80 protein-coding genes, 2 tRNA genes and 2 pseudogenes are annotated in these 95,741 nt (G+C 55.2%); 35 read left to right on the top strand and 49 right to left on the bottom strand.

Annotated features, from left to right (window positions below):
* The 6 genes from ABRZ26_RS19725 to ABRZ26_RS19750 all read left to right on the top strand — a co-directional run.
* On the top strand, positions 1 to 1,033 hold a 1,033-nt coding region (locus ABRZ26_RS19725), incomplete at its 5' end, for a DUF2345 domain-containing protein (RefSeq protein ID WP_319605831.1).
* Positions 1,030 to 2,358 (top strand): VRR-NUC domain-containing protein, encoded by a 1,329-nt coding sequence (locus ABRZ26_RS19730; RefSeq protein ID WP_319605832.1) that lies wholly within the window; start codon positions 1,030 to 1,032, stop codon positions 2,356 to 2,358. The genes ABRZ26_RS19725 and ABRZ26_RS19730, both read left to right, overlap by 4 nt.
* A gap of 16 nt (positions 2,359 to 2,374) precedes the next feature.
* Complete coding sequence (locus ABRZ26_RS19735; protein ID WP_319605833.1) at positions 2,375 to 3,604, top strand: type VI immunity family protein; 1,230 nt, start codon at positions 2,375 to 2,377, stop codon at positions 3,602 to 3,604.
* A gap of 8 nt (positions 3,605 to 3,612) precedes the next feature.
* Positions 3,613 to 4,842 carry a type VI immunity family protein gene (locus ABRZ26_RS19740; protein WP_319605834.1) on the top strand — a complete coding sequence of 410 codons (1,230 nt, stop codon included), beginning with the start codon at positions 3,613 to 3,615 and terminating at the stop codon, positions 4,840 to 4,842.
* An 8-nt stretch (positions 4,843 to 4,850) separates the two neighbouring features.
* Positions 4,851 to 6,080: a type VI immunity family protein gene (locus ABRZ26_RS19745; protein ID WP_319605835.1), complete on the top strand. Its 1,230-nt coding sequence runs from the start codon at positions 4,851 to 4,853 to the stop codon at positions 6,078 to 6,080.
* An 8-nt stretch (positions 6,081 to 6,088) separates the two neighbouring features.
* Positions 6,089 to 6,253, top strand: coding sequence for a hypothetical protein (locus ABRZ26_RS19750; protein ID WP_319605836.1), 165 nt, complete (start codon positions 6,089 to 6,091; stop codon positions 6,251 to 6,253).
* A 68-nt stretch (positions 6,254 to 6,321) separates the two neighbouring features.
* Here the strand turns inward: ABRZ26_RS19750 and mgtE are convergent, their stop codons facing one another.
* The 4 genes from mgtE to ABRZ26_RS19770 all read right to left on the bottom strand — a co-directional run bounded on the left by mgtE (position 6,322) and on the right by ABRZ26_RS19770 (position 10,634).
* On the bottom strand, positions 6,322 to 7,746 hold the full coding sequence (gene mgtE / locus ABRZ26_RS19755; RefSeq protein ID WP_319605837.1) for a magnesium transporter: 1,425 nt from the start codon (positions 7,744 to 7,746) through the stop codon (positions 6,322 to 6,324).
* Positions 7,747 to 8,095: 349 nt separating this feature from the next.
* Positions 8,096 to 8,311, bottom strand: a complete 216-nt coding sequence (locus ABRZ26_RS19760; RefSeq protein WP_319605838.1) for a YfgG family protein — start codon at positions 8,309 to 8,311, stop codon at positions 8,096 to 8,098.
* Positions 8,312 to 8,527: 216 nt separating this feature from the next.
* On the bottom strand, positions 8,528 to 9,670 hold the full coding sequence (locus tag ABRZ26_RS19765) for an MFS transporter (protein WP_413556351.1): 1,143 nt from the start codon (positions 9,668 to 9,670) through the stop codon (positions 8,528 to 8,530).
* A 628-nt stretch (positions 9,671 to 10,298) separates the two neighbouring features.
* Positions 10,299 to 10,634 (bottom strand): hypothetical protein, encoded by a 336-nt coding sequence (locus tag ABRZ26_RS19770; protein ID WP_319605840.1) that lies wholly within the window; start codon positions 10,632 to 10,634, stop codon positions 10,299 to 10,301.
* Positions 10,635 to 11,161: 527 nt separating this feature from the next.
* Here ABRZ26_RS19770 and ABRZ26_RS19775 point away from each other — a divergent pair.
* Complete coding sequence (locus ABRZ26_RS19775) at positions 11,162 to 12,409, top strand: M20 family metallo-hydrolase (RefSeq protein WP_319605841.1); 1,248 nt, start codon at positions 11,162 to 11,164, stop codon at positions 12,407 to 12,409.
* Here the strand turns inward: ABRZ26_RS19775 and ABRZ26_RS19780 are convergent, their stop codons facing one another.
* Positions 12,410 to 13,297, bottom strand: a complete 888-nt coding sequence (locus tag ABRZ26_RS19780) for a helix-turn-helix domain-containing protein (protein ID WP_319605842.1) — start codon at positions 13,295 to 13,297, stop codon at positions 12,410 to 12,412. It lies immediately after the preceding gene.
* Positions 13,298 to 13,702: 405 nt separating this feature from the next.
* Here ABRZ26_RS19780 and ABRZ26_RS19785 point away from each other — a divergent pair, with 405 nt between their 5' ends.
* Together ABRZ26_RS19785 and ABRZ26_RS19790 are read left to right on the top strand one after the other, a co-directional pair.
* A complete protein-coding gene (locus ABRZ26_RS19785) occupies positions 13,703 to 14,503 on the top strand; it encodes a dihydroorotate dehydrogenase electron transfer subunit (protein ID WP_319605843.1) in 801 nt (266 codons plus the stop codon).
* A complete protein-coding gene (locus tag ABRZ26_RS19790; protein WP_319605844.1) occupies positions 14,500 to 15,435 on the top strand; it encodes a dihydroorotate dehydrogenase in 936 nt (311 codons plus the stop codon). The genes ABRZ26_RS19785 and ABRZ26_RS19790 overlap by 4 nt, the downstream gene beginning before the upstream one ends.
* Before the next feature lie 49 nt (positions 15,436 to 15,484).
* Here ABRZ26_RS19790 and ppx read toward each other — a convergent pair whose 3' ends face one another.
* Both ppx and ppk1 read right to left on the bottom strand, forming a co-directional pair.
* Positions 15,485 to 17,020 carry an exopolyphosphatase gene (ppx, locus tag ABRZ26_RS19795; RefSeq protein WP_319605845.1) on the bottom strand — a complete coding sequence of 512 codons (1,536 nt, stop codon included), beginning with the start codon at positions 17,018 to 17,020 and terminating at the stop codon, positions 15,485 to 15,487.
* Positions 17,020 to 19,092 carry a polyphosphate kinase 1 gene (gene ppk1, locus ABRZ26_RS19800; RefSeq protein ID WP_319605846.1) on the bottom strand — a complete coding sequence of 691 codons (2,073 nt, stop codon included), beginning with the start codon at positions 19,090 to 19,092 and terminating at the stop codon, positions 17,020 to 17,022. The genes ppx and ppk1 overlap by 1 nt, the downstream gene beginning before the upstream one ends.
* A gap of 394 nt (positions 19,093 to 19,486) precedes the next feature.
* Here ppk1 and ABRZ26_RS19805 point away from each other — a divergent pair.
* Together ABRZ26_RS19805 and ABRZ26_RS19810 are read left to right on the top strand one after the other, a co-directional pair.
* Positions 19,487 to 19,814, top strand: a pseudogene (locus ABRZ26_RS19805) (ATP-binding cassette domain-containing protein); the annotation flags it as partial.
* 124 nt (positions 19,815 to 19,938) lie between these two features.
* Entirely contained in the window at positions 19,939 to 20,373 is a 435-nt protein-coding gene (locus tag ABRZ26_RS19810; RefSeq protein WP_319605847.1) for a helix-turn-helix domain-containing protein, read from the top strand.
* 188 nt (positions 20,374 to 20,561) lie between these two features.
* Here ABRZ26_RS19810 and ABRZ26_RS19815 read toward each other — a convergent pair whose 3' ends face one another.
* From ABRZ26_RS19815 to ppiB, 6 genes are all read right to left on the bottom strand, one after another.
* Positions 20,562 to 21,929 (bottom strand): L-serine ammonia-lyase, encoded by a 1,368-nt coding sequence (locus ABRZ26_RS19815; protein WP_319605908.1) that lies wholly within the window; start codon positions 21,927 to 21,929, stop codon positions 20,562 to 20,564.
* A 107-nt stretch (positions 21,930 to 22,036) separates the two neighbouring features.
* Positions 22,037 to 23,320: an HAAAP family serine/threonine permease gene (locus tag ABRZ26_RS19820; RefSeq protein WP_319605849.1), complete on the bottom strand. Its 1,284-nt coding sequence runs from the start codon at positions 23,318 to 23,320 to the stop codon at positions 22,037 to 22,039.
* Positions 23,321 to 23,765: 445 nt separating this feature from the next.
* Entirely contained in the window at positions 23,766 to 24,836 is a 1,071-nt protein-coding gene (gene purK, locus ABRZ26_RS19825) for a 5-(carboxyamino)imidazole ribonucleotide synthase (protein WP_319605850.1), read from the bottom strand.
* Positions 24,833 to 25,342, bottom strand: a complete 510-nt coding sequence (gene purE / locus ABRZ26_RS19830; RefSeq protein ID WP_319605851.1) for a 5-(carboxyamino)imidazole ribonucleotide mutase — start codon at positions 25,340 to 25,342, stop codon at positions 24,833 to 24,835. The genes purK and purE overlap by 4 nt, the downstream gene beginning before the upstream one ends.
* A 224-nt stretch (positions 25,343 to 25,566) precedes the next feature.
* The gene (gene lpxH / locus ABRZ26_RS19835) at positions 25,567 to 26,289 is read right to left on the bottom strand and encodes a UDP-2,3-diacylglucosamine diphosphatase (protein WP_319605852.1); all 723 of its coding nucleotides are present in this window, start codon (positions 26,287 to 26,289) and stop codon (positions 25,567 to 25,569) included.
* Between the two features lie 10 nt (positions 26,290 to 26,299).
* A complete protein-coding gene (ppiB, locus tag ABRZ26_RS19840; protein WP_319605853.1) occupies positions 26,300 to 26,794 on the bottom strand; it encodes a peptidylprolyl isomerase B in 495 nt (164 codons plus the stop codon).
* Positions 26,795 to 27,131: 337 nt separating this feature from the next.
* Between ppiB and ABRZ26_RS19845 the strand changes: the two genes are divergently transcribed.
* Both ABRZ26_RS19845 and cysS read left to right on the top strand, forming a co-directional pair.
* Positions 27,132 to 27,554: a DoxX family protein gene (locus tag ABRZ26_RS19845; protein WP_319605854.1), complete on the top strand. Its 423-nt coding sequence runs from the start codon at positions 27,132 to 27,134 to the stop codon at positions 27,552 to 27,554.
* 231 nt (positions 27,555 to 27,785) lie between these two features.
* Positions 27,786 to 29,171: a cysteine--tRNA ligase gene (gene cysS, locus ABRZ26_RS19850; RefSeq protein WP_319605855.1), complete on the top strand. Its 1,386-nt coding sequence runs from the start codon at positions 27,786 to 27,788 to the stop codon at positions 29,169 to 29,171.
* A gap of 145 nt (positions 29,172 to 29,316) precedes the next feature.
* Here the strand turns inward: cysS and ybcJ are convergent, their stop codons facing one another.
* The 3 genes from ybcJ to ABRZ26_RS19865 form a co-directional block, all read right to left on the bottom strand.
* Positions 29,317 to 29,529, bottom strand: a complete 213-nt coding sequence (gene ybcJ, locus ABRZ26_RS19855) for a ribosome-associated protein YbcJ (RefSeq protein ID WP_319605856.1) — start codon at positions 29,527 to 29,529, stop codon at positions 29,317 to 29,319.
* A gap of 33 nt (positions 29,530 to 29,562) precedes the next feature.
* The gene (folD, locus tag ABRZ26_RS19860) at positions 29,563 to 30,429 is read right to left on the bottom strand and encodes a bifunctional methylenetetrahydrofolate dehydrogenase/methenyltetrahydrofolate cyclohydrolase FolD (RefSeq protein WP_319605857.1); all 867 of its coding nucleotides are present in this window, start codon (positions 30,427 to 30,429) and stop codon (positions 29,563 to 29,565) included.
* A 180-nt stretch (positions 30,430 to 30,609) separates the two neighbouring features.
* Entirely contained in the window at positions 30,610 to 31,887 is a 1,278-nt protein-coding gene (locus ABRZ26_RS19865; protein WP_319605858.1) for a DUF1835 domain-containing protein, read from the bottom strand.
* 482 nt (positions 31,888 to 32,369) lie between these two features.
* Between ABRZ26_RS19865 and ABRZ26_RS19870 the strand changes: the two genes are divergently transcribed.
* Positions 32,370 to 33,407, top strand: a complete 1,038-nt coding sequence (locus ABRZ26_RS19870) for a CAP-Gly protein (protein ID WP_319605859.1) — start codon at positions 32,370 to 32,372, stop codon at positions 33,405 to 33,407.
* A gap of 119 nt (positions 33,408 to 33,526) precedes the next feature.
* Here ABRZ26_RS19870 and ABRZ26_RS19875 read toward each other — a convergent pair whose 3' ends face one another.
* A complete protein-coding gene (locus ABRZ26_RS19875) occupies positions 33,527 to 35,119 on the bottom strand; it encodes a methyl-accepting chemotaxis protein (protein WP_319605860.1) in 1,593 nt (530 codons plus the stop codon).
* Between the two features lie 381 nt (positions 35,120 to 35,500).
* Here ABRZ26_RS19875 and ABRZ26_RS19880 point away from each other — a divergent pair, with 381 nt between their 5' ends.
* Together ABRZ26_RS19880 and ABRZ26_RS19885 are read left to right on the top strand one after the other, a co-directional pair.
* Positions 35,501 to 35,836, top strand: coding sequence for a FlxA-like family protein (locus tag ABRZ26_RS19880; RefSeq protein WP_319605861.1), 336 nt, complete (start codon positions 35,501 to 35,503; stop codon positions 35,834 to 35,836).
* Between the two features lie 233 nt (positions 35,837 to 36,069).
* Positions 36,070 to 37,506, top strand: a complete 1,437-nt coding sequence (locus ABRZ26_RS19885) for an EmmdR/YeeO family multidrug/toxin efflux MATE transporter (RefSeq protein WP_413556346.1) — start codon at positions 36,070 to 36,072, stop codon at positions 37,504 to 37,506.
* 130 nt (positions 37,507 to 37,636) lie between these two features.
* Here ABRZ26_RS19885 and ABRZ26_RS19890 read toward each other — a convergent pair whose 3' ends face one another.
* Genes ABRZ26_RS19890 through ABRZ26_RS19910 form a run of 5 tightly spaced genes read right to left on the bottom strand, consistent with a single transcriptional unit; the run spans position 37,637 to position 43,833 of the window.
* Positions 37,637 to 39,373 (bottom strand): acetyl/propionyl/methylcrotonyl-CoA carboxylase subunit alpha, encoded by a 1,737-nt coding sequence (locus ABRZ26_RS19890; protein ID WP_319605863.1) that lies wholly within the window; start codon positions 39,371 to 39,373, stop codon positions 37,637 to 37,639.
* Entirely contained in the window at positions 39,370 to 40,983 is a 1,614-nt protein-coding gene (locus ABRZ26_RS19895; RefSeq protein ID WP_319605864.1) for a 5-oxoprolinase subunit B/C family protein, read from the bottom strand. The genes ABRZ26_RS19890 and ABRZ26_RS19895 overlap by 4 nt, the downstream gene beginning before the upstream one ends.
* Positions 40,984 to 40,992: 9 nt before the next feature.
* Positions 40,993 to 41,799, bottom strand: coding sequence for a putative hydro-lyase (locus ABRZ26_RS19900; protein ID WP_319605865.1), 807 nt, complete (start codon positions 41,797 to 41,799; stop codon positions 40,993 to 40,995).
* The gene (locus tag ABRZ26_RS19905; protein ID WP_319605866.1) at positions 41,799 to 42,569 is read right to left on the bottom strand and encodes a LamB/YcsF family protein; all 771 of its coding nucleotides are present in this window, start codon (positions 42,567 to 42,569) and stop codon (positions 41,799 to 41,801) included. Before ABRZ26_RS19905 ends, ABRZ26_RS19900 begins: the two co-directional genes overlap by 1 nt.
* A 37-nt stretch (positions 42,570 to 42,606) precedes the next feature.
* Complete coding sequence (locus ABRZ26_RS19910) at positions 42,607 to 43,833, bottom strand: NRAMP family divalent metal transporter (protein WP_319605867.1); 1,227 nt, start codon at positions 43,831 to 43,833, stop codon at positions 42,607 to 42,609.
* Between the two features lie 299 nt (positions 43,834 to 44,132).
* Here ABRZ26_RS19910 and ABRZ26_RS19915 point away from each other — a divergent pair, with 299 nt between their 5' ends.
* The gene (locus ABRZ26_RS19915) at positions 44,133 to 44,795 is read left to right on the top strand and encodes a GntR family transcriptional regulator (RefSeq protein ID WP_319605909.1); all 663 of its coding nucleotides are present in this window, start codon (positions 44,133 to 44,135) and stop codon (positions 44,793 to 44,795) included.
* Between the two features lie 194 nt (positions 44,796 to 44,989).
* Here ABRZ26_RS19915 and ABRZ26_RS19920 read toward each other — a convergent pair whose 3' ends face one another.
* Together ABRZ26_RS19920 and ABRZ26_RS19925 are read right to left on the bottom strand one after the other, a co-directional pair.
* Entirely contained in the window at positions 44,990 to 45,442 is a 453-nt protein-coding gene (locus ABRZ26_RS19920; protein WP_319605868.1) for an NUDIX hydrolase, read from the bottom strand.
* 200 nt (positions 45,443 to 45,642) lie between these two features.
* Positions 45,643 to 46,545: a LysR substrate-binding domain-containing protein gene (locus ABRZ26_RS19925; RefSeq protein ID WP_319605869.1), complete on the bottom strand. Its 903-nt coding sequence runs from the start codon at positions 46,543 to 46,545 to the stop codon at positions 45,643 to 45,645.
* Positions 46,546 to 46,718: 173 nt separating this feature from the next.
* Here ABRZ26_RS19925 and ABRZ26_RS19930 point away from each other — a divergent pair, with 173 nt between their 5' ends.
* Positions 46,719 to 47,558 (top strand): MBL fold metallo-hydrolase, encoded by an 840-nt coding sequence (locus ABRZ26_RS19930; RefSeq protein ID WP_319605870.1) that lies wholly within the window; start codon positions 46,719 to 46,721, stop codon positions 47,556 to 47,558.
* A gap of 473 nt (positions 47,559 to 48,031) precedes the next feature.
* Entirely contained in the window at positions 48,032 to 48,367 is a 336-nt protein-coding gene (locus ABRZ26_RS19935) for a hypothetical protein (protein WP_319605871.1), read from the top strand.
* Between the two features lie 92 nt (positions 48,368 to 48,459).
* Here the strand turns inward: ABRZ26_RS19935 and ABRZ26_RS19940 are convergent.
* Positions 48,460 to 48,594: pseudogene (locus ABRZ26_RS19940) on the bottom strand (type IV pilin); the annotation flags it as partial.
* Positions 48,595 to 48,664: 70 nt separating this feature from the next.
* On the opposite strand from ABRZ26_RS19940, the gene ABRZ26_RS19945 reads away from it, so the two are divergent.
* Both ABRZ26_RS19945 and ABRZ26_RS19950 read left to right on the top strand, forming a co-directional pair.
* Positions 48,665 to 49,279 carry a hypothetical protein gene (locus tag ABRZ26_RS19945; protein WP_319605872.1) on the top strand — a complete coding sequence of 205 codons (615 nt, stop codon included), beginning with the start codon at positions 48,665 to 48,667 and terminating at the stop codon, positions 49,277 to 49,279.
* Entirely contained in the window at positions 49,276 to 49,707 is a 432-nt protein-coding gene (locus ABRZ26_RS19950; protein WP_319605873.1) for a hypothetical protein, read from the top strand. Before ABRZ26_RS19945 ends, ABRZ26_RS19950 begins: the two co-directional genes overlap by 4 nt.
* Before the next feature lie 425 nt (positions 49,708 to 50,132).
* On the opposite strand, the gene ABRZ26_RS19955 is transcribed toward ABRZ26_RS19950, so the two are convergent.
* The 10 genes from ABRZ26_RS19955 to ABRZ26_RS20000 all read right to left on the bottom strand — a co-directional run bounded on the left by ABRZ26_RS19955 (position 50,133) and on the right by ABRZ26_RS20000 (position 60,408).
* Complete coding sequence (locus ABRZ26_RS19955; protein ID WP_413556347.1) at positions 50,133 to 50,486, bottom strand: DUF2778 domain-containing protein; 354 nt, start codon at positions 50,484 to 50,486, stop codon at positions 50,133 to 50,135.
* Between the two features lie 164 nt (positions 50,487 to 50,650).
* Positions 50,651 to 50,727, bottom strand: a tRNA-Arg gene (locus ABRZ26_RS19960).
* 232 nt (positions 50,728 to 50,959) lie between these two features.
* Positions 50,960 to 53,323, bottom strand: coding sequence for a penicillin acylase family protein (locus ABRZ26_RS19965; RefSeq protein ID WP_319605874.1), 2,364 nt, complete (start codon positions 53,321 to 53,323; stop codon positions 50,960 to 50,962).
* 10 nt (positions 53,324 to 53,333) lie between these two features.
* Entirely contained in the window at positions 53,334 to 54,311 is a 978-nt protein-coding gene (locus ABRZ26_RS19970; RefSeq protein ID WP_319605875.1) for an ABC transporter ATP-binding protein, read from the bottom strand.
* Entirely contained in the window at positions 54,308 to 55,300 is a 993-nt protein-coding gene (locus tag ABRZ26_RS19975; protein ID WP_319605876.1) for an ABC transporter ATP-binding protein, read from the bottom strand. The genes ABRZ26_RS19970 and ABRZ26_RS19975 overlap by 4 nt, the downstream gene beginning before the upstream one ends.
* A gap of 18 nt (positions 55,301 to 55,318) precedes the next feature.
* Positions 55,319 to 56,101, bottom strand: coding sequence for an SDR family NAD(P)-dependent oxidoreductase (locus ABRZ26_RS19980; RefSeq protein WP_319605877.1), 783 nt, complete (start codon positions 56,099 to 56,101; stop codon positions 55,319 to 55,321).
* Between the two features lie 8 nt (positions 56,102 to 56,109).
* Complete coding sequence (locus tag ABRZ26_RS19985; protein WP_319605878.1) at positions 56,110 to 56,973, bottom strand: ABC transporter permease; 864 nt, start codon at positions 56,971 to 56,973, stop codon at positions 56,110 to 56,112.
* Between the two features lie 11 nt (positions 56,974 to 56,984).
* The gene (locus tag ABRZ26_RS19990; RefSeq protein WP_319605879.1) at positions 56,985 to 57,905 is read right to left on the bottom strand and encodes an ABC transporter permease; all 921 of its coding nucleotides are present in this window, start codon (positions 57,903 to 57,905) and stop codon (positions 56,985 to 56,987) included.
* Between the two features lie 15 nt (positions 57,906 to 57,920).
* Positions 57,921 to 59,411: an ABC transporter substrate-binding protein gene (locus tag ABRZ26_RS19995; RefSeq protein ID WP_319605880.1), complete on the bottom strand. Its 1,491-nt coding sequence runs from the start codon at positions 59,409 to 59,411 to the stop codon at positions 57,921 to 57,923.
* 64 nt (positions 59,412 to 59,475) lie between these two features.
* The gene (locus ABRZ26_RS20000) at positions 59,476 to 60,408 is read right to left on the bottom strand and encodes a polysaccharide deacetylase family protein (protein ID WP_319605881.1); all 933 of its coding nucleotides are present in this window, start codon (positions 60,406 to 60,408) and stop codon (positions 59,476 to 59,478) included.
* A gap of 493 nt (positions 60,409 to 60,901) precedes the next feature.
* Here ABRZ26_RS20000 and ABRZ26_RS20005 point away from each other — a divergent pair, with 493 nt between their 5' ends.
* Positions 60,902 to 63,346 carry a DUF3772 domain-containing protein gene (locus ABRZ26_RS20005; protein ID WP_319605882.1) on the top strand — a complete coding sequence of 815 codons (2,445 nt, stop codon included), beginning with the start codon at positions 60,902 to 60,904 and terminating at the stop codon, positions 63,344 to 63,346.
* A 54-nt stretch (positions 63,347 to 63,400) separates the two neighbouring features.
* On the opposite strand, the gene ABRZ26_RS20010 is transcribed toward ABRZ26_RS20005, so the two are convergent.
* From ABRZ26_RS20010 to ABRZ26_RS20035, 6 genes are all read right to left on the bottom strand, one after another.
* Positions 63,401 to 64,261 (bottom strand): D-amino-acid transaminase, encoded by an 861-nt coding sequence (locus ABRZ26_RS20010; RefSeq protein WP_319605883.1) that lies wholly within the window; start codon positions 64,259 to 64,261, stop codon positions 63,401 to 63,403.
* Between the two features lie 49 nt (positions 64,262 to 64,310).
* On the bottom strand, positions 64,311 to 65,291 hold the full coding sequence (gene dgcA / locus ABRZ26_RS20015) for an N-acetyl-D-Glu racemase DgcA (RefSeq protein WP_319605884.1): 981 nt from the start codon (positions 65,289 to 65,291) through the stop codon (positions 64,311 to 64,313).
* Positions 65,288 to 66,289 (bottom strand): N-acetyltransferase DgcN, encoded by a 1,002-nt coding sequence (gene dgcN, locus ABRZ26_RS20020; RefSeq protein ID WP_319605885.1) that lies wholly within the window; start codon positions 66,287 to 66,289, stop codon positions 65,288 to 65,290. Before dgcN ends, dgcA begins: the two co-directional genes overlap by 4 nt.
* 590 nt (positions 66,290 to 66,879) lie before the next feature.
* Entirely contained in the window at positions 66,880 to 67,398 is a 519-nt protein-coding gene (locus tag ABRZ26_RS20025; RefSeq protein WP_319605886.1) for a phenolic acid decarboxylase, read from the bottom strand.
* A gap of 199 nt (positions 67,399 to 67,597) precedes the next feature.
* Positions 67,598 to 69,064, bottom strand: a complete 1,467-nt coding sequence (locus ABRZ26_RS20030) for a coniferyl aldehyde dehydrogenase (protein ID WP_319605887.1) — start codon at positions 69,062 to 69,064, stop codon at positions 67,598 to 67,600.
* Positions 69,065 to 69,129: 65 nt separating this feature from the next.
* Positions 69,130 to 70,158 (bottom strand): zinc-binding dehydrogenase, encoded by a 1,029-nt coding sequence (locus ABRZ26_RS20035; protein ID WP_319605888.1) that lies wholly within the window; start codon positions 70,156 to 70,158, stop codon positions 69,130 to 69,132.
* Positions 70,159 to 70,380: 222 nt separating this feature from the next.
* Between ABRZ26_RS20035 and ABRZ26_RS20040 the strand changes: the two genes are divergently transcribed.
* From ABRZ26_RS20040 to ABRZ26_RS20050, 3 genes are all read left to right on the top strand, one after another.
* The gene (locus tag ABRZ26_RS20040) at positions 70,381 to 71,262 is read left to right on the top strand and encodes a LysR family transcriptional regulator (protein WP_319605889.1); all 882 of its coding nucleotides are present in this window, start codon (positions 70,381 to 70,383) and stop codon (positions 71,260 to 71,262) included.
* Positions 71,263 to 71,831: 569 nt separating this feature from the next.
* The gene (gene alaC / locus ABRZ26_RS20045; RefSeq protein WP_319605890.1) at positions 71,832 to 73,046 is read left to right on the top strand and encodes an alanine transaminase; all 1,215 of its coding nucleotides are present in this window, start codon (positions 71,832 to 71,834) and stop codon (positions 73,044 to 73,046) included.
* 188 nt (positions 73,047 to 73,234) lie between these two features.
* Positions 73,235 to 74,059, top strand: a complete 825-nt coding sequence (locus ABRZ26_RS20050) for a prepilin peptidase (protein WP_319605891.1) — start codon at positions 73,235 to 73,237, stop codon at positions 74,057 to 74,059.
* A gap of 177 nt (positions 74,060 to 74,236) precedes the next feature.
* On the opposite strand, the gene ypdK is transcribed toward ABRZ26_RS20050, so the two are convergent.
* The gene (gene ypdK / locus ABRZ26_RS20055; protein WP_349824368.1) at positions 74,237 to 74,311 is read right to left on the bottom strand and encodes a membrane protein YpdK; all 75 of its coding nucleotides are present in this window, start codon (positions 74,309 to 74,311) and stop codon (positions 74,237 to 74,239) included.
* Positions 74,312 to 74,496: 185 nt separating this feature from the next.
* Here ypdK and ABRZ26_RS20060 point away from each other — a divergent pair, with 185 nt between their 5' ends.
* The 5 genes from ABRZ26_RS20060 (at position 74,497) to ABRZ26_RS20080 (ending at position 81,507) form a co-directional block, all read left to right on the top strand.
* Positions 74,497 to 74,754, top strand: coding sequence for a hypothetical protein (locus ABRZ26_RS20060; protein WP_319605892.1), 258 nt, complete (start codon positions 74,497 to 74,499; stop codon positions 74,752 to 74,754).
* 48 nt (positions 74,755 to 74,802) lie between these two features.
* On the top strand, positions 74,803 to 76,185 hold the full coding sequence (gene dbpA, locus ABRZ26_RS20065; RefSeq protein ID WP_319605893.1) for an ATP-dependent RNA helicase DbpA: 1,383 nt from the start codon (positions 74,803 to 74,805) through the stop codon (positions 76,183 to 76,185).
* Positions 76,186 to 77,385: 1,200 nt separating this feature from the next.
* Entirely contained in the window at positions 77,386 to 79,596 is a 2,211-nt protein-coding gene (locus ABRZ26_RS20070; RefSeq protein WP_319605894.1) for an EAL domain-containing protein, read from the top strand.
* Positions 79,597 to 79,651: 55 nt separating this feature from the next.
* Positions 79,652 to 80,578, top strand: coding sequence for an amino acid ABC transporter substrate-binding protein (locus ABRZ26_RS20075; RefSeq protein WP_319605895.1), 927 nt, complete (start codon positions 79,652 to 79,654; stop codon positions 80,576 to 80,578).
* Positions 80,579 to 80,592: 14 nt separating this feature from the next.
* Positions 80,593 to 81,507: an amino acid ABC transporter substrate-binding protein gene (locus ABRZ26_RS20080; RefSeq protein WP_319605896.1), complete on the top strand. Its 915-nt coding sequence runs from the start codon at positions 80,593 to 80,595 to the stop codon at positions 81,505 to 81,507.
* A gap of 22 nt (positions 81,508 to 81,529) precedes the next feature.
* On the opposite strand, the gene ABRZ26_RS20085 is transcribed toward ABRZ26_RS20080, so the two are convergent.
* Positions 81,530 to 82,930 carry an aminotransferase-like domain-containing protein gene (locus ABRZ26_RS20085; protein WP_319605897.1) on the bottom strand — a complete coding sequence of 467 codons (1,401 nt, stop codon included), beginning with the start codon at positions 82,928 to 82,930 and terminating at the stop codon, positions 81,530 to 81,532.
* Positions 82,931 to 83,102: 172 nt separating this feature from the next.
* On the opposite strand from ABRZ26_RS20085, the gene glyA reads away from it, so the two are divergent.
* Positions 83,103 to 84,374, top strand: coding sequence for a serine hydroxymethyltransferase (glyA, locus tag ABRZ26_RS20090; RefSeq protein WP_413556350.1), 1,272 nt, complete (start codon positions 83,103 to 83,105; stop codon positions 84,372 to 84,374).
* Between the two features lie 141 nt (positions 84,375 to 84,515).
* Here the strand turns inward: glyA and ABRZ26_RS20095 are convergent, their stop codons facing one another.
* Complete coding sequence (locus ABRZ26_RS20095) at positions 84,516 to 84,938, bottom strand: SemiSWEET family sugar transporter (RefSeq protein WP_319605899.1); 423 nt, start codon at positions 84,936 to 84,938, stop codon at positions 84,516 to 84,518.
* A 1-nt stretch (position 84,939) separates the two neighbouring features.
* On the bottom strand, positions 84,940 to 86,349 hold the full coding sequence (gene dalD, locus ABRZ26_RS20100) for a D-arabinitol 4-dehydrogenase (protein ID WP_319605900.1): 1,410 nt from the start codon (positions 86,347 to 86,349) through the stop codon (positions 84,940 to 84,942).
* Between the two features lie 431 nt (positions 86,350 to 86,780).
* Here dalD and ABRZ26_RS20105 point away from each other — a divergent pair, with 431 nt between their 5' ends.
* Positions 86,781 to 87,689, top strand: a complete 909-nt coding sequence (locus tag ABRZ26_RS20105; protein WP_319605901.1) for a DUF808 family protein — start codon at positions 86,781 to 86,783, stop codon at positions 87,687 to 87,689.
* Positions 87,690 to 88,090: 401 nt separating this feature from the next.
* Here ABRZ26_RS20105 and ABRZ26_RS20110 read toward each other — a convergent pair whose 3' ends face one another.
* From ABRZ26_RS20110 to ABRZ26_RS20125, 4 genes are all read right to left on the bottom strand, one after another.
* Positions 88,091 to 89,665, bottom strand: a complete 1,575-nt coding sequence (locus tag ABRZ26_RS20110; protein WP_319605902.1) for a carboxylesterase/lipase family protein — start codon at positions 89,663 to 89,665, stop codon at positions 88,091 to 88,093.
* 224 nt (positions 89,666 to 89,889) lie between these two features.
* A complete protein-coding gene (locus tag ABRZ26_RS20115) occupies positions 89,890 to 90,288 on the bottom strand; it encodes an H-NS family histone-like protein (RefSeq protein WP_319605903.1) in 399 nt (132 codons plus the stop codon).
* Between the two features lie 652 nt (positions 90,289 to 90,940).
* Positions 90,941 to 91,015 (bottom strand) — tRNA-Arg (locus ABRZ26_RS20120).
* 107 nt (positions 91,016 to 91,122) lie between these two features.
* Positions 91,123 to 92,052, bottom strand: coding sequence for a formate/nitrite transporter family protein (locus ABRZ26_RS20125; RefSeq protein WP_319605904.1), 930 nt, complete (start codon positions 92,050 to 92,052; stop codon positions 91,123 to 91,125).
* Positions 92,053 to 92,424: 372 nt separating this feature from the next.
* On the opposite strand from ABRZ26_RS20125, the gene mlaA reads away from it, so the two are divergent.
* The 3 genes from mlaA to ABRZ26_RS20140 form a co-directional block, all read left to right on the top strand.
* Complete coding sequence (gene mlaA / locus ABRZ26_RS20130; RefSeq protein WP_319605905.1) at positions 92,425 to 93,186, top strand: phospholipid-binding lipoprotein MlaA; 762 nt, start codon at positions 92,425 to 92,427, stop codon at positions 93,184 to 93,186.
* Positions 93,187 to 93,556: 370 nt separating this feature from the next.
* Complete coding sequence (mqo, locus tag ABRZ26_RS20135) at positions 93,557 to 95,146, top strand: malate dehydrogenase (quinone) (RefSeq protein ID WP_319605906.1); 1,590 nt, start codon at positions 93,557 to 93,559, stop codon at positions 95,144 to 95,146.
* A 378-nt stretch (positions 95,147 to 95,524) separates the two neighbouring features.
* A partial coding sequence (locus tag ABRZ26_RS20140; RefSeq protein ID WP_319605907.1) for a hypothetical protein occupies positions 95,525 to 95,741 on the top strand: 217 nt, incomplete at its 3' end.

Below are 95,741 nucleotides of genomic sequence, written 5' to 3' on the forward strand. Positions count from 1 at the left end.
GCAGCTGAACCTGGGGCATCTGGTGGACGGCAGCCGTCAGCGGCGGGGCGAAGGGTTTGAGCTGCGCACCGACCAGTGGGGCGCGATACGGGCGGGGAAAGGGCTGTTCATCAGCGCGGACGAACAGGCAGTCGCGCAGGGCGAGGCGCTGGATATGACGGCGGCGATAGCGCAGCTGGAGCAGGCGCTGTCGCTGGCGAGGACGTTGCAGTCGGGTGCGGGGATAGCGAAGGCGGAAGAGGGGGAGAGCGGCAGCCAGTCGACGCTGGTGCAAAGTCTGAGTGGACTGGCGCAGGCGGGGGTGTTGATGCACGGTCCGGAAGGGATAGGGGTGGTGAGTCCGAAGCAGGTGCATATTTCGTCGGGGGAGGAGAGCGTGTCGCTGGTGTCGAGAAAGGATGTGGACATCAGTACGGGGAAGGCGCTGACGGCGTCGTCGGGGGAGAAGGTGAGTCTGTATGCGGCGAAGTCGGGGATGAAGCTGTTTGCGGGCGGGGGTAAGGTGTCGGTGCAGGCGCAGAGCGATGAGCTGGAGCTGACGGGACAGCGTGATGTGAGCGTGAGCAGCGTGGCGGGTAAGGTGCTTATCACGGCGGGAGAAGAGCTGACGCTGAGCTGCGGCGGGGGCTATATCCGGCTGAAGGGCGGGAAAATCGAGCTGGGCTGTCCGGGCAATATCCTGCTGAAGTCGGCCAATGTGCAGAAGATGAGCGCCGCCAGCCTGAATGTGCCTTTGCCCAATATGCCGCTGGTCGATGGTTGCAGCGAACACTTTATTATCACGGATCAGGCAACGGGCGAACCCCTTGCGGGCGTCCCTTACTCCATTGCTTACCAGCAGCAGCAAATCACCGGTATTAGCGATAAGCAGGGTAAAACCATCGCGGTGTATAGCCGGCAACCGGAGCCCTTAACACTACGGCCGCATATTGAGCAATTTAACCGGGAATGTTTGAACGCCAGCTATTGGGACGATGCAACCCCGTTGAAAATCGATTTTTCCCGCACGGATAAAAAGGATGAAGCAAAATGAGCACAGGGAAGAAAACGGCTACGCCGGCAACAGGCAGCGAGACAACCGCAAGCACAAAGAAAGAGCCGGGCGGCACCGCAGCGCCGGTAACCGATCCGCTGGATCTATGGTATCTGTGCGAGAAAGTGGGCTATGCGCTCAATAACCCGAAAGTCCGTTCGGACGGCCAGCCGATGTACCAACGGGTGGTCACGCAGTTTATTCGGCTGGATGATGAGATGTTCAGCTATCACTTTCCCTATATCGGCGAGGTGGGGTACGACATGACTCAACACCCGCCGAAGCCGGTGATGAGCCGCAGGCGGCCCAACTATCCCAGCACCTTTCCTTTATCCAAATACGCGGCGATTAAACTGGGACATGAGTGGCGCCTGCGCGGGTTGGTGGGCAGCGATATCGCCGTGGAGGTGGTGAGCGAATTAATGAGCCTGGAGGAGTTGGAAAACGCCCTGACGCCGGAAATGCGACGAAGTGTCGGCAAGGCTAAGCCGCTGCCCGATGAATTAAAAAATCTGCTGGAAAAACAGCGCTCGGGGATGTTTCGCATTCCGGATGTGGTGCGGTTGAAAAACCGCATGTTGATTGGCAAGCAGGCCTTTAGTCAGCCTAATCTGCATACGGTGATTGAAATCAAGTTTCCGGGGGATGAGTTAACAATAGATCAACAACGAGCTTATGAGCGTATTGCAGGAGCAGAGAATTTTCGATTGCTGGAAACCCATACCTGTCAGGTGGATGACAAGACTAAACGGGAGTGGCTGCGGGACGCCAAAAAAGAGCCGGTCTATCTGCCCGTCGGCCTGGCCGGAGCGCGTAACCGGCTGTGCCAGCGCCCGGAGATCGAGGCCTATCCGCTGCTGGAAGGGCTGATCGCAAATGAGCACCAGCAGGTAAGAGACTATTTCGCGCCTTATTCTCCGCCGGTTAGCGCAGGCCCGCGTTTTGAGCCAATGCCCGACCCGGCAATCGCCGCCGCGCAGGCGCGTCAACGCCAGCGCGAACGGGCGCAGTTGGAAATGGCGCTGGGCGGACCATTGTTCGCGATTTCAGCCGGCGTTGCCGCCGCGGGCGTAGTGACCGCCGCCGGCGGGGCGGCGACAGCGGCAACCGGTAGCGCGGCCAGCGGCGGCGACGGCCTGCTGCTGGGGCGGGCCGCCGGGCAGGTGGTGAGCTATGTGCGCAATATGCTGGCGGGCGGCGCAGTGGGAGCGGGTGGTTATGCCTTTGCCGAACAGCCCGCGACCACCGTGTCTTACTCGCTGACGTTAACCTTTTTAGACAATCCGGCGCAGCGGCGGCAGGATTACGTCTACTGGCCTGATTAAACAGAGGAATCTTGGAATGGATTTTTTTACCCGTTTTGAACAGGCGCGCTGGGAGTTTACCTATGGCGCGCCGGACAGCCCGGAGAAGCACAATGCCTTGCAGGTCGGGCTGGTGGCCTATTTTTATCTGGATAAGGGCTATACGGACGAGAAGCGTCAGGCGATGGCGGATATGCTGGCGCGCTATGACCGTGAATTCGGCGATAAACTGCGCTGGGGGTTTTACAAAGACCCCAAGAGAGGCGAATCCTATCGTAAACGTCCGCTGCAACAAAAGCAGGCGCAGATGCTGGCGGAAGACGGTGAGCATATGGATTTCTGGTGGGCCGCGGAAGAGGGTACCGCCTATGCCAGCGATTATCTATTCAGCATTGAGTCGCCTGCCGACTGGTTTGAGTATGTGCATCATGCTGTCTCTTGCGTGCTGTTTTATCTCCCGATTGAAGTATTAAAAGACGGTGGCGATAAACGCTTTGAGGCGCTATTGCTGGAGTTCTGCCAGCGTTTAAAGCCGATGCACGGTCTGGCCGGTCTGGGTGTACAGCAGTGCTATGCACGCGATAAGTATCAGCATCTGGAATATGAGATTGGGCAGGAATTTTTGGCCATTGATATAACCAATTCAAAGACCTGGGAGAGTGGGCGTGATGGTATCCGTTCAGTCAACTGGTATACCTTTGTGCAGAGCGAGTGGCTGGAAAAACTGGGCGGGGAGGCGGCGCTAAAACAGCAACTGGCCGATCCGCGCCTCGCCCTGCTGCCCTACAGCGGCGGGGTGATGATCCGGGCGGGGGACTGGCCGGAGCTGGGGTGGGTCAGGGACGATCCCTACCCTGAGCTGTATGTGAAAGTCAATAATGCGCTGAAGCCGATCCGAGCGCCTGAGATTTGTTCGATGGGTTACGGCTCCATTTCCGGCGAGATCCGCTTTGATAAAAACTCCACCGCGGCGTGGCTGGCGCGCTTCGATCGTTCCGCTGCGCCGCCGGTGAAACCGGCGCCCGAGCTGGCGGAACAGCCAGAGCCGGATCCGGAGGCGCGCCGCCAGTTTCTGACGCAGCTTAGCGGGGAATCGTGCCGGTGCAGCGGTATCTGGAGCACCTATCAGGCCGGGCGCATCGTACGCCAGCATTTTAGCCAGGGCGATATTTTACCGCCGTGGCAGGACAGCGAGACGCGAAGCCGGGTGATCCACTGGACGCTGATAGAGCGGGACGACGGCATGAGCGCCCAGTTTCCGGCATAGGGAGCGTTATGGACTTTTTCACCCGTTTTGAACAGGCGCGCTGGGAGTTTACCTATGGCGCGCCGGACAGCCCGGAGGCGCACAATGCTTTGCAGGTCGGGCTGGTGGCCTATTTTTATCTGGATAAGGGCTATACGGACGAGAAGCGTCAGGCGATGGCGGATATGCTGGCGCGCTATGACCGTGAATTCGGCGATAAACTGCGCTGGGGATACATTGATGACCCTAAGAAAGATAAAACTTATAAGCGCACGCAATTACATCAATACCAACAAACAATAATAGATAGAGATGGTGATGATATCGATATGTCATGGGCTTCGGAGTCAGGGACGAGTTATGCCAGTGATTATTTATTCAGCATCGAGTCGCCTGCCGACTGGTTTGAGTATGTTCATAATTCAGTATCTTATGTGCAGATTTATCTTCCTATCGAAGTATTAAAAGACGGCGGTGATAGACGCTTTGAAGCTTTATTGCTGGAGTTCTGCCAGCGTTTAAAGCCGATGCACGGTCTGGCCGGTCTGGGCGTGCAGCAGTGCTATGCCCGCGATAAATATCAGCATCTGGAATATGAGATTGGGCAGGAATTTTTGGCCATTGATATAACCAACTCTAATACCTGGGAGAGCGGACGTGATGGTATCCGTTCAGTCAACTGGTATACCTTTGTGCAGACCGAGTGGCTGGAAAAACTGGGCGGGGAGGCGGCGCTAAAACAGCAACTGGCCGATCCGCGCCTCGCCCTGCTGCCCTACAGCGGCGGGGTGATGATCCGGGCGGGGGACTGGCCGGAGCTGGGGTGGGTCAGGGACGATCCCTACCCTGAGCTGTATGTGAAAGTCAATAATGCGCTGAAGCCGATCCGCGCCCCTAAAATCTATTCGATGGGCTACGGCTCCATTTCCGGCGAGATCCGCTTTGATAAAAACTCCACCGCGGCGTGGCTGGCGCGCTTCGATCATCCCGCTGCGCCGTCGGCGAAACCTGCGCCCGAGCTGGCGGAACAGCCAGAGCCGGATCCGGAGGCGCGCCGCCAGTTTCTGACGCAGGTTAGCGGGGAATCGTGCCGGTGCAGCGGTATCTGGAGCACCTATCAGGCCGGGCGCATCGTGCGTCAGCATTTTAGCCAGGGCGATATTTTACCGCCGTGGCAGGACAGCGAGATGCGAAGCCGGGTGATCCACTGGACGCTGATAGCGCGGGACGACGGCATGAGCGCCCAGTTTCCGGCATAGGGAGCGTTATGGACTTTTTCACCCGTTTTGAACAGGCGCGCTGGGAGTTTACCTATGGCGCGCCGGACAGTCCGGAGGCGCATAATGCCTTGCAGGTCGGGCTGGTGGCCTATTTTTATCTGGATAAGGGCTATACGGACGAGAAGCGTCAGGCGATGGCGGATATGCTGGCGCGCTATGACCGTGAATTCGGCGATAAACTGCGCTGGGGATTTTACCGGGATCCTAATAAAGGCGAGCCTTACCGTAAACGTTCGTTGCAACAAAAGCAGGCGCAGATGCTGGCGGAAAACGGCGAGCATATGGATTTCTGGTGGGCTTCGGAAGAGGAAACCACCTATGCCAGCGATTATCTTATCAGCATAATCTCACCAGCCGACTGGTTCGAGTATGTTCATAAGGTTGTATCCTGTGTACGGTTTTATCTCCCCATTGCAGAATTAAAAGATGGTGACGATAAACGCTTTGAGGCGTTGCTGCTGGAGTTCTGCCAGCGTTTAAAACCGATGCACGGTCTGGCCGGCTTGGGCGTACAGCAGTGTTATGAAAGTGAAGAGTACGAGCATTTGGAATATGAGATTGGGCAGGAATTTCTGGCCATTGATATCCCAAACTCCCATACCTGGGAAACCGGGCGTGACGGTATCCGTTCGGTCAACTGGTATACCTTTGTGCAGACCGAGTGGCTGGAAAAACTGGGCGGGGAGGCGGCGTTAAGGCGGCAACTGGCCGATCCACGCATCGCCCTGCTGCCCTATAGCGGCGGGGTGATGATCCGGGCAGGGGACTGGCCGGCGTTGGGTTGGGTCAGGGACGATCCCTACCCTGATCTGTATGTGAAGGTCAATAATACACTGAAGCCGATCCGTGCCCCCGAAATCGGCGGTATCCATCATGGCTCCATTTCCGGCGAGATCCGCTTTGATAAAAACTCCACCGCGGCGTGGCTGGCGCGCTTCGATCGTCCCGCTGCGCCGTCGGCGAAACCGGCACTCGAGCCGGCGGAACAGCCAGAGCCGGATCCGGAGGCGCGCCGCCAGTTTCTGACGCAGGTTAGCGGGGAGTCGTGCCGGTGCAGCGGTATCTGGAGCACCTATCAGGCCGGGCGCATTGTGCGCCAGCATTTTAGCCAGGGCGATATTTTACCGCCGTGGCAGGACAGCGAGACGCGAAGCCGGGTGATCCACTGGACGCTGATAGCGCGGGACGACGGCATGAGCGCCCAGTTTCCGGCATAGGGAGAGTCATGGACTTTTTCACCCGTTTTGAACAGGCGCGCTGGGAGTTTACCTATGGCGCACCGGACAGTCCGGAGGCGCACAATGCCTTGCAGGTCGATTTAGATGGTTACCTTCAACGGATCGATATGGGAAAGGTCACAAAACGGATTTACTGTGCAATGACCATATAATGCGGGTCGTTATTACGAGGGGCGATGCCCGTAACGTTATCGGGCATCGTGAAAAACGGAAAACGCGGTCAATGCAGCAAAAACAGCGTCGCCAGTCCGAGGAAGATAAAGAATCCGCCGGTATCGGTGATCGCCGTAATCATGACGCTGGAGCCAACGGCGGGATCGCGGCCTAACTTAACCATCAGCAGTGGGATCAATACGCCCATGAATGCCGCCAGCAGCAGGTTGAGCAGAATGGCCAGCATCATCACCCCGCCCATTTCGAGGCTGCCGTAGAGTGCGTAGGTGATCAGGCCCATCACGGTACCCCATATGACGCCATTGACCATCGCCACGCCCAGCTCCTTTAATAGCAGATAAGATTTTCGCCCATGCTCCAACTGATGCAGCGCCAGCGCCCGCACGATCATGGTGATGGTCTGGTTGCCGGTATTGCCGCCGAGTCCCGCCACGATCGGCATTAAGGTCGCCAGCGCCACCAGATGAGACAGCGTATTTTCAAACAGGCCGATAACGCGCGATGCCAACAGCGCCGTACACAGGTTGATGGCCAGCCAGGTCCAGCGATTGCGCACGGCTTTGTAGACCGGCGCATAAACATCCTCAGAAGGCGTTAAACCGCCGGAACGGCGCATATTGCTGTCGCTTTCTTTGTTAACCACATCCACGATATCTTCCACCGTCAGACGTCCCATCAACCGGCCTTTATTATCTACCACGGCGGCGGAGATCAGGTTATAACGTTCAAACGCCCCGGCGGCGTCCGCCGCCTGATCTTCCGGTTGAAACATCATCGGCTGCTTATTCATGATGGCGTCCACCTGTGTTCCCGGCGGATTCAGCAGTATGTCGGCCAATGAGAGTTCGCCAATCAGCGTGTTTTTACGATCGGTGACGAACAGCTTATCGGTGGAGTCCGGGATGGCCTTGCGGTAGCGCAGGTAACGCTGGACGGTCGCCAGGGTCACGTCAGGGCGTAGGGTGATGAGTTTGAAGTCCATGATGTGGCCGACGCACTCTTCGTCATAATTGATCGCCCCACGTAACTGCGCGCGCTGTTTCGGCTCCAGCGAGGTCAGTATCCGACCCAGCAACTGGCGGGGAAGAATGCGCGCCAGTTGCGCCTGCTCATCGACATCCAATATACGGACTGCCTTCAGAATATCTTTATTCCGCATATCGCTGATGAGATCGTCCGAGATGCTGTCGGAAACTTCAATCAGCACGCGTCCGCGTCTATCGATGGGGATCAGCCGCCACAGCGCCAGACGTTCATCATGCGGCAGCGATTCCAGCAGATCCGCCAAATCCGCGGCATGCAACCCGGTAATTAACCGGCATATTTCGGCTGTTTTATCGAGTAAGTCTTTATGCTCTGCGACGGTGTCTTCGGGGTGACGGTTAAGAATATCATCAACCAAATCATCGTTATCTAACAGTAAAAGAGAAATACGGCGCCGCAAAGCGGAAACTTTTTTTGCATTCGACATGATTTTTATGCTCGGTCTGGTTTCGTTTCTGGTGTGTCTCTATCCCTGGTATTCCCGCCATACTCTACGCCGCCGAGGTGTCACGCTTTCGGCGGTGCGGTTTCCGGTTAGGTTTATTTGTTCGTGGGCGCGGATATCCGTTATTTGAGTGATGCGCAAGGATAAGCATAGCTAAACATAGCGCAAAATCAGTGAATTAAGAATAAACGGTTGCTAATTAATGGCGAGCAGTATTTAACGATGCGAATGATGGGCGGCAGAAAACAGGCGTAACAAAAGATGACAGGACAAAAGACCTGACGACACAGTGACCTGAATAATGAGATTTCTGTTGCTACTGAAGTCCGCGTTATTCTTTCTTATTGATGGATATATCAGAGGCAATAAAAGGTTGTTCGATACGCTGTTGCTGTTTGTCCTGATGATAAGCAAATGCGCTGATGGTGGAGTAAGCAAAGCGGCCTAAGAGGATAATAAAACTGATGAGTAACACGGCGCGAGCTAGACGGGTTCCACTTCGTCGCGGTCGCATTGATATTCGTCGTCTGTGGGTAAGCGTAGACATTACCGTAAAATCTCCTGTGAAAGCGAACATTCGCTGTTGTTTATTTATACACAAGCATTCGGGGAGGTCAATCTCTTGGCATGAAAAAATGCGGATCGGCGCGGGCGAATCCGGCGGCGGGCGCTGACCGCCGTCACTGATGACTTGAGGTATGGATTGTGCGGTAAAAGGCTGATGGTTAAATCAGCCTTTATCTTGCGTTTTCTGCAACGCGGCTTATTCGAGGGTTTTGCCTTTGAGTTCCGGCACCAGGAAAAGGGTCGCCAGAATATCAATAACGTAAATGCCGGCCAGCAGGGCGATAGCCACCGGGAATGAATAGAGGCTGGTCACCGCGCCGATAACGATGGGGCCGAATCCGCCGACGGCCCGGCCGATATTAAACAGCACGTTTTGCGCGGTGGCCCGCGCCTCGGTTGGGTAGGCTTCAGACATCAGCGCGCCGTATCCTCCCATCATACCGTTAACAAACATACCCAGCAGCGCGCCGGCCCACAGCATGGTGACCGGATCGGACAACTGCGAATAGGTCAGCACCATGATCAGCGCACCGCTCTGGAATAACAGGAAGCTGGGTTTTCGTCCGATGCGATCGGCGATTTGCCCAAAAATCCAGATACCGGCGATCATGCCCAAAATGGTAACCGACGTCCACATAGCCGATTTGGTAAGGTTGAACCCCAGCGTCTTGGAGAGAAAACTGGGCATCCAGATCATGATGCCGTAATAACCAAAGTTTTGTACTGACGTCAGGATAATAATGCCGGCGCTGATTTTGCTGGTGGCTTTATCTTTGACCAGCAGCCTGAACGACTCAAGAGCCGGTTTCTTTTTCGTTTTCTTACGAACAAACACTTCCGGTTCATGCAGGCGATGACGGATAAACCAGGCGACGAAGGCCGGGATCACGCCGACAATAAACATACCGCGCCAGCCGATATACGGCAGCAGGAGCGGCGTAAGCACTGCGGCGGCCAATACGCCAGTCTGCCAGCCCAGCGCGACATAAGAAGAGGCGCGGGCGCGATGACGGGCTGGCCACGCTTCGGCGGCCAGCGCCATGCCGATACCGAACTCGCCTCCCAAACCAATACCGGCTATCGTCCGGTACACCAGTAAATCCCAGTATCCCTGAGCAAAGGCGCACAGGCCGGTAAACACGGCAAAGAGCACAATGGTCCAGGTCAGCACGCGGATACGGCCGTAACGATCGCTCAGGGCGCCAAAAATCAGTCCGCCGATGACCGCGCCGATCAGCGTCCAGGTGACCAGCGAGCCGGCCTGACCGGTCGTCAGATTCAGGTCGGCCGAGATAGCTGTCAGCATGAACCCGAGAATCAGCAGATCGAAGCCGTCCATGGCGTAACCTACCGCCGATCCGGCCAGGGCTTTCCAGCTATAGCTATCGACGACTTGTTTTTCCGCATGTGCAGGTGCTGCTGAAGATATTTTATCAGGATAGGTTGGATCCATGGTTTTGCTCCTGGTGTTCGCTAAGTAAATATCAAAGTAACGTCGTGTCGCAACAGGCTCATTACTGAGATGAATAATGGAAGTATCAATTTTGATACAGAAAAATAAGCAATTATGGTGCCAGAAATATGTTTGAAAAGCGTATGGGGGAACGAACGCGGCAAACGAAGATGAAAAATCAGTGATTTCATTATAACTAATTGATTTTGAATTTATTTATTAGTCTTGGTTTATCGTGGGATAAATAGGCGCGAGGAGTGATTATCCATAAATACTATTTATTACTGACGGCTAACCGCGCTTTTCTGGTGCGCGCTAACCGCTGATGCACCAAGTTAGTGCTTGGCAACTAAGCGCATGCACAAAAAAGATCCCTGGCGCGCGGCCAGTAACGGGCGACGCGAATTATCTCAGGCGTTAAAAAAAGTGATTTGTTTCATTTTTGATACGGCAGGTGGAGGAACGGCGCCGGCGACGGTCGGGCATCGCGGAAGTATGTCCGACCGGGGGGTTTTCAGAAATATTTTTTGCCCGACCAGTAGGTGGCGACCAACCGATTGATCGCTTGATAACGTTGTTCCGCCGGAACCGCGCTGCTACTCAGAATGTCTTTAACGATATCCAATAAGTCCGTCATTTCTTTTTTCGCCCTGGAGGCGAAATCCGGACTGATCGCCTGGTCGGCATACAGCGTGACGTAACTGTCGGCCAAACCGCGCAGAATGTAATAGGACACCGCGTTATCCGGATCGCTGCTGATAAGGCCGTCTAAACCCTTTCGCAGGGCGACATAGCTGTCAGTTCCGTCGAGACTGTCAGTAAATGTATGATATACGTTTGAAAAATCCATCACTGCCACCTTTGATTAGCATCATCCGGCTATACCCGTCTTCAGGCCGACAGCGGAACCTGATCCTCTGAGCATTGAGTTCGGCCTGGCGCCGGAAAACAAAGAGGATGGCCGCCCGCCTGCAACCTGTATATCTGCTGAGTATAGTTTTGGAAAACTTCACTTTCTAAATCTAATGCGCCGGCTTGTCAACCAATCTCTGTGTCTGGAGTATAAAAAATGAGACGAATATCTCCATGATAGGTTTTTCCTATATCTCATGGGCGAGGGGTAAATTATAAAATCAGTATAAACAACAGGATAGTTACCCGGCAGCTTATGCGTAATCATTATTTGTCTAAATTTTTAGACAAATATCTTGACTCAATGCGGATAACCGGACAACACTGAAATTCCCCGGCCGCTGTATGGTTGGTTTGGCGGTAATGGCGGCGAAGAGGGGCTGTGTCGAGTCATCGGCACTGTGTGAGCGGTTTTTCGATCGTGTTGAAGCGGGATATGCGCAGTGCTTAAGCGCGCGGGGTTTTATGATGCGGCCATGTTTTAATGCCAAAGATATCGGATACTTACTGGAAGAACTGCGTTCTTTTTCCACCACGACGGGCGAAAAAGGCGTAACGCGTCTGGCTTTTAGCGACGCCGATGAAGCGGCGCATCATTTTCTGGCGAAGAAAATGGCGTCGCTGGGGCTTAACGTCAGTCGTGATGCGGCCGGTAATCTCTTTGCGCGTCTGCCGGGTCGGGATAGCGCCTTGCCCGCGGTCGGAACCGGCTCTCATATTGATACGGTGCCGTCCGGCGGTCTCTACGATGGGACGCTGGGGGTCGTCGGCGGTTTATATGCCTTGTTGCAGTACCAGCCGGGCGAACTGCGGCGGGATCTGGAACTGGTGGTTTTCAGAGGCGAAGAGTCAAGCCGGTTTGGTTTTTCCTGTATCGGCAGCAAGTTGTTGACCGGACGCAGTGACGTGAAAAAATGGCAGGAAATTACCGATGACAGCGGACTGAACGTCTTTCAGGCGATGGCGCAGCGCGGCTATCAGACAAGCCGACTGGCGAGTTGTGCGCTGAGCGAACAACGCTATTCGGCATTTGTGGAACTGCATATCGAGCAGGGACGAGTGCTGGAACACGAAGGCCAAGCCATCGGTATCGTGCATGGCATCGCCGCGCCGACCCGTTTTCGGGTAACGGTTACCGGCTGCGCCGATCACTCCGGCGCAACGCCGATGTATCAGCGCCATGATGCGCTGGTCGCCAGCGCGATGATTATCAATGATATTCATCATGCCGCCTGCAAGGAGATCATTTATGGCACGGTGGGTACCGTAGGCAAGCTGGATGTTACGCCGAACGCCATGAACGTTATTCCGGGGCTGGTAAAATTTTATGTCGATATACGCGGTATCGACCCGGCGAGTATTCAGCGAGTCATCGAACGACTGAAAGATTCTGTCGGTAAAACGGCGAAAGAAAATGATGTCGAGATCGCGCTCGAATTAGTGGCGGCGGAAAGTCCGGTGCCGCTTGATGAGTCCATTTGCGCTGTGATTGAAAATATCGCCAATGAGCAAGGCGTGAGTTATCGCCGCATGCTGAGCGGCGCCGGCCACGACGCCATGTATATGGCGACGCAATACCCGACGGCCATGATATTCGCGCCATCGAAAAACGGCATTAGTCATCATCCGGATGAATATACCAGCCCGGACGAGATAATAACGGCGGTGAAGGTGCTGCAACAGACGCTGGCGCATTTAGCCGACGCGGCTTGATTAATAGCGATCCAGCGTTTCCTGCAATAATTTGCAGGCGTCTTCGCCTTTGGCGGCATGATGCCAGAGCTCGTCAAAAAGCGACTGATGATGAAATATCGCCTCTTTAGAGGAAGAAACCCAGGCGACGCCTGAATGAATATTGGGTAATTCGCCCAGCCGGAATGGGCTGGAGGCCACGGAAAGCGGCTCGTCGTTTTTATAAAAAATCTGGAATGTGGATGAGGGAAGCGGCTCGGTGGTAATCGCCACCTGAATAAGGCTCTTTTTCTCCTCAAGCAGTTGTAATAAATGCCGGACTTCCTCGCGGGCGAGAAGAACGCGTTCCATTCTGGCGCTGGGAGAGATATTCAGCGTGCCGATAAGGCCCAGATGAATGAATTTTTCAATATGCTGAATGCCGATGAGGTTATGAATCTTTGGCAGATGCTTATTCAGATGAAACTTTCGTTCAGACAAAATATCAAGGGTTTGTAATGATTTTTCATCTAATACGTCTGAAGACTTACGATGATTGTCCGCTTCCAGCAACATTTGTTTCAGGTGATCGTCGTAATGTTCAGACGTCAGCAGATAGGAAAAGGGTTCGAAGTGGGAATAAATACGCGTTGAATTCTCTTCGAGCTGGCGCATTCTTTCAAAGAAACCGCTGGCGTGAGAATAATACTCCATGCCGACGCCCAGAAGCGTTTCGAACGTGGTATTCAGGCACTCCGCCAGACGCTCGAGCGTTTCAATTTTTTTTATATCGCCTTTTTCCAGTCGATATACGGCGGCGCGGGATATGCCAAGCGCTGAAGCAATTTGTTCGGCATTTAAGGAGGCCGCTATACGATAAGCTCTCAGTCTTTGTCCGATAGCCAGATAATCGATCGCGGTATTTTTCATGGTGTTCTGTATGCCTGAATTTTGCGGCATCTTAACATCAAAGGCTCAAACTGACAATGTAGCGCGCTTGCGGCGTAATTCGCCGGATAAACGGGGACCGACATGGAAAACCGTCGCGGAGCAATGGTTATACGAGATGACGGTCGGAGGATATAACCTCATCGGCCAGATAATATTGATAATGAAATTGATGAGTTATTTATTTTTATTGTGGTTCGCCACACCAGGGAAACCAATTAGATTCACGCTGTTTTATCGCTGAGCAATAAGTATGGCGGTTATGTCTTCACGTCGTTTTATAACAACGCGGCATCAGTGTATGGCGCGTTGTTATTCATGGTGCGGATAACCAGGCGACGTTTTATCGGGTAACAATGATTTTGATGATTATTTAACGGAGGCGTCATGTCTGCTATTGATGGAACCGCTCGGGTTATCAGCAACCAATGGGTAAACAGCGAATACAAGCATATGGCGGTTCACGTCGGGCCGGTTGCCGCGCAAGTCAAACCGGGGCAATTCTTTAATCTGCTATGCCCGCGAACCGATGCGGATAAGCCTTTTTTTCGTCGTCCCATGAGCACCTGGTTTGCCGATGCGCGGCAAGGGCGGGTGGATTTTCTCTACAAAGTCGTGGGGGCGGGGACGCGCGGACTTGCCACGCTGAATCCGGACGATAGCTTGAATTACCTTGGCCCGTTGGGGAAGGGGTTCACGCTAAAACCCGCCTATCGCCATATTCTGGTGGTCGGTCGGGGCGTGGGGCTGGCGACGCTGGCGCCGCTGGCCGAACACGCCGCCGCCATGAATATTCAGGTTACGGCGTTGCTCAGTGCGAAAGATCGGGAACGGCTGATGTCGCAGCATCGTTTTCTGGATAGCGGCGCGCAACTGATTGAAGTGATTGATAGCGACGGCTCCAGCGCGACGGAGAATGTCGAGCGTCTGATTCGTTCATTGCACCGGCATCGGCCGATTGATGCGGCCTATACCTGCGGTTCGTCGCGTCTGATTCGCCTGTTGCAGAATTTGTCCGAGACGCTGAATTTTGAAGGCGAAGTCGCGCTGGAGCAGCAGATGGCCTGCGGGCTCGGCATGTGTTACTGCTGCGTGCGCCCGATGAAAGTCGGCATGAGCGAGCAAATTGAGAGTAAGCGCGTGTGCTATGACGGCCCGGTATTTAATCTGCGGGAGGTGGTGCTGTGATCGATCTGTCCGTCAATATCAGCGGATTGCGGCTGGCTAATCCGGTGATGCCGGCTTCCGGCACTTTCGCCGAAGGGTTAACCGAGGTGATGGACGTCAACCGGCTGGGCGCATTTGTCACCAAAACCTTTACCTTGCACCCGCGTAACGGGAATCCGCTGCCGCGCGTGTGCGAACTGGATTCCGCCATGCTCAACTCGATTGGCATTCCGGGGAAGGGCGTTGATCACTTTATTCAACATGTGGTGCCGTTCTGGCAACGTTACCAGCCGCCGCTGATTGTCAGTATTTCCGCCAATACGGCGGATGAGTTTGCCGCACTGGCCGAGCGGTTAAATGAGGTGGAGGGCATAACGGCGATCGAGGCGAATATTTCCTGTCCCAACATTGAGGCGGACGGCAAAGCGTTTGCGATAGAGGCCGGCTCCACCGCACGCGTTATCAGAGCTTTACGCAACGCGACGCGTTTACCGCTGTGGGCGAAACTGACGCCGAATACGTCGGACATCGCTTCCGTTGCTCAGGCCGTTGAAAATGAAGGGGGCGATGCCATCGTGGTCGGCAATACCCTGCTGGGGATGAGTATCGATATTCGCAGCCGCCGCCCAACGTTGGGTAACATTATGGGCGGGTTATCCGGCCCGGCGATCAAACCCATCATGCTGCGCATGGTTTATCAGTGCCATCGGCAGGTTTCCATTCCGATCATCGGCTGCGGCGGCATTAGTCATGCGCACGATGTGATTGAGTATTTTTACGCCGGCGCCAGCGCGGTTCAGGTGGGGACGGCAACATTTATTCATCCGCGCGCGATGATCACCATACTTGACGATCTTAATGAATATTGTAGGCAGCAGGGCGTCAGTCATATTGCGCAGTTGACCGGCGCGATAGTCGATGACGCCGTAACCCCTTATAGCGCTATCTACTGAAAGGGCCACGCGCCGGGGCGTTTTCCCCCCGACGCGATGGCCATGCGGCTCAGGCCGGCTCTTCTTCGATATTCAGCTTCCAGCCGGTAACGTCCCGCCAGTATTCCTGCTCGCGCTCTAAATCCAACTGCACCAGGGTATTCTGGCTGAAAAAGCCGTGTGGGAAAATCAGCGTCCAATGGTTATCGTCGGTGTTCAGGCGCAGCGTTTCCGGCGTGGTGGTGGCCTGCCGCTGATTATTCAGCAGCGTGGCGAGACGCAACAGCTGAACCATGGGCAAATACTGTTTCTTTTTGAACAGATTCAGACGCGGCAACTCTTCCAGCTTGATGGCCTTGCGGTGTAAACGCACGATCAGGGACAGCAATAACTGCTGTTCCTGATTGAAGCCGGGCAGGTTGGTATTTTGCAGAATATAGGCGGAGTGGCGGTGCATGCCGCTGTGGTTTATTCCCAGCCCCACTTCATGCAGCATCGACGCCCAGTTCAGAATCGCTTTCAACTGCGGATGAACCAGACCGGGATTGCGCTTCGCCCACTGCGCATACAACAGTTCAGACGTTTCCAGCACCCGCCGGGCCTGTTCGCGATCGATATTGTAATGACTGGCGAGGCTTTGCGCCGTACGAATGCGGATATCCTGATGGCGGAAACGGCCTTCCATTTCATACAGTACGCCTTCGCGCAGCGCGCCGTCGGACAGGCGCAATTCTTTGATCGACAGCGCGTCAAAGACGCCGCACAGAATGGCTAAGCCGGGAACCAGCACCGACTGGCGCTCTTCCGGCAGCCCCGGCAGGCTCAGCGATTTGAAGGATTTGAACTGTAAAATCTGCTCGCGCAGCATTTCCAGCCGTCCCGGCGTAATCAGGCCGTCCTTCTTCCCCATCGCCAGCAGAATTTCATGGGTCGCTTTGATGGTGCCGGAGGCGCCCAGCGCGTATTCCCAGCCGTAGATCCGATATTGCCAGGCCAGCGTTTCCAGCTTCTGGGCCGCCGCCAGACGCGCGCGTTTAAAATTGTTCTCGCTGATTTCGCCGTCGGGAAAAAACTGCTGAGCAAAGCTGACGCAGCCCATGCGGCGGCTTTCGATCAGTATCGGTTCGAAGTCTTCGCCGATGACCAGCTCGGTAGAGCCGCCGCCGATATCGATGACCAGCTTGCGGCCTTTTTCCGGCTGCGTGTGTTCCACGCCCATGAAAATCAAGCGCGCTTCTTCATGGCCGGAGATGATTTCGATCGGGTAGGGCATAATGTCGGCGGCCCGGCGCAGAAATTCCTGCGCGTTTGCCGCCTGACGCAAAGCGTGCGTGCCGACAATCGACACATTCAGCGCGGAGAACCCCTGCAACCGTTCGGCAAACAGCGCCAGGCAACTCAAACCCCGCTCCATCGCTTCCTCGCTGAGCATGTTTTGACTGTCCAGCCCATCGGCCAGATAAACGCGCTGTTTTAAACGACTCAGTACCTGAAGCGCGCCGTTCACCACGCGGGCGATCACCATATGAAAACTGTTGGATCCCAGGTCGACGGCGGCGAATTCCTGGGGTTTTACGACATTGTCATCTTCGTGTGTTAAAGGCATTATTCAGGTCTTTCTCCGGGTTGCTCAAGCGCCTTGATGTAATCATAGACGGCATTTTGCGCACGCACTTTGCGGCGGTTGCCGCGCGATACATAACGATTACTCAGTTCTTTGTCAATCACACGGGCTTTCACCGTATCGCTGAATTGAATATCAAGAATGTCCAAAATGCGATTTTTCAATATCGGGTCGAGTACTTCGACGGCGACTTCAATACGATAATCGATATTGCGCGTCATCCAGTCGGCGGATGAAAGATACACTTTCTTATCGCCGCCGTTATTAAATACATACACCCGATCGTGCTCCAGATAACGGTCGACGATACTGATAGCCTGAATATTGTCGCTGACGCCCGGCAAATCGGGGAGCAGCGAACACATGCCGCGAACCAGCAGATTGATTTTCACGCCGGCGGCGGAGGCCTGATACAGTTTCTCCACCAGCCCTTTATCCACCAGATTATTTACCTTAAGGGTAATGCCCGCCGCGATATCCGCCCGCGCGTTTTCGATTTCTTTATCGATCAATTGATAAAGTTTGTCACGCGAGTTTTGCGGCGAAACCATCAGATATTCAAAGGATACCGGGCGGTAAGGGTTCTCGATGAAGTTAAATACCCGGCGCACCTCATTGGTGATGCGTTCATCCGCGGTGAGCAACGAATAGTCGGTATACAACCGGGCGGTTTTTTCATTGAAGTTGCCGGTGCCGATATGGGCGTAACGCACGATGTGCTCCCCTTCGCGGCGGGAAATCAAAAACAGTTTGGCGTGAATTTTCAGCCCCGGCACCGAGAAAATCACATGGACTCCGGCTTCGGTCAACTGTTTGGCCCAGTGGATATTGGCCTCCTCGTCAAAACGCGCCTGCAATTCCACCACCACGGTGACCTTCTTGCCATTGTGCGCCGCATGGATCATCGAGGTGATGATGCGCGAGTCTTTGGCCACCCGGTAAATATTGATTTTGATCGCCAGCACGCTGGGGTCAAACGAGGCCTGACGCAGCAGTTCCAGCACATGCTCGAACGTATGGTACGGATAGTACAACAGGATATCGCGTTCGCGGATGGTGTCGAAACCGTTGCGGAAATGATTGAACCCGTCATGACGCAGGCGCGGCAACGGTTTGTTTTCCAGATTGGCCCGGCCTACGTTGGGGAAAGAGATAAAGTCTTTAAAATTATGGTAACGGCCGCCGGGGATCACGGAGTCAAACGAAGATATCCCCAGTTTCTCCTGCAAGATGGAGACCATGGCGTCCGGCATGTCGCGCTGATACACGAACCTGACCGGCTCCGCCGTCAGACGCTGCTTCAGACTGGAGGACATCAGTTCCAGCAGGCTGGATTCCATTTCCGTCACCAGATCGTATTCGGCGTCGCGCGTCATTTTCATCGAATAGGCGTTCAGCGCATCGTAATCGAAAAAGCCCTTGAAGATGTCATTCAGGCAGTAGCGCAGGATGTTATCGATTAAAATCATGGTCTTGCGCCGCCGCGGCGCTTCCGCCGGCAGGTTTACGAAGCGGGGTACCTTATCGGATGGGATCTCCAGCAATGCGTAATTGATTTCGTCGCCGCGAATAATTTCCACTGCCAGATAGGTGTAGTCGTCTTTCAGGAACTGCACCAGATTGGTGTCGTGCAGGATCAGGATCGGCGTGATATGCGGGCGCAAGTATTGTCTGAAATACTCTCTTAGCCAATCCTGCTGGTTGGGGGAAACCTGACGCTCGTTGACCAGAAAGATCTGGTTACGGGCCATTTCCAACAGTAAATCATTATAAAGGCTGTCAAATAGCCGATCGGTTTTCAGAACCCGCGCCTGAATCTTGCCCAGAAGGTGGCGCAAGCTGCCGTCCGACCCCTGTTCTTCGTTGATGAGAATGCGTCTTTTCAGATCGGCAAAACGAACTTTATAAAACTCATCGAGATTGTTGGAGTAAATGCCAAGAAAGCGCATACGCTCGATCAGGGGGTTGCTTTTATCTGCCGCTTCCTGAAGCACCCGTTCATTAAAGGATAACCAACTTAACTCTTTCTCAATGTAGAGTTTATCCTGACTCATTTTCACTCCGTTAGACTATATGCCGAATATCTATACCCAATAAATATCAACGCGTGATCGGGCGACAGCCGCGCGGATTCTTCCCAACTCGTTTAGTCAACGCAGCGACAGGAACGACGAGTCTGCCGGCCGTGGGTCTGAACGCGGCTCCCGGCGATCGCGCGGAGCAGAAGCCGGGTGATTTGGAGAAGCCGATACCACTGCAACTTGAAAGATGAAGGGTATAGCAACATTATGGCGCGTTCATGACGATAAAATCTAATACGCAGACGGACTTACCATTGTCATATTATGGGGGTAAAGGCGACATATGCTACCCCGTTTTTGCGGGGGGATGAACAATTAACGGAACGCCGACGAGTTGAAGATCACGGCGAGAGCGATGGAAAACACAGGTAACCGATTACAGTGCCGGGATCGCCGTGTGCTGGATGACGCGGTGGAGCATGCTCTGCGCGCGGCGGCGTTATGGCATGAGGTGAAGGATCGGCTCGGCGCTGGATCCCATCTCAACGCGGGTGATTGAAGCGTTGTTCGGCAGCCTGAAGCGGCATTTTACCCTGGTGCTGGTGACGCATAATATGCAGCAGGCGGCGCGCGTTTCCGATTACACGGCCTCTATCCATCAGGGGAAGTTAATCGAGTTTAATCATACGGATGATTTATTTACCTCGCCGGCTCAACGATGCACGGAAGATTATATAACCGGGCGGTTTGGTTAAAAACCGGCGTGTGGTTTTATGTGTTCGATCAAGATAATGAAAACTGGCTGGGAATTGTCCGTGCCATTTGAAAAACCGATGGTAAAATATACCGCATTAATCGTGCTGGCGAATGGCGGGTATAATGAGATTTAACACCATGAATGAAGGCGAAATTATTACCGAACTTTGCCGAAGAATAAAAGATGCCCGTATCCAACAGCGTTTATCTCAGGTTGATCTTGCAGAACGGGCGGGGTTAGGTATTGCGACAATTAAACGCGCGGAGATGGGGGAGTCGATAACGCTCAGCAGTTTATTGTGCATCTTGCGCGGGCTTAATCGTTTGCATCAATTGGATGGGGTTTTATTTGACGCCGAGGTGGCGGCGTTTAATGCGCAGGTGAGCGGCGAGAAAAAACGCCCGCCGCTGCGGATCCGCAAGAAATCGGCGCCTGCGGAGAAAATCTCTACTAACCACAAGAAAATAAAAGAAAAGACAAGCAGTACGATAGACTGGTATATCTCCGCCGCTGAAAACAATATTGTCTGGTCACGAGCGGAAAATAAAAAGAAATAACCCTTTCTCGTTATGTTTGTTATTTTTTACCTTGCGGCTGATTATTTACATGCTGTTAATGACGTTGATTTTATACCGTGTTTTTCCTATCCGTTTAGCGAAAACCGGTCAATGAATAAAGCGATACATTAACCGGCGGTTTTATGTGATCTGAAGCATGACGGGGATAATATCTTTATTTTCGCCGCTTATTCGCACAGCACGACTTTAATGGCTAATCCGCCGCGCGACGTTTCGCGGTACTTGGCATTCATATCCTTACCGGTTTCGAACATCGTCTCGATGACTTTATCTAATGAAACTCGCGGTTCACTGCTTCGTCGCATCGCCATGCGGGCGGCGTTGATGGCCTTAACCGCCGCGATGGCGTTACGTTCAATACAGGGAACCTGCACCTGACCGGCAACCGGATCGCAGGTCAGCCCCAGATTATGCTCCATGCCGATTTCCGCTGCGATGCAAACCTGTTCCGGGTTGGCGCCGAGTAATTCCGCCAGACCCGCCGCGGCCATCGAACAGGCGACGCCGACTTCCCCCTGACAGCCGACTTCGGCGCCGGAAATGGAGGCGTTCATTTTATATAACAGGCCGATGGCGCCGGCGGCTAAAAAGTAACGCAGGTAAGACTCCGGCGTAACCGGCTGGATGAAATGGTCGTAGTAAGCCAATACGGCGGGAATAATGCCGCAGGCGCCGTTGGTGGGCGCGGTGACCACGCGACCGCCCGCCGCGTTTTCTTCCGCGACGGCCATCGCGAACATATTGACCCAATCCATCGCATCCATGGGATCGCTGGAGAATCTGTCGTTAATGAACAATAAACGGTGCAGAGCGGAGGCGCGACGCGGCACTCGCATCGGGCCGGGCAGTACGCCTTCGGTATTCATGCCGCGATGAATGCCGTTTTGCATGGTCTGCCAGACTTTGGCGAAATAGTCTTCTATCGTTTCCCGGCCGTGCAGCGCTATCTCATTTTTCATGACGATGGCCGACACCGAGAGGCAATTATCGTGGCAATGGCGCAGCAACTTTTGCGCGGAAAAGAACGGGTATGGCGCGCGCTCCGCCTCGACGTCCGCTTGAGTGAAATTTTCCTGATCGACGACAAAACCGCCGCCGATGGAATAATAGGTTTTGCTGTAAACCAGTTCCTGCTGATGGTAAGCGCGGATTGTCATGCCATTCTCATGGAGCGGCAGATTTTCCGCCTGGAAACGCATGGCGCTCTCCAGCGGGAAAGCGACCTCGTATTGCCCGTTGAGGAGCGGCAGTCGGTGGTTTTCTTTTACCTGTTGAATAAACGCCGGGATGCTGTCGATATCGACGCTGTCCGGCAGGTTGCCGGCTAATCCCATAATGATCGCGATATCCGTATGGTGACCTTTCCCGGTTAGCGACAGAGAGCCATAAACATCGACCGCGATGCGGGTGACCGATGAAATAAGCGATTTGCCGACCAGGTCGTCCGTGAACATTTTGCCGGCTTTCATCGGGCCGACGGTATGTGAACTGGAAGGACCGATACCAATTTTGAAAATGTCGAATACGCTGACCATAATGACTTCCTCTAAAAAACGCCAGTGCGATACTGGCGTTGATATTCCCGTCATCTTTCAGGTTCCGATATGTCGGCGGCAACGTGAAATCTATTGGGCGTTCTGGATTAACCAAACAGGCTGTAAACGATAGCGGAGATGGCGATCAGCCCCATGATGGTGACGAAGACATTGCTGATGTGGCCGCTGTATTTTTTCATCGCCGGCACTTTCTGAATGGCGTACATCGGCATCAGGAACAGCAGGCAGGCGATAATAGGGCCGCCCAGCGTTTCAATCATGCGAAGAATGCTGGGGTTCAGCGTCGCCACCATCCAGGCGGTGATCAGCATGAACAGGGCGGTGATGCGGTTCAGTTTGCCGCTGGAAATACTTTTTCCCTTGCCGCGCAGCGACTTCACAATCATGCCGTTGAAACCTTCGCTGGCGCCCAGATAGTGGCCGAGGAACGATTTGGAAATGGCGATGGTGGCGATCACCGGCGCCAGATAGGCCATCATCGGGTTATTAAAGTGATTGGCCAGATAAGAGAGGATGGAGATGTTCTGGACTTTCGCTTCCATCAGCTCAGCCGGAGACAGACTTAGCACGCAGCTGAATACGAAGAACATCACGGTAATCACCATCATGATATGGCTGTAAGACAGAATGCGGGAGCACTTCTTCTCGGCCTGTTCGCCATACTCTTTACGCTTGGCGACGGCAAAAGAGGAGATAATCGGCGAGTGATTGAATGAGAAAACCATCACCGGGATCGCCAGCCACAGCGTCGCCAGCAAACTATTGCCGGTGACGTTATTGGCCAGAGAGACATTCTCGAATACCGACGTATTCCAGTGCGGCACCAAATACAGCGCCAGGACCATTAACACGGCGACGAACGGATAAACCAGGATGCTCATGGCCTTAACGATCATGGCTTCGCCAAAACGGACGATGAACATGAGTCCCAGGATCAATATTAATGACAGCAGCGCTCGCGGCGGCGCCGTTAAATGCATTTGGTGAGTAATGAAACTCTCCACCGTATTGGTGATCGCCACACTGTAAACCAGTAAAATGGGATAAATTGCAAAAAAATATAACAGAGTGATTAATTTACCCGCGCCAACGCCGAAATGTTCTTCAACCACTTCGGTTATATCTTCACCACCTTTGTTGCCCGACAATACGAAACGGCATAAAGCGCGGTGAGAATAATAGGTCATAGGGAAAGCAATAATGGCCATAATAATTAATGGTATAAGGCCGCCAATACCCGCATTTATCGGTAGAAATAATACGCCTGCGCCAATCGCGGTGCCATAAAGGCCCAGCATCCAGACGGTATCGCTTTTCCGCCAGGCTGAAGCCTGTTCTAATACCTGACTGCTGCCTTGAATTGTGCTCATGCTAGTTTCTCCTTAGTGAACACAGTGTATAAAAAATACAGTACCGGCAAGTTGCCGTTACAGGGACAAAAAATAAACAGGACATATGAAATATGTCGATGGGGAATACTGTTTGTGGCCGCATTCTATAGCGGCGCTGCCCGTGAATAATATTGATGCGATCACATAAATGAATTGACGTTAATTATTTTAATAAACATTGATATAATTTAAAACATCATAAATGATACGTTAAATATAATAGTTTTTAACAGCTCTTTTCTGATGCGTTAATTGATTTTTATAGTGTGAAAATTAACCAGAATATTAACGGAATAAAAAATAATCCGGAATAAATAATAAACGCAAATTTCGGCATGTCACGCGGAAAGTCTCTATTCGTTTTATCTCTTGGAGACGCTCTTCAGGCGCACGGCGGCGTATGCCCGAAGAGCGAAGATAACCATCAGGCGGATAACTTCTCCTGCGCCCAGCGCAGACCCGGCTGATATTCATCCGTCAGCATGGCGGCCAGCGACTGTAACGCTTGTCGCAGACGATCGCGATCCTGCGCCTGTAAGTTCAGGTGGCCGACCTTGCGTCCCGGGCGCACTTCTTTTTCATACCAGTGCAGGCGCGCCAGCGACAGCGACAGCCAGTCGGGATTGACCTCGGTGCCGATCAGATTGACCATCACCGACGTGCTATCGACGGCGGGGACAGGCATCGGCAAATCCAGAATCGCCCGCAGATGCAGTTCAAACTGACTGATAGAGGCGCCGTTCTGCGTCCAGTGACCGCTGTTGTGTACGCGCGGCGCGAGTTCATTAATCAGCAAGCGGCCATCGACGATAAAGCATTCCATCGCCATCACGCCGACGTAGCCCAGCTCCTGCATAATGGCCGACAGCATTTGCTCCGCCTGCCGCTGCAACTGCGCCGGCGGGTGGGGCAGGGCGACGCTGGCGCGCAGAATACCGTCCTGATGGAAATTGTGCGTCAATGGAAAGAACACGCAGTCGCCGTGGACGTTGCGGGCGCCGACCAGCGAGGCTTCGCCGGAAAAGTGGATGCCCTGTTCAACGATGCACTCGCCGTAGCAGTCCGCCGGCAGCGTATGCTGTTCGCCGTCGCGCAGCCGCCACTGTCCGCGGCCGTCGTAACCGCCGACGCGCCGCTTCACGATGGCCAGTTCGCCGAGACGGGCAAAAACCTGCGGCCATTCGTCGGCGTCAGCGAGCAACTGCCAGGGGGCGGTGGCCAGATTCAGCGAGTCCAGCAGTTGTTTCTGCGTCAGGCGGTCGGCCAGACGCGGGAAAATATCACGGTTGACGAACGCGGTATGCTGCGCCAGTTCCCGCGTGAGCGCGGTTTCCGGCCAGCGTTCTATCTCCGCGGTAATCACGCTGTTCTGGAAAGGAACCGATTCCGGTTCCGCATTCAGCCCGACAGGGTAGACCGCAATACCCAGCGGTTCGCCTGCCTGACGCAACATTCTGCCCAACTGACCATCGCCTAAAACGCAGACCGGTTTCATGCTTCCTCCCGCGGATCGGGATTGGCCAACACCTCGTCGGTCTGACTCTGGCGCCAGTCGGCCAGACGAATGGCGAGCGCGTCATCATGCAACGCCAGAATCTGCGCCGCCAGCAGCGCGGCGTTGGCGGCGCCGGCTTTGCCGATAGCCAAGGTTCCGACCGGAATGCCGCGCGGCATCTGAACAATCGAATACAGGCTGTCGACGCCGCTCAACGCGGCGCTTTGCACCGGCACGCCCAGCACCGGCACCAGCGTTTTGGCCGCCAGCATGCCGGGCAGATGCGCCGCGCCGCCCGCGCCGGCGATAATCACGTCAAAACCGTTCTGCGCGGCCTGTTCTGCGAAACTGAATAGCTTATCGGGCGTCCGATGGGCGGAGACGATATCAACATGAAAGGGGATATTCAGCGTAGTGAGGATTTCCGCAGCAAACTGCATGGTGGCCCAGTCACTCTTTGAACCCATGACGATGGCGATTTTTGCCGGGGCAACGTTGGATGACATGCCTGTAAAGCTCCTGTGGTTTACATGATGGTGACGGCAATGGTGTCGCGTCGGCCAGATACGCCTCAGGCACCCGCCGCGATGTTAAAAATCGCATCAATGGCGTCGGATACCGACAGGGCTCTGACTTTGAGGGCGTAGAGCATATCACGACCTTCTGGCGAGGAAAACGGTTGCGTCGCCGGGAAAAGCGGATCGTTCGCGAATCGCGCGGGGTAAAACGGCTAGAATGGAAACGAAATCAGTTCGATATCCTGAGCGGTGACTTTGATCATCGAACCTTCTTGATGCCAGGCGCCCAGTACGGCGCGGCGCGCGCGAAAATTATCGGCGACGATCTGATGGATCGCCGGGCGATGGGTATGGCCGTGGATCATGATGTTCACCTGATAGTGCTGCAAACGTTCGATAACCGCGTCTGGATTCACATCCATAATCTTCAGCGACTTGCGCTGGTTGGCCTGCTGGCTGGCCGAGCGCATGCCGGCGGCGATTCTCAGCCGTACCGCCAGCGGTAAAAGCAAAAATGCGCGCTGTATCAGCGGATTGTGAACCCGGCGGCGAAACTTCTGATAAGCGAGATCGTCGGTACACAGCGTGTCGCCGTGCAGAATCAAGATGCGCTGACCGTACAGGTCGAGCACATTCTCCGCGGGCAGCAAGGTGAGTCCGCTCTGCCGGGCGAAACGCTTGCCGATCAGGAAATCCCGATTGCCATGCACGAAATAGCAGGGGACGCCCTGGAGATGCAGCGTCAGCAGGGCATTGGCGATCGTGGTATGCAGCGGCTGCGGATCGTCATCGCCGATCCAGGCATCGAACAGATCGCCCAGAATATACAGCGCATCCGCATGCACGGCTTCATGGCGTAAAAAACGCAGAAAACCGGCGGTGATCGCCGGTTCATCAGGACTTAAATGCAGGTCGGCAATAAATAGCGTCGCCATGCGACTGCAATTACTCGCTAACGGTAACGGACGTGATGACGACGTCTTCTTTCGGCACATCCTGGTGCATACCGCTGCGGCCGGTCGCCACGCCTTTGATTTTATCCACGACGTCCAAACCTTCAACGACTTCAGCGAAGACACAGTAGCCCCAGCCGTCGGCGCGTTCGGAACGGAAGTTCAGGAAGTCGTTATCCACGACGTTAATGAAGAACTGCGCCGTGGCGGAATGCGGATCGTTGGTGCGCGCCATGGCCAGCGTGCCGCGGGTATTTTTCAAGCCGTTGTTGGCTTCATTCTTAATCGCCGCTTTGGTCGCTTTTTGCTCCATACCCGGCGCGAAACCGCCGCCCTGAATCATAAAGCCGTTGATAACACGGTGAAAAATCGTGTTGTCATAAAAACCGCTGCGGCAGTAATCCAGGAAGTTTTCTACAGTAACCGGCGCCTTGTCTGCGAAAGTGTTAATGACGATATCGCCGTGGTTTGTATGAAACGTGATCATAATAATGAACCCTACCTAGCCAAATATAATAATGGGGAACGACGCTCACAGCCTGCGGTGAACAATCAAGAGCGCACTTATAACATAACTGGCTTGCCGAGTCAGTACAGGCGGAGGCATAACCGGGGGAGGCCGTAATGGTCAATCTGCGCGGGATCCTTCGCCAACCCAAATAAACTGATTTAACGTCATGAATTTAGTGAGCTTATTTGAATGAGGTTTTTGTTGCGCCGGATCACTGTTTTTCATAATTTACTTGTTGTTTGGTTATCACCCGGATTAGTCTGAGAGCGATTCTCATTATTCTTTAATAACAACGTTAATAGACAGGTGAATTATGCTGGACAGTATTAATCGAGTATTTGATAAACCCGATTTCGGGAAGTTGTTGCTGCGTGTGTCGTTCAGTATCCTGATGCTGTTTCACGGATGGCACAAGCTTCATAGCGGTATTGGCGGCATTCAGAAAATGCTGGTTGAAGCGGGACTGCCCACATTCATCGGCTATGGCGTTTATGTCGGTGAAGTCATCATTCCGATTCTGTTGATTCTGGGGATTTTGACCCGTCCATCGGCGTTGATTTTTTCTTTCACGATGCTTGTCGCCTCGCTACTGGCGAATCCGGCTAATTTCTTCCTGTTGACGAAAACCGGCGCATGGGGCGTCGAACCCGCGGCGGTGTTCTTCTTTGCCGGTCTGGCCATCGCCTTCCTGGGTAGTGGTAAATATTCCGTAATGTCCAACCCGCGCTGGCGCTGATAATCTTTTTGTCTATCCATGGCGCTATTGTTCCAGGCCCGGTGAATTCCGGGTCTTTTTATACTTATTCCTTATCGATTATCCGCTTATTGCGCAGACTCAGTCTTGCAATAGCGCAGGGTTCAGGTTTCAATACGCCGTTAGAGTTGAAAAGCCCTAAATAAATCGATGTTGCTCACGCTGACAGCGAACAATGATTCACCTATCCTGCGAACACCATGGAATGCCCTGATGCTAAAGATTTTTAATACACTGAGTCGCCAAAAAGAGGAATTCAAACCTATCCACGCTGGTCATGTGGGGATGTATGTGTGTGGCATTACCGTTTATGACCTGTGTCATATTGGTCACGGGCGTACTTTCGTGGCATTTGATGTGGTGGCGCGTTATTTACGCTATCTGGGATACTCGTTGAAATATGTCCGCAATATTACCGATATTGACGATAAAATCATCAAGCGTGCGGCGGAAAATGGTGAAACCAGCAACCAGTTGACCACCCGCATGATCGCGGAAATGCATGCCGATTTTGATGCGTTGAATATTCTGCGCCCGGATGTCGAGCCGCGCGCCACCCACCACATTAACGAGATCATCGAACTGGTGCAAAAGCTGGTGGAACGGCGTCACGCCTATGTCGCCGCTAACGGCGATGTGATGTTCTCCGTGGATACCGCGCCGGGGTACGGCGTGTTATCGCGTCAGGATCTCGATCAGCTACAGGCCGGCGCGCGGGTAGAAATTACCGAAGTGAAGCGCAACCCGATGGACTTCGTACTGTGGAAGATGTCCAAACCCGGCGAACCGCACTGGTCCTCGCCGTGGGGCGAAGGCCGCCCTGGCTGGCACATCGAATGTTCGGCGATGAACTGCAAGCAGTTGGGCGATCATTTTGATATTCACGGCGGCGGATCGGATCTGATGTTTCCGCACCATGAAAACGAAATCGCCCAATCCACCTGCGCCCATGACGGCCCTTACGTCAACTATTGGATGCATTCCGGCATGGTGATGGTCGACCGGGAAAAAATGTCGAAGTCGCTCAATAACTTCTTCACCGTGCGCGATGTCTTGGCGTATTACGATGCTGAAACCGTGCGCTACTTCCTGATGTCGGGCCACTACCGTAGCCAGCTTAATTACAGCGAAGAAAATCTGAAACAGGCGCGTTCGGCGCTGGAACGTCTGTACACCGCGCTGCGCGGTACGGACAGCGACGTGGCGGCGCAGGGCGGAGAAGCGTTTGAAGCGCGCTTTCGTGAAGCGATGGACGATGACTTCAACACCCCGGAAGCCTATTCCGTGCTGTTCGACATGGCGCGCGAGGTTAATCGCCTGAAGGCGGAGGATCGGCATGCGGCTAATCAATTGGCCTCTGCGCTGCGTAATCTGGCGAAAGTGCTGGGCTTGCTGGAGCAGGATCCGGAAGTGTTCCTACAGGGCGGCGCGCAGACGGACGATGACGACGTTAAAGAAATCGAACGGCTGATCAAGCAGCGAAAAGATGCCCGTCAGGCAAAAGACTGGGCGCTGGCGGATGAGGCGCGCGACAGGCTGAACGAGATGGGCATTATTCTGGAAGACGGGCCGCAGGGAACCACCTGGCGGCGTAAATAGTTTCCGGCGTAAAGCCGTTTCAGCTCTCCGCCTATTAACGCCGGCGGAGAGCCGCCGCTGAAACCGCGAGCGGTAACGGCAAAATGGAGCATAACGCCGTCCTCTCGATGCGCTGAGAGCCGACGTTATGCTCGGCCTGATGTTATCAGGCGCTGACTTCCACCGTCGCACCGTCAAATTGGACTTTCTGCCCGGCAACGATTTTGCAGCGCTTGCGCGTTTCCGTTTGCCCGTCGACGGTGACTTCGCCGGCGGCGATGGCCACTTTGGCCGCCGCGCCGCTTTCACTCCAGCCCAGCAGTTTCAATAAGTCGCACAGTTCAACGTGCGGATGTCGGTCGAGATGAAAAATTTCCATAATATCCTGATTCTTATGCCTTAAGCGCCGTCGTTAACGTGCGGCGCCATCGTGATATTCCTCGCAAGCCTGCAAGGTATTTTGAATTAAGGTCGCCACCGTCATCGGCCCCACGCCGCCCGGCACCGGGCTGATATAGGCGGCTCTTTCCTGCGCGGCATCGAACGCCACGTCGCCGACGACTTTACCGTTTTCCAGACGATTGATACCGACATCGAACACCACCGCACCCGGTTTGATCCACTCGCCGGGAATGAAACCCGGTTTACCTACGGCCACCACCAACAGATCGGCGTGTTCGATATGGTGGCGCAGATCTTTGGTAAAACGATGGGCCACCGTCGTGGTGCAGCCCGCCAGCAGCAGTTCCAGGCTCATGGGCCGACCGACGATATTGGATGCGCCGACGACCACGGCATTCAGACCGTGAGGGTCGATATGATAACGTTCCAGCAGCGTGACGATCCCGCGCGGGGTGCAGGCGCGTAAACGAGGCGCGCGTTGGCAAAGCCGCCCGACGTTGTACGGGTGGAACCCATCGACATCTTTATCGGGCGAAATGCGCTCAATCACTTTGGTATTGTCGATGCCTTCAGGCAGCGGAAGCTGAACCAGAATACCGTCAATCGTCTTATCCGCATTGAGCCGATCGATGAGTCCCAGCAATTCGGCTTCGGTCGTGGTCGCCGGTAAGTCATAGGAGCGGGAGATAAAGCCGACTTCTTCGCAGACTTTGCGTTTGCTGGCGACATAAATCTGCGAGGCGGGGTTTTCGCCGACCAGGATAACAGCGAGGCCCGGCGCGCGTTTACCTGCCGCCAAACGTTGTTTTACTCGTGCAGCGACTTCGTCTTTGACCTGCTGCGCAATCGTTTTACCATCAATAATCTTTGCTGCCATCTGAGATGAGGTCCATCAATGTTAAATACGGAAGAAGTGGCGCTATTTTGTCAGAAGCCGGGCGCGCTGTCAGGCTTTGCGTCAATATAATCATCTGAATGGCGGCAAATCAGCCCTTCACCTTTCGCCTGTCGTTGCGCGTACTGAAGTTTGCCGGGCCAGGTTGCCGCCATCTCCGTCCTAGTCGATCAGCGCCAACTGCTGTCGTTGCGGATCCCAGCGCCAGCAGGGGATGCCGCCCTCGATACGCACGCCGCCAAGCCAGCGGACGGCGGGATGGCAGCGCATCCAGTCCAGCCGATTCGCCAGAAGCTGCCGACCGACCGGCGTCAGATGCAACGTATCGGATGCGGCATCCAGCAACAGCGCCGGTTCCGGCGCCAGCCGCAGTCCGTCGATTATCGCATCCAGCATGATATCTCCGAGCCAGGGGAGCGGTTCATGCTGCTCCATCAGCGTACGAAAAAGCTGCTTATAGGAGGCGGGCTGTTCGGCCAGGCAGCGCAGCACCAGCTGTTCGGTCAAACCGAGCCCATTGACGATATCAGGAAATTCCCGGCAGTGACGCCGCAGCGCCTGAGGCGCAAAGGGCAGGTCGCTGCCGACGCCGTCGGCCAAAGAGAGCAGCGGCGCGGGGTTATCCGAACGCAACCTCTCCCACACCTGATGACCCTGACGACATTGCCGGGCGCTCACGGGCTGACGCGACTGCCAGAGCAGCAGCAAGGCTTCCGCGGGGAGTTGTCCGAGACCGAGAAAGCGACGGCTGCCGGGGTAGCGATCGACCGTGACCATTTCCAGCAATGGCGCGGGGCGGGTATGAAAATGCGCCAGACAGCGCGCCAGGATTAACTGATCATAGCTGTCGTGTTCAAACCACAGCACGATGCGTTGATAGCGATTGGCCGCGGACAACAGCGTTTGTTCTTCCTGTTCACGCTGTTGCAGAAGCCGCCGCCGACTGATGCCCATGCGGGCGGCATAGTGATCGGCAAGAAATTCCACGCGCGTCGACAGCCAGTCATCCCCGCTATGCACCGGCCCCTGGCAAAACGGATCGCTATAGGCCAGATAATCGCCGGTAAATCCCGCCTGCTGGAGCCGGTGCTGAATATCGGCGCCGCAGCGGATATGTAGGGTGGAAAGCGCGTAGTCCGGCGCAGCGCCTTGGGCGTCAATCGTTTTTCTTGCCTGCTCCATCGCCTCGACATGGGCTTTCAGTTTCGGCCAGCTTGGCGCCCCCAACTCCTGCGCGATAATCCATTGGGCATCGCTCAGTTGTCCATGCGACTGCGCCAGCTGTTCTGGCGTCAGGCCGGGGTGGTAACGTTGAAAACGGGCAATAGCGTCAGGCTGAGATTGCCGGATGGCGTTACGCAACGCTTTTGCGCGTTTACGCTGTTGTTCAAGGTTGATGCGAAATGGCGAGGAAAATACGGCAGGCTGGGATGATGTCATCGTTGCGCCCCTTTTCTAAGGTCTGTGTCCGCCAATCAGACAGAAAAGGGAAAGCCAATAAGGCATACCGTTTCATCGATCATGGGCGCAGCCCTTTCCGCGGACGAGGAGGCGTCGATCACGCCATCCGCACGTTAGCAAAACGCGCCGCCGTTTTCAATCGCCGTCGTTCCGTCAAACAACCGTCTTTCATCACTTCCCGTACGTTATATTAATTAATGTAATTGTTTCTTTGCCGCTCTATTAATGTCTGTGATTATTAAAAAGCAAACGGCCTGCTGAAAAATAAAATCATTTTAATTTAAAATATTGATTAATAATATTTTATTTATTTTTTCCGTATTATAACAGATAGCGTTTTTATCTCTTTTTTTCCTCATCTTGTTTTTTAAATCACGGCTATACTTTAGTTGATTTAATGTTTTGTTGTTTCACAACATGCTGGCTGTTAAACATAGGCGGCATCAAAGGAGTTTTTGGGTATGAGCGTTATGAATGAACTGCATGTGGCAAAAAAAATATCGTGGGGGAGTATTATTGGCGGGGTAATAACGGTATTGGCGGTGTCGTTATTGCTGTCTACGCTGGGTACCAGTCTGGGATTCTCGATGGTGGATCCGTTGTCCGATAATCCGGTTAACGGCGCCGGGACCACCGTCCTGGTTTGGTCCGCCATTTCCATCATCATCAGTCTGGCCGCAGGGGCGTTTATTGCCGGCCGCCTGGCCGCGATGGACGGCTTGATTCATGGTTTCCTGGTTTGGGCCACGGCGTTGATCGTCGCCGCGGTTCTCGGCACCGCGGTGCTGGGCGGCGCGATGAAAGCCACCGGTAATGCGTTGGGGTCGGTGGCGTCACTGACCGGCAACGCCATTTCCGGCGTGGGTTCCGCCGTCGGCGGCGGTTTGCAGGGGCTTGCCAATATGGGCGGTCAGGCATTCGATAATCTTAATCTGGATACTAAGATGCAACCGGAAACGGTAAGCAACGACGTCGCGGCGGCTTTGCGTAAGAGTAATATCGCCTCGTTGCAGCCGGAGTATATGCAAACGCAGTTGGAAGGCGCGAAAAATGAAATTACCGAAGCGGTAAAAGAAATTGCGCTTAACCCATCCAACAGCGATGCGATTATTCAGAGCCTGACCGACAAGCTGAAAAAACGCGGTGAAGCGTTATCGAAAGATGTCGATCGCGCCAGCGTAACCAAAGCGCTGTCCGAAAACACCAACATGACGCAGGATGAAGTCAACAAAACCGTTGATAATCTGATTGCCGCCAAAGACAAGAGCGTTCAGGTGGTCAATCAACGGTTGAATGACGTTCAGGCCAATATCGAACAGGCTAAACAGCAATATGCTGACCTGAAACAGAAAGCGCGCGAGGAAGCGGCTGCCGCTGCGTCCGCTCTGGCCCACGCCGCGCTGTGGTCATTCTTCGCTTTGCTGATTGGCGCGATCGTCAGTGCGCTGGCTGGACTGTGGGGCGTTAAAACCTGCGATAAACGTTTTTGCGCCAAGTAATATTGATCGCTAATTAACAACGCAGACCGAGCGCCGCCTGTTTTTATGTCAACAGGCGGCGCTTTTTATGACGGGCGGCCGGTCAAATACGCAACCGGCGGCGCTTGCAAATGATGCGATCAGGCCTGGCTAATGCCCAACGGCGTATCCGACCGGGCATCGACCTTAAACGCCGCCATGGCCATGACTAACTGACGGGATTGATCTTCGAGGGAACGGGTTGCCGTTGCGGACTCTTGCACTAAAGCCGAGTTTTGCTGGGCGACATCCTCCATCTGATTAACCGCGACATTGACTTGATCGATACCGTGGCTTTGTTCTTTCGACGCATTGGCGATTTCTTTCATCAGAACATTGATATTGGTGATTTGCTCTGCAATGGCGGACATGGTTTCGTCAGCTTTCGCCGTGAGCTGCGAGCCTTCGTTCACATGCCGGTTGGAGTCGGCGATCAGCGCGTGAATCTCTTTCGCCGCCTGAGCGCTGCGCTGCGCCAATGTTCTGACTTCATTGGCGACCACGGCGAATCCCCGACCTTGTTCGCCGGCCCGGGCGGCTTCCACGGCCGCATTCAACGCCAGAATATTGGTCTGGAATGCGATGCCGTCAATGACGCTAAGAATGCCGGCGATACTATTGGCGCTTTGAGAAATGTCTTTCATTTTATCCATCGCGTCTCGTACCACCTTATTACCTTGTTTGGCGATCTTGGCGACGTTTTCGGCGAGCTCATGGCCTTGTTCGGCATTATCCGCATTGTGTCTGACGGTGGCGGTCAACTGTTCCATACTGGCGGCTGTCTGCTCCAGCGAGGAGGCGGAAATTTCCGTACGACGAGAGAGATCTTCGTTGCCTGATGCCAGCTCGCGGCTGCCGACATCAATTTGTATGCAGGCATCCCGCACGCGTATCACAGATTCGGCAAGCGATTGCTGCATTGTCTGTAAAGCGGCGTTGAGTCGTCCCAGCTCATTGCGGCCGGGCGCGGGAACTTCTTGCGTTAAATCACCGACAGACACGTATTCCAGATGATGGATAGCGGTATTGAGCGGCGTGAGCAATAGTTTTCGCAACACCACCCAGGCGAGGAGGATCAGCGCAAATGTCAGCAGGCAACATAATCCGATCATCAGCAGCATCAGTTTTTTGTCATTGGCGGCGGTTTCCAACTGTTCCAGCCCGGTTTTTTGCGCATATTCAAAAAACGTTTTATTGGCGGTATCGAATTTTGTCCCCAACGAACGCAGACGGTTTTCAATTAACCAGTAATATGTCTGACTATCCTGTTTATTCAGCGCATCCAGCATGGGTTGAATACCTTGCGCAAAATAGTCCTGATAGGCCTGGTTAATTTCATTCGCCAGCGCTTCCCCCTGTCCGGTTCCTTTCGCCGCGGCGAAAAAACGCTGTAGATCTTCTTGCGCCGCATTGGCATATTGCGCCGAACGTCCCGCGGCGGCGGCGGCATCTTCAGGTTTATTCACTTCCATGTTGCGTACCGCCAGCGAGGCGGCAACGCGAATTCGCTGCATATTGGTATTACTGCTGGCCAGATTGCCCAACTGAATTCCCTGAGTCAGATTTACGGCATGCAGCGATTGATAGCTCTTATTGATGGCGATAATGCCTATTGCGCTGACGCTAAGTAATAAGAAAGCCATTAACGTCAATAAAATCAATAACCCAGAACGGATAGATAATGTTTTTAACATGGTAACTCCTGCCTGGACGTGAGAATGAAAACGCGATGGAGTACGGGTGATTATTTCATCGACGTTCGGCGGAATAACTTTAGTTAATTAAATTGATGATTGGCCTCGAGCCAGAAAGAAGAATATTGAGGTAGCGATTTGAATTTAAATGAATAAATTTATTCTGCGCGTTTTAATCTCAATAGATATGTTGCATTGGTTTTCCCGCACTGGCCGTTGGCCCTTTTTCCGGCGGTGAGCGGGCCGCCGGCCGGCGTGGGGTGAAAATATCCGAGAGTCCGCGCGGCGTTTTTTCAGACAAAGTACTAAATCCTGTGCGCCGGCCACTGTTCTATACTCATTATCAAGCCCTTGACAGGGCGGATGAACGGAGGAAAGAACATGGTTACGCTTAATGCAATCTCTTCAGTTCCATCTGGCGCGGCGCTCAGCAGCCAGGATAACGTACAACGGATTGCCCGTTTACCGGCATTATCCAGAGAGTCCTCCGATCAGCGGTCTTCCGGCAACGCCGGCGAGGATGAGGCCATGCAACTTCAGGCCAAAATGCTGCAAGCGCAGATTGAATCGCTGCAACAACAGCTGGACGGGCTACAGAGCGGGCGCGACAGGTCAGCCTATCATGCCGGGAGCGATGCGCAGAGCGGGAGCGAAACGCCGCCTGCCGACGGCATTAATCGCCCGACGGCCGCCAATCGAGTCAACGTTTACATCTAGGCGCTCCGCGTAAAGGTTTGATCGCCATTGCGGGCGCCAACGCTTCGCGCGTGACGGCGCTGCGCAATGGCCGTCAATCGTCCGGCGCGCAAGGCGCCGCCTCTTCGACCAGACGTTCGTAACAGACAGATTGTTGTCTTTTCATGTCGACGCGAGCAAAAAATCCTTTGCAGGATAACCGTTGATAACCCATGATTTAAACCGTGGTTTACTTTCCTTTTTGCAGGTCTGTATTGGACTTATATGCGGCGTTACGCCAGCGCGTGGTTCGGACGCACTGGTACACCAATAGAAAAAGCTACCGGGTGCTGTTCTGGCGCGAAATTACGCCGCTGGCCGTGCCTATCATGCTGGAAAATGCCTGCGTACTGCTGATGGGGGTGCTTAGCACCTTTCTGGTTAGCTGGCTGGGTAAGGCCGCGATGGCGGGCGTGGGACTGGCCGATAGTTTCAACATGGTGATCATTGCTTTCTTCGCCGCCGTCGATCTCGGCACGACGGTGGTGGTGGCGTTCAGCCTCGGCAAGCGGGATCGGCGGCGGGCGCGCGACGCGACGCGCCAATCGCTGGTGCTGATGACGATCGTCGCGCTGGTGCTGGCGCTGAGCATCCATCTGGCGGGCGAGCAAATCATTAATCTCATTGCCGGCCAGGCCGAACCCGAGGTGAAAAGGCTGGCGCTCTCTTATCTGCAAACCACGGTATGGAGCTACCCGGCGGCGGCCATCGCGTTAATCGGCAGCGGCGCGCTGCGCGGCGCCGGCAACACCAAAATCCCGCTGCTGATCAACGGCGGCATGAATATCCTCAATATCGTGATTAGCAGCCTGTTGATCTATGGTCTCGGCTCCTGGGAAGGGCTGGGTTTTATCGGCGCCGGTCTGGGGCTGACCATTTCACGTTATATCGGCGCGCTGGGCATTATTTATGTGCTGATGATCGGCTTCAATCCGGCGCTGCACATCACGTTGAAAAGCTATCTGACCCCGCTGAAGTTCAATATTCTCGCCGAGGTGTTGGGCATCGGCATCCCGGCCAGCATCGAATCCGTGTTGTTTAACGGCGGCAAGTTGCTGACGCAAATGTTCGTCGCCGGCATGGGGACTAACGTCATCGCCGGTAATTTTATCGCATTTTCCGTCTGTTCGTTGATTAACCTGCCGGGCAACGCGCTGGGTTCGACGGCGACCATTATTGTCGGCCAGCGTCTCGGCAAGGGGCAAATCGCGCAGGCCGAGCGCCAATTGCGTCATATTTTCTGGCTGTCGACCATCGGCCTGACGCTGATCGCCTGGTGTACGGCGCCGTTCGCCGGGCTGTTCGCCTCCTTCTACACCCAGGAGCCGGACGTGAAACACGTCGTGGTGATCCTCATCTGGCTGAACGCGTTGTTCATGCCGATCTGGGCTGTATCCTGGGTATTGCCCGCCGGGTTGAAGGGCGCGCGCGATGCGCGCTTTGCCATATGGGTCTCCATGCTGGGCATGTGGGGCTGCCGCGTGGTGGCGGGTTATACGCTGGGCATCGTGTTGGGTATGGGCGTGGTGGGGATCTGGCTCGGCATGTTCCTCGACTGGGCGGTGCGCGGCGCGTTTTTCTACTGGCGCATGGTCAGCGGACGCTGGCTATGGAAATATCCCCGGGTGAAGCATCAGGACGAGACGCGCTGAGGCTGTGCTTTTGGCGTTGTGGGATTGATTTAACATCGACATGTCGCGTCTGCGGGAGGGGCGGCAACGGTTTATGGCAAATCAGCGGCATGCTAACCCTCCGCCGCCGATTTGCCTGTGCAATGCTGGACTACTCAGCCGTAATGCGGCCCAGTTCGGCGCCGGCGTCCAGCAGGTCGCCGGCGTTAGCCGACTGAGACAGTCTGCCGGCGCGCGGAGCGACGATCTGCGTTTCCATCTTCATCGCTTCCATCACCGCCAGCGGATCGCCCGCCTGCACCAGCGCGCCGTCCTCGACCAGCCAGGCATGCAGATTGCCGGATAGCGGGGCGCACAGTCGATCGTCCGACTCCGGCTGGCTATCCTGCGGCGCTGCGCTTTCCGCCGATGCGGGCAGAGAACCGAGATTGCGCAGCAGCGCGGCGGGCAGGCCGAGCGTACAGCGGCGACCGTCTATTTCGATCGTGCTGCGCAGCAGTTCCGTACCGGCGGGCGGCACGGTGCGCGGCGCGATATCCGCCAGCCCGGCGAAATCCGTTTCGATCCAGCGGGTGTGGACGCGAAAACCCTGTTCGCCGGTGAAATCGGCCTGGGCTAATACCGCCTGATGAAACGGCAGCACGCTGGCCACGCCGTCGATGCTGAACTCGCGCAGGGCGCGACGCGCGCGCGCGATGGCCTGTTCGCGGGTGGCGCCGGTAACAATCAGCTTAGCCATCATGGAGTCGAAGGCGCCGGGTACCAGCGACCCGCGCGCGACGCCGGTATCCAGTCGGATGCCGGGGCCGGAGGGCGGCTGAAATTCCGTGATCGCGCCCGGCGCCGGCAGGAAGCCCTTGCCCGCGTCCTCGGCGTTGATGCGAAACTCGATGCTGTGGCCGCGCGGCGTCGGCGTGGCGCTGAATGACAACGGCAGGCCTTCGGCGATGCGCAACTGTTCGACCACCAGATCGACGCCGGTGGTTTCTTCGGTCACCGGGTGTTCGACCTGGAGGCGGGTATTGACTTCAAGGAAAGAGAGCGTGCCGTCCGCGCTAAGCAGAAACTCCACCGTGCCGGCGCCGACATAGCCCGCTTCGGCGCAGATATCGCGCGCCGCCTGATGTATGCGCTGGCGCTGTTCGTCGTTCAGGAACGGCGCCGGCGCTTCTTCGATCAATTTTTGATTGCGCCGTTGCAGTGAACAATCACGGGTACCCACTACCACGATATTGCCCGCGCGATCGCCTAAAATCTGCGCCTCGATATGGCGCGGCCGGTCGAGAAACTTCTCCAGAAAACATTCGCCGCGCCCGAACGCCGCGGTCGCTTCGCGCACTGCCGACTCATACAGCTCGGCCGCTTCATCCATCCGCCAGGCGACCTTGAGTCCCCGACCGCCGCCGCCGAAAGCGGCCTTAATGGCGATCGGCAGACCGACCTGTTCGGCGAAGGCCAGCACCTGTTCGGCGTTGTCTACCGGTTCGGCGGTGCCGGACACCAGCGGCGCGCCGACGCGCTGAGCGATCTTGCGCGCCTGCACCTTATCGCCCAAGGCTTCAATGGTCGTCGGATCGGGGCCGATCCAGGTCAGACCGGCATCGATGACGGCCTGGGCGAACTCGGCGCGTTCGGACAGAAAGCCGTAGCCGGGATGGACGGCGTCGCAGCCGCTGCGTTTAGCGATGGCAAGCAGTTTGTCGATAGCCAGATAGGTATCGGCCGGACGCTGGCCGTCCAGTCCCCAGGCTTCGTCGGCGCAGCGTACGTGCAGCGCGTCGATATCGGCGTCGGCGTACACGGCCACCGACTGTAAACCATAATCGCGACAGGCGCGGGCGATACGAACGGCGATTTCGCCGCGATTGGCGATAAGAACTTTTTTCATAGCGTCTTCTTCTGATCGTTCGGATGCGGCTGAGTATCATCCAGTTCGCAAAACGTGGTTATCGGATTAAAGCGAATGCGGGCGCCCGGCGGGATCTGGCCGGCCAGATCCAGATGGTAGCTGGCGACCGCACCGATTACCGGATAGCCGCCGGTCAGCGGATGATCGGCAAGGAACAGCACCGGCTGACCGCTGGCCGGCACCTGAATCGCGCCGGGCGAGGTGCCTTCGCTGGGCAGCTCGCTCTGGTTGCTGCGCGTCAGCGGTTGTTCGCCGCTCAGCCGGATGCCCACCCGGTTTGACTGCGGCGTAACCAGCCACAGCTGGCTGGCCAGTAGACGAAGGGCTTGCTCGGTAAACCAGTCGCTGCGCGGCCCCATAACGACGTCGAGGGTGACGACCTGTTGGCTGGTCGGCAGGTCGTCGGCCGGTTCTTCGCTGAGCGATACCGCGTGCCGCGCGCCGACGCCGCCGATAGCCAGTCGGTCGCCGGCGCTCAGCGGTTGCGGGCCGAGCTGCGCCAGGGTATCGCGCGACAGGCTGCCGAGCACCGGCTCGACGGCAAAGCCGCCGCGCACCGCCAGATAACCGCGCAACCCCTGCTGCGCGACGCCCAGCGTCAGACGGTCGCCGTCTTCCAGCAAGAGCGGGCGCCAGGCCTCGGCCGGCAGCGATGCGCCGTCGCGGGTCGTCAGGATGAGCGGCATGCGGGCGCCGGTGACCGCCACCAGCGCCCGACCGCGGCAGACAAGACTCAGCCCGCCGTGCAGGATCTCGATGCAGGCGCTGCCGATCGGGTTGCCCACTGCGCGGTTGGCGGCGCGCAACGCGCCGCGATCCAACGCGCCGGAGGCGGACACGCCCTGGCCGGTCAGGCCCGGTCGGCCAAGATCCTGGAGCAGACTTTGCAGGCCGGGCGAAACAATCTCCAGCACATCTTTCCCCTGCGGCGCATCGGCGGACGGCGCGGCCGGTTCGTCGGCCGGCGGGCTGTCTGGCTGCGGGCCGGCGTCGTAGAAACGCACGCGATAGCCGGGCTGTAGCAGCGCCGGTTGCTCGCGCGAAAGATCCCACATTTTCAGCGGGGTCACGCCGAGGATTTGCCAGCCGCCGGGGCTGGCCTGCGGATAGATGCCGCTGAATTCGCCGGCCAGCGCCACGGCGCCCGCCGGGATTTTGGTGCGCGGCGTCGCGCGGCGCGGTACGCGGAATTCAGCGCCGCCGGTCAGGTAGGCGAACCCGGGCGCGAACCCGGTGAACGCCACGCTGTAGTCGCTCCCGGTGTGGCGCCGGATCAGTTCATCGACGCTGATGCCGAGTCCTTGCGCGACGTCGGCCAGATCCTCGCCGTTATAATGCACCGGAATTTTAATCAGTTGGCTGGCGCGCTCGGTGCGCCGGCTGACATCGCGGCTGGCGATATCGGCGATCAGTTCATCGCGCCGGACGGCTTCCGGCCGAAAATAGATCAGCAGGGTGCGGGCGGCGGGAATAATCTCCTCCACGCCCGCGATCGGATCGCTTTGCAGCGCCCCGAACAGGGCCAGCGTTTCGTTCAGATCGTCGAGTTCGACCAGAATCGCGTTCAGGTTAACGGGTAAAAAACGCAAGGGCGACTCCTAGACATGCCAGGTGCTGTCGGGCACATCGGTGATAAACATATGTCCCGGCGCATGCGTGATGGCGAAAGGTACGCCGGACGCCATCACCGCCGCCTGCGGCGTCACCCCGCAGGCCCAGAACACCGGCAGCTCGCCGGGCTCTATGCGCACCGCGTCGCCGAAATCGGGGCGCGCCAGATCGGCGATGCCCAACTGCTCCGGCGCGCCGATATGCACCGGCGCGCCATGCACCGCCGGAAATCGGCCGGAGATCGTCGCGGCGTCCGCCACCCGGTCCGCCGGGATCGGCCGCATGGAGACCACCATCTCGCCGTGCAGCCGGCCCGCCGGGCGACACTGGCGGTTAGTGCGGTACATCGGCACATTGCTGCCGTCGGCGATATGGCGCACCTCGATCTCCGCTTCCTGTAGCGCCGTTTCGAAAGTGAAGCTGCAACCGATAAGGAAGGTGACCAAATCGGGATGTTCTTGCCATAGGGCGCTGGCGTCGCTGACTTCTTCCACCAGCTTGCCGTCGCGCCAGAGGCGGTAGAGCGGAAAATCGCGGCGCAGATCGGCGCCTTCCGCGAGAATGGTGGTGTGGCTGCCGGGATCGCTGACGTCCAGCACCGGACAGGCGCGCGGATTGCGTTGGGCGTACAGCAGAAAATCGTAGGCCCATTCGCGCGGCAACGCGATCATATTGGCTTGCGTCATGCCGGGCGCGACCCCGGCGGTAGGTTCGACCAGCCCGTCGCGGTAACGGGCGCGAGCGGCGCGGGCGGCTTCAATCGCCTGGCGTTTGGCTTGTTCTAACGTATCCATTAATCCTCCTGAGCGGTAAAGGGACGAAGCGCGACGCCGGCCTTTTCCAGCGCGAGACGCACCTGGCGCGCCATCTCCAGCGCGCCCGGGCTGTCGCCGTGTACGCAAATCGAGTCGGCCTGAACCGGCGTCAGCGTACCGTCGATGGCTTCGACCACGCCGTCTTCCACCAGCCGGAGCATGCGTTGCGCCACGTCTGCGGCGTCATGCAGCACGGAACCGGGCAGACGGCGGGAAACCAGCGTGCCTTCGGCGGTGTAGGCGCGATCGGCGAAGGCTTCGGCCACGGTTGTCAGGCCTTTTTCGCGCGCCAGGTCGAGCAGCGGGGAGCCGGCGAGGCATACCAGCACCAGGCTGGCGTCGATTTCGAGGATCGCCTGAATCACGTCGAGCGCCTGACGCCGGTCGCCGGCGATGGTGTTATAGAGCGCGCCGTGCGGCTTGACGTAGCTCACCGTGGCGCCGGCGGAGGTCGCCAGGCCTTTCAGCGCGCCGATTTGATATATCACGCCGGCGGTCAGGTCGGCGCTGGCGATATCCATATTGCGGCGGCCGAAGCCCGCCAAATCCGGATAACCGACGTGCGCGCCGACCGCTACGCCGCGCTGTCCGGCGGCGCGCAGCGTGCGCAGAATGCCGGCCGGATCGCCGGCGTGAAAACCACAGGCGACGTTGGCGCTGGTGACGATGTCGAGCATGGCGTCGTCATCGCCCATTTTCCACTGGCCGAAACTCTCGCCCAGGTCGCTGTTTAAATCGATAGTCGTCATATAAGCGTCCTCGTATCAGGCTCCGTTATCATATTCATTAAAGGAAAGCGAAGATCGGACCGATGGATTTGACTGCCATATACCAGGTCAGTACACAGGTAATGGCGCCGATCAGCAGCAGCCAGCGTGAATAATGGTGGCCGCCCATCAGGTCGCTGCGTCGCCAGCCGACGTACATGAACAGCGTCAGCCCGATGGGCAGAATCAGCCCGTTGAATCCGCCGGCGAACACCAGCAGCGCCGCCGGCGGCGTGCCGAGCAGCAGATAAACCAGTAGGGAAAACGTGATAAAGATCACCGTCGCCTGATTGCGTCCCCGTTCGGTGATTTTGGGTTTGAATACGGTAACAAATGAGATTGAGGTGTAGGCGGCGCCGATGACGCTGGTGATGCCCGCGGCCCACAGGATCAGGCCGAACGCGCGCAGACCGAATTCGCCGGCCGCGGCCTGGAATGCCTGAGCGGCCGGGTTGGCGCCCTGGCCGGAGGTATCGATGATCACGCCGCTGGCCACCACGCCGAGAATGGCGAGGAACAGAATATAGCGCATTACCCCGGTCACCATGATGCCGTGCAGCGCGGCTTTGGATACTTCGTTGATATGTTCCGCGCCGGTGGCGCCTTTATCCAGCAGTCGGTGGGCGCCGGCATAGGTGATATAGCCGCCGACCGTGCCGCCGACGATCGTGGTGATCGTGGCGAAGTTGACGTGATCCGGCCAGACGGTTTGGCGCAGCGCCTCGCCCAGCGGCGGGTTGGAGGCGAAGGCGACGAACAGCGTCAAACCGATCATCAGCAGTCCGAGCACGATCATAATACGGTCGACCGCGACGCCGGCGCGGCGTGAGATAAAGATGCCGATGGCGATAATGGCGCTCAACGCGCCGCCCCATTTCGGCGGCAGGCCGAGCATGGCGTCCAGCCCGAGGCCGGCGCCGGCGATATTGCCGATATTGAACACCAGACCGCCGAAAATCACCAGCACCGCCAGCAGGTAACCGCTGCCTGGCAGCGTAGCGTTGGCGATATCGGAAGCGCGCATGCCGGTCAGCGTCACGATGCGCCAGACATTTAGCTGGACGACGAAGTCGATCAGAATTGAGGCGAGGATACCGAAGGCGAATGCGGCGCCCATGTTGGCGGTAAAGGTGGCGGTCTGCGTGATGAATCCGGGGCCGATGGCCGAGGTGGCCATCAGAAATATCGCCGCGATTAGCGAAGCTCGGCGCTTTTTAGCGAAATCGCTGGTTACCTGGGTTGACATAATGCGCACTCCTGGTGGGGATGTTTAACGATAAAAAATGCAATAGCTGTGCCAGAGTAGGGTGACTGGAGGTAAGTTGTTGGCTTATATGAATTGTTTTGTTCAACAATAATGCCCGGACGGGCGATGGATTGACCCCATACCGTTCATTGTAGTCGCATAATGCACTTTCGTGGTGCATTCGCGGCATCGGCAACGGGCCGGTACACCATTTGCTTGACGGGTGATGAGTAACTCGGAGATGATCGCAGCCACCGGCAGGACGTTCGCCGCGCCGGATTGCAGGCAATGGATGGATGATGAAGAAAGAATTACCTGAGGATACCCGCCCGTTGGGGGAAAAAGTGACGCAGGAAATCCGGCGTATGCTGGTTGAGGGCGAACTTCAGCCCGGTCAGCGGCTGTCGGAAGCGGCGCTGAGCGACGATTTGGCGATTTCGCGCAACACGCTGCGCGAGGCCTTTCGCGTCCTGACCCAGGAAGGGCTGCTGCGTCATGAGCCGAATCGCGGCGTCTTCGTCGCGACGCCCAGCATGGCGTCCATTATCGATATCTATCGCGTCAGACGCTTTATCGAATGTCAGGCGCTGGCGCAAGCCTGGCCCGGTCATCCGGCCATTCAGCATCTCGCCGAGGCCATCGCCGCCGCCCGCAACTGCCGCGAGGCGCAGGACTGGCTTGGCGTGGGTACCGCCAATATGACGTTCCATGCCGCGGTTGTCGAATTGGCCGACAGCGAGCGGCTGAATACCTTTTTTGGCCATCTGCTGGCCGAATTGCGTCTGGCGTTCGGGCTGCTGCGCGACGCCGAATTCCTGCATGCGCCCTATATCGATATGAACGACCAAATTCTACAGTTGATCGAATCCGGTCAAGGACAGCAAGCGGCGCAGGCGATGGAAAACTATCTGGTGCAGTCGGAGCGCACCTTGCTGGCCGCCTGGGCGCGGGGAATGAAATAGTCACTCGCGCAGGGCAAATCAACAAAAAACTGAATGTGAGCATCGCTGCGCCAAATAGCAATATATTGCTATTTGGCGATGAACAATGTGGGCAAGTCGGGGGAGCATGGCTAAAGCCAGCGCTGCCGCCCGTCTTTATGAAAAACGACAATCCCAGCGGCAGAGCAGAATTTACTTACGTCTCTAATAAACTTTTAAAGTCTTCCCATTAACATTCTTTGTTTTAGTTCCCATGCCGCCGTTCTATTACTATCCCATGTGTTATATTTACTTAAATCCGAATATTTAATGATATTAAACTCTGTGTGCTCATCACTAAGGTTTATTGTTGAATTTGCAGAGAGCCTCACGGCAAAGGCATATTCAGTAACGGTATAAAAATCATCATTCCACGCCTCATCACTTCTGAAATAGCAGCGAGGAATAGAACACACAGATTCAAGCTGGGTAAAGCTTGAATCTTTAAGTATGACCCCTAACTCTTCAGATGACTCACGAATTGCAGCGCTCAATATAGTTTCATTTTCCTCTACTCCTCCTGCAACCCATTGCCAATAATCCATATCTCTTCGTTTCAGCAAGTATAAATACAATTCATTTTTGTCAATTAGATAAGGAATGACCAATACCTGTTTGGGTTCACGCATAAATATATTTACCTTTATGATTAAAAAATGGCTGTCATTGCACTTTGCTGCGATTTGATTTTTTTTATAATTGTTCTTAGCAGGATTAATCCGCTCAACCTGGCGGCAGAGGATAATGCATTATATCCTGTTTTGCGCGAGGGCACACATCGGATGGCCGCGTGGTTCGTCTGTCCGATAACATGGAGAAAGGAAATTCCCTACGACCCAACCGCCGTCGTCTGTTTTGCTTCTTCTATTATCCATTGAGCAAACACTTGTATTGGCTTCCCGCTTAATCCGAGCGGTTCAGGCAGGATGAGGCAGAATGTTTTGGCGATGGTTTTTCCCTCTGGCCACGGCGCAACCAACCGGCCTTGCGCAAGTTCGGTTTCAACGTAGAGGCGCGGCACTAACGCTACGCCGAGGCCGGCCAATGCCGCTTCGATCAACATGGCATGAAGATCGTAGCGCGCGCCAATAGCAGGATTGGTCAGCGAGATCTCCGTCTCCTGGGCGTAGCGTTGCCAGGCTTCAGGGTTCTGTCGTCGATGCAGGCGCGGCAGCGTATCTAATGTGTTTATCCCTTCGCCGTCGCTGACAAGATCAGGATGGCAAACCGGAACCAGCACTTCATTCAGTAGGGGATGCGTCCGCATTCCCGTCCAGGCCGGATGTTCGAAATGGATTGCCGCATCGAATCCGCTTTCGGCCAGCACGAAGGGTTCCATGCGCTCGGCGAGATGCACCGTGATGTTCGGATGTTTCTGCCGGAATCGTGACAGGCGAGGAATGAGCCAGCGCAGCGCGAAAGTCGGGATGGCGGCAATGTCCAGGCTCGCGCCATCGCTCGGCTGCCCCATCAGGTACTGACTGTCCCGATCCAGTCGATCAAGCATTTCACGAACTTGCCCCGCATAGCGCTCCCCGTTAGGCAGGAGCCGGACGCGATTTCCGATTCGCTCGAACAGCATAACGCCGAGGAATGTTTCCAGGCGGCCAATCTGACGGCTGATAGCGCCTTCGGTTAGAGACAGTTCATTCGCGGCGCGAGCGAAACTGCCATGACGAGCCGCGGCCTCGAATGCCATCAGTGAAGTATTGCTGGGGATCTTCCGGCGCATGGGCGCTCCTGATACGGATTTGGATATCCGACTTAGCTTGATATTTTGTCACTGAAGCATACCGAAAAATCGATTTCTATGCGCGTTTAGCGCTCATACCATGACATGACATCAACAAAGGCGTCCGGACGCGTAAGCATAGGGTCGCCTGATTATCGGGAAGAAATAGGGCGATGAATAACATGAAATTTCCAGTCCAGCAGATTGGCGCGTTTTCGATCAAGGCGATCGATGATGGATACCTCTCTGCCAGTCTGGATTTGCTCTCCAATATTGATCCGGCGGATGCGTCCGAGTTACAGCAAGGCGCGGGTGTGAACGATCCCTCTTCTATTCACATCAATTGCTACCTGGTGCGTGGTCGTGGCCGCACGATTCTGATTGACGCAGGGGCAGGGGGATTTAAACAGTGGGGCGGCAAGCTACAAGTGAATCTCGCGCTTGCCGGCGTACGCCCCTCCGACATTGACACGATTCTTCTGACGCACGCGCATCCCGACCATATCGGGGGGCTGCTTGATTCGTCAGGAAAAGCGGCCTTCCCCGATTCAGAGTTAGTCGTCCACCAGCGGGAGGTTTCTTTCTGGCAGGATGACGGTAATCTCAGCCGGGCGAGTGAGCGCGCTCGCGGAAACTTTCTGTTTGCCCGCAATGTGTTCGATAAGTATCGGGATAAGATACGCACGTTTACTGATAACGAAGTCCTTCCCGGCGTCAGTGCGGTTCCCCTGCCGGGGCATACCGCAGGGCATTCGGGTTATCGCCTCGAGTCCGATAATCGTAGCCTGCTGATTTGGGGGGATATCGTTCATTTCCCTCAAGTTCAGATTGCTCGTCCCGACGTATCGATCGCATTTGACCAAGACCCGACGCTTGCCGCCGACACTCGTTTAAAATTATTGGATATCGTCAGCGCGGACCAGACTCTTATCGCTGGCATGCACCTTGGCGAACTCGGATTCGCACATATCGAGAGGGCAGGTAAGGCCTATAAAATAGCTGACGAAAATTGAGCGCTACAGGATTTGAATGAAAAAAACGTTATCAGGATATGGTCGATGTCGCTTTGTCGAATGCGTCCTTCCTATCCGAACAGGAACGGGAAATTCACCGCCTTAAGCCAAAATTGCCGAATAGGAAGAGGATAAAATTATCCTGAAAAAAGCGGCGACGTTCTTTGCGTGGGAGGGCCGCTGATATGCGCCATGGCCGCCTACTTATCCGCGTTTCATGCGGTGAACCCAATCTGTCGGTTGCTCAATTTCAGCGAGCCGTATACCTGGATATTCAGATGTTTTAAAATCGCCGTCGAAGGCTCTCAACGTTGGGTTATCAAACGCCGGTGGATTAGGAAATGGCAGCGTAATTAGGTGGGAATAATTTCGGGGTCAGATCAGTTACGTCCTTGAGGCGACTTTACATCCGGGATTGTTAAAGTCATTACAAGTGATCGAACATCGCTTTCATACAAGGGAGTGGAGTAATTATGCTGAAAGTAGTGAAGTGGGTCGGACTGTCAATTCTCTCTGGGCTTATCCTTTGCTGGCTGTTTGTCTATCTTGTTGCGTCGGGTATCAATGAAACCACCACCTATACAGAAAACGACTTGTATAATTATCATACCCTGACGGAAAAGAGATTGAAAAGGCTCCCCGTATATCTGGCGACTATCACTTTGAATCACATCCAGGCGACGGCTATGCGCCATCGAATACGATTATTTTCAGAGGGGCATCAGATGTTGAGCCATTACGAGCGTATTTGGAAAACTTGGGCTACATCAAACAGAGAAATCATTCTAATGAGGCAGAAGTTTGGGTAAAGCCGGAACAGGCAAACAGCGACCTCTTTTATCTTTACTTTAATCGCGCTACTGGCGAAGCTGAGTTAACCAAGGAGATAAGAAACTAAATATACCCCAGCCTGAATTTTCGCTATGTTATGACTTTCCGCTGTGGCTCTTTGCGAGGACTGAACCTTTGGATAAACAATCAATGCTTCAGCCACTAACGTTGCGATAATCCCAAAGACTAAAAGTAGTTCAGACAGGGAAAATTAATTTCAGGCACCTTATGGAAACAGAGGTATTGTTTATATAGAAGTACTGGGATGGGTAGATTTGGGACAGGCTCAGGGCACGGATATCCGAGAACTTTTGAGATTAATTGCGCAGGGTGAGTCATCAGGGAAGGAATTTTATGATGTCGGGTATTCACAAGGAATGACTGGGCTTAGAGGGCAGTTTCGGTCAGGGAAGGTGATGACCTGGTGGATACGGTGCGGCAGACCTCACTGGGAACAGAAAAACATTGCCCTGGCGATGATGATGACGATGGCACGCAAGTTTGAGGTGTTTCAGGAGGCGTTTCCCAATAACTTAGTGACGGACAGTGGCTTCAGCGGTGAGGATTTGGTCTCCGATTTGCTTGGCTTTTACCGTGTTGTATCGGTTCAGAATCCTTTCCCTCAACTCCGGCCTGTTAGCAAGGAGGAAGCCCTTAAACGCTGGGATTACTACGGTAAAATCGGTAATTGGAAGAACGAGACGTTTCAGCCTCTGCTGTTCCCTGACCCGGAAAAGTTCCCGCACTCTCGTCCCCATAAAGGAGTGTTACCGGCGTTTATGCGGACGATAGTCCCTTATAACGATTTTCTGTCTGGAAACGTCATTGTGCCTCAGCACGATAAGACTTTTGTTGTCTTAGGTTCTGGTAACAATAGGATGGGGTTATGAGGCGAAATATAATTATTCTGATCAGTGTTGCTGTTATTGGTGCTCTTGCGCTGACTGTTGTATGGCCGTATATACAGATGGAGTTTGCCAGCAGTGCTCATTATACCCAGATGGATAAGCGTGAGTACGAGTATTACACGCCAGATTTATTGAAAGAAATGCCGCGCATATCTGACAATTACGAGTTCAGTTATAGCAATATCAGTGGTCCACAAGCTTTTGTCTATGGTATTCAGTTCAATGGCACGACCGATACCAGTAAAATTCGTGAATACCTGAGAGCCGAAGGATATGAACAGCAAAAGCAATGTCAAACAGAAGCTGAATGTTGGCGATCTCCACGGAGTAAAGATGTTGTGTCGTTTTATAGCTTGTCTAAATTAGATTTGGTTAGTGTCGAAATTTATCGACGTGAGCATGCTGATTAAATTGATGTATCTCTGGAATGGAAAGGATCTTCTTGAGATCCTTTAGCGTTCTTTTGTATAGCTCTTCTGCTTACTAAGGTGTTGCTGATATATGGCTACCAGTTCACGCTGGTAGCCATATTATTCATCTTATGACGTACATTTTTCCCTTTGTAAAATTAAAAAATAAAAATCATTGTATGTTTTTTTTCTTATTCATGATTTTTCTGATTATATGTGTAATTATCTTATATAAAATAATTGCCACGATGAAATCGATTACCCACATAACCGGAAAATAGATATTTTCAGGATTATTTATCCCTAAAAGATTAGACAGGTAAAACCAGAACGTTAGTTGACTTTCCGGCATAGGATAAGGATATGTGTGAACAAACATCACGGCTAAAAAGAGTAGAGTGATGAATAATAACAATTTCAAAAAATTAAGGACAAGTGCTGGCATATACGATTACCTCTATACAACCATAAGCTTGTAAGCCACTTGATCGGACCGGGACTTTTTTAGTACGCAGTAAGGCATTACGGATAGTATAAAAGTCAGAATGATGTTGGAGAGTTATACACCCTTCTGAGAGACCTAATGGTCCGATTGGGTGTAAACGAAAATTTCCTCGTTGGACACCCTCAATCCAGATGTAATCGTCGATCAAACCATCATCTTTATATAGAGCAAACCAATCACTATGGTTTGTCGGCGTGCAGGTTATCCAGGTGGGCAGTTTGTAGGATTTTTCTTTTGGCTTAGCGGCATTGATCTGACGGGCGGTTAGCTTCATTTGGGGGCATCACCTTTATTGAACCTGCAAATGCCCCCTATCAGGCCCCCAAGTGATGCTGGAACTCAAGAGACCACACTAGACCTTGATAGCCCATACTGTAGAGAATAATGCTGATTTTTAAGGGATTAGTAGACTTTAACAGACGTCAAAAGACGAAATTATGGTACGCCCTACAGGATTCGAACCTGTGACCTACGGCTTAGAAGGCCGTTGCTCTATCCAACTGAGCTAAGGGCGCATACAGGCAGGGTTGCTGTGTAATGCGGTTTGGATTATACGGAGCGGGTAGGTTGAGTCAATGGCTTTTCTGCTTGTTGCTCAGATGGTAAGCAATAAGCGGATTATTTAGTCGTTTGTCCGCGGGAGCGGTTGTCTTCAGGCCGCCCGGACAGCTATCGCTTTTGTTGCGAAACGATACCGATGTCGTTGGGCTGCCGGATGAATGCGCAGCGGTGCGGCAGATTCGCGCATTAACCCGGTTGCAGCACAATTCTTTGGCGGGTGTGGGCGGTGATCTTGTCCTCGCTGTAGAGCAGCGGAACGTATTCTCCCTTCGACCAGGGGCGCGCCAAATCCCGGTAATGGGCAGAGCGCGGATCGCCGGACTGGCCGGGGGCGTTGATGCAGACCGAGTTGTCCCAGTCGCCGACATCAATCACCAGACGTACCGAAGCGCCTGCGGTCACCATAAAATCGTTGATGCGGTAACTGGCCAGCATCGGCGTCGAGCGACTGCCGCCCAGCGGCAGCGGACCGGTGTTCCATTGCCGATCGGTTCCATGCCGGGTGCGGCTAACCGCATGTTCGAACAGAGTCTGGTGCAGCCGGCCCCATCGCCATTGCCGCGCCTTCTCGCCCATATGCCGGCGACATTCGTCCCCGGCGGCGCTCAGGCTATCGAATATCAGCCGGTTGCGCGCCCGTTCTGCATTGTCGCCGAAACGCCCGTCCGGCGTTTCAATCAGTTGCAATAGGCTGTCCAGATCGCCTGGCTGTAGCAGTAGCCGTAACTCGGGATCCGGCGCCAGACGGGCAAGCAGCGCCGGACGCAGATGTTTCATCCACCAGACTTCAAACAGCGCCGCCGGGGCGCTGTCGGCGTCGATCTTATAATCCCAGTCTGCCAGCAGTCGGGTCGCCTGCCGCAGCGGCGCGCTGAGGTATTTTGGCCGTTCGATCTGCGCCAGCAGTCGGCACAGTCGCTGTGCCGGCAGCGAAAAAGTATCGTTTTGCAGCGCCTGTGCGGCCGTAATTGAATGCGCGCGATCGTCGGCCAGCACTTGCTTGATGCGCGCCGCCCGGCTGCCTTCAGCCCATTCGTGGCCGATGGACGGCGCGTCGGCGTCGCGGTCGGCCGGGATATTCATTTCGTTGGCGGTGGCGAAGAAGCCCGCGGGCGGATTGATGCTGTGCGGCAGCCGATCGGCCGGCAGATAACCGTCCCACTCGTAGCGCCCATCGCCCGGCACCGGCAGCAGACCGTGCCAATTGTGCCTGACCGGGGTAAATCCGGCGGTAAACCAGCCAATATTGCCCGCCGCATCGGCGCACACGTGATTCACCGACGGCGTTCCCCATGACGCCAGCGCTGCGCCAAACTCCGCCACGCTGGCGGCGCGCATGGCGGACAGGCTGCCGAGATAGGCGGCGGCTCCCGGCGACAGCCACACCGAGCGCAGGGCGATAGCGCGCTGGCGGGCCGGATCTTCAAATAATATCGGGCCATGACGGGTGAACGCGAGGGGCAGGGTCTGCGGGGCGTGGCCTTTGACGGCAAAGCTCTCTTCCACGCGTTCGATCGGCTGCCAACCGTCCTGATAACGGTAGCGATCCGCATCGCCCGGCCGAGTCTGATAGACGTACACGTCTTCCTGATCGGCGCCGAAAATGGTCAGGCCGAAAGCGGTTTGACCATTATGGCCGAGGGAAATGCCGGGCGCGCTGGGTTCGCCGGCGCCGATGGCGTTAAATCCCGGCGCATGCAGATGCACCAGATAGCGCAAGGAGGGCGCCGCGTGGGCGCGATGGGGATCGCTCGCCAGCAGCGGCCGGCCGCTGGCGGTGCGGCTGCCGTGGACGACCCAGTTGTTGGAGCCTTCTTCGCTGACGGCTCGGACAATATCGCCCAGATCGGTGACTTCGCTCCACGCCGAGGCCTGATCCAGGGCGGCGTTCAGCCGGTCATCGGCAAAGCTTACCGGGGCGGTGGCCAGTTTGAACAGCTTCAGCGCCTCAAGAGGAATATCCGCCGCCGACAGCCCGTCCGCCAGTTGGGGTTCCACCGGCGGCGCGATGCCTGCGCGCAGTAAGTCGGTGGCGGCGTCGCTGCGCGCCAGCACGTTCGCGCGCAAAATCTCCGACGCGGCGTTGCGCGTCAGCGCGTGGGTGCGGATGCGCACCACGTCCTCCGGCAGCCAGCGCGCCGGTTGGGTGCCGAACAGGGCAAACTCCGGCGGCAGCCGCTCCGGTTGGCGTTCGCACAGGGCAATCCAGGCGTTGATGCCGGCAACGAAAGCGGTGCAGATCTCGCGGGCATCCTCGGCATAGGCGCGCCACTCGGCCGCCATATCGCCGCGAAACAGAAAATGGCGGGCGGCATGATCCTGCGCCAGATAGCCGGGGCCGAAATCGGCGGCCAGCAGGCCGAGGCCGCGTTTGCGCCACAGATCCAGCTGCCAGAGGCGATCGCGCGCGGCGTTAACGCCCTGAGCAAAAAACAGATCTTGTTGGTTGTCGGCGCGAATATGGCTGATGCCCCAGCGGTCGATGCGCAGTTCGCAGGCCGCTTTCAGTCCCGGCAGTGACAGCGTTTCAGTGTCGATAGCGTGATTCATGGCAATCTCCTCAGGCATGATGACAGGCGACGCGGGCGCCGTCCGGCCGCGGCGTCAGCTCGGGGCGCTGCCGGGCGCAGAGCTCGGTGGCCATCGGGCAGCGGGTATGAAAAGCGCAGCCCGACGGAATGCGGGCCGGACTCGGCAGTTCGCCGCTCAGGATAACATTCGCCCTGTTGCGCTGTAGGTCGGGATCGGCCTGCGGCACCGCCGCCATCAGCGCCCGGCTGTAAGGGTGTTTGGGGTCGGCGAAAAAGGTATCGCGCCGGGCGATTTCGACGAAGCGGCCGAGATACATCACCACCACCCGATCGCAGATATGGCGTACCACCGCCAGATCGTGCGAAATGAACAAATAGGCGACGCCGGTCCGCCGCTGTAACGCGACCAGCAGATTGAGGATCTGCGCGCGCACGGAGACATCCAGCGCCGACACCGGCTCATCGCAAATCACCAGCGCCGGCTCCAGCGCCAGCGCCCGGGCGATCACCACCCGCTGACGCTGGCCGCCGGAAAACTGATGCGGATAGCGATCGGCATGCTCCGGCCGCAGACCCACCTGTATCAACAGCTTCTCCACCCGGGCGCGCAATGCGCCGCCGCGCGCCAGACCACAGGCCAGCAAGGGTTCGCCAATCGCCGCGCCGATGGTGGCGCGCGGGTCGAGGGAGAGCGCCGGATCCTGAAAAATCATCTGTACCTGACGGCGTATCGCCTTCAGCGCTTTGGGCGTCGCGCCGACCACCTGTTCGCCGCCGATCAGCACGCTGCCGGACATCGGTTTTTGCAGGCCGACCAGCGTATTGGCCAACGTGGATTTGCCGCAGCCGGATTCCCCTACCAGCGCCACGGTTTCGCCGGCGGCGATGTCCAGATCGACGCCGTTGACCGCCCGCACCACCGGCGCGGGCTTGCCGAACAGGTGGCTGCGGCGGCCGAAATGCACTTCCACATCTCGTACTTGCAGGATCTTTTCGCCGTCGCTCATCGCGCTACCCCGCTGATTTCCTTTATCCGTTCGCTATGCCAGCAGGCGGAGCGATGGCCCTCGCCGCAGTCAAACAGCGGCGGCCGTTCATCCCGGCAGATTGACGTCGCCAGCGGGCAACGATCGACGAAACGGCAGCCTTGAATAAATTGCTCCGCCGTCGGCACGCTGCCTTCGATTGTCGCCAGCACGGACTTGGGCACATCGTCGAGGCGCGGAACGCTGGCCAGCAGCAACGCGGTATAGGGGTGCGCCGGCGAGCGAAAGAGGGCATGCACCGGCGCGATCTCGGCAATCCGGCCGGCATACATCACCGCGACATGGTCCGCCATATCCGCCACCACGCCCATATCATGGGTAATCAGGACGATCGAAGTTCCTCGTTCGGCCACCAGCCGCTTCATCAGATCCAGGATCTGCGCCTGTATCGTCACGTCCAGCGCGGTGGTCGGTTCGTCCGCCACCAGCACCCGTGGGTCGCAGATGAGCGCGATGGAGATCATAATGCGCTGACACATGCCGCCCGACAGTTCGAAAGGATACTGATGCAGACGGCGCTCGGGATCGGCGATACCGACCGCCTCCAACATCTGTCGCGCCCGTTCCAGCGCCGCCGGGCGCGAAACCTGATGATGAACGCGGTAGGCGGCGGCGATCTGTTCTCCCACCGTGGTCAGCGGATCCAGGCTGGCGCCCGGCTCCTGAAAGATAATGGAAATATCCTTGCCGCGCGCGCGGCGCAACCGGCGTTCGGGCAGGGCGGCCAAATCCGTCTGCGCCAGCATGATGCGTCCGCCGATACGTCGCGCCGCCGGCGGTAAAAGGCCGAGCATGGCATAGGCGCTCAGCGACTTGCCGCAGCCGGATTCCCCCACCAGCGCCATCACCTCTCCGGGCGCGACGGCAAAGGAGACATCGTCCAGCACCCTCGCCCCGCCGATTTCAATCGACAGATTCTCTACCCGCAGCAGCGGCTCGCTAAGCGTCATATCTGTTCCTCTGTCGATTTAGCCCTGATCCGCGGCTGGCCGGGGGCGCTGATAGGCGCCGATAGCGTTGCCGCCGTCCACGCTGAGCACCGCTCCGGTAATGAAACCGGCGCGCTCGGAACAGAGATAGCCAATGGCCGCCGGCGCGTCTTCCGGCCCGCTGGCTCGCCCCAGCGGAATGCGCGCCAGCATCGCCTCGACATAATCCGCAGACAGCCGGCTGACTTCGCTGCCCGGCGCAAAGCCCGGCTCGACCACGTTAACGCGGATGCCGTACTCGGCCAATTCCAGCGCGAAGCCTTTGGATAACCGCTCCAGCGCGCTTTTGGACGTACAGTAAGGCACCGAATTCTGGTTCATCTTGCGCGCGGCGCCGGAGGAAATGTTGACAATACTGCCTTGTCGTCCGGCGTCGATCATTAGCCGGGCTATTTCCCGCGTCAGCACGAACGGCGCGCGCAGATTGACATCGAATACGCGATCCCAATCGGCCAGATCCATCTCCAGCAGAGCGAAGCGCGTATAAATGCCGGCGTTATTAATCAGGATATCCGGCGCGCCCCAGGCCTGACGCACCAGAGCCGTCAGATCCAACAGCGAGCGGTCATCGGTCAGTTCGGTGGCATGGCGTATCGTGGTCGCCGCATCCAACCCCAGCTCGCGCACCGTGGCCTCAAGCGCCTCGGCGCGGTTATCGCTCAGACACAGATGGGCGCCCTCGCGGGCGAACCAGGCGGCAATCCAGCGACCGAAAATACCGGCGGCGCCGGTGATCACCACTTTTTTATTTGCAAATTCCATGTCAGACCTCAACGCAGACGGGAACGGGGGTCGAGCTGGTCGCGCAGCCAGTCGCCCAGCACGTTAACGGAAAAAACCAGCAGGAACAGGCAGGCGCCGGGAAACGCGACGATCCACCAGGCTCGCTCGATATACTGTCGGCCGACGCTCATGATCGAACCCCAACTGGACGCCGGCGGCTGGATGCCCAGTCCGAGAAACGACAGGCCGGCTTCCATCAGGATCATCAGGCCGAATTCCGCGGTAGCGACAATCAGCAGCGGACCGGCGATATTTGGCAAAATGTGGCGCAGCAGAATACGCGTCGCGCCGGCGCCGGCCAGTTCGGACGCCTTGATAAACGGCAGATTGGCGATCTGTAGCGTCTGGGCATAGGCGACGCGGGTATAGCGCGGCCAGCGGGTCAACGCCAGTACCAGCACCAGCTTGAGAAAGCCCGGCCCCAGCACCGCCACGGTCAATACCGCCAGCAGGATCGCCGGGATAGACATCATGATATCCACCAGACGCATGATCAGCGTTTCGACGGCGCCGCGGAACCAGCCGGCCATCATGCCGAGCGTCACCCCGACCAGGGTCGACACCGTGACCGACAGCGCCGCCACGCTCAGCGAGACGCCGGCGCCGTACAGGGTGCGCGATAGCAGGTCGCGGCCCAGATCGTCGGTGCCGAACCAGAATGTTATCCCTCTGGCTTCAAAGCCCGGCGGCTTCAGTCGCGCCAGCAGGTTCTGCCGCGCCGGATCCAGCGGGGCTATCCAGGGGGCGAGGATCGCCAGCAGCACGATAACCGTCAGGATTAGCGCGACGATCAGCACGGAAAGCGGCACTTTTCGTCTGCGGCGTCCGACTGCCGGGAATACGGATTGCATAGTACGGCTCCTCAGCGCGCCAGCCGGATGCGCGGATCGACCAGCGCATACACCAGATCGGCGAGAATACTGGTCATCACATAAACAAAGGAAATCAGCAGCACAATGACCTGAACCACCAGAAAATCCCGAGACTGAATGGATTGGATCGCCAACTGGCCGATGCCGGGCCAGGCGAAAACCGTTTCGATAATCACCGCGCCGGCCAGCAGATTGCCGATTTCCAGCGCGGCGATGGTGATCACCGGAATGGCGGCGTTGCGCAGCACATGGCGCCGGACGATGACGGCGCGAGACAGCCCGCGGGCCAGCGCGGCCCGGACATACTCTTTGCCCAATTCGTCCAGCACCGCGATACGCGTCATGCGGGCGAAGGTCGACATCGAAATCGCGCCGAGCGCGATAGCGGGCATGATCAGCGCGGACCACTCCTGCGAGCCGGAGGTCGGCAGCCAGCGCAGTGTGACGGCGAAAACGAAAATCAACAAAATGCCCGACAGAAAGGTGGGTACGCTTTGTCCGGTGACCACAATGGCGGTCAATAGCCGCTCCAGCCAACCGCCGCGCCGTACCGCCATCAGAATGCCGATCGGAATGCCGAGACCGATGGCCACCAGCAGCGCGCCGGCGGCCAGCATCAAGGTATAGGGCAGTCTGGAGGCGACGATATCCAGCGCCGGCACGCGCTGCACCACGGAAATACCGAAATCCAGATGGGCCAGATCCTTGAGATAGGCCAGATACTGCACCCCCAGCGGCCGGTCAAAACCAAGCTGATGGCGCAGGGCGGCAATCATTTCCGCGGACGCATCCTGCGGCACCAGCAGCAGGGTGGGATCGCCCGACAGGTGCATAATCATAAATACGATGGTCAGCACCCCGAGGATGGCGATAGCGGCATGCAACAGCCGTCCGGCGATGTATCTCAACATGGCGAGCCTCTCCGGCTAGGGCTTCCAGCGCATATCCGTCACGAACATCGCTTCGTTGGCGCTCGGCCGCCAGTCTAGATGTTTACTGGCGCCGTATACCACATAGGACTGATAGAGACCGATGCCGGGTACGTCGTCACGCAGGATCTGATAGGCCTGACGATATTTTTCCAGCCGCTGCGGAACATCAAGGATTGAGCGGGCGCTGTCCACCAGCGCATCGAATTCGGCGTTGTGGTATTTGGCCCACAGGCTGCCGCTGCGAAACAGCGGGAAGATCACGCCGTCCGCATCCTGACAGGCGCAGGACCAGGCGCCGAGCGCCAGACCGCCGGCATTGCCCGCTTCGCCCTGACGGCGTTTAAGGAAGGTCGGCTGATCGCTGGACTGAATTTCCACCTTCAAACCGACATCGTTAATCATCTGCTGGATGGCTTCGACCATGGCGCGGCTGTAAACCGGCGAGGTCAGGAAGGTGACGACGGCCCCTTCGGCGTTGGCGGCTTTGACCAGCTCGCGCGCCTTATCCGGGTCGAACGGATAGCCCTGTACCCGATCGGTATAGCCGAAGACCGGCGGCGCGCCGAGCACGTTCACCGGCGCGCCGTAGCCTTCCAGCAACGCATCGATCAGCGCCTGACGGTCGATAGCGTAGGCGATCGCCTGACGGACGCGGACATCGCGGGTCGGCCCCGCCTCGGCATTGATAAACAGATAGCCGATACGTTCGGTGGGCGCCGAGAGTACCTGCGTATCGGCGTTGGCTTTTACCGCTTGCGCCTGATCCGGCGGCAGATCGCGGATCAGATCCGCTTTGCCGGTCTGTAGGTCGGCGATACGGGTCGCCACATCGGGTACCGCCCGGAATACCACGCGCGGGAATGGCGGCGTCACCCGCCAGTAGCGCTCGTTAGCCTGGAGTTCAATCTGTACGCCCTTTTGCCAGTTCACCAGGCGATAGGGGCCGCTGCCCAGAGGCTGCTGATTGAATTGCTGATCGCCGACCTTTTCCACATAAGCCTGCGGAACGATGGACAGCTTAACCAACTGCGCCAGCAGCGCCGGGTAAGGCGATTTGGTGGTTATCCGCACCCGGTTGGGGGCGATGACTTCGGCGCCGTTGATCTGATCGAACTGCGACAGCTGCGGGCTTTTCAGCGCCGGGTTGGTAATACGCTTGATGCTGTAGACCACGTCGGCGGCGCTGAGCTTGCTGCCGTCCTGAAAGCTGACATCCTCGCGGATGTCGAAATCGATAGTCGTATCGTTGACATAGGTCCAGGCGCTGGCGATTTGCGGTACGATCTTGCCCTCGGCGTCACGGGTCAGCAAGTTATCGAAGATATTGCGATAAACGCTATAACTGTCGGTATTCCACTGGAGATGGGGATCGAGCGTCGCCGCATCGCCCGGTAAATCAATGGTCAGGGTCTCTTTCACCGGCTGAGCGACGGCCAGCGTCGCCGCCAGCGCCAGGGCGGTCGCGGCGGCCCATTTTATTATCATAGACATGTTCGTTACTCTCTTCAGACCAGAAAACAGGGTTATATTCGCCGGCATGGCCGGAGGGTTACCGCGGCGTGTTGCGCGCCAGACCGGCGCCGGCGGCGCAGAACGCCGCCAGTTCCGCGTGGGTGGTAAACCAGACGTCGCCTTTGGACTGCGCCAGCCGGATGATCTCCTCCAGCAGGAACAAGCGCGAGCGATGGCCGGAATGGTGGGGATGAAGGGTCAACTGAAACAGGCCGCCTTCCTGATAGGCCATCTCCAATTCACGCTGAAAAATGCCCAGCACCATAAGGGGATCGCCATAAGGCCGGGCGGCGCTCGTCCGGTCCATGGCGAAATAGGGCGCGTCGTCGCGGATCCACTCCACCGGAATTTCGACGATGCCGGTCGGCAGACCATCCTCCAGCAGTTCGTAGGGCTCGTCGTCGGCCATCAGCGACGAGTCGTAAAGCAGCGCCATTTCGCGGGCGATGCCCAGCGTGGCCGGACTGAAATCCCAGGAGGCGGTACGCATGCCCACCGGCCGGCGGCCTGATAAGCGATCCAGCACATCGGCGGCCCGCAGCGCCAGATCGCGTTCGGCGACGGCGTCAAGGCGGGAATTAGACTCATGAATCCAGCTGTGCATAGCGATTTCATGACCCGCCGCCGCGACGGCGCGCACTTCGTCGGCGTTGATCAGCGCCGATACCGCCGGCACAAAAAAGGATGCCGGCACGTCGTATTTTTCCAGCAGGCGCAGGATACGCGGCATGCCGGCGCGCGCGCCGTACTGTCCCTGACTCAGACGTCCCGCCGACAGCCCGCCGTTACGCAACTCAAACGTCTCATGATCGGCATCAAAAGAGAGGGCGACGGCCATGCGTGCGCCGTTTTTCCAGACGGCGGGCTTCAACGACCGACCGGCGCGGACGCGATCCACCCGCTGTCGCCAACGTTCATCAGGCCACAGCCACGGCTTATCGTCCGTCAGACCCCCTCCTGACTGATGCATGTCATGTTTCCTTGTTGTTATTAAACGTTTGCAAAAAAATTAATAACGGCGCGGTATATTAATGAAATGGAATAATAAGGTGATTAATATAACCATATGAACTGTTTTGTGGTCAAGCAGTGACCGATGCGCGTAAAGGCCAATTTTTTCTAGCCTTATGCGGATGAGGAAAAAGTCGCTTCGCTGTCCAATCGTGTTAAGCGCCGGAGGGCGAACATGCTCGCCGCCGTTTGAGACGACAGCGGCCGGGCGCGGGTTTATTTCCAGCGCCCTTGATGTTTGTCTTACGTTTCAGGTCGGATCCCTGTAAAACAGAGGCGAATTCATCTTTATCTGCTGCGTTTATGGCGTCATTCTTTGTAAGTTATAGAGGGGCGGATGGCGTTGCGTCCGTCGCTGATACGTGGCATAGCGGGTAAAATCCAACCACGCTGGCGCAGGGTGGCCGTTTTGAACCTCCGCGATTTCTGTTGAACTTGGGACCTTTCAATTTATGCATACTTCGTTATCCGCATTATTGCGTATTTTTCTGTTGTCGATATTGATCGCGCCTGTCGGATATGCGACGGCGGCGGATCCGGATCCCCAGCCGGCGCAGACTGAGACGCCAGTAAAAATAAATATTGATGCTGAATTGGTGAACCTGCAAAAGCAGTTGGACAGCATTAAGCAGCAGGTGTCAGGCGCCAATAGCGATAGTAAATTCGGGGCGTTGAATGATACTACCCAGCAATTGGTCGGCAGCGCGGACGATTTGTCTACGGCGGTAACGCCGCTGCGGGCGCAGCTACAGGCCCAGTTGGACGTTTTGGGGCCGGCGCCGGAACCCGGTTCCAATATCAATGAAACGAATGAAGTGACGCGTAAACGTAATAATCTGAACGCGCAGAAGGCGAAGATGGATGCGCAGATTGAGCAAATCCAGGCGCTGCGGGCCGCCGCATCCAACCTTTCCGCGCAGATTGTTACGCTACGACGCAATGCGCTGAAAACGCAGTTGGCATTAAATTCAGGCAGTATTTTCGGCGCGCGCTTCTGGTCGCCGCTGGTAAATCCGCAGGCGGAAGATGTGCGCCGGCTCGGCGCATTTCAATCGCAGTTAAGCGACGCGCTGGCGACTTCCTGGACGCCTGAATGGCGGTATGGTTCCGCTTTCTTTCTGCTGGTCGTCGCCGCGCTGGTTACCGCCGGTCGTCGATATATGGAGAAATACCTGACCTGGGCCGGGATTAATCTATTGCCGGAAGGACGCCTGAGACGAAGTTTTCTGGCGACGGCCAGCGTCATCTCGACCGTATTGACGATCGGCATCGCCGCGAATTTGCTGGACTACGTCTTTACCCGTCATGGTCAGGCGAGCGAGCGGGTGGAGTCGTTTCTGGATACGCTGACGCAGCTATCCGTTTTTTGTTCGATGATTGCCGGTCTGGGCCGGGCGTTTCTCTCCAATCAGCGTCCTTCCTGGCGGCTGCCGGCGATATCCAATCCGGTCGCGAAGGCGATGAATCCCTTTCCGGTCATTGCCGCGCTGCTTATTTTGCTGTTCGGCGTCATCGAACAGGTGACGGCTACGGTGGGAACATCGGTGTCGGCTACCATCATGGTGAATGGTTTATCCGCGCTGTTTCTGGCGCTGACGATCGGCATCATCGCGCTGCGCAGCGATCAGGTGCGTCGGCAGATGGTGAATGACGGCGCGCAACCGGAAGCGCGCTCAACGCTGGCCGGCATTGTTCATCTGGCGGTGCTGGCAACCACGTTCGCGGTGTTGGTTTCGCTGGTTATCGGCTATATCTCGCTGGCGCGTTTCCTGACCTATGAGCTGGTGTGGATCGGCATGGTTATGTCGTGCCTCTATCTGTTCTCGACGTTTATTGTCGACATCTGCGAAAGCGTTTTTTCACCCAACAATTCCAGCGGACAGCGCATCAAGAACTCGCTCAATCTCGACGATCGGCATCTGGCGCAGGCGACGGCGCTGCTTTCCGCCTGCGGCAAGGTCTTTTTGATTTTGATGGCCGCCGTCGCCTTGCTTAACGGGACTTTCGGCACCACCACCCCGCTGGAGCTGGTGCAGAAAGCCGTTGAAATATGGGGCGGCAAGGGACTGGAAACGCTGAGCATCGTACCCGCCCATTTGGTGAACGCGGTGCTTTTCCTGGCTATCGGGGTCTACGTTCTGCGCTCGTCAAAGCGCTGGCTGGAGGATGAATTTCTTCCCAAAACCATGCTGGATCGCGGTATCCGCGCGTCGCTGGTGACGCTGTTCAGCAATATCGGCTACATCCTGATCATTCTGCTGACGCTGGCGACGCTGGGGATCCAGTGGAACAAACTGGCATGGATCGTCAGCGCGCTGTCGGTGGGTATCGGTTTCGGTTTGCAGGAAATCGTAAAAAACTTTATTTCCGGTTTGATTTTGCTCACCGAACGGCCGGTCAAGGTCGGCGATCTGGTGAATATCAGCGGCGTGGAAGGGGATATCCGGCGCATTAACGTTCGGGCGACGGAGATCCAACTGGGCGACCGTTCGACGGTGATTGTGCCTAACTCGCAGTTTATTTCGCAGAACGTGCGCAACATCACCATGGGGAATGCGCTTGGCGTGGCGACGCTGGCGTTGACGTTCCCGCTGGATATCGACCCCGAGGAGGTCAGAGCCATTCTGCTGGATGCCTACACGGAACATGAATCGATTCTGGACGCGCCCGCGCCATCGGTTACCTTCAGTCAGCTAACCCCGACGGGAATGGTGTTGAGCGTGACGGGCTATGTCAACAGCCCGCGCCTGGTGGCCGGGGCGAAGAGCGATCTGCTGTTTGATATTATCCGCCGCCTGCGGGCGTCCAATATTCCTCTGGCGGTGCCGCAGAGAATGGTATTGGAAAACCCTGTCGCCGGTTTGCCCGATGGCGCTGAGATTGAAGAGAAAGCGTAAAAATAAAGGCGCCCCATCAATGGCGGGCGCCTTGTCAGCGTAGCGGCCGGATTGCTATTTGACCTGCTGCTTCACCATTTCAATATAAATTTCCCGCAGGCGGCGGGTTACCGGGCCGGGTTTGCCGTCGCCGATGGTTTTGCCGTCGAGCTTGACCACCGGTAAAACGAAGGTGGTGGCTGAACTGATGAAAATTTCACTGGCGTGATAGGCTTCTTCCGGAGTGAAAAGCCGTTCCTCCAGTTTGATTTGATCATCCTCCGCCAGTTTCAACAGCGAGTGACGGGTAATACCGTGCAGAATATCGTTGCTTAACGGACGGGTCACCACGGTTTTATCGTGCAGGACGATATAGCAGTTGCAGGAGCTGCCTTCGGTCACAAATCCGTTTTCCACCAAAAAGGCATCATCGGCATGTTGGGAATGGGCGTACTCTTTCGCCAGGCAGGCCGCCAGCAGGCTGACCGTTTTGATATCGCGGCGGTGCCAGCGGATATCAGGGCAGGTGACGGCATGCAGACCGGTTTCCGCCTTCGGGTTTTCCAGCACGCCGCGCGCCTGAGTGAACAGCACCAGCGTGGGTTTGACCTCGGACGGAGGAAAGTGAAAGTCGCGATCGCCGGCGTTGCCGCGGCTTAGCTGCAAATAAATTGCGCCTTCTTCCATGCCGTTTTTTTCGATCAGAGCCTGATGAATCTCTTTCAGTTCGGCCGGCGTGACGGGCAACGTAAGCGACAATTCACGGCAGGAGCGCTGTAGACGCGCCAGATGACCGTCAAACTCGGCCAATTTGCCGTTCACCACCGCGGTGACTTCGTATACGGCGTCGGCGAAGAGAAAGCCGCGGTCAAATACCGAAACTTTGGCCTCGCTTTCCTGCACATATTGCCCATCGACATAAACAAGACGTTGCATTACAACACTCCTTAATCCTCAATAGTCTTTTCATGCAGCTTAACGCATTTTAGCCCCATAGCGCGGCCTCCGATGCGTGTATGCGGCTGCCGTCGTAACGCAATCCGTTGGCCCGGTCACGCTGTAATAGCAAAGGACCGTCCAGATCGACCACTTGCGCGCCCTGAGCCACGATAAAGGCCGGCGCCATCGACAGCGAAGTGCTGACCATACAGCCGACCATGATCTGCATGCCTTGCTCCAGCGCGCTGGCCCGCAGGCGAAGAGCTTCGGTCAGTCCGCCGCTTTTGTCCAGCTTGATATTGATCATGTCATAGCAGCCGGCGATCGCCGCCAGCGAATGGCTGTCATGACAGGACTCATCGGCGCAGATCGGGATCGGGTGGGGCAGGTCGGCCAATACGCCGTCTTTGCCGGCGGGCAGGGGCTGTTCGATCATCGCCACGCCCAGCGCGGCCAGTTCCGGCACCAGTTTCAGGTAAAGTTCGGCATCCCAGCCTTCATTGGCGTCGACGATCAGACGGGCGGACGGCGCGCCGTTGCGCACCGCGGCCACTCTGGCCAAATCGTCTTTATCCGCCAGTTTCAGCTTGAGCAGCGGCCGGCCGGCGTTTTGCCGCGCGGCCTGTTGCATCTTCTCCGGCGTATCCAGCGACAGGGTGTAGGCCGTTTCCAGTACGCCCGGCGCCGGCAGATGCAAACGCTGCCAGATGCGCTGATAGTGGCGTTTGCATTCCAGATCCCAGAAGGCGCAGTCGAGCGCGTTGCGCGCCGCGCCAGCCGGCAGCCGGGTTTGCAGCTGTTCACGATCCAGACCGTGGCGAATATCGTCGCGCAGCGCGGCGATTTGCGCCATCACGCTCTCAATGGATTCGCCGTAACGGGCGTAGGGAACGCACTCGCCATAGCCGGTAACATCAGCGGAACGGAGAGCGACCACCACCACGTCGGCCTGAGTTTTACTGCCGCGCGAAATGGTGAATGTACCCTGTAGCGGCCAGCTTTCATGGAAGAGTTCGAGTTCGATCATAGGCTGGCCAATTGGTCGACGATGCGTCCTACGCCCTGGCGGAACGGATCCACCACCGGCAAACCGAATTTTTTCTCCAGGTCGGCCATCAGTTGTAATGCGTCCGCTTCGCTGAGCGCCGCCGTATTGACGGAGATGCCGACAAAACGCGCTTTAGGGTTCGTGAGATGGGCGACCGACAAATTCAAGGCCATACAATCGGCGATATCGGGAATCGGATAGTCGACGCCGCGCATGGTTTTGCGGGTCGGCTCATGGCACAGCACCAGCGCATCGGGCTGCGCGCCATGAATAATACCGGTGGTTACGCCGGCGAAGGAGGGGTGAAACAGCGAGCCCTGACCTTCAATCACGTCCCAGTGATCCGCGTCGTTGGCCGGCGCCAGCGTTTCAACGGCGCCGGCGGTGAAGTCGGAGACGACGGCATCAATGCTCACGCCCGAACCGCTAATCAGGATGCCGGTTTGGCCGGTCGCGCGGAAGGTCGCTTTGCCGCCGCGCGATAAAATTTCTTTTTCGATTGCCAGCGCGGTGTACATTTTGCCGCAGGAGCAGTCGGTGCCGACCGGCAGCAGGCGTTTACCCGAACGTTTGCGGCCATTGGCGACCGGGTAGACCTGCGACGGGTGGCGGACATCGAACAGGGAACGACCCAGTTTCGCCGCCAGTTCGCTGAGTTCCGGCACGTCGGCCAGGCGATTATGCAGCCCGGCGGCCAGATCCATACCGCTTTTCAACGCTTCGCTCAATACGGCGATCCATTGTTCTGAAATGATGCCGCCGCGATTGGCGACGCCGATGACTAACGTTTGCGCCCCGGCCGCCCGGGCGGCGCTGATATCCATATCAGGCAAGCCGCAATCGGCATGACAGCCTTCCATGCGGTATTGACCAACACAATATTCCGGGTGCCATTGCTTAATCCCGATAGCAACCTTTGCTGCTAACTGATCGTGCGCGTCACCCAGGAATAATAAATAAGGTTTTCTGATATCCATTATTCATCCTCATAAGCACTAAGCGTAAGTCATTAATAAAGCGGTCGGATAAAACGTCATTGGCTATAAACATAATCTGCCGATTGATAATAACTGTAGCAATATAATTGTCAATAACTCCCATTGTTAAGTGATAACCTCTGATTTTTTGTCAGTTTAGTGGGGTTAAATTCAGGTTTTAACTGTTTTTATGGGATTAAATGTTGTCATTGTCTTTTATTTTAAAATCGTACGGTTTTTTATAAAATCGGCATGAGGATATTTGGATGAAATATTTTATCTCGTTGTTTTTTATTGGTTTTGTATTGTCTTGTTAATTATTTTTATGCGCTAATTTGGTGAGCTGACTTATTATGGGGCCCCATAATAAAGCATCCGGTTTTTTTGTTTTTAATTTGTTAAGAGGAATGGTGTTTGCCGATGCCTGATATCAATAATTCTGATATTTTTACGCTGTGTCAGAAAAACAATTAATATCTCGGATCTAAATATAGAAATGGAATGATATGACCGGCATCGCCGGCCATTTGATCCGCGGTTGCCGACCGAGTGGTTAAACACGGCCGTCGTCAACCTCTATGGCGGGGATATCAGTTACGCCGCGCGGTATAACCCGCCGCGACTTCATCGGGCGCGCAATCAACCACCGTTTGATCGTCAGGGTCGCAATCTTCAACAAAGGTCAAGGCAGCGAATTCGTCGATGACCAGTTTCGGATAAGTGGGGCCGGCGTCGCGGTATTGACGCATCAGATCCAGATGGTCGTTCTGGAAACAGACGGTTCTTTCCGGGTGTTGGGCGATCCATTGCGGGAAGAAAATCACGCCGTGTATCGACCGCTCGGCGAAGTTGATGGCGACGCTGACGTCGGTGCCGGTGGGTTCATCCCAGGAAACCTTACACACCTCGTCGGCCAGCCTGACGAGATGGACTTCCTGATCCCGCACCCAGCGTCCGCCTACCATGCCGCTGTGAATGCGGTAATCCATGGTGCGGGCGTTTTTGATATACATCTCATACTGCCAGCCGTTATCGTAGGTGTAGATAAGGTGTTTGCCGATAAAACGGGTCAGGGTTTCAGGCCTGGTGGATTCGAAAGCATCACTCATGTTAAACGTCCTCTTATGTTGATTAAGGTGTGAATCACGGCGTATTCCGCTACTAATTAGAGGAGTATCAGAGGATTCAGGCGGTAATAACTATAGCAGCCAGACCAATCTCCGCGTCTGTGGCTAGAAGGCAGGCGGATTGACGCAGGCCGGTATGGCATTCCCCCGCGATGGCAGGGGAACCTATGGCTTTGCAGGATTAACCGTTGCCCATGGCGTTGAGCTGCTCATCCACAAACGCGCGGACCTCGTCGCCGTAGGGCGCGCGCATCGGGAGATTGGAATGACCCGCCGCGCTCTGAATAAATATCGGGCGGGCATGGCTAAAGCGTTTGAAGCCTTCTATGCCGTGATAGGCGCCGGTTCCCGACGCGCCGACGCCGCCGAAGGGAATATCATGGACCAGAACATGGGATAGGGCGTCGTTGATCACCAGCGCGCCGGAGAGGGTGTGGTTGCGCAGCCGGTCGATTTCCGCCTGGTCGCGACCGAAGTAATAAGCGGCCAGCGGGCGCGGCCGGCGATTGATGGCATTGATGCATTCGTCATAACTGGAATAGCCTTGTACCGGCAGCACCGGGCCGAAGATCTCTTCCTGCATCGCGCGCGCCGTATCGGGTACGTTGACCAGCAGCGTGGGCGCCATTTTATGTAATGCCTCGCTGTCCAGATTTTCATTAGCCGGGTTAAGCTCGACAATCTCCGCTCCCAGGTCGGACGCCTCTCTGACCAGTTCGTGCAGCCGGTTGAATGCCTTCGCGTTGATGATGGCGGTGTAGTCCGGGTTGTCTTTGAGCGTCGGGTAGGATGAGGCGATAAACGCCTGCGCGTGTGCGATGAACTCCCCGATTTTATGCTGCGGCACCAGAACGTAATCCGGTGAAATACAGATCTGGCCGGCATTAAAGGTTTTCGCCGTCAGGATCCGCTCGACGGCCTGACGCATATCGCCGCTTTCAGAGATGATGACCGGCGATTTGCCGCCCAGCTCCAGCGTAACCGGCGTGAGATTCTCCGCGGCGGCGGCCATGATCTGCCTGCCGGTCGCGGTGCTGCCGGTAAACACCAGATGATCGAACGGCTGCGCGGAGAAAAAGGCGCCGGCGTTGTGACCCTGCACCGTCGAGATCTCTTCCGGGGAAAAGTGTTCGGCGATCAGCCGACACAGCAAACCGGAACCGTTCGGCGTGGTGCTGGACGGCTTGAGCACCGCGATGTTTCCCGCGGCGATCGCGTCCGCCAGCGGCCCAAAGGTCAGAACCAGCGGAAAATTCCACGGGCTGATAATGCCGACGACGCCCAGCGGTCGATAGTCGATAGAGACCTGGGTATCCGGAAAAGGCGCGCTGCGGGTTTCGCTCTCTATCCAGTCGGGTAAATGGTCGTGGGCGTGTTGCAGCGCGGCGACCGACCCCAGAATATCGGAAATCAGGGTATTAATCGGGCTTCTGAAACCAAAGTCCTTGCTGTAAGCCGCCGCGAAATCCTCTTTATTCTCCTTTAGCAGGCGAATGGTGCGCAGCAGGCGATCCTGCCGTTGCGCGGCGGAGGGCGGCGAACTGCTGAGATGGCGCTTTTTGAGCGACGTCAGTAACCGGGTGAAATCCTCATAAGATGCCGGATGGTTATTGACGATGAGCGCCGCCGATGATGTTTGATTTGCCATGATGACCGCCTCTTATCAATGAGTTAGGGTTATTCGCAATAAAGACGCCGTTGTCCGGCGTCTTGTTAAGACCGTTTCTCTGTTGTGATGACGATGCGAAAACGGGCTTCGTTGCGCATCATTTTCGCGTATCCTTCCGTTGCCTGTTCCAGGCTTATCGTCTCGATTTTGGCGCGGATATTTTGCAGCAGGCTGAAGTCGAGCATGGTTTCGGATTCGCTCGGCGAGCCGGTGACCACACCTTTAACCGAGCGCTCGCCGGCCAACAGCTCGCCCACGTTGATGCTGACGGGGTCGTTCCCTACGCCGACGATAACCAGGCTGCCGTGGGGATTCAGACCGCGCAGCAGCGGCCCGAACGTGGCCGGGTTCGACGCCGTGGCGATGATCACGTCCGCGCCGCCCAAGGCGATAAGCGCCTGCGCGGGATCGTCGGCCTGGCTATCAATATAGTGATGCGCGCCGAGTTCGAGGGCGAGCCGCTGTTTTTCGCCGCCGCGGGCAATGGCGATGGTGCGCAGGCCCATGCCGCGCGCATATTGGATGCCAAGATGACCCAGGCCGCCGATCCCCTGGATCGCCGCGGTCTGACCCGCTTTCACGCCCGACTTGCGCAGCGCGTTGAAGGTGGTGATGCCCGCGCACAGCAGCGGGGCCGCGCTGACCGAGTCCAGATCGTCGGGAATGGCGATAAGACCGTGTTGGTTGGCGAGCATGGCTTCGGCGTATCCGCCGTCGCGATGAACGCCGGTGACTTGCTGATTGGCGCAGTTGATAAAGTCGCCGCGCCGGCAGGATGCGCACTGTCCGCAGCGGCCGGCGAGATAACCGACGCCGACGCGCTGACCGACGCGCCAGCGCGGGTCGATACCTTCACCGCATTGCGTAATCCGGCCGATAACCTCATGCCCCGGCACTCGGGGGTAGGTTAAACCGGCAAAACCATAATCCACCGTAAAGGCGTCGGTATGGCAGATGCCGCAGGCTTCGACGGCGAGCAATACCTCGCCGGCGGCCGGGGTCGGCAACGGGCGTTCGACCAGTTCAAGTACGCCGTTGCCTGTCGCCTGTACTGCGCGATACTTACCGTTCATAGGCTGTATCCTTTTATTTTTAAGACGCGATGCGTCTGGTTCGTTAAGCGTTTAAACGCCATGACGTGCTGTACTTTCTCTGCTTCAGGACGTTGCGGGCAGGCCAATGCCGAAACTTGCGCGTCCGTCGGCATGATTTGCTCCCAGCTTCGCAATAAAATAGGGATAACGGGATAAATGAATCCGCGGGTCAGTCGTTGATAGCCAACAGGAGATCCGATAATGCCAATGCCGCAAACCACGCTTGAACAATGGGCGGTACTGCGTACCGTAGTCGAATCCGGCAGTTTCGCCAGGGCGGCGCAACAGCTCAACCGCAGCCAATCTTCGGTGAGCTATGCGATTAATCGTTTGCAGGAGCGGCTGGGGGTGGCGTTGTTGCGGATTGACGGCCGCAAGGCGCGGCTGACCGAGGCCGGACGCACGCTGCTGGCGGACGCCACGCCGCTGATCGAGGATATGGTCCTGCTGGAAGTGCGCGGCCGTTCGCTGCGGACGGGACACGAAGCGCAGGTGCGGCTGCTGGTGGACTGTATCTTCCCCCGTCCGTTGCTGTTTAAGGCGTTGAGCGCCTTTCAGCAGCAATATCCGACGGTACAGATAGATCTGCGGGAACTGGTGCGTCAGGCGGCGCCCGATCCGGCGACGCTGGCTTACGATCTGGCCATCAGTATGTGGGATATCACCAGCCGCAATGCCCGAAAAATGTTCGACGTCGAGCTGGTAGCCGTCGCCCATCATGCGCATGCGCTGCATCAGCGGGGAACCAGCCTGACGCAGGCTACGCTGTCGCGTTACCCGGTGGTGTTCATCCAGCATCACGATAACAGCCCGGCCGCGCTTCATACCTCGGCGATGAGCGGCCGCCAATGGCGGGTGAATACGGTGGAGGCGGCCATCAGCGCGGTGAACAGCGGTTTGTGTTATGGCTGGCTGCCTCGCCATTTGATTGCAACCGAACTGGAGCAGGGGCATCTGGCGGTGTTGCCGCTGCAAAGCGGCGCTTCGCGCCAGATCCCGCTGTGCCTGAGTTACGCCAGCCGGGAGCGCGCCGGCATCGCCACCCAGGCGCTGGCCGAACTGCTGCTGGCAGGCTGCGGGTAACGCGCGGCTTGCCGTCCCGCGACGATGCGGCGGCATGGCGAATTCGGTGGATAGATATAAGTCGGTCATCTCAATTTACCCGCGACGATGTAGGGTGAAAAACATCCTATTCCGCTGGTAAAGAGATTAAAAACGGAATTTTTAGCCAGAAATCAATCGAAAAATTAGATTAGTTAACACAAAAAAAGCGTAATTGTTGCTATGAATTAACTTTCGGTAACATATCGTCAGCAGCAGGGTAAACGTCGGAATAAGGTTAAAATATGAGCAAAAACCGTTGGTTATACGCGACAGGGCGATCTGGCGAAAATGCGTGAACGGTCATCGTTTCGCACTTGGATTGCGCGGCGTCGACCCGCGCTGAACGGGCGGAACAGCCAGTTATCGGACTCCGGCGGATATCGTAAAATGTGACGGAGTTATCTGAATCGCCACCCGCGCGGCGGAAAAAATTTATCAGGCGCCGCTCGACAGATTATTCGAACTGGGATAGCTTAAACGACGGGCTCGCAAGTCGGGTTCCAGCGTCGCTCGGACGGTCCGGGCGCTCACGTTACTTCGAGGATATTATGGCTGATTCCCATTCTCCGCGCCGTTTTACGCGCATTGATCGTCTTCCCCCTTATGTATTCAATATTACCTCCGAGTTGAAAATGGCTGCCCGCCGGCGCGGCGAAGACATTATCGATTTCAGCATGGGCAACCCCGACGGCCCGACGCCGCCGCATATCGTGGAAAAGCTCTGTACGGTTGCTCAACGGGAGGATACCCACGGCTACTCGACGTCCAGAGGGATCCCGCGTCTGCGCCGGGCGATTTCGCGCTGGTATGCCGATCGCTATCAGGTGGAGATCGATCCGGAAAGCGAAGCCATCGTGACCATCGGTTCCAAAGAGGGGCTGGCGCATCTGATGCTGGCGACGCTGGATCACGGCGATACCGTGCTGGTGCCGAACCCAAGCTACCCGATTCATATTTATGGCGCGGTTATCGCCGGGGCGCAGGTGCGCTCGGTGCCGCTGGTTGAGGGGGTGGATTTTTTCAATGAACTGGAACGGGCGATCCGCGAAAGTATCCCTAAACCGAAAATGATGATCCTGGGTTTTCCCTCCAACCCGACGGCGCAGTGCGTCGAACTGGATTTCTTCGAGCGGGTTGTCGCGTTGGCGAAGCAGTACGGCGTGCTGGTGGTTCACGATCTGGCTTATGCCGATATTGTTTATGACGGCTGGAAAGCGCCGTCGATTATGCAGGTGCCTGGCGCCAAGGATATTGCGGTCGAGTTTTTCACCCTGTCGAAAAGCTACAATATGGCCGGCTGGCGCATCGGGTTCATGGTGGGAAATCAGGAACTGGTCAACGCCCTGACGCGGATCAAAAGCTATCACGATTACGGCACCTTTACCCCGCTTCAGGTCGCGGCGATCGCGGCGCTGGAAGGCGACCAGCAGTGCGTGCTGGATATCGCCGAGCAGTATCGCCAGCGGCGCAATGTGCTGGTGCGCGGCCTGCATGAAGCCGGCTGGATGGTGGACGAGCCCAAAGCCTCGATGTATGTCTGGGCGAAAATTCCAGAGGCCTATGCGCATTTAGGCTCGCTGGAGTTCGCCAAGCGTCTGCTGGCTGATGCGAAGGTGTGCGTATCGCCGGGGATCGGGTTCGGCGACTATGGCGATACGCATGTACGCTTCGCGCTGATTGAAAATCAGGATCGTATCCGCCAGGCCGTGCGCGGCATCAAGGCGATGTTCCGGGCTGATGGACTATTGCCTTCATCAAAATAGTCTGTCGCTAACGTCTACCCCGGTCTGTCGGCCGGGGTTGTCCTTTCAAGCGTTTTTCCGTCCTCTTTTCATGATAACCGCGTACAGCCGCGCACTTTCCGCATAACGCCGGCTAAACCCGTTGGCGCCTGATACCGACTATGCAAGCATGCCGTTTGTGATGTCTGTATTGATTGCCGGAGCCTGACATGGAGTGGTTGACGACGTTAGCTGAAAGAACGCCGCAAGGGTGGCTGGGTCTATTGGCATTGAGCGGCCTGATGGCCGGCAGTTTTCTGAATGTGGTTATTTTTCGTCTGCCGATCATGCTGGCGCGCCGTTGGCGGGATGAAGCACGGATGCGGCCGGCGTTCGGGGATGAGCCGGTCTTCAATTTGTGCCGGCCGTCTTCAGGCTGCCCGCGCTGCGGGCGATCGATCGCCATAAAAGACAATCTGCCCGTAGTGAGTTGGCTCTGGTTACGCGGACGATCGCGTTGCTGCCGGCAACCGATTTCCCGGCAATATCCGCTGGTTGAACTGGTTACCATGCTGGCCTATCTGTCTGCGGGCATGCTGTGGCCGCCGGGCGCGGCACTGTGGGGCGCGCTGATTCTATGGTCTTTTCTGCTGGCGTTGGCCGCCATTGATATCAATACGCGGCTATTGCCGGATGGTCTGACGTTGCCGCTGTTGTGGCTGGGGCTGCTGTTTAACCTGTTTGCCACCTTTACGCCGCTGGACGATGCCGTTATCGGAGCGATAGTCGGCTATCTGTCGCTTTGGCTGCTGTATTGGCTATTCAGATTGCTGAGTGGAAAAGACGCGCTCGGTTACGGCGATTTTAAATTGCTGGCCGCGCTGGGCGGTTGGTTGGGGTGGCGCGCGTTGCCCGAGCTGGTGCTGATTGCGGCGCTGAGCGGGTTGGTCGTCACCTTGTTATGGCGAGCTTTTCGCCATGAAAGCCTCGCGCAATCGCTGGCGTTTGGTCCGTGGCTTGCATTGGGGGGCGTGGCGGTTATGTCGCTGCGCTGAGGTAGCGGGGCATAAAGCGTGAAAACCGCGCTAATGAAAAAACGGGCTGAAAGATTGCTCTCAACCCGTTTACGACGCCTGAGTCGGCTAGTTTGTCATTTGTTGCACGACTTCCGCTTATGTGTGCATTTATACACTTGCCGTCGTTTTATTTTGTCCCTGTCAGGCAGTGATTGGTTATTCCAACATCAACATAAAGGCGCTCATCCAAACAACCAGACAGAATGAGATGCCCATAAAAAAATACTTCACCGATATATTCTCCAGAAGAAAACACGCCAGCAACGATCCCGATTGTGCGTTTTATTATGAAAGGGAAATATTTTGTCGTGGCATTCCACCATCGGATAAACATTTCCCCACTGTCATCACCAGGGCTCACACCAGTTATGACGGGATCGGCGCTCAATCTACGCTGAGTCAGGGGCCTAATTCAAGTGGTCATCGGCACTATATTTGCAGAAATAGCATTAAAAAGCGTTGGACGTATGCAGGCGTCATCCGGCGACAATCAGCCTCTGCTGATTATCATGCGCGAGGTCGGTCTGTTCTGGCGAGTCTCGCCGCGCCGTTTTATCGCGATTCTGAGCCGGAAGCGGCTTCTCCTCGATATTTTAACCGCCAATCGCCATGTAAATCGGGCAATAGCGATCTTCTCTGTTATCATTGCCGCAAATCACGCGTCGGTTCGTTGAACTGGCGTCGCCTTTCTGATGTCGCCTTTGGTAATAAGAGTAATCATTGTGAGTACAACCTCTTTTTCTTCCCTCGCGCTGCCGGCTGAGCAGTTATCCAACCTGAGCGAACTGGGCTATAGCGCCATGACGCCGGTGCAGGCGGCGACGCTGCCTGCCATCCTGAGCGGCGCCGATGTTCGCGCCAAAGCGAAAACCGGCAGTGGTAAAACGGCCGCGTTCGGCATCGGTCTGCTGAATCATATTGCCGTCGGGGAGTTTACTACCCAGGCGCTGGTGCTGTGTCCGACGCGGGAACTGGCCGATCAGGTGAGCAAAGAGCTACGCCGTCTGGCTCGATTTACGCAGAATATCAAGATCCTGACCCTGTGCGGCGGTCAGCCGATGGGACATCAGATCGATTCCCTGGTTCACGCGCCGCATATTGTTGTCGGAACGCCGGGGCGCATTCAGGATCATCTGCGCAGAAAATCGTTAGCGCTGGCCTCTCTGAAGGTGTTGGTGCTGGATGAAGCCGATCGTATGCTGGATATGGGATTCAGCGACGCGATTGACGATGTGATCGGCTATACCCCGGCTCAGCGTCAGACGCTGCTGTTTTCCGCGACCTATCCGGCGGAAATTGAGCAAATCAGCGCGCGGGTACAACGCCAGCCATTAAATGTCGACGTCGCCGATGACGGCGATGAGCCTGCGATCGAACAGCGTTTTTATGAGGTCGGCAAGGAACAGCGCCTTCCGCTGTTGATTTCCCTGTTAGGTGACTATCAACCGGCGTCTTGCGTGGTGTTCTGTAACACGAAACGGGATTGCCAGAGTGTCTTCGAGGCGCTGGATGCGCGCGGCATCAGCGTGCTGGCGCTGCACGGCGATCTGGAGCAGCGCGAGCGCGATCAGGTTCTGGTGCGCTTCGCCAACCATAGTTGCCGCGTGTTGGTGGCGACGGATGTGGCGGCCCGGGGATTGGATATTAAAGATCTGGCCCTGGTGGTGAATTTTGAACTGGCTTTTGACCCAGAGGTGCATGTTCATCGTATTGGCCGTACCGGTCGCGCGGGCATGGAGGGGCTTGCCGTCAGCCTGTGTACGCCGCAGGAAATGAGCCGCGCGCATCTGATAGAAGATTATCTGGGCATGCGCATTGACTGGACGCCGGCGACAGCGGTTAGCCGCAGTGACGCGACGACGCTGGAACCGGAAATGATGACGCTGTGTATCGACGGTGGTCGTAAAGCCAAAATTCGTCCGGGCGATATTCTCGGCGCGTTAACCGGCGATGCGGGGTTAACGGCGGCGGAAGTCGGCAAAATTGATATGTTCCCGCTTCATGCCTATGTCGCTATTCGTAAAGCCAGTGCAAAACGGGCGTTGAAACAGCTACAGCAGGGCAAAATCAAAGGCAAGAACTGCAAAGTCAGGCTGTTGAAGTAAGCGTTCGGCAAATGCCGTTCAGGCTGCGCGCGGGGCCTGAACGGATGTCTGATCTCATCTTCATCTCCCTATTTCCGCTATCTGAGCGATATTTCGCCAGTGAAAGACGGTAGGTAAACTGACGCATTGACTGTAAGCGGGCGAATGAGGTAAAAACTGAACAAGCGTGATAATAAATAGCTGCACCAATAAATCACCTTGCGCTGTTTTGATTGCAACATGCCGAGTCCCCAAAAAGTCGGACTGGCCATCGCAGAACGCCAACGGCGCGGCGATGAGAAAAGGATAGGGGGGTATAATACTGATACAACGCCTGTAGTTGTGTGGTAGTCTGAGGAAAAGCAAGGTTTTCCGGCTATGTCGCAATTGACTTCGGATCATGTTACGTAATGGGGAGAGTGCGGCAACATAAATTATTATTCAGATAGATCAATGACAAGCGAGGTTCGCAAACGTAACTGGCTTTGTCTGTCAAGCTACGCACGATATGTGTGTTTGTGGATTTGATTATGTTCATAAAACATCCGTTTTATTAAACAGGAATAATAGTTCATCTTGTTTTAATTTGTTTATATATTATTTTAATTCAATCTAGTATTGTAAATATATTAACACGTCGCCTTAATGCGAAAGACTTTCTTTCTGCCATAACAATAACTTCTTTCAAATAGTGTGTTGTAGACCTTTATTTTGATGGTATAAACAGGGAGAGAAGATGGGCATCATTATATTCGCTTCATTTGTTGTTAAGTCCCTATTTCGAGGTGCGGGACAAAACGCTACATTTTGAACAACGCCAGCGCTGTCATGGGATTATAATGGCCTCGTAACGCGGCAACCGAATGACGAATTCGTCGGGAGCGAATCGACCGGCCAGTTATTGACCTGCGGTAACGACGGTATTTGCCGCGTTAGCCCTGTCGCTTAGCCGGCTAAGGAATTCGGGGTATCTGTCGGACGCGGATTTGAATGCGCTTATTGCGGCTATTCAAAACCAGAGATAGGTAGAACCATTTAGTAAATTAAATAACGCGAACAACGAAGAGAAGGATATAAGAATAGTCCTTCCACCTATCAATAATAGATGAAAGCGTTCCAAAATTTTCTTCTTTGACCGTACATGCTCTTTTTATTTTTTAACGGCAATCTATTTTACTCTTAACTACCTAAACATTTGTAACGGATGAAGAGTTTTGGCTGATGATACCCCGGACCAGAGTAACTGATGAATTTAATGAAAACATACCGGATGAGGAAAGCGGCGCTTCCCCGTATCGTCGGCAACGTTGGCACCGTTCGATTTTAGGGCGCGTCACGCTATTTCTGCTCATCGGTATTATTGTTTCATATGGCGTCGGGGCGGCGGCGGGCTGGTTTATTGTCGATAAAAGCTCGCAGGAGCAGTGGCGACGTCAGGCCGACACTAACGCCCACATCATGAGCTATATCGTCCGCAGTATATATACGTCGGTGGTTGCCCGTATGGATGAATCCGGGCAGATCACGAGCATGGTGGCGGAAAGCTTTCTGGGCGATGACGAATCCATTCTGCAAACGGGATTCAATCCCGTCGATGTGCTTTCTCTGGCGGCCATGCAGACGAATAACCCTGTCTGGCTATTCCAATATCGTGCAAAAGAGGGGTTTGTCAGCGTCACGGATGCAAGCGACGGCGAAGGCGGCGACATTCTGGCGCTGGAGGATCGCAAACCGGTAACGCCCGACAGCTTGAGAACCATGCTCTCCGGCTTTGTCTCGATTGACGGCAAAACCTATTTCGCCAGCGTGCTCCCCATTGTGGCGCCATCGGGAAAGTTGTTGGGCGCATTGGTAAGCAGCGTCGGCGAGAAGCCGGATCTTTACCGCATTCATAATACCTTGCTGCGCAACTCGCTTATCGGACTATGGATTGTACTGGTGGCGACGGGGCTGATTATCAGCCTGCTGATGAGGCAGTTTTTTCATTCCGTACCGACCCTGATTCAGGCTCTGACGCGCATTGCTCACGGCGATACCGCGAATGTGACGCCGATGCTGCAAAGAGATGATGAAATCGGCCATCTGGCGGTCGCCATCGAAAAACTGCGGCAGGCGATGGTGGAACGGGAACATCTACAGCAAATCAAAGACACCGCGCAGAAAATGGAATACATGGCCCACCATGACCAACTGACCGGCCTGCCCAACCGTACTTTTTTCAGCGGCGCGTTGGAAAACGCCATCGCCCGGCTGAAGCCGAAAAAAGCGCGTTTTAATCTGATGTTGCTCGACCTCGACTATTTCAAAAAGGTCAATGATACCTACGGCCATCCGGTGGGGGACTCCCTGCTGATTAACGTCAGCGAACGGATCTCCCTGTTGGTCGGCAATGACGATGTGGTCGCACGGCTGGGGGGCGATGAATTTGCGCTGATTCAGCATGTTAAGGAAAAACCGATACAGGAAGCGCGACAACTCGCGGAGAAGATAATCTCGTCGATATCCGTACCGTTTTACTGTCAGGGACACGAGTTTTGCGTGGGGATCAGCATCGGCATCGCCAGCGCGCCGCTGCATGGCGAGACCTCGCCAATTCTGATGAAGAATGCGGACGTGGCGCTTTATGCGGCTAAAAACGCCGGCCGGAATAACTTTCACTATTTTGAATATGGCATGGCGATGCCGAGTTCGGTTCAGGATATTAAGGAGCTGGATATTGAAGGCGCCATGTCGCGCAAGGAGTTCGAGCTTTATTATCAACCGCTGATGCGCCTTTCGGACAATACCATTATTGGCTATGAAGCGCTGGTTCGCTGGCGCCATGATTCCCGACAATTGCTGATGCCGGATGTATTTATCGCGCTGGCGGAGAAAACCGGACTGATTGTTAAACTGGGCGAGTGGGTTATCCAACAGGCATGCCATGACGCCATGACGCATTTTTCCGACCATCAGTGCGTTTCCGTAAATATATCGGGGATTCAGGTTCACCATCGCGGATTAACGGAGATCCTGGCCCGGGCGCTGGCGCACAGCGGGCTGCCGGCTTCGCGCATCGAGATCGAGATAACGGAATCCATTTTGCTGGATCGTCAGGACGCGCTGCCGGTATTACAGCAAATACAATCCATGGGCATCGAGATAGCGCTGGATGATTTGGGTACGGGCTATTCATCGCTGGATTGTCTGGCCGATTTTCCCTTTAGCCGGGTCAAGCTGGATAAAGGGCTGGTCGCCGGCATGGAGGAGAGTGAATCGAAACGCGTTATTGTTCGCAGCATCATTGGTCTGGTTAATGAACTGGGGATGGAATGCATCGCCGAAGGCGTGGAAACCGAGCGGCAATTGACGCTGTTGCGTCATGTAGGGTGCGAATATGCACAGGGTCACCGAATAGGTGAAGCGCGACCGGTAACGGCGATAATAGGTTGAAACTATGCGGTATTTACTGAACGGCTCTCAGGTTTTGCTAAACAGATATGCTCAGATGGCCTATCGGCTGACCGCACGTATTTTCCATGGGTCATGTCGACAGGTAACGATGGCCATGGTGCTGTTATTGCCGCTGCAACAGGCCGCAGCCGCCGAGCCGATGGATAATACGCTGACGCGGATCGCCCAGAGCAAAACGATAAAAATAGGCCACCGGCTGGATGAACCGCCTTTTTCCTACCGGGCCGACGACCAGATTGTCGGCTATTCGATCGATCTCTGCCTGCGCATCGTCGAAGGAATAAAAAGGTATCTGAAGCAGGATGATATACAGATTTTGTTTGTCCCGGTGACCACGGCGACGCGTTTTCCCCTGATCCGGCATCGCGGGATCGATCTGGAATGCGCCGCAACGACCAATAATCGCGAAAGGCGCAAAATGGCGGAATACGCCTATCCCCATTTCGTCTCGTCGACCCGTTTTGTCTCACTGAAGCGTAACGGCATCAGACGCATTGAGGATTTAGCCGGGCGCAGCGTTTCAGCGAGCAGCGGCTCGGTCAATCTTGAACAGTTGCATGCCGTGAATAGGCACAAAAAGCTCAATATCTCCATTGTATTGAAAAAAACAAATAAAGACGCCTTTGATCTGGTGGAGAATGGTAGCGTATCGGCCTTTGTGATGGATGATATTCTGCTGGCGGGGCGGGTGGCGATCGCTCCCACGCCGTCCGATTTTGTGCTGTCGGAAGATTACTTAAGCCGGCCTGAACCCTATGGCTTCCTGATGCCGCCCGGCGATCTGGTCTTCAAGAAGGTCGTAAACGAGGAATTGCGTACCATTTTTACTCAGGGGGAAATAAACGCCATTTATGATAAATGGTTTCTTTCTCCTATTCCGCCTGACGGCATTAATCTTCGCTTTCCTATGCCTCAGACCCTTAAGGCGTTTCTGGCGCAGCCGCAAGACTACCTTGACTAAAGGAGAAATGATCGATGTGCGGATACGGTAAACGCTTACGTCATTTTCTTATCGTTTTGTTCATCGTCATGGTCATGGAAAGCCATGCGTCCTGGGCCGCCAATATCATCCCCACGCTGGAGCGGATCCGGCAAACCAAGACGATAAAGATAGGCTATGGCGATTCTCTGCCATTTTCGTATATTGGCCCGACGGGCGAGGTTAACGGTTATTCCATCGATTTGTGCAAACGCATCGTCGATGCTCTCCGCATCCGGCTCGGGTTGGAAAAAATCAATATTGAATACGTGTTTCGCACGCCTTCCAACCGGGTGCGGCTGCTTACTAACGGCGCGATAGATATCGAATGCGACACTACCACCAATACGACGGAACGGCGGCGTAATGTGGCGTTTTCCATCAGTCATTTTATGGTGGACACCCGCTATGTTTCCCTGCGGAAAAATCACCTGAACACGCTGGCGGACTTACGTGGTCGAAGCGTCAGTATTGTGCTGGGAACGAACAATGTTGCTCAGATCAATCAGGTCAACCGGGAAAAGAAGCTGAATCTTTCCATCGTTTCCACGGATACTTTGCAGAAAGCCTTCGACATGGTTGCGCAGGAAAAAGTCTTTGCCTATGCCATGGATGATGTATTGCTGCATGCGATGGTCGCCCGCGCGCCCAATCCGCAAGCGTATATGATTTCCAGCGAGCCGGTGTATGGCGAAACCGAGTATGGTTTGATGATGCGTCATGGCGACGAGGGGTTTATCGATGCGGTTAACGACGCGCTGCGGCAGATTTACGCCGACAATGAGATAGAAGCGATTTATGCGCGCTGGTTTAAACAACCGCTTCCCGGCAGCGATATTAATCTTAACTTCCCGATGCGTGATAATCTGAAACAGCTATTCCGCGCCGCCGGAACGCCAGGCGCGCAATAACTATCCCTCAGAGCACTGCGTATTAAGCCGCCTGACACCATTGAGCCAGGTGTCGCAGCGCCTGATCGACCTCCTCGCTCCAACCAAATCCGGCATTAAGCCGCAGGCAGCGATCGTAACGCCGATCGGTTGAGAAAAGGTAGCCGGGCGCAATGCCGATGCCTTGCGCGCGCGCTTTGATAAACAGTTCGTGTGTCGGCGCGCAGTTCGGCGGCAGTTCGACCCATAAGACATATCCTCCCTGCGGTTTTGAAACCCGCGTACCGGGCGGAAAGTGATTTAACACCCCGTTGCGCAGCAGCGTGATTTGGCGTGCCAGCTCGCGTCGTAGTCGGCGCAGGTGAGCGTCGTAACCACCGGTTTTCAGAAACTCTGCGACAGCCGTTTGCGGCAGCATGGTGGTGCCCATGGTGGAGGTGTATTTCAGCGAGGCTATTTTTCGATTCCATTTCCCGCCGCTCAGCCAGCCGAGTCGGATCCCCGGCGCCACCGTTTTGGAAAAACCGCTGCACAGTATGACATTCGGGCTGAACGCGCGCAGCGGGAAAGGGCGTACGGCGCCGAACGCGGTATCGCCGAAGGTGTCATCCTCGATAATGGCGACGCCGTGCTCATCCGCCAGTTGCGTGAGACAGGCTTTTCTCTCGTCGGAGATAATGCCGCCGACCGGATTGTTGACGTTGGCGAGCGCGACCCAGGCTTTTACCACCTGTTGGCGGAAGAGGGCGGCCAACTGCCTGGCATCGGTTGTACCGCTGTCGTCCTGTTCGACTTCCACCACCCGCAGCCCCAGATTACGCAGCATTTGCAGCAGGACGAAATAACAGGGCGAGTCCACCGCCACGCTATCGCCAGGTTTGGTCACCGCGCGTAACGCCAGCGACAACGCCTCAAGGCAGCCGTTGGTGACAATGATCTCATCAGCCTTCAGGTTACAACCGTAGTCCAGCGCCCGGCGGGCAATTTCCGCCTGCAACGGCGGGTAGCCGGTTCCCTTGACCGGGTGACCCAGCAACTGTGGCTGACGGTAGCTGAACTGGCGCATCAGCAGGCTGATCTTGCGGATGGGATAAAGGCTGCTGTCGCCGTTAGCCAGATCCAGCCGCACGCGACAATCGCTGCCGACCATCGCCAGATGCAATTCGGTTTGCGGATCCAGCGGTGTAATCGTCACCGGTCGCAGCGGCGCGGGCGGCGCATTATCGGGCCGGCAAACATAAAAACCGGATTGAGGGCGGGCCTGAGCGTAGTGTTCGTCCTCAAGGGTGCGCAACGCCTTTAGCGTAGTCGTGACGCTTGCGCCATATTGTGCCGCCAGCTTTCTGACCGAAGGGAGCCGTTGACCCGGCGATAATGTTCCGTCGACTATCGCCTGTTTGATCCTTTCGGCTATCCATCGGTAGCGGCACGTCTGTTCTTCCATCTGTTCTGCCTCATATCGCACCCAACTGTTCATATCGTCGGGCAAGCTTTAGATGTACATTTTCTCCTACGCCAACGGCGAAAAAAAGATGATGTAATCATTTAAATATCAATTAATTATACCATAATCCAGCCGGCGTCGTTTGCCGCGGTTCGCGGTGTCGCCGCTCGTTATGGAGCATGAGATTTTAATGGAAAAACGCATGGAACTTTCAACTATCGACCCTGATATCGCGCCTTTGCTGACCCGTGAGCTGGCAAGACAGGAAAATAATATAGAGCTTATCGCATCAGAGAACTACGTTAGTCCGGCCGTGTTGGCGGCTCAGGGATCGGTACTGACCAATAAGTACGCGGAAGGTTATCCCGGCCGACGTTATTATGGCGGCTGTCATGTCGTCGATGAAGTTGAAACGCTGGCGATTGAGCGCGCAAAGTCGCTGTTTAATGCCGAATATGCCAATGTTCAGCCTCACTCCGGTTCTCAAGCCAACCAGGCGGTGTTTCTCACGGTGCTGAATCCCGGCGATACCATCCTCGGCATGGCGTTGTCCGATGGCGGTCATTTGACCCATGGCGCCGGCGTAAACTTTTCCGGTCGGATATATCGCGCTTTTTCTTATGGGCTGGCGCCGCAAAGCGCCGAAATTGATTATCAGGAGGTAGAGCGATTGGCGAAAGAACACCGGCCAAAGCTGATTATCGCCGGCGCGTCCGCCTACTCGCGCACTATCGATTTCGTCCGTTTCCGCCGTATTTGTGACGATATCGGCGCCTATTTGATGGTTGATATGGCGCACTACGCCGGGCTGGTGGCCGCAGGCGTTTATCCGTCGCCGGTAGGGATCGCCGATTTTGTCACCTCGACAACGCATAAAACGCTGCGCGGCCCGCGCGGAGGACTGATTCTGGCTAAAAAAGAGTTTGGCGCCGCAGTGGATAAAACGCTGTTCCCGCTTTATCAGGGCGGCCCGCTGATGCATATTATCGCCGCCAAAGCGGTTGCTTTTCGTGAGGCGGCGACGGACAGTTTCAAACGCTATCAGCGACAGGTCATCGCGAATGCCCGCGCGATGGCGCAGGTGCTTGACCAGCGCGGACTGCGCATTATTTCCGGTGGTACGGACTGCCATATGTTTTTAGTGGATCTGAATAGTAAAGGCATCAGCGGCAAAGCGGCGGAAGCGCTGCTGGAGCAGGCGCATATCACGCTCAATAAAAACGCCATTCCCGGTGATACGCGCAAGGCGACCGTGACCAGCGGTATCCGCATCGGCACGCCGGCGATTACCACGCGGGGATTCGGCGAAAAAGAATCGCGACTGCTGGCTGACTTGATCGCCGATCTGCTCGATGCTCCGCAGGATGAAGCGGTACAAATCCGCGTTCGTGACGCGGCGCTGACGCTGTGCGCGCAATTTCCGGTATATGGCGCGGCCCGTTAAAAGAACGCAAGACGATTGATGCGGTTTGCTATGACTCGCCCTGTCGCCCGGCCGTTAAATTCAACCACCCGCCGCAGGCGAGTGGTTGATGAATATCGCTTTTCCGTCTTTGATGGGGTAAAAGCGCGCGGTTCTATTCGTTCAGACTTGCTTGCTTTTCAGTACCCCGGCCACAGACAGGCGATTTTGCGGCGAGGTTAAAGGCGCGGTTTTTACCTTGCGGCGTTTACGCGGTTTTATTTCACGTTCGTTATAGATTTTTAACCCCATAACCACCAGAGCCAGTAGCGTCGTGATGCCATTCGCCGTCATTACCGGCACATCCTGTACTTTAAAACCGTAAGCGGTCCAGCAGGAAACACCGAAGAACAACGCGGCATACATGCCCAATGAAATACCGGTGGTATCTTTGTTGCGAATAATGTGAACCACCTGCAAAAAGAAAGAACCGGTAGTCACCCACGCCGCCAGCGTACCCAGCGCAATCGACCAATGATACAGCGCCAGTATCGATAATGCTGCGGCGACAAATGTCCCCGACACAATCAGTAAGTGTTTTTTCATGTCATTTCCCCTTAGGTAATGCATGGAGGATCGTCTGAACCTCGTCAACGGCGGCGCGCAGATGGCCGGCGACCCCCTCCTGGCGACGAACCATGCCGAATAATGCGGACTGATTGGCAAATGCGGTCAGCGGATCGTCCGCGGTGAAAATACTTGCCACATCAATGCTGTCAATCGCGCGATCGTCGTAGCTGAACGGCAGCGCGTTCTTGTGGTACTGCTGCATAAAGAGAAAAAACAGCGCGGGTAAACGTAATGTCGCCCGCGGCACTTTCCCCTGACGGTAACAATCCTTCAGGGTCGGAACGATAAAACCATGCAGCTTGGCGATGCTATCGGATGATACGCGCGCGACCGTATCGCGAACCCAACGATTGCCGAACCGGGCGAGGACGCTATCGCATTCGGCCGGCAGATCGAGATCGATAGCGCGCTGTTGCAGTGCAAAACCGACGTCTTGCAGAACGTAATCGCGGATCCAGTCGGTTACCTGTTGGGAAAGGCTTTCATCGATATAGCGTTTGCCCTGCAAGGCGCCGGCCCAGGCGATACCGCTGTGGCTGGCATTGAGCAGACGAATTTTGGCCTCTTCGACCGGCGTCACGTCGTCGACAAACTCGACGCCAACCTGCTCCAGCGCGGGACGTTTACCGGCAAAGCGATCTTCAATCACCCAGCGGGCAAAACTTTCGCAGGACAATGGCGCGGCATCACCGGTAATCCCTTGCCGTTCCAGACGTTCATAGAGCGCATCATCGAATTTCGGCGTGATGCGGTCGACCATGCTGTTCGGCGCGCTGGTGTGCTCCTTCATCCAGTCAATCAGATCGGAACGTTGTTTGGCGGCCAGAAACTCACGCATCCCCTGGGAAAAACTGTCGCCGTTCTGACTCAGGTTATCGCAGCAGAGTAGCGTGACCGGGCCGTTTTTTTGCTGCTGGCGAGCGGTCAGGATCAGCGTCAGCGCTCCGTATAAAGTATTTATTTCACCTTCATCGAGAAGGTCGGCCTTGATGGCGGGGTGAGATACGTCGAGATGACCATCGTCATCCAGGAAATATCCACCTTCGGTAACGGTGAAAGAAATAATTTCAGTGTTTGGGGCGGCCCCGACGGCGACGGTTGAAGCGAGACGACTATCCCACAGCAGGATTTGATCCACCGCATCTATGGTTTCATAGTTGCGTTCCCCTTCAGGAGAGATCGTTTCAAGTGTATAGCGGCCGTTTTGAGATTTGAGCTGTTGCAGCGTTTTTTGCGTGGAGCTATTGCGGATGTTGGATAACGCCATATGCCAGTGGTCGTCACCCTGTCGTCGCAACTGATTAAGATACCAGGCTTGGTGAGCCCGGAAAAATGCGCCTGCACCCAGGTGCAGCCAGGTTGAAGTATTTTTTGTCGATATAGGCAAACCTTATCCTTACTCCAGTGGAGATTATTTATCCACTGTTAAGGTTAACATTTTTTTTGGCATAATAAAAATTCACTATTTATTAGTTGGTTAGGTTAAATTTTGGCGTTTTTATAAACACTTTTCGGCTAACCAATAATCGATATTTTATCCATGCCGCGCTTGTTAGCCGGATTTCCCTTGCTGGCGGTTCAGTTGCGTATTTGTCTTTTTAACTAATTGATTTTTATTTGTTATCTTGGGGTTTTATCCGGCGTGTGTCGTCGCGCTTTTAAACGGCGGACGCAAAAAATCATCCCGCTAATGACCGCCACAAGAGGCCGGTAAGGCGCGAATGGGAATCCGCGAGGATTCCGTCTATGATGATTTTGCACCTGCGGGCTTATCTTTGCCCTTAACCTATTAAAATATGGACTAATGAGGAAAACACTTTGGCTGGAGCGAGTTTATTGACGCTTTTGGATGATATCGCCACGTTGCTGGATGATATTTCCATCATGGGGAAAATGGCTGTTAAAAAGACGGCCGGTGTATTAGGGGATGACCTGTCTCTGAATGCCCAGCAGGTGAGCGGCGTAAAGGCAAACCGCGAATTACCGGTGGTTTGGCGCGTCGCAAAAGGTTCTTTGCTCAATAAGGTGTTTTTAGTCCCGGTGGCATTGCTGATCAGCGCATTCGCTCCCTGGGCCATTACCCCTTTGCTGATGATTGGCGGCGCTTATTTGTGTTACGAAGGGGTAGAGAAAGTGGTGCATACGCTGCGCCACGGTAAAGAGGAAAAAACGCCGGAGGCCCGGCAGCAGCGGTTACTGGCGGCGGCTCAGGCTGATACGTCCGCTTACGAGAACGACAAGGTCAAGGGAGCGATCCGCACTGACTTTATCCTCTCGGCCGAGATCGTCGCCATTACGCTGGGCATTGTGTCCGATGCGCCGCTGCTTAATCAGGTTGTGGTGCTGTCGGGCATTGCGCTTCTGGTGACCGTTGGCGTGTACGGCATTGTGGCCGGTATCGTTAAGCTGGACGATCTTGGTATGTGGCTGGAGCAGCGCGCGTCTGCGATTGCCAACAAGGTCGGGGCCGGACTGCTGGTCTTGGCGCCGTTACTGATGAAATTCCTCTCTATCGTCGGCACGCTGGCGATGTTTTTAGTCGGGGGCGGCATTGTGGTGCATGGCGTGCCGCTGCTTCATCATACGATTACTGATTTTGAGGCGCGCTTCGGTGGCCTGACCGCCGTGCTGATGACGAATCTGGCTAATCTGGTCATTGGCGTTATCGTCGGTTCGGTGGTGTTGTTGGTGGTGGGGCTGATTTCCCGTTTACGTAATAAGGCATAGCAATGCCTTTCGGCCAGATTTCCTGCGCAGGTAGGGAATCTGGCGAATGTAGTTAACTGAAGGGGGCAAGTATGAGGCCGGAGATGAGTAAAGCGCATATCACCAGGGTAACGGCGCGGTATCGTTCATATACATAAATACGCCCGTCAGCAGAGAGATAATGACAATCAATATAACCGTGAGTCTCAAAAAAACGCTCCTCTAATGCAAATCATGTCTAGTCACTATCCGTCAGGATGACTACCTGAACCCACTATCGAGGATACGATTATAAAGATTATCGTCGCGTTGTTAATTTTTTTACGAATAAAAATTGAGGGGGAGAACAAAAAGTAGCCATCGATAAAAATCGATGGCGAGTGAAAAACGTTATTCAATGTCGTCTTTATTACTATAAAATATTATAGATTTTCTCGTTTCCCAGCTATTAACTCTTCTTTGTTTTTATCCAGCAAATCACACATTTTGATCTCCTTATCCAGGCAGATAACGGCTTTTTCATTCCGGCTGTAAGGTTTCCATACCGGTAAACCTTGGCCATTAGGGTTGCCGCTGGTTGCGAAATTGACCCAATAGGAGGACATCGCGTTTTCCAGTGATTTATCGACGCCATCCCATTGCCGATTGAGTTTCGATTGGTTGTGCAAAACATAAGGCAGTTCACTTGAATGGAATACGCCAAAGTTTGGATGTTCCTGCCAGGGAATCGCTTTACCAAAAAAGTATAAATAATTGGGCTGATGACCATAATGAATTCTAAGGTCCGCCATCCATTTCATTGCGTAAAGACGTTCATCGCGGAGAATATTTTTTTGGGTGACGGCAACATCATGGATATCCTCCGCCTTGTATAAGGCATGAAACGCATCCAGGTGCTCGCCATAGTATTTTTTAGCATAAGAATCGAGATCGTTTACATTCCATTTGCCGTAATCGGACTCGCTTCCTCGCTCATCTTTATTCATGCCAGCCAGAACCGGGACATCATTCTGCCTGTTTTTTTGGTAAATATCGGCTATCTGCGTCGGCAATAATTCGCCATCAATGACCGCGCCCTTTATTGGCGTATTGATGGCGAATTTTTCAACCAGCTGATTAGCCGGCGCATTCCTCAGATCGTTTAAGGATGAATAGCCTGCGGATTTAGCCCATTGAGAAACCTTTCTTTCTGCATCGGCCCGGGGAATACCCAGGCTCTCTGCCGGACGGATGCCATAGTTGGAGATGGTGCTGCCAGGAGCGCTTTCCATGATGGCTTTATTATATAAACCGTGAGCCAAAGGTGAGGCATTTAAAACAACAATCGAATTGGCCCCCGCGGATTGCCCCATAATCGTAATATTGTTACTGTCGCCGCCAAATTTATCTATATTATCTTTTATCCAATGCAGCGCCGCGATTTGATCAAATAGCGCGTAGTTGCCGGAGTTGCCTGATTCTTTCGTCAGCGCTTCATGAGCAAGGAAACCAAAGACGCCTAACCGATAATTAATGTTTACAAAAATAACGTTTTTGCGCGCAAGGTTCTCGCCATCGTAGATCGGCACGCTCCCCGAGCCTTCAACAAATCCGCCGCCGTGAATGAATACGATAACGGGCAGTTTATCTTTATTGGATTGCGCGGGGCTCCAGATATTGAGATACAGGCAGTCTTCACTCATCGGGCCTTGATGTAAAAATTCAGATGTCCAGGGAAGTTTATCGCCCGTCACTACTTTTTGCATACAGCCTGCGGCAAAAGCGTCGGTCTTTTTAATGCCGTCCCATTTGTTTACCGGTTGTGGTTTTTTCCACCTTAATTCACCGACAGGCGGCGCCGCATAGGGAATACCCTGAAATAGAGACAGTTGTTTATCTGCGGACAGCTTACCTTCTATCATGCCGCCGGTTACGTTAATGGGACCCTGGATAGCGCCTACGGCGCCAATTGAATATAAAGAAAAAGTAAGTAATAACCCTGGATACGTTTTTTTCATGATCATCATCGCTGTTAATAAACACCCGGTATTTATTTCACTTATCAAAATAAATATCCGTGATCTGATTCGCACTTTATCGGTGCAGAATTATATTGGCGTTAGGCGTTTTATTGGCGTGATAGTTTCTTTGCTAAATGATTTTGGGCGGTTATTTCTAAGAGAACAATCCGATATGCATACGCCACATTAAAAAGTGCGGCATATGCATATCGCGGCTTTGCTTAGAGCGCGAAGGATTCGAGTGATTTACCATTCTCAAGCGCTTCTTTGATAACTTTAGGGGTACGTCCTTGACCCGTCCATGTTTGTTCATTGCCGTTTTCGTCCGTATATTTATATTTAGCTGGTCTGGGACTGCGTTTCGCTTTAATCGGTTTTGATTTTACACTCTCTAATAGTTCCGAGGGATCAATGCCGTCTTCGAGCAATTTAGCCCGAATGGCTTCCAGTTTAGCCAGACGTTCAGCCTGTTCTTGTTGCACCTTGGTTTCTTCTTCCCGGCGATCTTCAACGATGGCAGTGAGTTTTTCCAGCATTTCTTCCAGCGTTGCCAAATCGATTTCACGAGCCTGCGCTCGTAGCGTACGAACATTGTTTAAGATTTTCAGCGCGTCAGTCATTTATTTTATCCTGTATAGTTAAAAAGACATTATTTAGCATACTCGATATTTTAGGATAAAACGAAGTGGTTATGCTGATATATACAGAAAAATTTATGCCAACAGGTATTCGCCTCTCTACAGGGTAATATTTTACGCGGATATTTTGGGCGGGAAAGAAGGGGAGGCGGAAAATCCAAGGATGTCATACCGGCATCTACTCGCGGAGTAAAGCGTAAAGCAGATAGGAAAAGCCTATTCATATATCGTTATAAATATAATGCGGTTTGTGTTTTTTTCGATCTAAAACTTTTTAATATTTAATGGGTTTGTATTTTAAATGATAGCTTATATCGCCTGTGCTTGCGTTTTAGCGGCGGTTTAATATGCTGAAAAAAACCGCGTTGCGAGAGAAAAGATAAAACCGCCGCTTTGCTCCGGCCCGGAGAAACTCGCCTGTACTCGAAGTATGACGCGTCTGTATCCAAACATATACATGACCCATATCCACCTCTCTCGGTACGTAGCGCGATGAATTATAGGGCGCGCGGACTGTCGTTTGGAATATCGCCAGCAAGATCGGAATCGGCGGTCGTGGTTGCCGAACGGCGAGGCGCCTATTGGCATTAAAATCAGCAAGGTAAAGTGATTGCTGCGATATGAGGCGCGTTTCTGGTGTCCCCGACTGGAATCGAACCAGTAACTAGCCCTTAGGAGGGGCTTGTTATATCCGTTTAACTACGGGGACGTAAGACCGGGCCATTATACTCATTTTGACCCGGATAATAAGCACTTAACCGCGCGTTTGCTTAAAGTGTCAGCAGTCAGTCATGTTTTTTTCTTTTCGCCGCGAGGTTACTTGCCCCGGCCTGCCGCTTCCTTACTGGTTTTCTTGCTCATGTCGTTACGGATTTGGGCATGGCTCATCAGGGCGAAGATAAAGGTGCCGCCGATGATGTTGCCAGCCAGCGTCGGTAGGGCAAAAGGCCAGATGAAGTCCTGCCAGGCAATGTTGCCGATAAATACCAGGTAAAAAATTTCCGATGCGCCGGCGACGATATGCGTGAGATTACTGAATGCGATCAGCCAGGTCATGATGATGATGACCCATATTTTAGCTGAGCCAGCGTGCGGTATCATCCAGACCATAGAAGCAATAATCCAGCCGGATACCACCGCGTTGGCAAACATTTCCGCCGGCGAATTTTTCATCACCTTCATGGATAGCTCAATGAGCGCATCGCGGGTGGCGCCATCAAAAACGGGCATATGGGTGAATGCCAGCGCGGCAAGCGCCGTGCCTATCAGGTTGCCGGCCAGCACCACTCCCCACAGCCGGAACAACAGGTAAAAATTATGCGAGGAGGGGTTTTGCATGATGGGCAGCACGGCGGTGACGGTATTCTCGGTAAATAGCTGCTGGCGGGCCATAATGACAATCACAAAGCCGATGGTATAGCCGAAACTTTGCAGTAAAAAACCACCGGGAACGCCCTCCAGATTCATATGCAGCATGCCGATGGCCATGAACGATGTTCCCATCGACAGACCGGCGGCAACCGCCGACCAGAACAGCGCCATGGCGTCACGCTCCAGCTCCTTCTCGCCTTCCTGACGAATTTCCTCATGTATGGCGGCGGCAGGCGAGGGCAGGGTGTTTTCATCAACCTCGATCTCTTTTCCCTGGCTTTTTTCTTCGCTTTCTACTTCTTCGACGTTTTTGCGATCATCATGCTGGTCGGTTTTTTCTTGTTGCGCGCGGTGTTTTTCCGATGTTTGATTCATCTTTACTCTCTCTGATTTCCTTCTTCTAATTGTGATAAGCGTAGCCGTTTTCAACACATAGGGTAGCGCCCGAGCGTCACCGGTTTGCGAACCCTATGCTATATTCTCGTCATATCAGTCAGAATTTTGCGACTGGATGTCGTCGTCGCTCCGCGCGTGATTGCCGCATTGTCTTTGGGGATGGATTGAGAATGGTCTGGTAAACGCGTTAAAGCGTATGAATGGACAAGCCAAAGTAGAAGCAGGGCAATAAAATGTTACACTGTCGACTGATATCCCGCCTTCGTTTCCCATGCGAATGGGCTAAGCAGGTACCGGGAATTCCCCATTCCCGGTCGCGGGTATAACGCAATATAATCAGGGAGAACAGATATGAATTACCGCCTGAGCGGGGTGGTGCTTGCCAGCGTGCTGCTTATCGGCTGCGCCAGTACCGGGGATGGGTCTCAAGACGGGCGTTCAGACCCGCTTGAAGGTTTCAACCGGTCCATGTTCAGCTTTAACTACAACGTGCTGGACCCTTATCTGGTAAGGCCGGCGGCCGTTGCATGGCGGGACTATGTGCCTTCGCCGGCGCGCAACGGGCTGAACAACTTTTTTGGTAACCTGTCGGAACCCGCGGCGATGGTGAACAACTTTGTCGAAGGTAATCCCTATAAGGCGATGATTCATTTCAACCGCTTTTTCCTGAATACGCTGTTAGGGATGGGGGGATTGATTGACGTGGCGTCAATGGCGAATCCCAAACTGGCAAAAGAGGAGCCTCGCCGTTTCGGCAGTACGCTGGGTAGTTACGGCATGGGCTACGGGCCGTACGTGGTGTTGCCCGGCTATGGCAGCGCCACCATCCGTGAAGACGGCGGCAATTACGTCGACACCCTCTATCCGGCATTGAGCTACCTGACATTCTGGATGTCGGCGGGCAAATGGGTGCTGGAAGGGTTGGAAACGCGGGCGCAATTGCTGGATTCCGACGGCCTGCTGCGTAACTCCTCCGACCCTTACCTGATGGTGCGTGAAGCCTATTTCCAGCGGCATGATTTCCTGGCCAGCGATGGAAACGCCACGCCGCCGGAGAATCCGAACGCGGCGGCGATTGAAGATTCTCTGGATGAAATTGATTCCGCCAGATAGCGGTATCTTTTTCCGTCTGATGAAAGGCGCCTTCGGGCGCCTTTGCGTTTATCAAAGGGGCAAACGCGTTCCCTTTGCTTGAATAACGAGAGTTGTTTCGCAAACGTTACATCATTGTTGTTGGTTTATTTACTTACAAAAATGTCATTTCTCCCCATTGGTAACAATAATGTTACGCCGACAGCCAGAACGGACGCCTCTCTATGCTGAAAAGAGTCAGCCAACTGATTTTTTTGTTAAAAACATTATTAACAAAAGGGTCATAAATGATGGTTTTCACCATGAGGGCAAGCGTATGCTGACGGTAAGGGATGCGTGGAGAATCTATTTGCCTGCGATTATAAAAATTCAATGAAATAGAGATATAAGCATGAAAAAACTACTCACTATGATTTTATGTTTGGGTGTAGCGGGAATATCCCAGCAAGTAACAGCGCAAGAAAATAACGCGACGGAGAAAACCACGGACGTGGTGTTGATTGGCGGCGGGATTATGAGTTCGACGCTCGGCGCTTATCTGCAAGAGCTTCAGCCGGACTGGTCAATCGATATGATCGAACGTCTGGATAATGTGGCGGAAGAGAGTTCCAATGGCTGGAACAACGCCGGCACCGGTCACTCCGCCTTTATGGAGCTGAATTACACGCCGGAGCCTGAGAATGAAAACGACCCGGTCAATATCAGTAAAGCGGTAGAGATCACCGAAGCCTTCGAGATATCGCGTCAGTTCTGGTCATATCAGGTTAAAAACGGCGTGCTGCACGACCCGAATTCCTTTATCAACAGCGTACCGCATATCAGCTTCGTGTGGGGGGATGAAAACGCCCGCTTCCTGCATCGCCGCTATGAAGCGATGCAGCACAGCACGCTTTACCGTGGTATGGAATTCTCCGACGATCCCAATGTCATCAAAGAGTGGGCGCCGCTGATCATTGAGGGCCGCGACCCGGCGCAGAAAGTCGCCGCGACCCGCATGCCTATCGGCACCGATGTAAACTATGGCGAAATTACCCGCCAGTTGGTGAGTTCTTTGCAGAAAAAGCAGAATTTCGCCCTGCATCTCAATTCCGAAGTGCGCGATATCAAACGTAATGCGGATAACACCTGGAGCATCACTTACGCCGATCTGAAAAACGGTGAGAAAGAAAGCGTGGTCAAAGCCCGGTTCGTCTTTATCGGCGCGGGTGGGGCGGCGTTGCAACTGTTGCAGAAATCCGGGATTCCCGAAGCCGACGGCTACGGCGGTTTTCCGGTCGGCGGCGAGTTTCTGGTAACGGAAAATCCAGAATTAGTGAAACGCCATCTGGCGAAAGTTTATGGTAAAGCCTCCGTCGGCGCGCCGCCGATGTCGGTTCCGCATCTGGATACCCGTATTTTTGACGGTAAGCCGGTGCTGCTGTTCGGGCCGTTCGCCACCTTCTCCAGCAAATTCCTGAAAAACGGCTCGCTGTGGGATCTGATTGGTTCAATCACCTTCGCCAACGTCATGCCGATGACCCATGTAGGACTGGATAACTTCGATCTGGTCAAATATCTGATCAGTCAGGTGATGATGGATGACGACGATCGCTTTGCCGCCTTACGGGAATATTTCCCCGACGCGAAAAAGGAAGACTGGAAACTGATCGTTGCAGGGCAACGCGTCCAGGTCATCAAGAAAGACGCGGATAAAGGCGGCGTACTGAAGCTGGGTACCGAGATTGTCAGCTCGCAGGATGGTTCCATCGCCGCCTTGCTGGGCGCATCTCCGGGCGCGTCCACGGCGGCGCCGATCATGCTGAGCCTGCTGAAAACCGTCTTTAAAGATAAGGTCGCGACGCCGGAATGGCAGGCCAAGCTGAAGGAAATTATTCCTTCCTACGATCAGAAGCTGGACGGCAATATTGAATTGACCAATAAGATCCGCAGCTACACCAGCAGCACCTTGCAGTTGAACTATATTGAAGTCAAACCGGAATAACGATCGAACGCATTCCTGATAAAAGGCCGCGCAAGCGGCCTTTCACCTTTTCAGTATTTATGCCCGCCCGCCAATGGCGACTTGCGGTGTCGGCCGCAAATTCCCCTTACCGATCAAAGATTCCCTCCCCCGTATCTGTCCGTCCTGCTTGAGTAATCTGTCGTGATGAGCGCTTTAATTGTCTGTAAGATCGAAACGCGGCTGTTTCGCCTTACTCTTCATTTTGTAATAATGATAAATAATATTATTAATGTTGTAATAATTTGATTTTAAATGATATTTTAAATATTTTTTCATCAAAATCGCTTGCCTGGCTGATCATATTTTCGGCATAATATGCGCCATAAAATTTCTCAATGGACATGAAAAGGAAACCGCATGGAGCGCAATTACGCCATACCCTCGTCTTTTTCTTCGTTAACCGCCACGCTCGCCCGTTATCAACTGTCCGTCTTTGGCTGCGCCGACCTGGACGTGGAGTCCTTTACCGCCAGCGAGGGGCTGAGCCAGACCTACTGCTACCAGATAACCTTTACCAGCGGCCGCGACATCGCCCCCGGCGAGATGCTGTTGCAGGACGCCTCCTTTACCTTCA

This window comes from Brenneria sp. L4-2C, from assembly GCF_040240335.1.
Lineage (GTDB): Bacteria > Pseudomonadota > Gammaproteobacteria > Enterobacterales > Enterobacteriaceae > Brenneria.

Bases quoted from the DNA above. Each gene is read 5' to 3' on its own strand.
- ABRZ26_RS19730 (WP_319605832.1), top strand. From the start codon at position 1,030: ATGAGCACAGGGAAGAAAACGGCTACGCCGGCAACAGGCAGCGAGACA.
- ABRZ26_RS19735 (WP_319605833.1), top strand. From the start codon at position 2,375: ATGGATTTTTTTACCCGTTTTGAACAGGCGCGCTGGGAGTTTACCTAT.
- ABRZ26_RS19740 (WP_319605834.1), top strand. From the start codon at position 3,613: ATGGACTTTTTCACCCGTTTTGAACAGGCGCGCTGGGAGTTTACCTAT.
- ABRZ26_RS19745 (WP_319605835.1), top strand. From the start codon at position 4,851: ATGGACTTTTTCACCCGTTTTGAACAGGCGCGCTGGGAGTTTACCTAT.
- ABRZ26_RS19750 (WP_319605836.1), top strand. From the start codon at position 6,089: ATGGACTTTTTCACCCGTTTTGAACAGGCGCGCTGGGAGTTTACCTAT.
- mgtE (WP_319605837.1), bottom strand. From the start codon at position 7,746: ATGTCGAATGCAAAAAAAGTTTCCGCTTTGCGGCGCCGTATTTCTCTT.
- ABRZ26_RS19760 (WP_319605838.1), bottom strand. From the start codon at position 8,311: ATGTCTACGCTTACCCACAGACGACGAATATCAATGCGACCGCGACGA.
- ABRZ26_RS19765 (WP_413556351.1), bottom strand. From the start codon at position 9,670: ATGGACGGCTTCGATCTGCTGATTCTCGGGTTCATGCTGACAGCTATC.
- ABRZ26_RS19770 (WP_319605840.1), bottom strand. From the start codon at position 10,634: ATGGATTTTTCAAACGTATATCATACATTTACTGACAGTCTCGACGGA.
- ABRZ26_RS19775 (WP_319605841.1), top strand. From the start codon at position 11,162: ATGATGCGGCCATGTTTTAATGCCAAAGATATCGGATACTTACTGGAA.
- ABRZ26_RS19780 (WP_319605842.1), bottom strand. From the start codon at position 13,297: ATGAAAAATACCGCGATCGATTATCTGGCTATCGGACAAAGACTGAGA.
- ABRZ26_RS19785 (WP_319605843.1), top strand. From the start codon at position 13,703: ATGTCTGCTATTGATGGAACCGCTCGGGTTATCAGCAACCAATGGGTA.
- ppx (WP_319605845.1), bottom strand. From the start codon at position 17,020: ATGCCTTTAACACACGAAGATGACAATGTCGTAAAACCCCAGGAATTC.
- ppk1 (WP_319605846.1), bottom strand. From the start codon at position 19,092: ATGAGTCAGGATAAACTCTACATTGAGAAAGAGTTAAGTTGGTTATCC.
- ABRZ26_RS19810 (WP_319605847.1), top strand. From the start codon at position 19,939: ATGAGATTTAACACCATGAATGAAGGCGAAATTATTACCGAACTTTGC.
- ABRZ26_RS19815 (WP_319605908.1), bottom strand. From the start codon at position 21,929: ATGGTCAGCGTATTCGACATTTTCAAAATTGGTATCGGTCCTTCCAGT.
- ABRZ26_RS19820 (WP_319605849.1), bottom strand. From the start codon at position 23,320: ATGAGCACAATTCAAGGCAGCAGTCAGGTATTAGAACAGGCTTCAGCC.
- purK (WP_319605850.1), bottom strand. From the start codon at position 24,836: ATGAAACCGGTCTGCGTTTTAGGCGATGGTCAGTTGGGCAGAATGTTG.
- purE (WP_319605851.1), bottom strand. From the start codon at position 25,342: ATGTCATCCAACGTTGCCCCGGCAAAAATCGCCATCGTCATGGGTTCA.
- lpxH (WP_319605852.1), bottom strand. From the start codon at position 26,289: ATGGCGACGCTATTTATTGCCGACCTGCATTTAAGTCCTGATGAACCG.
- ppiB (WP_319605853.1), bottom strand. From the start codon at position 26,794: ATGATCACGTTTCATACAAACCACGGCGATATCGTCATTAACACTTTC.
- ABRZ26_RS19845 (WP_319605854.1), top strand. From the start codon at position 27,132: ATGCTGGACAGTATTAATCGAGTATTTGATAAACCCGATTTCGGGAAG.
- cysS (WP_319605855.1), top strand. From the start codon at position 27,786: ATGCTAAAGATTTTTAATACACTGAGTCGCCAAAAAGAGGAATTCAAA.
- ybcJ (WP_319605856.1), bottom strand. From the start codon at position 29,529: ATGGAAATTTTTCATCTCGACCGACATCCGCACGTTGAACTGTGCGAC.
- folD (WP_319605857.1), bottom strand. From the start codon at position 30,429: ATGGCAGCAAAGATTATTGATGGTAAAACGATTGCGCAGCAGGTCAAA.
- ABRZ26_RS19865 (WP_319605858.1), bottom strand. From the start codon at position 31,887: ATGACATCATCCCAGCCTGCCGTATTTTCCTCGCCATTTCGCATCAAC.
- ABRZ26_RS19870 (WP_319605859.1), top strand. From the start codon at position 32,370: ATGAGCGTTATGAATGAACTGCATGTGGCAAAAAAAATATCGTGGGGG.
- ABRZ26_RS19875 (WP_319605860.1), bottom strand. From the start codon at position 35,119: ATGTTAAAAACATTATCTATCCGTTCTGGGTTATTGATTTTATTGACG.
- ABRZ26_RS19880 (WP_319605861.1), top strand. From the start codon at position 35,501: ATGGTTACGCTTAATGCAATCTCTTCAGTTCCATCTGGCGCGGCGCTC.
- ABRZ26_RS19890 (WP_319605863.1), bottom strand. From the start codon at position 39,373: ATGAAAAAAGTTCTTATCGCCAATCGCGGCGAAATCGCCGTTCGTATC.
- ABRZ26_RS19900 (WP_319605865.1), bottom strand. From the start codon at position 41,799: ATGGATACGTTAGAACAAGCCAAACGCCAGGCGATTGAAGCCGCCCGC.
- ABRZ26_RS19905 (WP_319605866.1), bottom strand. From the start codon at position 42,569: ATGACGACTATCGATTTAAACAGCGACCTGGGCGAGAGTTTCGGCCAG.
- ABRZ26_RS19910 (WP_319605867.1), bottom strand. From the start codon at position 43,833: ATGTCAACCCAGGTAACCAGCGATTTCGCTAAAAAGCGCCGAGCTTCG.
- ABRZ26_RS19915 (WP_319605909.1), top strand. From the start codon at position 44,133: ATGAAGAAAGAATTACCTGAGGATACCCGCCCGTTGGGGGAAAAAGTG.
- ABRZ26_RS19920 (WP_319605868.1), bottom strand. From the start codon at position 45,442: ATGCGTGAACCCAAACAGGTATTGGTCATTCCTTATCTAATTGACAAA.
- ABRZ26_RS19925 (WP_319605869.1), bottom strand. From the start codon at position 46,545: ATGCGCCGGAAGATCCCCAGCAATACTTCACTGATGGCATTCGAGGCC.
- ABRZ26_RS19930 (WP_319605870.1), top strand. From the start codon at position 46,719: ATGAATAACATGAAATTTCCAGTCCAGCAGATTGGCGCGTTTTCGATC.
- ABRZ26_RS19935 (WP_319605871.1), top strand. From the start codon at position 48,032: ATGCTGAAAGTAGTGAAGTGGGTCGGACTGTCAATTCTCTCTGGGCTT.
- ABRZ26_RS19950 (WP_319605873.1), top strand. From the start codon at position 49,276: ATGAGGCGAAATATAATTATTCTGATCAGTGTTGCTGTTATTGGTGCT.
- ABRZ26_RS19955 (WP_413556347.1), bottom strand. From the start codon at position 50,486: ATGAAGCTAACCGCCCGTCAGATCAATGCCGCTAAGCCAAAAGAAAAA.
- ABRZ26_RS19965 (WP_319605874.1), bottom strand. From the start codon at position 53,323: ATGAATCACGCTATCGACACTGAAACGCTGTCACTGCCGGGACTGAAA.
- ABRZ26_RS19970 (WP_319605875.1), bottom strand. From the start codon at position 54,311: ATGAGCGACGGCGAAAAGATCCTGCAAGTACGAGATGTGGAAGTGCAT.
- ABRZ26_RS19975 (WP_319605876.1), bottom strand. From the start codon at position 55,300: ATGACGCTTAGCGAGCCGCTGCTGCGGGTAGAGAATCTGTCGATTGAA.
- ABRZ26_RS19980 (WP_319605877.1), bottom strand. From the start codon at position 56,101: ATGGAATTTGCAAATAAAAAAGTGGTGATCACCGGCGCCGCCGGTATT.
- ABRZ26_RS19985 (WP_319605878.1), bottom strand. From the start codon at position 56,973: ATGCAATCCGTATTCCCGGCAGTCGGACGCCGCAGACGAAAAGTGCCG.
- ABRZ26_RS19990 (WP_319605879.1), bottom strand. From the start codon at position 57,905: ATGTTGAGATACATCGCCGGACGGCTGTTGCATGCCGCTATCGCCATC.
- ABRZ26_RS19995 (WP_319605880.1), bottom strand. From the start codon at position 59,411: ATGATAATAAAATGGGCCGCCGCGACCGCCCTGGCGCTGGCGGCGACG.
- ABRZ26_RS20000 (WP_319605881.1), bottom strand. From the start codon at position 60,408: ATGCATCAGTCAGGAGGGGGTCTGACGGACGATAAGCCGTGGCTGTGG.
- ABRZ26_RS20005 (WP_319605882.1), top strand. From the start codon at position 60,902: ATGCATACTTCGTTATCCGCATTATTGCGTATTTTTCTGTTGTCGATA.
- ABRZ26_RS20010 (WP_319605883.1), bottom strand. From the start codon at position 64,261: ATGCAACGTCTTGTTTATGTCGATGGGCAATATGTGCAGGAAAGCGAG.
- dgcA (WP_319605884.1), bottom strand. From the start codon at position 65,291: ATGATCGAACTCGAACTCTTCCATGAAAGCTGGCCGCTACAGGGTACA.
- dgcN (WP_319605885.1), bottom strand. From the start codon at position 66,289: ATGGATATCAGAAAACCTTATTTATTATTCCTGGGTGACGCGCACGAT.
- ABRZ26_RS20025 (WP_319605886.1), bottom strand. From the start codon at position 67,398: ATGAGTGATGCTTTCGAATCCACCAGGCCTGAAACCCTGACCCGTTTT.
- ABRZ26_RS20030 (WP_319605887.1), bottom strand. From the start codon at position 69,064: ATGGCAAATCAAACATCATCGGCGGCGCTCATCGTCAATAACCATCCG.
- ABRZ26_RS20035 (WP_319605888.1), bottom strand. From the start codon at position 70,158: ATGAACGGTAAGTATCGCGCAGTACAGGCGACAGGCAACGGCGTACTT.
- ABRZ26_RS20040 (WP_319605889.1), top strand. From the start codon at position 70,381: ATGCCAATGCCGCAAACCACGCTTGAACAATGGGCGGTACTGCGTACC.
- alaC (WP_319605890.1), top strand. From the start codon at position 71,832: ATGGCTGATTCCCATTCTCCGCGCCGTTTTACGCGCATTGATCGTCTT.
- ABRZ26_RS20050 (WP_319605891.1), top strand. From the start codon at position 73,235: ATGGAGTGGTTGACGACGTTAGCTGAAAGAACGCCGCAAGGGTGGCTG.
- ABRZ26_RS20070 (WP_319605894.1), top strand. From the start codon at position 77,386: ATGATACCCCGGACCAGAGTAACTGATGAATTTAATGAAAACATACCG.
- ABRZ26_RS20075 (WP_319605895.1), top strand. From the start codon at position 79,652: ATGGCCTATCGGCTGACCGCACGTATTTTCCATGGGTCATGTCGACAG.
- ABRZ26_RS20080 (WP_319605896.1), top strand. From the start codon at position 80,593: ATGTGCGGATACGGTAAACGCTTACGTCATTTTCTTATCGTTTTGTTC.
- ABRZ26_RS20085 (WP_319605897.1), bottom strand. From the start codon at position 82,930: ATGGAAGAACAGACGTGCCGCTACCGATGGATAGCCGAAAGGATCAAA.
- glyA (WP_413556350.1), top strand. From the start codon at position 83,103: ATGGAGCATGAGATTTTAATGGAAAAACGCATGGAACTTTCAACTATC.
- ABRZ26_RS20095 (WP_319605899.1), bottom strand. From the start codon at position 84,938: ATGAAAAAACACTTACTGATTGTGTCGGGGACATTTGTCGCCGCAGCA.
- ABRZ26_RS20110 (WP_319605902.1), bottom strand. From the start codon at position 89,665: ATGAAAAAAACGTATCCAGGGTTATTACTTACTTTTTCTTTATATTCA.
- ABRZ26_RS20115 (WP_319605903.1), bottom strand. From the start codon at position 90,288: ATGACTGACGCGCTGAAAATCTTAAACAATGTTCGTACGCTACGAGCG.
- ABRZ26_RS20125 (WP_319605904.1), bottom strand. From the start codon at position 92,052: ATGAATCAAACATCGGAAAAACACCGCGCGCAACAAGAAAAAACCGAC.
- mlaA (WP_319605905.1), top strand. From the start codon at position 92,425: ATGAATTACCGCCTGAGCGGGGTGGTGCTTGCCAGCGTGCTGCTTATC.
- mqo (WP_319605906.1), top strand. From the start codon at position 93,557: ATGAAAAAACTACTCACTATGATTTTATGTTTGGGTGTAGCGGGAATA.